This is a genomic window from Polaromonas sp. LjRoot131, assembly GCF_964252805.1.
Lineage (GTDB): Bacteria > Pseudomonadota > Gammaproteobacteria > Burkholderiales > Burkholderiaceae_C > Polaromonas.
This window is the reverse complement of sequence record NZ_CAXUPF020000002.1, coordinates 111121-219126: the sequence shown is the minus strand read 5'-3', so window position 1 is coordinate 219126 and position 108006 is coordinate 111121. Positions and strand designations below refer to the sequence as shown.

Below are 108006 nucleotides of genomic sequence, written 5' to 3'. Positions count from 1 at the left end.
ATGCCGGGCTTGCGCAGCGAGGAAGCGCCGGTCAGCGGCGCGACGTAGGGCAGGTTGGACTCCTCAATCAGCGGCACGACGGCCGCGTTGTTGGGCGTGCCTATGCAGGACATCAGGGCAAAAATGCTGCCGTCGCCGATCATCTTCTTGACGTTGTCCGAGGTGCGCTGCGGCACGTAGCCGTCGTCCATCATCTGGAATTGCAGCACGCGGCCGTTTACGCCGCCTTTGGCGTTGATCTGGCCCATGGCGGCCTCCACGCCGAGCTTGAGGTCGGCGCCGAAACCGGCCAGCGGGCCGCTCAGCGCGCCCGAGGAACCGATGGTGACGGCCTTGGCGCTCAGGCCTTCCTGGGCATGGGCAGTACGAATGAAAGCGGGAGCGGCGGCGAGGGCGGCCAGTTGGGGGGCGAGCGAAAGAAAGCGGCGGCGAAACATCGCGAAATTCTCCGGGGTGGGGACGGCCAGGCGGGCCAAAGAAAAGACGGGGCCGCGCGGACCCCGTACAGGACAACGGCCGCGTGGCGGCCGAATACTTTAAGTCTAAACGATCATCCCCCGCCGATCTGTCCGCTCGGCGACGCCACTGTGCCGTTGGTCTGCCCAAAGGCCGGAAACGACAAAGCCCCAGCCAGTCCGTCAACTGGCCGGGGCTTTTTTAAGCCAAGCCTGGTGGATTTAACCGATAAAACGGCCGCCGGCGCCCAGCACGCCCAGGTCCACAAACTTCGAGCCCGCGAACGGCGGCGCGGCGTAATCGACGCTGAAACCGCCGAGGTCGAACTTCTGCAGGCCGGCCAGCGCGCTGCGCAATTTGGCGCGCGTCACGTCGCGGCCGGCACGTTCCAGGCCCTCGGCCATCACCTGGGTGTTGATGTAGCTCTCCAGGCTGCCGAGCGAAAACTCCTGCTGGCCGATGGCGCGCATCGCGGCCTGGTAGTCGCGCACCACTTGCAGCTTGGCACGGTAAGGGTCGGGGAACACCATGGTCAGCGCCAGGCCGGAGCCGGCGGCGCCCAGCGCCTTGATGCCGTCTCCGGCCAGCGTGACGCTCAGGCCGGCGATGGGCAGCATGGGCGAGGCTTTTTTGAGCGCGGTGATCAGGCCGACGGATGCCGACCCGGCGGTGCCCAGCAGCACGGCGCCGGGTTTGCCCGCGACGATCTTGTCCACCACTTCATTGAGGTTCTTGCCGTCAACGGCCAGCGCCGCCTGCGCCGCCGCTTTCGCGCCCTGCGATTGCAGCGCGCGGTTGACGTCGGCCAGCACTTCCTTGCCGTAGTCGTTGTCCAGGTAGACGACGGCCAGGTCCTTGATGCCCATGCTCACGATGCGCTGCACCAGGCGCTGGGTCTCGTCGGTGAAGCTGGCGCGCACGTGGAACACGTTGCGCATGCCGGGCTTGCGCAGCGAGGATGCGCCCGAGCGCGGCCCGACGTAAGGCAGGTTGGACTCTTCAATCAGCGGCACGATGGCGGTGTTGTTGGGCGTGCCCACGCAGGACATCAGCGCAAAAATGCTGCCGTCGCCGATCATCTTTTTGACGTTGTCGGCGCTGCGCTGCGGCACATAGGCATCGTCCAGCATCTGGAACTGCAGCATGCGGCCGTTCACGCCGCCCTTGGCGTTGATCTGGCCCATGGCCGCATCCACGCCCAGCTTGAGCTCGGCACCCACGCCGGCCAGCGGGCCGCTGGTCGCGCCCGTGCTGCCGATGGTGATGGCCTTGGCGGTCAGGCCGTCCTGGGCATAGGCATTGCGGATGAAAGCGGGCGTGGCGGCAAGGGCGGCCAACTGAGGGGCGAACGAAAGGAAGCGGCGGCGAAACATCGCGAATCTCCAAAACAAGGGGGGTGGCCGTGAAGGCCGGAAAGAACCAGGCCGTGCGGCCTTGCGAGGGGTAAAACCACCTGCCGGCCGGCGCGGTGACGCGCAAGGCAGCAGTAAATCGTTTAACTTTCAACGATTCTAGGTAGAAACCCTGACAGATGGATGACGCAGCGATGACTGCGCCGTGACGGCGTGAAGCCGGGACAAGGCCCGGCGCGCTGCGGCTTAGCGTGCCTGAGGCTGGCCCGTGGCCTTGGCCAGCGCGGCCTTGGTAGCCCTGAGTTCGCGCTCCAGGTCGGCGCGTTCGTCGATCTGCTGCTCCAGCACCTCATTGACCTGGGCCAGGTCTTCGGCCGATTCCTGGATGCGGGTCTCGAGTGCGTCGGTTTTCTCCAGCGCCTGGGCCACGTCGCCGGCCTGCACGTGCGGCGGGATTTCCTGTTTGAGCACCGTGTTGATCACCAGCAGTTCGGCGGCCGATTGTTCCACGGTGTCTTTCACGGACTCGTTCTGGTCAAGCGCCCGTTCCAGTGGCGTGGGCACGACGTGTAGCGGCTGTGGCATGTCAGGGGCCTTGGTGAAGAGAGCAGGAGGGTTGCCGCTGGTGAGCCCCTGCAGAAACGGCAAGGGCTTACAAATGGCGCACGGGATTCGCGGACGATTTTACGCGTTTGTCGCCTGCGCGGGCTTGTAAAGGCATTGGGGCGTGATGGGGTATCTGCCTCCGGCAGGCCCCGGACCGTGGGCAGGTTTTAACGGGCCTTGGCGGGAGGCTTGGCCGCGCGCGCCGGCGGCGGTGCGGACGCAGGCGGCGCCGGGCCGGGGCTGAAGATCTTGCCCAGCGTCGCGCCTACGCGGGCGCCTATCGCGGTGCCCACACCCGGCAGCACGGCCGTGCCGACCACGGCACCCGCGATGGCACCCTTGGGCACGGCGAACGCGACATTGTCCAGCGGGCCGCTGACGCTCAGCGGGACCCCGACAATGCCGTCCACCAGGTCGACGGCGAACTCGGCCTCGATCCGCCGGTTGGCGACCTTGGCCTGGCCCGATGCGGTCAGCGAGCCTGATGTCGCCTTGAGGTCCGTGTACGTGACCACCATGCCCTGCGGCGTGTTCTGCGTATCGAGCCGGCCGGTGATCGAGTCCAGCGGCGTCTGCCCGTCGTGCTCCTTGCCGGCGGTGCGCACGGCCTTGTCCAGGTCAAAGCGCAACAAGGTGGACTTGCCGATGGTGAAGGGTGTCTGCGTGTGCAGCGAGCGCGCCAGTTCTCCCACCGTATCGCCATTGGCAGACAGCGTGGTTTCGCCCGAGGCCTTGCCGGCGATGATGGAGCGGCGGTTGAAGGCAGCCAGCATGCTTTCGACCTCGACGTCCTTCGGCCGCAGTTCACCTTCCAGGTGCATGCGGCCGCCGGCGCGGAAGTCCAGCCTGACTTCGCCGTCCGCCGTACCCCCGCCCACATGGATGCGCGCGGCCCAGCGGTCCTCCTGGCCTTGGCGGGTCAGCGCCAGATCCGTGGCCGGCTTGAAGCCGGGCCGGCGCAATTCGGCCTTGCGCGGGCGCCAGCCCGGGTCGAAATCAACCTCGCCGTCATACACCACCGCAATGCCGCGCCGCGAGATCCACGTCACGTCGCGGAACACAAAGCGCGCCAGCGGCAGTTCTTCGGTGGCCGCCTCTTCTTTCTGGCGTCCGCTGCCCAGGCCGCGCAGCGAAAGCTGGGGAACCACGGCGCCCTCCAGGTCGGCCCGGTCTATCTTGATGCGGCGCTGCAATAGCGCAAACACGTCGGGGTAGGCGGTCAGCTTTTTGATCAGGATGGGCTGGGGCTGGTCGGTGGCGGCGTCTTCGATCACCACCGCAGGCGAGGGGAACAAACGCCAGTGCAGCGCACCCACGCGCACCTTGGTGCCGAGCTGGGCCTCCAGCTCCACCGAGGCGCGGCGGGCCAGTTCCTCGTCGGACGGCAGCCAGCGCAGCAGGGCGGCCCAGGCGGCACCCACCACGAGCACCGCGACGCCCAGTCCCAGCAGCCACTTGTTCGCGCGTGTCATCGAAGCATGTCTCTCATGCCTGTCAGCTTAGGCCCCGGCACGGCGCTTGCCGAGGCGACAAGCGGCCCATCTCTTGTAGGCCACAACCGTATAGTGGAGAGACCGACATCCCGTGGAAGCCCAACATCATGCGCATCTGGAAGCAGCCCATCTCCGTAGAACTCCTCACCGCCACCAACGCCGATACCGCTGTCACGCATCTGGGCATCGAGTTCCTCGAGGTCGGGGACGACTTCATACGCGCGCGGGTGCCGGTGGATCGCCGCACGGTGCAACCCTATGGCTTGCTGCACGGCGGCGTGTCGGTGGCGCTGGCCGAAACCCTGGGCTCCTGCGGCGCGGTCTTTGCGGCGCCCGCAGGCCACCGCGCCGTGGGGCTGGACATCAATGCCAACCACCTCAAGGGCACAACCAGCGGCTGGGTCACCGGCATCACGCGGCCGGTGCACATAGGCCGCAGCACCCAGGTCTGGCAGATAGACCTGCACAACGACGCGGGCGAGCTGACCTGCGTCTCGCGCATCACGATGGCGATGCTGCGGCCGGAATGATGCGGTTACCGATAGCAACAAGTTGCTGAGGATGGGCGGCCATCCCGGTGATGTCACCCGACCGGGCCCGGCATAAGGGGCTCGCCGGGCGTCTCTATCAGGCCAAGCCGTGAACTTTATCTTTTAAAAACAACGAGCCAAGCCATATCCAGTCGCAACAGCGAGGCTTGATCCAGGGCCGGCTCCATACTTTTTGGGTCTTGAGGGGTCGTTTAGATCGTATTTGATCTTATGAAAACTCCTCCGTATCGTTCGGCGACAAGACGCTGAAAGGTAACAAATGGACACGAAAATCCTGGGGAGATGGGCGGTGGCGCTGCTGGCGGCCGCCTTGTGCGGCGGGGGGCATGCGCAGATCCTGATCGGCCAGACGGCCGGTTTCACCGGCCCCGTGGCCGCAGGCGTCAAGGAGAACACGGACGGTGCGCGCCTGTGGCTGGACGCGGTGAACGCCCGGGGCGGGATCGCAGGCCGGCAAGTAGAACTGGTGTCGCTGGACGACAAGTTCGACCCCAAGCTGGCCAATGAAAACGCGCAGAAGCTGGCCGATCGCGGCGCCATCGCCTTGTTCCTGACGCGCGGAACGCCCCCCACCGAAGCCGTGCTGCCGGTGCTGCTGGCCAACCACATGCCGCTGGTGGGTCCTTCCACGGGTGCGATGGTGCTGCACCAGCCGGTGAACCGCTATGTTTTCAATGTGCGCGCGACCTACCAGCGCGAAGCCGAAAAAGCCATCGAGCACCTGCACACCCTGGGCATACAGCGCATCGCGCTGGTGCATGCGGATGACTCCTTCGGCCGCGACGGCCTGGAAGGCGCCAACAAGGGCTTCGCGCAGGCAAAGCTGAAACCCACAGCGGTCCTCAAAGCAGACCGCAGCAAACCGGACTACAGCCAGCTCGTCCCGCCCATCCTGGCAAGCGATGCGCAGGCCGTGCTGTGGATAGGATCGGCCAACGCCGTCGCCGAAGGGGTGCGGGCCCTGCGCGCCGCCAAGACGTCCGTGCGTGTGGTGACCTTGTCCAACAACGCATCGGCGGGCTTCGTCAAGGCGCTGGGCGAGCACGCGCGCGGCGTCATCGTCACGCAGGTCTATCCATCCGAGCGCTCCTATGCCTACACGATGGTGCAGGAAGCCACCGAACTGGCCAAGGCCAAAAAGATGGTGCTGTCGCCCGCCATCCTGGAAGGCTACGCCGCCGCCAAGGTGCTGGTGGAAGGCCTGAAGCGCGCCGGCAAGAACCCCACGCGGGAGACGCTGCAGGCGGCCCTGGAAGGGATGAAGCGCTTCGACCTGGGCGGGCTGGAAGTGAGCTTCGGCCCCGAAGACCACACCGGCCTGGAGTTCGCGGACCTCTCCATCGTGGACCGTGAAGGCCGCTTCGCGCGCTGAAAGCGGCCCTTCTGAATCCCTCCGCCGCACCAGCGCCCATCCCCAAGGAGACACCGCCATGGAATGGAAAAAGTCGCTGCACAGCTGGCTGCATGAGAGCGCCGAGGAAGCCCCAAGGGAGCAGCTGGAGTCCTTGCGGTTCCAGGTCCAGGATGCGCTGTACCGATGCGAAGGGGCCATGTGCGAGCGCATGCGCTGGCGCATCGAAGAAGCCTGCACCGCGCAGCAGCTGTGGCTGCTGCGCGGGGAGATATTCCAGCTGGTCGCGCGCCAGTTCTGCCAGGAAGAGGCCGTGCGGCGCATCAACGCGCTGCTGCCCGCCTTCTCCGGCTGGCTGCCGGATCGCATGTTGACGCGGGTTTAGGACTGGTGCGCACAGCTTGAGCACGGGTCCTTAGGATGTTTTGGTGATTTAAAACGAACTAATCCGTCGTTCCCCAAATAAGAACGGCTGCCCACAATCCGGTGTTTGACTCTTTCAACACCGCGCGCCCCGCGCCTTCGCGACCATGAATTTCCAGCAGCTGCGTTCCATGCGCGAGGCCGTGCGATGCAATTTCAACCTGACCGACGTGGCCAACGCCCTGCACACCTCACAACCCGGGGTCAGCCGGCAAATCCGCGAACTTGAGGAAGAACTGGGTATTGAACTCTTTGTGCGCGCCGGCAAGCGCCTGACGGGCCTGACCGAGCCGGGCGCCCACGTGCTGCCCATCATCGAGCGCCTGCTGCTGGAAAGCAGCAACCTCAAAAAAGCCGGCCAGGAGTTCATGGCCCAGCAAAGCGGCCTGCTGTCCATCGCCGCCACGCACTCGCAGGCGCGTTACGCACTGCCGCCCGCGGTGCAGGAATTCCGCAGCCAGTTCCCCAACGTCAAGCTGCACCTGCACCAGGGCTCACCCAAGCAGGTGGCGGACATGCTGATGTCGGGCGAGGTCGACGTGGGCATCGCCACCGAGGCCCTCAACGATTACCCCGAACTCGTCGCCCTGCCCTGCTACCGCTGGACGCACTCGGTCATCGTGCCGCCCGGCCATGCGCTGCTGGACGGCCCGCTGACGCTGGAGAGCCTGGCGCGTTTTGCGCTGATCACCTACGACACCGGCCTCACCGGCCGCTCGCACATCGACGGCGCTTTCACGCAGCGCGGCCTGGCGCCCAACATCGTGCTGACGGCCATGGACGCCGACGTGATCAAGACCTATGTGCAGCTGGGCATGGGCGTCGGCATCGTGGCCTCCATCGCCTATGAGGCCGAGCGCGACACGGCCCTGCGCGCGCTGGATGCGGGCGCGCTGTTCGGCATCAACCTCACCAAGCTGGCGGTGCGCCGGGGCGGGTACCTGCGCGGCTATGTCTATGCGTTTATCGAATCCTTCGCGCCCACGCTGAACCGTGCTGTCGTCGAGAAGACCTTGAGCGAGGAGCCAGGCGCTGCAAGCTACGACATCTAGCGTCGCAAGCGTCTCTTATTACTCAGTTGCCGCGCGCGCCATGCGTTCGCTCTTCCAGTAAACATCGTCGCCGCCGTTCATGCGGTTGAGCACACGCGACAGCACAAACAGCAAATCGCTCAGGCGATTGAGGTACTGGCGCGGTGCTTCCTTGAGGGGCTCGGCCGCGCCCAGCGCCACCACGGCGCGTTCGGCGCGGCGCGCCACGGTACGGCACACATGGGCCAGCGAAGCGGCGCGTGAGCCGGCCGGCAGGATGAACTCGGCCAGGCGCGGCAGCGTGGCGTTGTGCTCGGCCAGCGCGTCGTCGAGCAGCGCCACGGCCTCGGGCTTGAGCAGCTCAAAGCCGGGGATGGACAGCTCACCGCCCAGGTTGAAGAGCTGGTGCTGCACCTCCACCAGCAGCTCGCGCACACCAGCCGGCAACTCTTCGCAGAGCAGCACGCCGATGTGCGAGTTCAACTCATCGACGTCGCCCATGGCGTGAACGCGCAGGCTGTCTTTGGACACGCGTGTGTTGTCGCCCAGGCCGGTGGTGCCGTTGTCGCCGGTGCGGGTTGCGATCTGTGAAAGTCTGTTGGCCATGGTGCGAAGGCGCGTTGAGGCGCGGTGAAGAAAGTCAATGAAGCAAAGGAACCAACGTGAGGTTACGCCAGGCAAGAAAATGTGTCGTCGTAGCCCATCATGTGAGTGAGGCAACACCCTGAAAAACTGCTGGCCTGCGCGCGCCGGCTGCGTTGCAATGGCGGCTTGTTCACTCTTTGAAGGATTCACCGCATGACCATGCACACGACAGCAACATCCGCTGCAAAACATTCTATTCCCGGCTTTGAGTTGCGCAGCGTGTTGCTGGTGGCCGCATTGGCCGCGGGCGCCGCAGGCGCGGCGCGGGCCCAGACCGCCCCGCCTTCACCCGCCAGCCCCAGCAGCCCGCCCTCCCAGATGGCACCCTCCGCCACCCAGGGCGCCGTCCCACAGAACCGCACCACCCCCAAGGACGTCGAGGCGGCTTTCGGCCGCGCCGATGCCAACAAGGACGGCAAGCTGGACCGCCAGGAGGCCGAGCACCTGCCGGCCGTGGCGCTGCGTTTCGACCAGATTGACGCCAACCACGACGCCTTTATCTCGCTGGCCGAGCTCACCAAGGCCGCCACCGGCTCCTGATGATTCTTGCGGGGTGACCATCGCCCCGCTTTTTTCGCTTTCCACACCGTCACGCAACTCCCCCGCGGCCCTGGCTGCGCGGGCTCCGGCGCCTTTGGTGGCAGAAACTACGTACACGTCGTAAACTGTGCCACCGACCCGGAGACAACAATGAACGCCCCCCTTCCCCAGCACCTGCTCCCTGAAATCCAGCAACGTGAAACGCCCCAGGCATTGATCGACGCCCTGAAGGCCCGCTTTGCCGAGCGCTGCTCGACGGCCCTGGTGGTGCGCGAGCAGCACGGCCGCGACGAATCCTCCTTCGCCGCGCCGCCGCCCTCGGCCGTGGTGTTCGCCGAAAGCACGCAGGACGTGGCCGATGCGGTGAAGCTGGCCGGCCAGTACAACGTGCCGGTGATCCCGTTTGGCGTGGGCACCTCGCTCGAAGGCCACCTGCTGGCCGTGCAGGGCGGCATCAGCATCGACGTGAGCCGCATGAACAAGGTCTTGTCCATCAACGCCGAAGACCTGACGGTCACCGTGCAGCCGGGCGTCACGCGCAAGCAGCTCAATGAAGAAGTCAAAAGCACCGGCCTGTTCTTCCCGATAGACCCGGGCGCCGACGCAACCCTGGGCGGCATGAGCGCCACGCGCGCCAGCGGCACGAACGCCGTGCGCTACGGCACCATGCGCGAGAACGTGCTGGCCCTGGAAGTCGTCACGGCTGACGGCAGCGTCATACGCACCGGTACGCGCGCCAAAAAATCATCGGCCGGCTACGACCTGACGCGCCTCATGGTGGGCAGCGAAGGCACGCTGGGCGTGATCACCGAAGTCACCGTCAGGCTCTACCCGCTGCCCGAGGCCATCTCGGCCGCGGTGTGCTCCTTCCCGAGTATCGAAGCGGCCGTGCGCACCACGATTGAGATCATCCAGCTGGGTGTTCCGATCGCGCGCGTGGAACTCATCGACCACAACACCGTGCGCATGGTGAACGCGCACTCCAAGCTCACGCTACGCGAAGAGCCCATGCTGCTGATGGAGTTTCACGGCTCCCCCAGCAGCGTGAAAGAGCAGGCCGAACTGGTGCAGGAACTCGCCAGCGGCCACGGCGGCAATGCCTTTGAATGGGCCAGCACACCGGAAGAGCGCACGCGCCTCTGGACGGCGCGGCACAACGCCTACTTCGCCGCCATCCAGTCGCGGCCCGGCTGCCGCGCGATCTCGACCGACACCTGCGTGCCGATCTCGCGCCTGGCCGACTGCCTGCTCGAGTCGGTGGCCGAAGTCGACGCCAGCGGCATCCCCTACTTCCTCGTCGGCCACGTCGGCGACGGCAACTTCCACTTCGGCTACCTGATAGACCCGACGATCCCCAAGGAACGCGAAGTCGCCGAAGCGCTGAACCACAAGCTGGTGAGCCGCGCGCTCGCGCTGGAAGGCACTTGCACCGGTGAGCATGGCGTGGGCCTGCACAAGATGGACTTCCTGGTGACCGAAACCGGCGATGGTGCGGTTGGGATGATGCGCACTATCAAGCGGGCGCTGGATCCTAAGAACATCATGAATCCTGGGAAGATTTTTTCGCTGTCTTGAGGTGCTGGCCGGTGTTGCTCCGGCGGTGCGCTCGTTGCTGAGGGTTGCTGGCCGGGGGTAGCCCGGCGGCTACTCACTTTTCTTTTGCTTCGCCAAAAGAAAAGTAAGCAAAAGAAAAGGCGACCCTGGTTGCTGCGTCCCTTCGCTTCGGGCAACCTGCGGTGCTCGGTCCAGACGGGGTCTCGCTAAACTCGCTTCGCTCAGACAACGCGATCCCTGATCCGTCTGGACCTCCGCTCCTCGGCGCATCCACAAGGGGTGGGGAAGGAATACCAAATTCAAATACCGAATACCTGAAGAAACAAGGACTCGCCGTGGCGAGTCCTTGTTTGTCTTGGTTTGTTCTTCGTATTTTTGTCCCCGCTCCCGTTCCCGATTGCCCCGTCCTGGCTGGGCCGAGGAGCGCAGACGTAGGCGGATCAGGGATCGCGTTGTTTGAGCGAAGCGCAGCGTAGCGAGTTTAGCGAGACCCCGCCGTAGTCGAGCACCGCAGGTTGCCCGTAGCGAAGCGTAGGGACCCAGACTGCGGGTCGCCTTTTCTTTGGTGACTTTCTTTTGGCGAAGCAAAAGAAAGTTACTTGCCGCCGGGCAACCCCCGGCCAGCAGAACCAAGAAGAAACACCTTGCCGCCGGGCGACCCCGGCCAGCAAGCCCAAGCAAAGAGCACAGAGGGAGAAGGGGGGAGAGGGGAACACCCGCCCCTCAATCCTGCCCATCCCCATTGCTGGCCCGGCTACTCCGCCAGATAGCCCGCACCAGCCATACGCCGCCGGCCATGGCGCCCGTAAACCCCAGGAAACCGAAGGCGGGCAGGCCGAACAGCGTGGGGCCGCCCTTGACGGTCATGACGATGGATGAGCCGATGATGAGCGCGGCGATGACCAGGGCCATCGCCAGGCGGTTGGCGGCGCGGTCCAGTTGGTCACCCACGCGTTTGAGGTGGGCCAGCTCTATGCCCACCTGCACGCGGCCGCGGCGCGCGTTGCGCAGCAGGCGCGACAGGTCGTGCGGCAACTGGCCGGCCAGCGCCAGCGCGCGGCTGAGGGTTTGCCAGCCGCGGGCGGCCAGGGCCTTGGGCCGATAGCGCGCGCGCACCACCTGCCGCAGCAGGGGCGTGGCTTCGGTGGCCATGTGAAAGCCGGGGTCCAGCCCGCGGCCCATGCTTTCGAGCGAGATGAAAGCCTTGATCAGCAGCGCCAGGTCGGAGGGCAGGCCCAGGTGGTGCTCGCGCAGGATGGCGGTGACGTCGGACAGCATTTGCCCCAGGCTGAGCTGGGCCAGGGGCGTGCCGTGGTACTGGTCGACAAAGGCTTCGATTTCGGCCTCGAGCTGGGAAAGGTTGACGCCGTGCTCGTCGCCGGTCCAGTCGAGCAGCACGTCGGCCACGGCCTGCGGCTGGCGCTCGACCAGGCCCAGCAGCAATTGCAGCAGCTCTTCGCGCCGCCGCTCGGTGAGGCGGCCGACCATGCCGAAGTCGATGAAGGCGATGCGGTTGCCGGGCAGGTAGAACACGTTGCCGGGGTGCGGGTCGGCATGAAAGAGGCCGTCCTCCACGATCATTTTCAGCACGGCGCGGGCGCCGCGGCGGGCCAGTTCGCCGCGGTCGTAACCATCTTCGGGCGTGAGCCGGTCCAGCGCGCCGCCGGGCACGCCGTCGACCAGGTCCTGCACGTTGACGCGTGGGCCGGTGTGGGCCCAGTGCACGCGCGGGATCACGATGTAGGGCAGCGTCGCCATGTTGGCGGCGATGCGTTCGGCATGGCGGCATTCGTCGGCCAGGTCAAGCTCGCGGCGCAGGGATTTGGCGAGCTCGCGCACCAGCTGCCTCAGGCGGTAAGGCTTGAGGGCGGGCAGCTCGGCCTCGGCCAGCGCGGCCAGCCGCTCCATCAGGCGCAGGTCGGCTTCGATGACTTCGGTGATGCCCGGGCGGCGGATCTTGACGACGACCTGCGTGCCGTCATGGAGCCGCGCGCGGTGCACCTGGGCAATGGAGGCGGCGGCCAGCGGCGTGGTGTCGAAGCGGGCGAAGACGGTTTCAGGCTCGCCGCCCAGGTCTTCACGCAGCTGGGGAAGCAGCAGCGCCAGGGGCACGGGCGGCACATGGCTGTGGAGTTTTTCGAATTCGGTGATCCATTCGGGGCCGAAAAGGTCGGCGCGGCCGGCGAGCACCTGCCCGAGCTTGACGAAGGTGGGGCCCAACTCCTCCATGGCCAGCCGCACCTGTTCGGCGGGGCCGATGCGGGCGAGGTCGGCGGCGGTGTTCCAGTGCAGCACATGGCCCGCGCGCTCCAGCTTGTCGGCCAGGCCGAGCCGCCGCACGCTGTCGCCAAAGCCATGGCGGATCAGCACACCGGTGATTTCCGCCAGGCGCGCCATGTCGCGCGCGGCACCCAGGGTTTCGATGAACATCCGCGGATGATAGCCCCGGGCTTTTCAGCCGGGCTTGGGATTTGTCAAACGGGCGGATAAAAAAACGACGACCCTGCCCCAGCCGCGGCCGGAGATGCCGCGGCGGGAAATTCAGGTCATTTCTTGTCGGGCAGCTCGATCTTCACTTCCAGCACGTCGAGGTTGTCCTGCCGTTCCAGGTTCAGCTTGATGTGCTCGGGGTTGATGGGAATGTATTTGGCGATCACCGCGATCAGGTCGCGCTGCAGGGCCGGCAGGTAGTCGGGCTTGGGGCTGCGGTCGGTCCGCTCATGCGCCAGGATGATCTGCAAGCGCTCTTTGGCAACGCTGGCGGTCTTTTTCTTCTCGCCGAGCAGGAATGACAGGAAGGACGCCATGCTTTACTTCCCCCCGAACCAGCGTTTGAACAGCCCCGGCTTTTGCGCGTCGATAAAACGCATGGGCTTGTCCTTGTCGCCGAGGAAGCGGTCGACCACGTCCTTGTAGGCTTCGGAGACGTCGCTGCCGTTCATGTGCACCGCCGGCACGCCCTGGTTGGAGGCCTGCAATACCGACTCGGACTCGGGAATCACGCCTATGAGCTTGATGCGCAAAATGTCCTGGATGTCTTCCAGCGAAAGCATCTGGCCCTGGTCGACACGGCCGGGGTTGTAGCGGGTGATCAGGAGGTGTTCCTTGATGGGGTCGCCGCCGGCGATGGCGCGCTGGGTCTTGCTGGAGAGCATGCCGAGGATGCGGTCGGAGTCACGCACCGAGGACACCTCGGGGTTGGTCACCACCAGGGCTTCGTCGGCGAAGTGCATGGCCATCAGGGCGCCGGTCTCTATGCCGGCGGGGGAGTCGCAAACAATGTATTCAAAGTCCATGCCGGCCAGGTCTTTGAGTACCTTCTCGACGCCGGACTTGGTCAGCGCATCCTTGTCGCGGGTCTGCGAGGCGGCCAGCACGTAGAGGTTGTGGCATTGCTTGTCCTTGATCAGGGCCTGGTTCAGCGTGGCTTCGCCCTGGATCACGTTGATGAGGTCGTACACCACGCGGCGTTCGCAGCCCATGATGAGGTCCAGGTTGCGCAGGCCCACGTCAAAGTCGATGACCGCGGTTTTGTGGCCGCGCAGCGCCAGGCCGGTGGCAAAGCTGGCGCTGGTGGTGGTTTTGCCCACGCCGCCCTTGCCGGAGGTGACCACAATGATTTTTGCCATTAGATAAAAGTCCTTTTGAAAGCGGTAGAGGGATTAATCACGGTTTCCCGCTGGGTGCCCTGTGTATTCAGCCGGGGCCGCGGAACCGGCTTTGCCGGGCCGCAGGCGCAGCGCCCCCTCGGGGGGCAGCGCATTACACGGAGCCGAAGGCGATGTGAAAAGCGTGGGGGCCATGTTCATGCTGACATCACATTCATAACTAGTTTGTCGCCCTCGTCGCCCGGCACTAATCGCACCTGCGTGGGCTTGCCGGCCATGCCGGGCGGCAGTGGATGTTCGCTGGTGCGGTAGACGCCGGCGATGGAGAGCAGCTCGGCTTCGAGTGCGAGCGAGAAGATGCGCGCCTCGGTGTTGCCGCGCGCGCCGGCCATGGCCTTGCCGCGCAGCGGCGCATAGACGTGGATGTGGCCGTCGGCAATCACTTCGGCGCCGGCGTTGACCATGGCCAGCACCACCAGGTCGCGACCGCGCGCATAGACCTGCTGGCCGGAGCGCAGCGGCTTGTCGACGACCAGCGCGCCCAGGGGCGCGGCGGGTGCCGGAGGGGCCGCTGCCGGCGTGAGGAGAACAGGTGCGGGCGGTGCGGCCAGTGTGGGCCGCGGTGCCACCAGGTGGGCATCGGGCACGGGCAGCAGGCCGGCCTGCAGCGCGGCCGCCATCTGCGCGGGGCTGCCGCCTTTCACGGCGATCGGCACCAGCTGGTAGCCGCCCAGCAGGCTGATCAGCGCGGGGAAGTCGATGCCGCCCGCTCCTTCCGGCAGCGGTGAGAGGTCGACCAGCAGCGCGTCCTGGTCGAAGAAGTCGGGAATGTCGCCAAAGCGGGCTTCGAGTTCGCGTGCCAGGGCGACGAGGTCGGTGGACTTGAGCAGCAAGGCCACCAGGGGCAGGTTGGCGCTCTTGATTTCAAAGGTGGCGGGAGTGGTGGCCTGGAGGGCAACAGTCATAGGCGCATGGCGGGAAGAGGCCGGCGGGTGGGCGGCGAAAGAAAAAGATGGCCGAGGGTAGCCCGCGAAGAGGTCGATTCCGCCGCACGCTTTGTCGCACTTGTGAGCGCATGAAACGCCTGTCGGCCGCGCGCACGGCCTTGGTGCACCGCCGCCGCTCGTCGCCAAAAGCCGCGCCGGCATTGAATGCATGGGCCCTGCACCCATATGCGGGGCTTATCACTCTGGACTTTTCATGAACTTCCTGCCGCTGGCGCTTGTAACCGCGCTGCTCCATGTTTACATCGGCGCACGCCTTGCGCCCGGGCTTGAGGCCCATCCCGCCGGCCAGTGGCTGCTCATCGTGGGCCTGGTGCTGTCGGCCTTGCTGATGCCGCTGGGCCTGATGGCCGGGCGGGTCGCAAAACAACCGCTGGCCGACGTGCTGACCTGGGTGGGCCTGCTGTTCATGGGTTTGTTCTCCTCGATGCTGGTGTTGACGGTTGCGCGCGACGCGGGCCTGCTGCTGCTGTGGCTGGCCGACCTGCTGGCGCCCGGCCGCTTGCCGCTGGCCTGGCTGCGCATCGCCTCGGCCGAAGCCGTGCCCGTGCTCGGTGTGTTGGTCACCGTGCTGGGCTTTTTGAATGCGCGGCGCACCGCGGCCGTGGTCAAGGTTGACGTGCCCATCAAAGGCCTGCCACCGGCGCTGCAGGGCTTTACCCTGGCGCAGATCAGCGACATCCACGTCGGGCCGACCATCAAGCACGAATATTTGCGCCGCATCGTCGACAAGGTCAACGCGCTGGACGCCGACGTGGTGGCCATCACCGGCGACCTGGTCGACGGCAAGGTCAGCGAACTCTCGGCCCACACCGCGCCGCTGGCCGACCTGAAGTCGCGCCACGGCACCTACTTTGTGACCGGCAACCACGAGTACTACTCGGGCGCGCACGCCTGGGTCGACGAGCTGCGCCGCCTGGGCCTGACGGTGCTGCTGAATGAACACGTGGTGATTCGCCATCACCCACCGGGCGAAGACGGCAAACCGCTGGTGTTGGCCGGCGTGACCGATTACAGCGCCGGCCACTTCGACCCGGCGCATCGCAGCGACCCCGAAGCGGCCTTGCGCGGCGCGCCGCTGAACGCCGTGCGCGTGCTGCTGGCCCACCAGCCGCGCAGCGCTGCGGCGGCGGCCAAGGCGGGTTTTGATTTGCAGCTGTCGGGCCATACGCATGGCGGGCAGTTCTATCCGTGGAATTTGTTTGTGCGGTTTCAGCAGCCGTTCACCGCCGGCTTGCACAAGCTGCAGAATCTTTGGGTCTACACCAGCCGTGGGACCGGGTATTGGGGGCCGCCCAAACGGTTTGGGGCGCCTTCTGAAATTACTTTTTTGAAATTGGTAGTGGGGTGAGTTTTTTGCCAGACCTTGCTCTGGCTTGCACGCCCCCGCCCTCTGCATAGGATTGCTGGCCGGGGTTGCCGGCAGCAACTCACTTTCTTTTGCTTCGCCAAAAGAAAGTAAGCAAAGAAAAGGCGACCCGCAGTCTGGGTCCCTACGCTTCGCTACGGGCAACCTGCGGTACTCGACTACGGCGGGGTCGCGCTAAACTCGCTACGCTGCGCTTCGCTCAAACAACGCGATCCCTGATCCGCCTACGTCTGCGCTCCTCGGCCCAGCCAGGACGGGGCAATCGGGAACGGGAGCGGGGACAAAAATACGAAGAACAAACCAAGACAAACAAGGACTCGCCACGGCGAGTCCTTGTTTCTTCAGGTATTCGGTATTTGAATTTGGTATTCCTTCCCCACCCCTTGTGGATGCGCCGAGGAGCGGAGGTCCAGACGGATCAGGGATCGCGTTGTCTGAGCGAAGCGAGTTTAGCGAGACCCCGTCTGGACCGAGCACCGCAGGTTGCCCGAAGCGAAGGGACGCAGCAACCAGGGTCGCCTTTTCTTTTGCTTACTTTTCTTTTGGCGAAGCAAAAGAAAAGTGAGTAGCCGCCGGGCTACCCCCGGCCAACCGCCCTCAGCAGAGGACGCGCGAAGGGAACAAGAACCCCTCTTGAATAACTCCAACCACCCCGCTACCCTCACCCCATGCCCCAACCCCACGTCCTCCGCCTAAACCCAGGAGAAGACCTCCGCTCAACCCTGACCAAAGCCTTCGCCCAGCTACAGGCGGAACAGCAGACCACCGCCGCCTGCATCATCTCTGCAATAGGCAGCCTATCCCAAGCAGTACTCCGCTACGCCGACCAGCCCAACGGAACGGTGCTGCAAGAACCGTTGGAGCTGCTCACGCTGTCGGGCACACTAAGCCCCGACGGCGTTCACCTGCATGCCAGTGTGGCAACAGCACGCGGAGAAATGCGGGGCGGCCATGTGATGCCGGGCTGCATTGTGCGGACCACGGCGGAGATCGTGCTGGCGCCCTTGCCGGGCTGGGTGTTTACGCGTGAGCATGATGCGCGGACGGGGTTCAAGGAATTGGTGGCAAGGCCTGTAGGCAAGCCCTGACAGTGCGGCCGGCATATCGGCCATGGCCCCGGGCCTGAATCGGCGTACAGTGAAATGGCAACCCCGCTGCGCAAACAAGGCCTCAAACGGATCAACGCGCGGCTTCAAGGAGTGATGGCCATGCGACAACTTCACCGCTTTCCTTTCGTGCTTGGCACGGTGCTGGCCTTGCTGGCCGGGCCCGGGGTGCTGGCGCAAACCACAACGACAACAACGCAAAGCCCTGCCGCGGAGCCGGGCAGCGCCCAGAAGCCGGCCGCGCCTTTGTTGAAGAACCCGCTGAACCGCAACCCGGTGCGCCGCGCGCAGCTGCCGCCCGACAACGCGCCGCTTGGGCCGCCGGATCCGCGCGATTCGACTTCGCGGCCCACATTGCCGCCCACCAGCACCGATGGCCGTGACGCGGTGCTGCCTGCGCCTGAAGCGGCTGCATCGGACGCGCGCAAGCCTTGAGGCTTGCGGCCTGGGAGCGGCTACAGCGAGAGCGACTGGCCGCCGGCGCGGCTGGGGCTTGGGGCCCGGGGCGCATGGGCTTTGCGGCCGGCCGGGCTACGTGCCCTGCGGGCGCGCTGCGGTGGTGATTCTTTTTGCATCATGCGCCGCCTTGCGAGGCGCGCGGGGTGGAAGACCTGCTCATAGCAGGTGAGCCAATGCTGCTCGCCGGCGTCCAGCGCCGGCGCGGCCTGCGGGTCGGCGCCGGGGCCGAAGCGCAGTGCGGCCAGGCTCTCGCCGGGCGGTTTGGCGTCTGCCGCAAAGTCCTGCGGGCCGAGGTAGTCGGATTCGACGCTGCCATCGGGCGTGAGGACGGCCCAGCGCATCAGGGAAAAGCGTTTGGCAAAAAACGGTGCCACGGCTTCGACAACATGGTGTTCGGGCTCGTACCAGGCGACATGCAGCGGCCCGGCAAGGGGACGGGCCCGGAAGGTGTCGTCCTGCACCGAGCGAAAGCGCAGCTGGGCTTTCATTTTGCGGATGTCTTCGCGCACCTCGTCGGCCATAAGCCGGGCTTGCGCCATGTCAGCATCCTGCGGGGTGTGGCGCAGTTCGGGCTCGTGCACCAGGCGCCACAGCAGGCGATAGAGCAGATGAAAGCGCTGCGGGTTGCGGTGCAGCACGGCGGCCTGGCATAGGGCCAGGAATTCGGGCGGCACGCTGACGGCGGGTGCGTCGCTGAAGACCGGGCTGTGCGCGCTGCCGGCGGATTGCGGGGCTTGAAGAGTTTGAGGTGCTTGCAGTGGCGCATTGCCGCACTGCCAGCTGACCTGCGCGGGCAGGATGTTCTGCGCCAGCAGGCCGCGCGCGGCACGGCGAAAGCCCTCGAAGTCCGTCTGGCCGCGCAGCGCAACGGGCAGCGCGGCCTGGGGAAAGAGGTCGGTCGTCAGCAGGTCATTCATCACGCCCATGCGATACATCCTTTCTTCTTCACGGTCAGACTTCATGGTGCGGCTGCGGGTTCAACCGCGGCTGTAGGCAAAGAAGCCGACTTCCTGGGTGCGGGCGTCGCATCGCCAGGAGAGAGAACACGAGGGAACATCAAAACACTGTATTAATATACAGTGTTTTGGGACCATGGACACAAAAGTCGGTGCGAAAACCCTTGTGGCCTGTGGCTTTGGCGCCTAAACCGGGCCGAAAGCGCCTGGATGCAGGGCCTGGCCGGTCAATGCGTGGCCGGGCGGGCGTTTCGCGGGGGCTGGGCCGCCCGGGCGGCGCGGGCCAGTTTCCTGGCACGGGCTTCCATCACCGCGTAAATCGCCGTGGCGATGCCCAGCGGCGCCAGGTAGTAAACAACGCGGTAGGCGACCAGGGCCGCCAGCAATTCGGGCTGCGGCATCAGGTGCGACAGCAGGGCGACAAACACCGCCTCCAGCACACCCAGGCCGGCCGGGATATGGGTAATGACACCCGCCACGGCGGCCAGCAGCAGCACGCTGACGACAGCGGAAAACTCGATGCGGTGCTGCAGCAGGATGAACAAAATGCCGGACATGGTGAGCCAGTTGCCGGCGCCCATCAGCAGCTGCAGGACGGCCAGCCGCGGCGACGGCAGTTCGAGGGTGTGGCCGCGCAGCTCGTAGTGGCGCTGGCGCGTGAAGGTGCAGATGCCCAGGTAGGCCGCGGCGGCGGCGAGCAACGCGAGGCCGGCCAGGCGCAGGTGGCCGGTGGTGACCGGCCAGTCCGGCGGCAGCGTGGGCGGGTGCAGGCTGAACACCAGCCCGGCCAGCAGCACATAACCCATCCAGTTGGCCAGCATGCTGATGGACATGATGCGCGTGATGGCACCGGGCTTCTGGCCCAGGCGCGAATACAGCCGGAAGCGAAAGGCCACGCCGCCCACCAGGGAGCCGAGGTTGAGGTTGAAGGCATAGCTGGTGAAGGTCACCAGCATCACGGTCGGCGCGCTGAGCTTGTGGCCGGTGTAATGCCGGCCCAGCAGGTCGAAACAGCTGTAGAGCGTGAAGCTGGCCGCGGCCAGGGCCACGGCGCCCCAGGCGGCGGTGAGGGGGTAGTTCTCGAGCGAGTTCAATACCTCGCCCCATTCGATGCTGCGTGCTTGCGACACCAGCAGGCCGGCGACCAGCAGGAAGAACACGGCGGTGGCGCCGCGCCTGAACCAGGGCCACCAGGGCCGGCTGCGCCAGGGGCCGCGATCAGGAGGTGGGCTGCGGCTGGGGGCCATCAGGCGCTCACACGGTTTTGGCCTGCTGGCTCACCGCTTCGGCATCGCGGCCGGTGGGGCCGGCGGGGGCTGGGAAGTCCTGGCCGGCGGGCGTGATGCGCGGCGTGTGAGCCGGCAGCCAGCCGGCCCAGGCCGGGTAGCGGCGCAGCAGGTGGAAAACGAAATAGCTGCGCACGGTGCGCCACCAGGTGGGCTCGACCAGGTTGTCGCGGGTCACCTGCTTGCAGCTGTTTTGCATGATGGCATCAAGCCGCGCGCCCAGCTCCTGGTTGAAGGCGCGGTCGCGGATGACGACGTTGGCCTCCAGGTTCAGCGAGAGGCTCAGCGGGTCGAGGTTGCTGGAGCCGACGGTGGCCCATTCGTCGTCGATGACGGCCACCTTGCCGTGCAGCGGCCGTTCGCAGTATTCATAAATGCGCACGCCGGCGTCCAGCAGGTGGTGGTAGAGCATGCTGGCGGCGGTCTTGACGATGGCCATGTCGGGCTCGCCCTGCAGGATGAGGCGCACGTCCACGCCGCGCCGCGCCGCGTGGCGCATTTCCCTGAGCAGCCGGTAGCCCGGGAAGAAGTAGGCGTTGGCGATCACGACGCGATGGCGTGCCGTGCGTATGGCCGCGCGGTAGTGCCGCTCGATGTCGTTGGTGTGCTTGCGGTTGTCGCGGGTGACGAACAGCGCGGAGGCCTCGCCCACTGCGACAGGGACACTGTCGCCGCGCCAGGTGCCCGCCAACGAGCGCGCGCGGTTGGAAAAACGCTCGCGCAGCCCCTCGGAAGGCTCGGCGCCGGCGTTTCGCCGGCCGGCGGCCAGGGCGCGGCGCACAAAGCTGTGGATGTCGGCGACGATGGGGCCTTCGATTTCGACGGCGTAGTCCTGCTTGGCCTGGGGCCCGAAATCGGCCAGGTGGTCGGCCGAATAATTGATACCGCCCACGAAGGCGCGCTCGCCGTCGACCACCACGATCTTGCGGTGCATGCGGCGAAACAGGTTGGTGCGCCAGCCCCAGAGCCTGGGGCCGGGATCGAACACGTGCAGGCGCACGCCGGCGCGGGTGAGCGTCGAGATGAATTCAGGCGACAGGTCGGGCGAGCCGTAGCCGTCTATGGTCACGTCGACCTGCACGCCGCGCCGCGCCGCCTGGTGCAGGGCCGCATGCAGTTCTTCGCCGACTTTGTCCTCGAACAGGATGAAGGTTTCCAGCACGACTTCACGTTGGGCGGCGGCGATGCATTCATACACGCGCGGGAAAAATTCCTCGCCGTTCTCCAGCAGGCGGAACTGGTTGCCGCTCACCCATCTGGACATGTCTAGAGCTCGATTTCTGCCGCGAGCGGCGCATGGTCGGAAAGGTGCGACCAGGGCCGCAGCGGCAGCACCACGGGCGCGTGGCCTATGGCGTTGCGCACATAGATGCGGTCCAGGCGCAGCAGCGGCAGGCGCGCGGGAAAGGTGCGCGCCGCATGGCCATTGGCCTGCACAAAGACCTCGTGCAGCTCGGCGCCTTTTTCGAGCCGCGCGTGGGCGCGGTGCCGCCAGTCGTTGAAGTCGCCGGCCACCACCACGGGGGCGTGCGGCGGGATGTCCTTGCGCACCAGGTCGCAGAGCATGTCCATCTGCTGCTCGCGGTGCGTCTCCATCAGGCCCAGGTGCACGCAGATGGCGTGGACGTTGACGCTGCGGCCGGGAATCTGCAGTTCGCAGTGCAGCAGGCCGCGGCGCTCGGGGCCGCTGATGGACACGTCGCGGTTTTCAAAACGCACGATGGGGAATTTGGACAGCACCGCGTTGCCGTGGTGGCCGTTGGTGTAGACGGCGTTGCGGCCGTAGGCGAACTGCGGCCAGATGGTGTCGGCCAGGAATTCGTAGTGCGGCGTTTCGGGGTAGTTGTCGAACTTGTCGGCGTGCTTGGCATGGGTGCCCGTGACCTCCTGCAGGAACACCACGTCGGCGCCCACGCTGCGCACGGCCTCGCGCAGCTCGGGCAGGATGAACTTGCGGTTGAAGAAGGTAAAGCCCTTGTGGATGTTGACCGTGAGCACCTTGAAGGAGAACGAGGACTGCGGGCTCACGGCCGCCAGCGCGGTCTGGGTGTCGGCCTCCACGGCGGCCATGTCGACCCGCGTGCCGGCCTTGGGCGGCGTGACGGGTACGGCGACGGACAGCGCGTCGGGCGCATCGCGGCGCGAGGCACCGGAAGGACTTGAAACAGAACGGTCGGGAACAGAAGGCTGCATAAGAGGAGAGGCAATAGGCGGTGACGGGAAACCGGGGCTGCGGACATGCAAGCACCGGCAAAGAGGCAGCATACGCGCCTGCCGATCACCCTGACGGACATTGTGGCTTCGCGGCTTTCTCCCAAGGTGTAGGACAAAACTTATTTGTGCGCCCGGCTGGCGCGCCTCTTCAGTTCCCCTGCGCGGGAGCCGCCTGCGCAACCACAGGCCCCGGGCGCAGTGTCCTACATGGCACGGCGTGCCTCTCCGGCAAGTCCGCCGCGGCGTGGCCCCTACATTGAAATCAGCCCCGCTATCGCATGAGGGCTTGTTTGTTCCACACGCCTTATTTCTGGGGCCAACCGAAGAGGAAATGACCATGAAGAAGTTTTCGATGAAATCCATCCCCATCGCCGCTGCCATCGCCACCGCCCTGTTGATGGGTGCGCAGGTCCAGGCGCAGACCGATACCACGAGTACCACGACGCCGCCGGGCACGACCAAGCCCAAGGACCAGAACGCGGCGGCCCCTGCGGGCGGCGCAGCCAAGACGCCTGAGGCCCGTACGGCCGCCAAGGCAGACCGTGCGGCGGCCAAGGCCGAGAAGCGCGAGAAACGCGCAGCAAAACGCGCCCAGAACTCCGCCGCCCGTGACGCGGCCGCCACCTCGACCGGCGGTGCGCAAGGCCCTGCCGCAGGCGGCACCAAGTAAGACAAGACACCCGCTTTGGGGGCGTGGTCCACGACCGCGAAGCGGCATGGGCGGGCCACAACGGTCTTCGTTGCGGCCCTGCCGGGTGGTTTGCCTTTGAGGCAAGTCCATCGTTTTTTGAAGGAGATTGAAATGTCCAAGTTCTTGATTCGCTCGATTCCCGGCGCGGTGGCGCTGACCTTGGCTGCCGCACTGGCCGCCCCTGGCGCTTTCGCCCAGAGCCTGGGCGTCGGCGTGGGTGTGGGCGCCGGTGCCGGTGTGAGCGGCAACAGGGCCGCCGGCAACGCCGATGCCGGCCTGGGTGTGAACCTGGGTGTCAATGCCGGCCAAAACACCAATATTGACGCTGCCACCCGCGCGAACGCGGCGGGCGGCGGCGACAGCGGTTCCGGCATGACCAGCGGCCGTGTGGGTGCAGGCGCCAATGCGGGCGTCGGCGTCAATGCGTCGGGTGCCGGCAACGCGGGCGGCCAGGCCGCGGGCGCGGTGGACAGCACCGTGCGCGGCACGGGCCGGGCGGTTGCCCGCACGGGCAGCGCCGTGAAGAGCGGCGCCAAACGCACCTACAACGGCGTCAGCAGCGGTGTGGGCAATGCCGTCGGCGGCGTCCAGGGTGGCGTGCAAGGCAGTGTCCAGGGTGGTGCTGCCGTCAGCGGCGGTGCTCACTGAAGTAAATAAGGGCTGAAGTTCGCCGCCCGTTCGCGGGCGGTTGACCCAGATCCCAAAGCCGGGCGCGGGCATGTCCCGCGGCCCGGTTTTTTGCTGCCCGTTTATTTGGGCCGCGGCTGCGGCAAGTCTTTGTCAGGCTGGGCCAGCGTGCCGGCGCGCAGCGCCTTCACAGCACCGGCCACGGCGCTGGCCACGTTGCGCACCTCGGCCAGCACGGCCTTGTCGGCGTCCAGCGTGTCGTGGCTGGTGGCATAGGGTTCGTAATAGCCGATGTAGCGGTCCAGCCGGGCCTGGTTACCGGCGTCTATCAAACCCATCCAGTCCAGCCAGTCGCTGAGGCCGCGCCGTGTGCCCTCGATGCCGGCGACGTCGCCGTGCACCACCAGGCCGTAGGCGCGGCCGGCCAGGTGCTTGGGATAGTCCCAGCCCTTCATCTCGAGCGCCTTGGCTTCTTCCGGTTTCTTGCCGTGGGTGCTGGTGGGGTCGGGGTTGCCGCCGTCGGCGCAGACCAGGCGGTCCATCATGAGCTTGAGCGGGCTGGGCGACTGATACCAGTACACCGGCGTGAGCAGGACGACGCCGTGCGCGGCCGTCCAGCGTTCATAGATCTCGGCCATCCAGTCGCTGGTCTGCCCCAGCGAATGATTCGGGTAGCAGCTGCAGGGCCAGTGGCACAAAGGCATGGCGGTGGAGACGCAGCCCTTGCAGGGGTGGATGTGCAGCTGGTAGCTGGAGGTGAGCAGGCTCAGGTCCAGCACGTCGGTGTGCATGCCGGCGCCTTCCAGCGTGGTCTTGGCGGTGTTGAGCAGGCGCCAGGTCTTGGAGATCTCGCCGGGGCAAGTGCCGTCGTTGCGGGCCGAGCCGCAGACCAGCAGTACGCGGGACGGCGTGGCGGGTTTCTTCCATTCGGCCTGGGCCTTTTTCAGGCGCGCGCGGGTGTCCAGCCACTCGGTCGACAGGTCGTAATCAGGGTCGGCAAAACCCTTGCCGGCCTTGCGTGTGTGCGGCGCCTTGCGGCCCTCCTGGTAGGCGTCCCAGGCCAGCGCAGCCAGCCGCGCGAGGGCCTCATCTTCAGCGCGGAAGGCCGGGTCCACAAAGGACTGCATGAAGCGTTCGCGGAAAGCATCGCGCGACAAAACGGCTGGCGCCTGGCCTTTGCGGATCTTGATCATTGATCCAGTTTAGTAAGCGCGCGCAAGCGAAACGGGCGCATTCGATGCCGTCCTACGCAGGCTTTCGTCGCCGTCCGGCGAAATCGCCCAGGCACAAAAAAGCCCGCACCGGCTTGCGGTGCGGGCTTGGGGGAGCGCTTTAACGCGCGGGTGGCTCAGCCCTTTTGCGGGGCGGGGCCGCCATGCCCACGATGGCCGCCGCGCGGGCCGTGCTTCTTGTGCTCGGTATCAAAGGTTTTTTGCTGCTCGGGGCTCAGGACCGCGTAGAAGGTCTTGGTGGCCTCGCCGCGCTTGTCCATGGCGGCGTTCATTTCAGCCATACGCTGGGTGCGCATTTCCTTCATCTTGTCGATGCGCTGGGGTGTGGTCAGCTTGTCGAACTCGGCGCGCTGCTCGGGTGTGGGACGCGCACCGTGGGCGGGCGGCTGCATGGCGGCCGTGTAGCTGGTCCATGCGCCTTCCTGGGCCGGCGTGAGCTTGAGCTTGGCCTTGAGTTCGGCCTGGTGCTTGGCGATCATGGCCTGCATCTTGGCGGGGTCATGGCGGCCCATGCGGCCTTCATGCGGGCCTGCGGATTTGCCGGCGACGGGCGGCGAGCCTGCGGGCGCTGCGGGAGGCGTTTGCGCCATGGCGCCGGCGCCCACGGTTGCCAGCAGGCCGGCCAGGACGAGGCTGTTGAGGGAAGCGGAGGGCTTGAATGCGAATTTCATGGGGACTTCCTTTCAGGGGAGAAGATGCCTGAAAAATCCGCCGCCGTGACATACGGCTTTTGGCTTCAGGTTGAAAGCAAGTGTGGTGGTGCTCTGTATCCCCGCCGTTGCCCAGACGATGAGGGTTTGTAAAGTTGGTGGAAAGCTCACCCCTATCGACACTCACTTCGTGTAGTGCCTTTTCCCCTTCCAGGGGACGAGTTTGCGTTAACCCCTGTTGGGGGCTCACTGCGTGTAGCCCCCTCTCCCCTTCCAGGGGACGGGCGCCTTGCGGCCGGCAAAGCCGGACCGCGGCCCCCACTGGTGAATACCTTGCCTCTTGGTCAGGGCGTGCCGTGCAGCAGGGTTTCGAACAAATCCTCGCCGCCCATCTGTCCGCCCTTGAGCATGATTTCCAGCCCGTCGAGGGCGGCTTCGTCGCTATGCAGGCGGCACAGGGCCACGCCGGGGGCGAGTTGCGCGGCGTAGGACAGGCCCCAGGCCTTGAGCGCCTGCACGGCCAGGCTGGAGGTGTCGCCGCCGGCGATGCCGAGGCGGCGCAGGGGCACGGCCTGCAGCACGCGCTTGAGCAGGGCGCCGCTGGCCTGCGCGAGCGCGCGGCCGTCCACCGGCCAGTCGCAGGCCTGGCCGTCGGCGGCGGTGCAGGCCAGCACGTGGCGGCCCTGGGCCAGCAGCGCCGCGATCTGCGCCGACATCTGCCCGGCATAGGCCGCGTCGGCGGTGAGGCGGGCGGCGTCCAGCGCGACCTGCCGGTAGGAGCTCGCGGCCTGGACCTGCTGCGCCGTCACGGGTGACAGGCTGCCGGCGAGCACCAGCACCGGGCCGGTTGCGGCGGCGATGCGGGGCGGCGCCGCTTCGGCACCGGATTGCCAGTGCGCGGCCAGGGCCTGCACCACGCTGCTGGGCCCGGCGGCCAGCAGGCCTTGCGCTTGCGCGTGTTGCCAGATCAGCCGGCCCACGGTGGCCAGGTGGCTGTCGTCGGTAACATCCAGCAGGACCGCGTCGGGCTTGCGCGCCAGCAGGCCGGCCAGCTGGCTGTCCAGCGCTTCGGCGTCCTGGCTGTAGTCGGGGTAGGCGATGCCGGCGACCTGCGCCAGGCCCTGCGCGGCCAGGTGGCGCCGCAGGTCGGCCTCGTGCATGGGCGTGATCGGGTGCCGGCTCATGGTGGGATGCCGGTCCAGGCGATGCACGGCGGGGCCGGCACCGGCGAACAGGTTGCCGAACACGCAGTAGCGCCGCAGGTTGGGCTGGCCGCCGACGATGGGCACAAAGGCGTTGCCGGCATGCGGTTGCAGGATGCGGATGGCCGCGCCTATGCTGCCGACCTCGGGGGCGCTGTCAAAGGTCGAGCAGGTCTTGTAATGCATGACGGGCGCCCCCAGGCGCGCAAACAGCCGGCCCACGGGTTCGAGCTCGGCGCGCATCTCCCCGGGGTTCATGGCGCGGGCCGCGCCGGCGATGCCCAGGCAGTCCAGCGTGCCGGCACGCTCCAGCTGCGCATCGGTCGGCAGGCCCAGGAAAAGCAGGCTGCGCAGGCCGGCGCGCGCGGCCGTAGCCAATGTATCTGTGGCGCCGGTGAAGTCGTCGCCGTAATAAGCGATTTTGAGAGCGCCGTCGTTCAAGGCCATCGCTTACTTGCCGAAGAAAGCCAGTGCCGCCGCGAGTTCGGGCGCGTTGCGCGCATGCTCGGCCAGTGCCACGCCTGCACGCACGGCTTCCCAGGCCTGGCGGATGCTGGCCACGCCGGCCGCCGGGCCGCCCGGGTGCGCGAGTATGCCGCCGCCGGACATAAAGAGCAGGTCGTCGCTCTGGATGGCGGCCCAGGTCGCGGGCACGGTGCCGGCCCACTGGCCCGATGAGAAGGCCGGCATGACGCGGTCGTCAAAACCGGCGGTCAGCGGCGTGTAGCAGTCCCGCGCGGAGGTGATCACTTCCTCATCGGCCTGCGAGAACTTGCCCTGCAGGCCGTGCACGTGCATGTGGTCCACGCCGGCCAGGCGCCACAGCGTCTGGTAGGCCTGGAAGGACATGCCCAGCAGCGGGTGCCGCGACAGCGCGCCATAGCCGTTGCGGTGGCCGTGGAGGGCCAGGCCGGTGTGGCGGCGCAGCGTCTGCATGCCCGAGTAACCGCACCAGTTGAGGCTGGCCATGACACAACTGCCTCCTTCATGCTCGACCAGGTCGGCATGGCGTTTCATCGCATCGGTTTCGTCGGTGATGTTGAAGGCCACCATCATGTGCTTGCCGGTCCGCTGCTGGTGATCCCGCACCACGGCCATCACGGCCGGTACGCGTTCGGCCAGCGGCGCATGGGCCGGGTTGGCGCAGACCTCGTCGTCCTTGATGAAGTCCACACCCGCGGCACACAGGCGCGCGACGAGTTCGGCGGTCTGCGCGGCACTGAAGCCGACGTTGGGCTTGATGATGGTGCCGACCAGTGGGCCGCTTGCCACACCGGTCGCCTTGCGCGTGCCGGAGATGCCGGCATGCGGCATGTCGAAGAAGGCGCGGTAGCCGGCGGAAAGCTTGAGGCTTTCCAGGCGCAGGCCGCTGGCCTCGCCGAGGTCGTAGAGGTTGCCGGAGACGGTGGCGGCCAGCGTCGGCAGGTTGGCCCCCACATTGGCGACCGGGAAGGAGATGCGCACGCGCGCGCGCCGCCACGGGCCGGTATGGCCTTTGCGTTCGAGCAAAGCGTTGGGCAGGCTGGGCGCGTTGACGGATTCGAGTTCGTCGATCTGCTCGACCGTGGCGCGCGCGCGCAGGCGCAACTCGTCGGTCTCGCCCTCGACGCGCGTGAAGGTGCCGCAGGACTGTTCGCCCGCCATGACCTCGGCGACCTTCTCGGGCGCCAGCGGGGTTTCGATCAGGTAGGTGGCTTCAAAGCGGTCGGCTTGCATGGCGTGGCGTCTTTTTTGGAGGAATCAGAGTTTGCTGAGGTCGGGGAAGGGCCGCACCGGCTCGCTGCCGTCCCAGTTTTCGGAGGAGGCGCGTATCAGGTCGAACATCTTGCCCTTGGGGCCGGCGACTTCGGACAGCTCGATCACGGTGCCGGGGTGGTATTCGGTGTCGAAGTAGATGAAGCGGCCTTTTTCTCCGACCTCGCCGCTCATCACGGGCTTGAAGCCCTGCTTGAGCAGGCGCGCCAGGTCGGCGTCGTAATCGCTGGTCCAGTAGGCGACGTGCTGCAGGCCGGTGCGGCCGGCGCGCAGGAAGTCGCGGTACATGGAAGGCACGTCGTTGCGCGTCTGGATCAGCTCGACCTGCACAAAACCCGAGTTGGCCAGCGCCACCGAGTTGTGGGGTTCATGCGATTCGCCGTTGTAGCGGTAGTTCTTGATGGGCACCTTGGGGTTGTAGAACCAGGGGCCGACGCCCAGGGTTTCGCTCCAGTACTTCATCGCGGCCTCGATGTCGGGCACGACGTAACCCAGCTGGCGGATCTCGCCAAAAAATTTGCTCATGTTGTTTTGCTCCAGTGAAAAGGGAGGATTTGGGGAGGTTCAGGTTTTGAGGAAGCCGGTGGAGAACCAGGGCACGGCGGCCACCAGGGCCAAACCGATCAGCAGCGCGCCCATATAGGCCCAGATGTAGGGGATGCCCTCGTCGGGGTCGACCTTGCTGACCGCGCAGGCGCCGTAATAGCCGACACCGAAGGGCGGCGCGAACAGGCCAATGCCCATGGCGAAGATCACCACCATGGCGTAGTGCACGTCGTGCACACCGACCATGCGCGCGATGGGAAACAGCAAGGGGCCGAACAGCACGATGGCGGGAATGCCCTCCAGCACGCTGCCCAGGATGACGAAAGCGACGATGGACACCGCGAGGAAACCATAGGCGCCGCCGGGCAGGCTGCCCATGACGCGCGCCAGGTCCTGCGAGAAGCCCGACTGCGTGAGGCCCCAGGCCATGGCGGTGGCGCAGCCGATGATGAACATGATGGCGCCGGTCAGCGACGCAGTCTCTATCAGCATGGGCATGAGCCGGCGCCACGGGAACTGGCGGTACAGGAAGAGGCCGGCCAGCACCGAATAGAAGATGCCGATGGTGGACACCTCGGTGGCGGTGGCCACGCCCTCGACCACCGCGGCGCGGATCACGAAGGGCAGGATGATGGCGGGCAGCGCGATCAGCAGCAGCTTGCCGATCTCGCGTTTGCTGTGGCGCGCGACACCGCTCAGGTCTTCATGGCGGTAGCGCCACCACACGACGGTGCAGAGCGCCGCGCCCAGCACCACGGCCGGCAGCAGGCCGCCGGTGAACAGCGCGGCAATCGACACGCCGGTGACCGAGCCTATGGTGATCAGCACGATGGAAGGCGGAATGGTTTCGGTCTGCGCGCCGGTGGCCGACAGCAGGGCCACCAGGTCGCCGGGCTTGGCCCCGCGCTTTTTCATCTCGGGGAAGAGCACGGGCGCGATGGCCGCCATGTCGGCGATCTTGGAGCCCGAGATGCCGGAGACCAGGTACATCGCGCCGATCAGCACATAGCTGAGGCCGCCGCGCACATGGCCCAGCAGGCTGGCCAGGAACTGGATCATGGCTTTGGCCATGCCGGTCATCTCGATCAGCGCGCCCAGGAAGATGAACAGCGGCACCGCCAGCAGGATCATGTGCGACATGCCTTCGTCCATGCGTCCGACCATGACCAGCAACGGCGTAGAGGTGGTGAGCGCGAGGTAGCCGAAGGTGGCCAGCGCGAACGAGAAGGCAATCGGCACGCCGGACAGCACGGTACCGGCGACGACGGCCACAAAAAACAGGATCAGGTTGAGTTTGCCCAGCGGCTGCAGCAGCGGCTGCGCGAACCAGAACAGCAGGACCACGGCGGCGGTGCCGGCCAGCGCGATGCCGGTCTGTTTGAAGGTGCTGATGCGCAGCAGGCGCAGCACCGCCAGGATGACCATGAGCGCCATGCCGATGGGGATGGCCGAGGCGCGCCAGGCGTTGTTGACTTCCATCGCCGCGGTGACGATGAAACTCTCTTCATAAGCGTATTCCGAGGCCGGGTAGATCACCAGCACCAGGAAGGCGATCGACGCGGTGATCGCCAGGGTGTCGAGCAGCGCGCGGGTGTGCGGCTTGACGTTGTTGACCAGCGCCGTCATGCGCATGTGTTCGCCGCGGCGCAGCGCGACGACCGCACCCAGCATGGACAGCCACAGGAACATGATGGAGGCCAGCTCGTCCGACCAGACCAGCGGCGCATGGAAGACGTAGCGCGAGACCACGCCGGCAAACAGCACAAAGATCTCGGCCAGCACCAGGGCGGCGGCGATGGACTCCACCACAGTGCCCAGACCGCGATCCGCCTTGTGCGCGAGGTGGCTTAGCGCGTTGGCGGGTGGCGCGTCGGCAGGTGACTGGGGAGAGGCGTGGGACATGGGGTGAATCTCCGGGAGGAAGGCGGGAAGAGGCGCTGATGCTGAGGCCGTTTGTCTTGCCCCTTCCCCCGCTGGGGGAAGGTTGGGATGGGGGCTGGCGGCCTTGGGAGAAGCGCTTGTTTAAGCGCCGCTGGCCCCCACCCCTGCCCTCCCCCAGCGGGGGAGGGAGCAAGAAAGGAAAGAACTCCTTACGCGAGCTTGCCTACGGACTGCTCCAGGAGCCCCCAGGCCTCAGCCCCAAAACGCTCTTTCCACTCGCCATAAAACCCGGCCTCACGCAGCTTGGCGCGGAAGCTGTCGGCCGTCGGGCGGTTGATGGTGAGGCCCTTGGACTGCAAATCGGCCACCACGGTCTCGTTGAGCTTCTTGATGTCATCGCGCTGTTGCAGGCCGGCTTCGTTGATGGCGCGGGCCACGATGGTCTTGAGGTCGGCGGGCAGCTTGTCCCAGGCGCGGCCGTTGGCGATGAACCAGTAGCCGTCCCAGATGTGGTTGGTCAGCGAGCAGAACTTCTGCACTTCATAGAGCTTGGCGACCTGGATGATGGGCAGCGGGTTTTCCTGCGCGTCGACGATTTTTGTCTGCAGCGAGGAATAGACCTCGCTGAACTGCAGGCTGGCGGGCGCGGCGCCCAGGCCCTTGAACATGGAGATCGACAGCGGGCTGACCGGCACGCGAATTTTCAGGCCGTCCATGTCCTTGGCCGTGGTCACCGGCGCCTTGCTGCTGGTGGTCTGGCGGAAGCCGTTGTCCCACATTTTTTCAAACGCATAAAGGCGCGACTTGCTGATGGCCTCGCGCACATGCGCGCCCAGCTTGCCGTCCATGGCGCCCCAGACCTGGTTGTAGTCGCTGAAGGCAAAACCCACGGCGTTGATGGCGGCCACCGGCACCAGCGTGGCGATGACCAGCGCTGAGGGCGTGAAGAACTCGATGCCGCCGGAGCGCACCTGGGCCAGCATGTCGGTGTCGCCGCCCAGCTGGTTGTTCGGGAAGATCTTGATCTCGACGCGGCCGTTGCTTTCCTTGAGGATGCGGTCGGCGGCCTGCTGGGCGCGGATGTTGAGCGGGTGGGTGACGGGCAGGTTGTTGCCGTACTTGTAGGAGAACTCGGCGGCGCGGGCCATGGAAGGCAGGGCGGCGGCGATGCCGGCGGCAGGAACGGCGGACAGGGTACGCAGCACGCTGCGGCGGGTGACTTCAGTCATGGTTTGTCTCCAGTTTTGTTTTGATGCAATTTGATGCATCATTGGGTGAAAGCAGCGCAACGATAGGCGCAGGGTATTCAGTCGTCAAACGAGAAAAATGATGGATTTTGATGTATGAGGGTTATCCCTGATGGATTGGAGGGGCCGCAGCAGCGGGCACGCGTGGTCGACATTGCGCGCGCCGCCGGCGTTTCCACCGCCACTGTAGACCGGGTGCTGAACCAGCGCCCCGGCGTGCGCGGGGCCACCGCGCAAAAGGTGCTCAAGGCCGCGGCCGAGATGGACTACCTGCCCGAGACGGGGCTCTATGCCGCGCTGGCGGCGCCGCCCATGCGGCTGACGTTTTTGCTGCCCGACGGCAGCAACCGCTTTATCCGCATGCTGGGTGATACGGTCGGTTATTCGCAGGAACACCTGACGCCTTTCAACGTGAAATGCCGCACCGAGCTGTTTGAAAGCTTCAACCCGCAACAGCTGGCGGCCAGCCTGCAGCAGCAGGGCAAGCGCAGCGAGGGCATTGCCTTCATGGCCCTGGAACACCCGGCGGTGCGCGAGGCCGTCAGCGAACTCGCCGAAAAGGGCGTGCCCACCATCACGCTGATCTCGGACCTGTCGGGCTCTCAGCGCGCCGGTTATGTGGGCCTGGACAACCGCGCCGCCGGGCGCACGGCCGGCTACCTGGTGGGCCGCTTCATCGCCCCCGGCGCGCGCGGAGGCAAGGTGGCGCTGATCGCCGGCTCGCTGAGCTACCGCGCGCACGAGGAGCGCGAGGCCGGCTTCCTGCACGTGATCGAGGAGATGTTTCCCACGCTGCAGGTGGTGGGCCTGCGCGAAGGGCAGGACGATGCGCAGAAAAATTATGAGCAGACGCGCACGCTGCTCGAGCAATACCCCGACCTCGCGGGCATTTACAACATAGGCGGCGCCTCCGACGGCGTGGCGCGCGCGCTGAAAGAAATGGGGCGCGAGCACAAGGTGGTCTTCATAGGCCACGGCCTCACGCCCGACACGCGCGCCATGCTGATAGACGGCAGCATGGACGCGGTGATCACCCAAAGCCCGCAGTCGGCCATGATGAGCTGCGTGCGCATGTTCACCAACCTGCGCGATGGGCGCGACGTAATGAGCGGTGTCGACGCCGTACGCAGTCAAGTCATCTTCAGGGAAAACCTCCCGTAGCTGCTGTCGTTGCCAGGATGGGCTGGCGTGCATACAATGCATGCAGCTTGTCGGGGTGCCAAGGATGTTTCGTAAGGAATGCCAAGGCTGAGATCGCAGTATGCGAGACCCGCTGAACCTGATCGGGGTCATCCCCGCGTAGGGAACAACGCAATTGGCTCCGGCACTCCGTAGCGGCACCCCCAGACGCCGCCCATGGACCCTCCGGCTCCCCAGCAGGCACCCCACCTCCTGGAGAACCACATGGCCAAAACCCGACTCACCGTTGACACCCAAGACCTCACGAGCCGCATCACGCGCGCGCCGTTTCCCGGCTCGAAAAAGATCTACCTGGAAGGCTCGCGCCCCGACATCCGCGTGCCTTTTCGCGAGGTCACGCTGACCGACACGCTGGTGCACGAAGGCGCCGGTGAGCCGCGCCGCGAAGCCAACCCGCCCCTGCGCCTGTACGACGCCTCCGGCGTCTACACCGACCCGGCCTCTCCCATCGACATCACGCGCGGCCTGCCGCCGCTGCGCGGCGCCTGGATCAACGAGCGCCAGGACACCGAGGCCCTGCCGGGCATCAGCAGCGCCTACGGCCGCGAACGCCTGAACGACCCGGCCCTGGCCGCGCTGCGCATGGCGCATGCGCCCGTGCCGCGCCGCGCCAAGGCGGGCGCCAACGTGTCGCAAATGCATTACGCGCGCAAAGGCATCATCACGCCGGAGATGGAATACATCGCGGTGCGCGAAAACCTGGTGCGCGCGCAGCTGGCCGAACGCCTGGCCACCGAGCGCATGCCGAAAAAAGGCCATTCCTTCAACGCCGCGATCCCGGAGCAGATCACGGCCGAGTTCGTGCGCGATGAAGTGGCGCGCGGCCGCGCCGTCATCCCGAACAACATCAACCACCCCGAGAGCGAGCCGATGATCATCGGCCGCAACTTCCTGATCAAGGTCAATGCCAACATCGGCAACTCGGCGGTCACCTCGAGCATTGAGGAAGAAGTCGACAAGCTGGTCTGGTCGATCCGCTGGGGCGCCGACACCGTGATGGACCTCTCGACCGGCGAGAATATCCATGAAACCCGCGAATGGATTCTGCGCAACTCGCCGGTGCCCATCGGCACGGTGCCGATTTACCAGGCACTCGAAAAAGTCAACGGCAAGGCCGAAGACCTGACCTGGGAAATCTTCCGCGACACGCTGATCGAGCAGGCCGAGCAGGGCGTGGACTACTTCACCATCCACGCCGGCGTGCGCCTGGCCTATGTGCCGCTCACGGCGAACCGGCTGACGGGCATCGTCTCGCGCGGCGGTTCCATCATGGCCAAGTGGTGTTTGTCTCACCACAAGGAAAGCTTTCTGTACGAACGCTTTGAAGAGATCTGCGAGATCATGAAAGCCTACGACGTGTGTTTCTCGCTGGGCGACGGCCTGCGGCCCGGCTCGATTGCCGACGCGAACGACGAAGCGCAGTTCGCCGAGCTGCACACACTGGGCGAACTCACGCAGATCGCCTGGAAGCATGACGTACAGGTGATGATCGAAGGCCCGGGCCACGTGCCGCTGCAGCTGGTGAAGGAAAACGTCGACAAGCAGCTCGAGGCCTGCTTCGAGGCGCCCTTCTACACGCTGGGCCCGCTGATCACCGACATCTCGCCGGGCTACGACCACATCTCCTCGGCCATGGGCGCGGCCAACATCGGCTGGTACGGCACGGCCATGCTGTGCTACGTGACGCCCAAGGAACACCTGGGCCTGCCGAACCGCGACGACGTGAAGCAGGGCCTGATCGCCTACAAGATCGCCGCGCATGCGGGCGACCTCGCCAAGGGCTACCCGGGTGCGCAGATGTGGGACAACGCGGTCTCCAAGGCGCGCTTCGAGTTCCGCTGGGAAGACCAGTTCCGCCTGGCAATCGACCCCGACACGGCCATGGCCTACCACGACGAAACGCTGCCGAAAGAAAACGCCAAGGTCGCGCATTTCTGCTCCATGTGCGGGCCGAAGTTCTGCTCGATGAAAATCTCGCAGGAGGTGCGCGAGTTCGCGCGGCTCAACCCGGCCAGCACCACGCTGGCGCCGGCGGCCGGGACAATTCCGATCAAGCAGATCGCGACCGGCTTTGAGGAAAAGGCCAAGGAGTTCCGTGAAGGCGGCAGCGAGATTTATTCTTGAGTTGTTCCTGACATGAGCACCTTGCACATCGGCATCGCGGGCGCGGGCCTGGCCGGCCGCACGCTGGCCTGGCGCCTGCTGCGTGCCGGCTGCCGCGTGAGCCTGTTCGACGCGCGGGCGCGCGGCGACCTCGCCACGGCGTCGATGACGGCGGCGGCCATGCTGTCGCCGCTGGCTGAACTCGCGGTGTCCGACGACGCCGTGTTCGCGCTGGGCCAGCGCTCCATGCAGCTGTGGCCGCAATGGATAGGCGAGCTGGCCGATGCGGGCCTGCCGGTGTATTTCCGGCGTGAAGGAACGCTGGTCGTGGCGCATGCGCCTGACCAAAGCTCGCTCGCGCATTTCACCGGCCTGCTGCTGCACAAACTGCCCGAGGCCGTGCGGGCCCAGGTGCACACGCTGGACGCGGCCGCACTGGCGCGCGCCGAACCGGCGCTGGCCGGGCGTTTTGGCAACGGCCTGTTGCTGGACGGCGAAGGCCAGCTGGCCAACGACCAGTGGATGGCCGCGCTCGCGGTGGAGATTGACCGGCTGGGTGGCACGTGGATGGAAGGCCGGCCCGTCGACGCCGTGGAAGACGACCATATCGAGTGCGCGGGGCAGAGCTACGGCGTGGACGTCGCAGTCGATGCTCGCGGTGTGGGTGCGAAAGAAAGCTGGCCGCAGCTGCGCGGTGTGCGCGGCGAGGTACTGACTGTTGAATGCCCGGGCGTGAGCCTGCAGCGTCCCGTGCGCCTGATGCATCCGCGTTACCAGCTCTACGTGGCGCCGCGCCCCCATCACCAGTTCGTGGTCGGCGCGACCGAATTGGAGTCGGAAGACGCCGGGCCGGTGACCTTGCGCTCCACGCTGGAGCTGGGCAGCGCGCTGCACAGCCTGCACCCGGCCTTTGGCGAGGCGCGAGTGTTACGCCTGGCGGCGGCCTTGCGCCCGGCACTGGACAATCACCGGCCCACGATTGCGCAGCGGCACGGCGTCTGGCATATCAACGGCCTGTACCGCCACGGCTATTTATGCGCGCCGGCGCTGGTCGAGGGGCTGGTCCGCCAACTGTTGGGACAGGAAAATGCATGACATGACAACGACGATCAACATCTCGCTGAACGGCGAAACCCTTCAAACCGACGCGCCGACCTTGCAGGCCTTGCTGCTGGCGCGTGGCTACCAGTTGCAGGGAGCGTTCGCCTGCGCGATCAACAGCAGTTTTGTGCCGCGTCCGCAATGGCCTGATCGCCGCTTGAATAACGGCGACCGCATAGACATAGTTACTCCAATAACAGGAGGCTGAATGGACACCACCACCGCTTCATCCCCCATCGCTCACGGCAGCCCCTGGACCGTGGCAGGCGTCACGCTGTCCAGCCGATTCTTCCTGGGCACCTCGCATTACCCGTCGCCGCAGGTGCTGGGCGACGCGGTGCGCGCCAGCGGCACCGAGGTGCTGACGGTAGGCCTGCGCCGCCTGCAGCCCGAGAGCGGCGGCGGCAACAGCTTCTGGCAGCGCGTGCAGGCCATGAACTGCCGCATCCTGCCCAACACGGCGGGTTGCCACAGCGCCGAAGAGGCCGTCACGCTGGCGCAGATGGCGCGCGAGATTTTCGGCACGCCCTGGATCAAGCTCGAAGTCATAGGCGACGACTACACGCTGCAACCCGACACGGTGGCGACGCTGGAAGCCGCGACGACGCTGGTGAAGGAAGGCTTTTCCGTGTTCGCTTACACCACCGACGACCTGGTGATGGCGCAGCGCTTGCACGCGGCAGGCTGCGTGGCCGTGATGCCCTGGGCCGCACCCATAGGCACGGGCCGCGGGCCGCTCAATCCCTACGCGCTGGAAACCATGCGCCGGCGTTTGCCCGACGCGGTGCTGGTGGTCGACGCCGGCCTGGGCCGGCCCTCGCATGCCGCGCAGGTGATGGAGCTGGGCTTTGACGCCGTGCTGCTGAACACCGCGGTGGCACAGGCCGGCGACCCGGTGCGCATGGCGCGCGCTTTTGCCGACGGCGTGGCGGCCGGCCGCGCGGCCTATGAATCCACGCCGATGCCTGAACGCGCAGCCGCGCAGGCCTCAACACCGACCGTCGGTGTTCCTTTCTGGCACGCCCCCTGATGCGTGACCGGTCCGCTCACTCTTGCTCCCTCCCCCACTGGGGGAGGGCAGGGGTGGGGGCCAGCGGCGCATGATCACCTCAAAAGCCTCCGCCTCCCCGTCGAAGAGCCCCCATCCCAACCTTCCCCCAGCGGGGGAAGGAGCTAAAACCGGAGCAAGCCTCATGAACCCACCCTCTTTCGCCCCCCTCACCGGCCCTATCGGTTTTTACCCTGTCGTGCCCGATGCCGCCTGGGTGCGGCGCCTGCTGGGCTGGGGCGTACGCACCATCCAGCTGCGCATCAAGGCGGACGACTTCGACGCGGAAGAGATCGCGTGGGAAGTTCGCACCGCAGTGGCGGCCGGGCGCGACGTGCCCGGTGCGCAGGTGTTTATCAACGACCACTGGCAACTGGCACTGGAAGCAGGCGCCTATGGCGTGCACCTGGGCCAGGAAGACCTGGACACGGCCGACATCACGGCCCTGCGTGACGCCGGCCTGCGCCTGGGCCTGAGCACGCATACACCGGCCGAACTGGCGCGCGCCAAGGCGGTACAGCCCTCCTACCTCGCCATAGGCCCGATCTACCCGACGACGCTCAAGGTCATGCCCTATGAACCGGTGGGGCTGGAGCGCCTGAAAGCCTGGGCGCAGGATGCGGCGCCTTACCCCGTTGTTGCGATAGGCGGGATTTCGCTGGCGCTGGTGCCCGGCGTGATGGCCTGCGGCGTGGACGGCGTGGCGGTGGTCAGCGCGGTGACGCTGGCGCCGGACCCGCAGGAGGCTGCGCTGCACGGCTTGCGGCTGGCCAACCGCTAAAAGGAAAAGAAAAAGGGCTGCGGGAAAATCCCGGCAGCCCTTTTGCAGTGAAAGCCGGCAGCAATCAGTCCGACAGTGTCGGGTAGTCGGTGTAGCCTTTTTCGCCGCCGCCGTAAAAGGTGTTCTTGTCGGGCGTGTTGAGCGGCGCCTTGGCGCGCAGGCGCTCCACCAGGTCGGGGTTGGCGATGTAGGGCTTGCCGAAGGCGACGAGGTCGGCGCCGTCGGCCACGGCTTTTTCAGCCAGGGCCTGGTCGTAGCCGTTGTTGACCATCCAGGCGCCCTTGCCGCCGGCCTTGCGGTAGGCGGCTTTGAGCGCCGGGTAGTCGAAGGGCCGGTCATCGAGTTCACGCGGGCCGCCGGTCGCGCCTTCGATGACGTGGACGTAAGCCAGGTTCAGGCCGGCGAGTTGCTTGGCCACGTATTCAAACAAGGCCTGCGGCTTGCTGTCGTGCACGTCGTTGGCCGGGGTAACCGGCGACAGGCGTATGCCGGTACGGCCGCCGCCCACTGCGTCGGTCACGGCGCGAGTCACTTCAAGCAACAGGCGTGCACGGTTTTCGATACTGCCGCCGTAGTCGTCGCGGCGCTGGTTGCTGCCGTCCTTGAGGAACTGGTCGAGCAGATAGCCGTTGGCGCCGTGAATTTCCACGCCGTCAAAGCCGGCGGTCTCCACCGCGTTGCGCGCCGCTGCCGCAAACGTGTGCACGATGCCCGGAATTTCGCCGAGATCAAGCGCCCGCGGCTCGGAAGTCTCGACAAAGGTCGGCACGCCGTTTTCGATCAGCACCGTTTTTGTCTTGGCGGTAATGGCCGAAGGCGCGACCGGCTTGCCGCCATCCGGCTGCAGCTTGTTGTGCGACACACGGCCCACATGCCACAGCTGCACAACGATCTTGCCGCCTCTCTCATGCACGGCATGGGTCACTTTTTTCCAGCCATCGAGCTGCTCGCTGCCGTACAGGCCCGGCACGTCGGCATAACCCTGGCCCTGGTGGCTGACGGCGGTGGCCTCGGTGATCAGCAGACCGGCGCTGGCGCGCTGGGCGTAATAAGTCCGGGCGATCGCCGGCGGCACGGCGTTGGGCGAACGGTTGCGCGTGAGCGGCGCCATCACGATGCGGTTGGCAAGGACGAGGTCACCGGCTTTGTTGGTATCGAATAAGGTGGGCATGAAAAGGTCCTGATAAGGCGGGAATGAAAAACAGGGCCAGTTTGGCCCTGTTTCGATTGACCTGCCCAACACAGGTTGCTGGTTTCATGCTATTGGCCAGTATCCTGTCCCCGCTCCCGAACCCGCCTGCCCCGTCCTGGCTGGGCCGAGGAGCGCAGAGACAAGCGGATCAGGGCAAAAACTTGTTTGAGCGAAGCGAGTTGTTTTTGACCCCGCTTGGCTCGAGCACCGCAGGTTGCCCGTAGCGAAGCGTAGGGACCCAGACTGCGGGTCGCCTTTTTTTGCTTACTTTTTTTGGCGAAGCAAAAAAAGTGAGTCGCATGCCGGGCGACCCCGGCCCCGAAACACAACCCACCATCAGCGTACGAAAACGCTAAAAATTATTTAAGCAACCCTTCATGCTTCATAGCCGCCTGAACAGCAGGCCGAGCAGCAACGCGCTCCCGAAACGCAGCAATATTAGAAAACCCAGAAATATCCACCCCAACCCGAGGCGCCCAGTTGGTAACGGTAAAAAGATAAGGATCCGCGACGCTGAAGGTATCGCCCATCAAATACTGCTTGCCGGCCAGTTGCCCGTCCACCCACTTCAGGCGCGACAGCAGCTTGTCGATGACGATGGTTTTGTACTCGGCCGGTGTAGCGGCATTGAACAGCGGGCTGAAGCCCTTGTGCAGTTCGGTGCCGATGAAGGTCAGCCACGACTGCAGCTTGTAGCGCTCCAGCGTGCCGTTGGCCGGTGCGAGTTTTTTCTCGGGCACCTGGTCGGCGATGTATTGCACGATGGCCGGGCCTTCGGCGATGCGCGTACCGTCGTCGAGCTCGAGCAGGGGCACGTAACCGAGCGGGTTGATGGTGTAGTAGTCGGTGCCGTCGTCCAGCTGGTGGGTCTTGGTGGGCGCCGCCACGTGCTCGAACTTCAGGCCCGACTCATGCAGCGTGATGTGCGGGGAGAGGGAACAGGCGCCGGGGGAGTAATAAAGCTTCATGGTGTCTCATCCTTTGTGGTGTGGCGAACTATGGCGAACTGTGGCGGGAATGTCGCACAGCCCCCGATGCTAGCCGGATCGGCGAATCTTTGCTGCGGGCGCGCGCCAGGGGCACGCCACAATAGCCGCATGGCAAAAGTTTTCAAATGGGGGGTGTTCCTGGCACTGGGCTTGATGGTGTTGCTGACGGTGGTGGCGTTCACGCTGCACCGCTGGGTGAGCACCGACGGCTTCAGGCAGCGCGTGGAGCGCGAGGCCACCGCCGCACTGGGTGTGCCGGTGGCGCTGGACCGCGTTGCCGTGGACGTCTGGCCGCTGCCGGCGGTGGCGCTCAGCGGTATTTCGGTGCACAGCAAGCCGGCCATCACCGTGGAGCGCGTGGAGGTGCGGCCGCAGTGGCAACCGCTGCTGCAGGGGCGGCTGGTGGTGTCGACCTTGCTGGTGCGCCGGGCGGTGCTGCCGCAGCAGGGCATTGACGCCGTGCTGTTGCTGCTGCAAAAAAAGAAACCTGCGACTTCCGCCGCCGCGCCCACGCAAGCCCCTGCCGGGCAGCCGCAGACCGCGCAGCTCGATTGGCTGCCGCGCCGCACGGTGCTGGACGAGGTGACCTGGATCAGCGCCGCGGGCGCGCGCACCACGGTGCAAGCCGAGGCCCGCTTTGGCGACGACGGCCTGCCCGACAGCGTGGCGCTCAAGCTGCTCAAGGGCAACCTGGAGGGCCTGGAGGCCAGCCTCAAGCGGGAGGAAGCAAAACCCGCAGCCCCGGGCGCCGCCGCCGCGGGCGACGAATGGGACCTGCGCATCGACGTGGGCGGGGGCAAGGTGGAAGGCAAGCTGGGCTTGAAGAAGGTGCCATCGGGCTCCGCCGCGCGCCCCGGCGAGGAGCTGCTGCTGCACGGCAAGCTGCAGACCAGGGACGTCGAGGTGTCGGCGCTGACCGCGCCCAGCAATTCGCTGACAGGCAAGCTCGAGGCCGGCACCACGCTCAGTTCACGCGCCGCGACCACCGGCGCGCTGGTCGATGCGCTGCAGACCCAGACAACCTTCACCGTGCGCAATGCCGTGCTCAACGGGCTGGACCTGGCCAAGGCGGTCAGGACCATAGGCCTGAGCCGCGGCGGCCAGACACAGCTGGACACCCTGGCCGGCCAGGTGAGCACGCAGGGCAAGTCGGCGCAGCTGACCAACCTGGTGGCGAGCTCGGGCGCGCTGAGCGCGACCGGCAATGTCGCCATCTCGCCGGCCAAGGCGCTGAGCGGCCGTGTCAGCGTGAACGTGGCGGGCGACAGCAAACTGGGCAATGCCATAGGCGGCGCGGTGGGCGTGCCCCTGACGGTGGGCGGCACGCTGGACAAGCCGGAGGTCACGCTGTCGCGCTCGGCCCTGCTGGGCGCGGCCATAGGCACGGCCCTGCTGCCCGGCGTGGGCACGGGCGCCGGTGCCAACCTGGGTGACCGCGTGGGCGAGGGCTTTCGCAGCCTGTTCGGCAAGTAAGCCACGCACGGCCTTGCGCCGTTTAGGTATCGCGCTAGCAAAAGAATAGCGGCGCAAGGGCCGCGCCCTTGTCCTACAGCGGCAAGCGGGCGCTGCTGATGGGGCGCCCGGCCATGCACTTTTAGCATGGGGACTCACCGCGACGCTTTCGTTGCGGCGCACAAATCCGGTCCCGTGCCGCATGCCGTTTGCGCATGGGCCGGCCCGTCGACACCTTCCACAGGAGGCCAAGATGCTCAAGTACGCGATTATTTTTGCGCTGATTTCACTGATTGCCGGTGCCCTGGGCTTCGGCGGTGTCGCCGCGGGCGCCGCCGGCATTGCCAAGATCCTGTTCGGGCTGTTCCTGATCCTGGCCGTCATCTTCCTGATCCTGGCGGCCCTCGGCGTGGGCGCGGTGAACAAGGTAATGAAATAGATGGCACAGCAAAAGGCGGATAGCGCCCTCACGCCGTCCATGGCGTCGCGTTTCCGGCAGCGGCTGTTCCAGCCGTGGTCGGGACCGCGCGCGCCGGCGGTGGCGCAGCCGCCTCAAGCGGTCGCCAAACGCAAGATCACGTTTCAGGCCAGCATCGCCGAATTCCTGCTGGTCAACCGCCTGCGCGCGCGCCGCCGCGCCGCGCCCTCGGTCGACGTGCTGGAGCGCGCCGCGCGCATTGTTTTTGTGACCTGCCAGAACTGGTTCGCCAAGCCGGGCCGCGGCAGCCCCGACCATCGCACCCGCCTTTGACAATTTCCACGGCCCACCCCATGCATACCGCCCGGATTGAATCCCTGCTGGAATACGAAGTCAGCAGCCCCGCGCACTTTCTCTTCAACATCGAGACGGCCTTTCATGAAGGCCATCATGTGGTGGAAGAGCGCCTGACCATCACGCCCAGCATGAAGGTGCGCAACTTCTGCGACGAACGCAGCGGCAACCGCTTCATACGCCTGGATGCGCCCAAAGGCCGGCTCTCCGTCAATTACTGCGCGAGGGTGGAGCTGCATCCGGCGCCCGTCCCCCTGCACCTGGACGAAACGCCGGTGACCGGCGTGCCGGACGACGTGCTGCGCTACCTGATGCCCAGCCGCTATTGCGAGTCCGACGTCATGAGCCGCGCGGCGCAGCAGCTGTTCGGCCAGCTGCCGCCCGGCATAGGCCGGGTGCGCGCCATCGAGGGCTGGATCCACGAGTCGATCGGCTACCTGCCGGGCTTCAGCAATTCAACGACCACGGCACAGGAGGTGTTCGTGCAGCGCGCGGGCGTGTGCCGCGATTTCGCGCACCTGGGCATCACCATGTGCCGCGCCCTGAACATCCCGGCGCGGCTGGTGGTGGGTTATGTGCATTTCGAGGAGCCGCCGCAGGATTTCCACGCGGTCTTTGAAGCCTGGCTTGACGGGCGCTGGGTGATCTTCGACCCGACGCGCATGGCACCCATAGACCGCCTGGTGCGTGTCGGCACCGGGCGCGACGCCAAGGACGTGGCCTTTGCCACCATCTTCGGCGACGTGCAGATGACGCGCAAGGAACTGACGGTGGACGAAGGCGATGAGCCGCCCCCCTCGCCCGGCGGCGCGCAGGCGCACCCCGTGCTGACGGTGGTGAGCGCCTGACGCTTACTGCGCTTGCGCCGCGACAGGCGCGCCCTGCCGCCTGAGCACCAGCAAGCCGAACAGCGTGGCGGTGACATACATGCTGAAAGAGTAGATCGCCGCGGGCAGCGCCAGCTGGAAGTTGTCCAGCACGGCCAGCGCGATGAAGATCGCCAGCGTCGCGTTGTGGATGCCGATCTCATAGCTGATGGCGGTGGAGATCGGCTTGTCCAGCCCCGTCGCCCGGGCTACGTAATAACCGGCCAGCAGGCTCGCGAGGTTGAAGGCCAGCACGGCCGGGCCTATGGCCGCGAAGCCGCCGCTGAGCGCCTGCCATTCCTTGACGACGGCGCCCACGGCCACCACCACCAGCACGATGATGCTGAAGATTTTGGTGGGGTTCTCGCTGCGCGCGGCCCAGCCCGGCTTGACGGTGCGCAGCCACATGCCGACGGCCACCGGCACCAGCACGATGACGATCACCTCCACCACCTTGCCGAACTGCAGCGGCACCACCTGGCCGGTTTTGGCGAAGGTGTTGATGGCCCAGTTGGCGATCACCGGCATGGTGACGATGGACAGCAGGGTGTTGATGGCGGTCAGCGAGATGTTCATCGCCACGTTGCCGCCGAAAAGGTGGCTGAACAGGTTGGCCGAGATGCCGCCGGGCGAGGCCGCCAGCAGCATCAGGCCCACGGCGAACAGCGGCGGCACATTCAGCAGCACGATGATGGCGTAGCAGGCCACGGGCAGCACCATGACCTGCAGCACCAGCGCCACCAGCACGGCCTTCGGGTATTTGAGCAGGCGCGTGAAGTCCTCGACCTTCAGCGTCAGGCCCAGGCCCAGCATGACCAGCGCGAGCGCCGCGACCAGCAGCTGCGCGACGACGGGTGAGCCGCTCATGATTTGTAGCTTTCATCGAGCTTGTCGAGCTTGCGGATCAGCGAGGGCCAGACAAAGGCCCCGCCCATGCCGCCGGTCTGCACGCGCATGGCCTCGGCCACGCCCTTGACGATCAGCGGGTTGACCTCGGTCAGCGGGCCGCCGGCCTGCGCGTCGAGCTGGATGCGGCAGGTGTTCTCGAAGGTGTACATGCTGAGGAAAGCATCGGCAATCGTCTTGCCCACGACCAGCAAGCCGTGGTTGCGCAGCATCAGGAAATTGGCCTTGCCCAGGTCGGCCTGCAGGCGCGGCTTTTCGTCATCGCGAAAGGCCACGCCCTCGTAGGCGTGATAGGCCAGCGAGGCCAGCACAAAGGTCGACTGCTGGCTGATGGGCAGCACGCCGCACTGCTGGGCGCTCACGGCCACACCGGCACGCGTGTGGGTGTGCAGCACGCAGCCGGCGTCGGCGCGGGCCTCGTGCACCGCGCTGTGGATCACAAAGCCGGCCGGGTTCACCGGAAACGGTGAGTCAATCACCTTGTTGCACTGGCCGTCGACCTTGACCAGGCTGGACGCGGTGATCTCGTCAAACATCAGGCCGTAGGGGTTGATCAGGAAATGGTGATTGCCCGCGCCGGAAACCGATTCCGGCAGCTTGGCGCTGATATGGGTGAAGACCAGGTCGCTCCAGCCGTAGAAGGCGACCAGGCGGTAGCAGGCGGCGAGGTCGCAGCGCAGCTGCCATTCTTCAGCGCTGACGACTTCTTTAAGTGAGGGGATATGCATGGGATTTGTCTCCGGGGCTAGTGGTTAGGTAATGGTTTTTACGAACTCAGGTGCACGATACGTCCGTGCTTGACGTGGAACTGTCAAAAATTTGACAATTGGCCGCATGCCTATCGTTCCCGCGACACCTCCCCCGCCCTCCCCCATGGCGCGCATGTCGGCCAACCCCTGGTTTGGCGCGCTGCCGCTGGCGGACCGTGAGGCGCTGCTGGCATCAGCCGAAGTGCTGCGCCTGCGGCCCGGCGAGATGCTGTTTCGCCAGGGCGATGCGCCCGGCGGCTTTTACGGGCTGCTGGGCGGGATGCTCAAGATCTCTTCCCTGCGCGAAGACGGGCGCGAGGCCATCCTGGTGGTGCTGGAGTCCGGCAACTGGATAGGCGAAATTTCCCTGATGGACGGCGAGCCGCGCACCCACGATGCCACGGCGCTGTCGGCGGCCGAGGTGCTGGTGGTGCCGCAGCCGGCTTTTGCCGCGCTGATGGAGGGCGCGCCCTTTGCCCGGGCCATCGCGGGGCTGCTGGCCGCGCGCGTGCGCTCGCTGTACGGCATGGTGGAGGACGCGGCGCTGCGTTCAACCCGCGCGCGTGTGGCGCGCCGCCTGTTGCTGCTGGCGCGCGGCGATGCCACGCTGGCGCTGAAGGCGCGGCCGGTGGTGCCGGTGTCGCAGGAGGCGCTGGCCATGATGCTGGGCGTCAGCCGGCAGACGCTGTCGGTGGAGCTCAAGGCCATGGTGGAGCAAGGCGCGATCGCGCTGCGCTACCGGCGCATAGAGATTGTTTCGGCCGCGCGGCTGGAGGCGCTGGGCAACGTGTCGCGCTAGCCCAGGGTGGGCCGCGTCGCGTGTTTCGCGAGTTCGGGTTACCGTAGGCGTACCGTGGCGCCGGGCGCCAATACCGTAGTAGGCACAGTTACCTGGTCCGGCGGGCGATGCAACACTGGCTCCACGTATTTTTCATGGAGTTGTGATGAGTGTTCAGGAACCCGTTGTCGAAGATCAGATGCAGGCCGAAGCCGGACAGGCGCTGCAGGATCAGTTCAAAGTCCATTGTTTCGGCTGCGGCGCTCTCAACGCGCACGGCCTGCAAATCAAGAGCCATTGGGTGGGTAAGGAGCTGGTGTGCCGCTGGCGCCCGCAACCCTTTCACGTCGGCCATCCTGGTTTTGTGTATGGCGGAGCAATTGCCTCCGTCGTTGATTGCCATGCCATCTGGACCGCGCTGGCCACCGCTTGCCGGCAGTTGGGCCACGATCTGGCAGGCGGTCCCCCGCCGTTTGCCTTTGTCACCGGCAGATTGACCGTCAACTACCTCAAACCCATGGCAATTGATGCTTCCTTGGACTTCTACGCGCGGGTCCAGGAACAAACCGACCGGAAATTTGTGGTGGCATGCCGGGTTTTGCAGAATGGCGCCGAGTGCGCCAGTGCAGAAGTCGTGGCCATTCGTGTCAAAGGGATGGGCTGATGATGCGCGCCGTTATTTGCAACACCTTTGATGGCGTCGATTCCCTGGTGCTTGGAACCATGGACTCCCCGAAGCCGCGCCCTCATCAAGTACTGGTCGACGTGCATGCCGCCTCCATCAGCTTCATGGATTGCCTGATGGTGGCCGGCAAGTACCAGTTGCGCCCGCAGACCCCTTTTGTGCCGGGGACGGACGCGGCGGGCGTGGTGGCCGAAGTCGGCAGCGAGGTCACCCGCTTCAAGCCGGGTGACCGGGTGATTTGCGGCGGTTGGTCTGGTTGTTATGCGGAACGGGTGGTCGCTTCGCAGGACGCGACGGTTTTGCTGCCGGACGGCGTCGATTTCGAGACCGGCTCCATCGTTCGCCATTGCTATGGAACCGCCCGCTACGCGCTGCTTGACTGCGCCAGGCTGCAGGCCGGTGAGGTTATCTTCATATCGGGCGCGGCCGGCGGCGTGGGGCTGGCGGCGGTGGATCTGGCGCGGCACCTCGGCGCAACCATCATCGCCGGTGTCGGGACGCCGGACAAGGCCGCGATCACCAGGGCGCATGGAGCGCAGGAAGTCATTGTCTATGGCAGTGAAGACCTGCGCCAACGGATCAAGGACATCACCGGCGGCAAAGGGGTTGACGTGTTCTTCGACAACGTTGGCGGGGAAATTTTCAGCACCATGACACGGTTGATGAACTGGGGCGGGCGGATGCTGCCGGTTGGTTTCACCAGCGGGGAAATAGCCTCGGTCCCCATGAACCTCCCGTTGCTGAAGAACTATTCCATCGTAGGCTCCTATTGGGGCGCCTGGGCTGAGCGCTTTCCGCAGGCCAGTCTTGATGCCGATGCCCAGTTGCTCGCATGGGTGGCACAGGGCAGCATCAAACCACATGTCAGTACCAGCCTTCCCTTGGAGGAGTTTCGCACCGGCATGCACAAGGTCACACAACGCTTGGCGCAGGGGCGCACGGTGCTGAGGGTGCGTTGACTGTGAGCCCAATCCTCGCCACCGTGCGCACCTGAAGGCGCGGGCCCAAGGAGTTGGGTGGCCAAGGTCACCCGGGGGCCGAGGTGATCAACGCGAGTTCTGTTGCGCGCCTCACCGCCTCGGCGCGCGTGCGGCACTTCAAGGCCAGCAGTGCGTTCGCGACATGCATTTCAACGGTGCGCGGACTTAAGGCGAGCTTGCGCGCAATCTGCTTGTCAGTCTGGCCCTGCCCAACCTCGCGCAGGATCTCGATTTGCCGCGGTGTCAGCAGCGGCTTGCCGGTTGTTGGCGCGTTCGCATCACGTGGTGCGGATTCGGCGCCGGTCCCGGGCAGGAAGGCCCGAAATTCGGACAGAAACACCGGCCAGGCGGCCTCGGTCTCGAACGGCAGGTGGTTTTTGCTCTCTAGCGGTATAAAGCGCGCGTTCGGGATCAGCGATGCGAGCAGACGGCCCTCCTCGAAGGGAAAACAGGGGTCGTCTTTGGCGTGGAACACCAGGGTTGGGCAGCGCACCTTGGGCGCCGATTCGCGCAAGTCGATCTCGAAGACCTCCTTGAGGAAACGCACGGCGTTCGCCCCGGAGATCGTCAGCCGCTGCGCTTCGTCGACCGCGCGTTGCTGTTCCGCCGTTGCATCATGCAGCAACTGGGAAATGAACACTTGCCTGAACGACGAACTGTTGGAACCCCAGCCCAGTTCTGCCGCCTTGAGCATGGCCAGCGCCGCGTCGATGACCTTGGCCGGCGGATCGCGTTTCAACAGGCCTCGAGCGCAAGCGCCGTAGAGCACCAGGTGGCTGACCCTGTCCGGGTGGCGCGCCGCGTAGTTGACGGCGATGGCTGCGCCCTGGGACATGCCAAACAGGGGAAAGCTGTCTATGGCCAGGGTGGCGACCACGGCCTCCAGATCCTCGATCCAGGCCTCCATGGAAATGCGTTCGACCTGCCGTTCCGACAAGCCGCAGCCGCGGGAGTCGTAGCGGATGAGGGTATTGCCGCGGCTCAACTCGGACACCCAGTGCCGGGTGAACAGGTTGCTCGGCTCCTTCTCGACATGGGTCAGCCAGGTGGCCGCCTTGACCAAGGGCGCGCCGTCCCCGAGCGTCGCAACGGCCAGTCGCGTGCCGTCCGCGCTGGTGCAAAAGCGGATCTGCTGTTGTCGTTCCCGGGGCATCGCACCGATTGTAAGAGGCGACCAGGGCGCAGTCCAACGACATCTGGCCCAGAGTCCGCCTCGCTTCAATAGGGCGGATATCCTGTGCTTAAAAGCATGTCCAAGGCATGTTCACAAGCGGCCATGTTGACGCCTTGGCCTTAGCGAAGCGTCTTTCCGGGAAATGGAATGATCATCGCCACGCGCTTGCGATACTGCCGGTAGGTGTCACCGAAATAGTCGATCAGGTCGCGTTCTTCGAACCGGATCGCGATCAGGATATACAGCGTGGTGGCAACAGCAAACACCAGATGCGCGATCGTCATGGTGGGCGTCACCCAGAAAGTCAGCAACCAACCCAGGTAGATGGGGTGGCGTACGTACCGGTAAGGGCCTGGTGATGCAAACGAGATGGTTTGGTAGGACTCGCCGCGCAAGTAGCAGTAAACCTGCCGCAGGCCAAACAAGTCCCAATGGTTGATGGCATAGGTGCTGCCAAACACGGTCAGCCATCCCAGCGCATACAGGATGTAGAGCAGTGTTCTGCCGTTGGTGTCTTGCACGCTCCAGACAACGCCGCCCATGGGCTGCCACAGCCAGAACAGCAACATCAGGGCCAGGCTTGAGGCCAGGACATAGGTGCTACGTTCCACGGGTTCAGGAACAATCCGCGTCCAAGCCTTTTTGAATGCGGGCCTGGCCATGACGCTGTGCTGCAGCGCAAATACGCCGATCAACAAGACGTTGGCCAACAGTGCCTGCGTCCAGTGTGTATGCGGTGCAGAGTCAATGGTCTTGGGGACCAGAATGTTGCCAATGAAACCGACGGCGTATAAGGTTGTGCCCAAGGAAACGGCATAGGCCGTCAAGCCGTATACAAATGCAAGTAACCTCTTCATGGCGAGTGTCCTTTGTTAGTGGATGGAAATGGAAGCCTGCTTGGATGGCGATATTGGATACGCGAAGTCCGTCCACACACAAGAAGCTGTGACGTCAGTGTGCGATGGAACCAGGCCGCAGCCCAGTCGGAAAATTACGGCTGGTGCAGGCCGCGATTACGGTAGCGGGCTACCGTAGGTGCTATCCAAACGGGTAGAACGCGATGGTGCCGGGCCGACCCAAGGAGCTTGCGGCCCCTCGGGGCTGCAGAGCGATGGCCTCAGGCCATCAGTCTGTGAGGGACGTAGCCGACGTTGCAGACGTGGAACGCTCAAGGTCATCCAGCCATTGGATGGCCAGTTCGCGCGATGTCCCGCACATTTCCACGGAAGGCTGTAGTCCGGAACAACATGCTGGCCGTTCGGGCCGGCCGAAGATCAGGCACTGGTTGGCATCGCCCAGCTGCACGCAGCGCACGCCGGCCGGCTTGCCTTGCGGCATGCCGGGGATGGCGGAGCTGATGGACGGCGCGATGCAGCAGGCGCCGCAGCCGGGGCGGCAGTTCATGGGGAATGCTCTGTGAGGCCTTGGGAAGCCGGGTTTAGTCAGGCTTGATTTTCGCCCGTTCGGCGACCAGCTTCCAGCGCGCCTGCTCGGTCTTGATGAAGGCGCCGTACTGCGCCGGCGTGTCGCCTATGGGCAGGGCCGTGTCGCCGCGCAGGCGCTCGGTGGCCTGCGGGTTGCGCATGGCCTTGTTGCAGGCTTCGGCGATGCGGTCGATGTTGGCCTGCGGCATGTTGGCGGGCGCGTTGAGGCCGTACCACTGGGTCATCTCAAAACCCGGGTAGCCGCTTTCTGCGACCGTGGGCACGTCGGGCAGCTGGGGCAGGCGTTCCTTGGTGCCGGTGGCAATGCAGCGCAGCTTGCCCGACTTGATGTGTCCCAGAATGGCGGGCGCGCCCACGCTGGCGGCTTCGAGGCGGCCAGCCAGCAGGTCGGTGAGCTGCGGGCCGGTGCCGCGATAAGGCACGTGCAGCACAAAAATGCCGGTGGCCATCTTCAGGTATTCAAAGGCCAGGTGGCCGGCGCTGCCGTTGCCGGCCGAACCGTAGTTGAGCTGGCCGGGCTTGGCCTTGGCCAGGGCGATGAACTCCTTGAGGTTGGTGGCGGGCACGCTGGCATTGACCACGTAGAGGCTGGGCACCTTCGCCAGCAGCGAGATGGGCTTGAAGTCCTTGTTGGTGTCGAAGGGCAGCTTGTCGAAGATGAAGGGGTTGACCGCCATGGTGCCGATGTGGCCCAGGATGATGGTGTGGCCGTCGGTGGAGGCCGCGCATTCCTGCATCGCGATGTTGCCGCTGGCGCCGGGTTTGTTCTCGACGTAGACGGTCTGGCCCAGGCTCTTGCCCAATTCATTGGCGGCCGAGCGCGCGACGATTTCCGAACTGCCGCCGGGCGCGAAAGGCACCAGCAGGCGTATCGGTTTGCTGGGCCAGCCGGCCTGCGCATGCAGCAGCCCCGGAAAGGCCGAGACCGCGGCCAATGCGCCGCCGGCCTTGAGGCCGAATTGCAATGCGCCGCGGCGCGTGTTCGTCTGTTTCATGTGTTGTCTCCGGATCGTTGGTGTTGTCCCAATATAGGACCGTACGCGAGGCGCGGCGCTACGTGATTCCGCTAATGAGGCTAACCCCCATGCGCTACATGAAAGAGGCGTCGAAACGTTCGCGCGCGGCCTTCAGGTTCTGGTGGTTGCGCTCGGCCCAGTTGTCCAGCGAAATCAGGGTTTCGCTGAGGGACTGGCCCAGCGCGCTGAGCTGGTATTCCACATGGGGCGGCACGGTCTGGCGGTCAAAGCGCAGCACCAGGCCGTTGCGCACCAGCTCCTTGAGTGTTTGCGTCAGCATCTTTTGCGAGATGCCTTCGATCTTGCGCATTAGCTCGTTGTTGCGCACCGGGCCCTCGGCCAGCGCCGGGATCACCAGCAGCGCCCATTTGCTGGCGACCAGCTCCAGTGCCTGGCGCGAGGGGCAGGCCTGGCTAAACACAGTTGAGGAATCGGTGGGGAGCTCGTCGGGAATTGTCATGGTTACCAGAAGGTGCGTACTTGTCTATGGGTAATCGTAAATCTAAGCTGGCGGCTCCTTGATTTTTTTCCCTCTTTAACCCTGTTACCGAAAGAACGACCTCCATGGCCTGGTTTTACCTACTCGCCGCAAGCATTGTCGAAATCGCAATGGCCTTGCTCCTCAAATCCTCCCAGGGCTGGACCCGGCTCCTGCCCAGCGTGCTGGGCGTCGCGGCCGCGGGCGCCAGCATTTTCTTTCTGACGCATGCCGTCAAGACCTTGCCGGTGGGCACGGCCTACGCGATCTGGACCGGCATAGGTTCGGTCGGCGTGACCGTGATCGGCATCCTCTGGATGGGCGAGAGCGCTTCGGCGTTGCGCCTGCTGTGTGTGGCATTGGTGGTGGCCGGCATGGTGGGCCTGCGCCTGCTGGATGGCACGGCGTGACATCCCCTTCCCCTGCACGGAGAAAGCCATGACCCATCTGCTCTTTATAGAAGCCTCGCCGATGAAAGCCGCATCAACCTCAAGCACCGTGGCCACCGCCTGGCTGGAAGCCTGGCGCGAGGCGCACCCCGAGGATACGGTGGACACGATCAATGTATGGGACATTGATCTGCCGCCTTTTGACGCCGACATGATTGCCGCCAAGTTCGCCGTGCTGCGCGCGCAGAACGCGACGCCTCCCCAGCAGGCCTTGTGGGCGCGCGCGGTGGCGCTGTCGCAGCGCTTTAACGCGGCCGACCGTTACCTCTTCAGCCTGCCGATGTGGAATTTCGGCATCCCCTACCGGCTCAAGCATTTCATCGACGTGGTGACCTTGCCGGGGCAGAACTGGAGTTGGTCGCGGCAGGACGGTTACCAGGCCCTGCTGCCGGGCAAGCGCGCAACGCTGGTGTATTCGAGCGCCGGTGCATACCCGCTGCGGCCCGAGGAGGACGACTCGGATTTCCAGAAACCGTATATGCGGCGCTGGCTGCGTTTTCTGGACATTGAGGTCGACGCGGAAATCAGTGCGGCGCCGACATTGGTGGCGCCGGAGGAATTGGCGGCGACCAAGGCTGGCGCCATGGAACGCGCCCGGTCGCTCGCCTCAGGCCAGGCTTAAGCCGCCAGCCGGGCGCTGGCGAACAACACCTGGTCGATCACCGCCTGCACGTTTTTGAGGTGCGCGTCATCGAGCAGTTTGCCCTCGGTGTCGAAGGCGCTGCCGGCACGGCCCAGGGCGAAGGCCTTGGGCGCGACCCAGCATTGCGCGTTGAGCAGCAGCGGCACCAGGTGGCTTTGCGAGCGCAGGCCGCCCAGCGCGCCGGGCGAGGCGCTGAGCACGCCCACCACCTTGCCGCTGAAGGACTTGAAGCCTTCGTGCCAGGCCGGGTCGCTCTTGACGGGGCTGGACACCCAGTCGACGGTGTTTTTCAGCAACGCGGTGTAGCTGCCGTTGTATTCGGGTGAGCAGATGATCCAGGCCGGGTGCTCGAACATGATCTGCTTGAGTTTCATGACGTCGGGCGGCGTGCCCTTGGCTTCAAGGTCGGCGTTGTACATGGGGACGTCGAAATCCGCCAGTTCTATATGGGTGACTTCGGCGCCGCTGGCGCGCGCCAGGGCGGCCGTGACATTGGCGAGTTTGCGGTTGAAGGAGTTTTGGCGGATGCTGCCGGCAAAGACGAGGAGTTTGGGAGGGGTGCTCATCGGCTGATTTCACCACAGGCCGAAGGGTGAAAAACTGCGTACTGGGTGCCTTGCAAGCACGAACCCGCTAAAATGTACAAAACATTGAAATTTGTACAAAATGCACACCATTGCTCTCAGTGAATTTCGCGCCAATGCTTCCGCCATGATCGACCTGGTGGAGCAAGGCGAGACCGTGCGCATACTGCGGCACGGCAAGCCGGTGGCCGAGCTGGTGCCCCTGAAGACCGAGGCGGACACCGCCAAAATCCCCAGCTGGAAAACGCCGTTTGAGCCTGTGGTCCTGCCGCCCGGCAGGTCGCTGTCGCAGGCGGTGCTGGACGAACGGAATGAATCGCCATGGTGAAAAAAGCGCAGGCCGCTTATGCGCCACAGGCTGCCACCACCACCCGCGTGGTGGCGCGCGACGGCGAGGCACGGCTGATGTTTGACGCGTCGGCCCTGACCAAGCGCTATGCCAGCGAAGCCGGGCGCGACCGTGTGTTGAGCTTGTTCGAAACGGCCAGCGAGTTGCTGGTCGCCGCACATTGCAAGACCGAGGTGGCTTCTGCCCTGCTCCGGCGCCGGCGCGACGGTAGCCTGCCCGCCCCTGAATTTGACCGTGCCTGGACAGCCGCGCAGCGCGACGTGGCCGACATGACCCTGGTTCCGCTGGACGAGCATGTCGAGCGCTTTGCCTTTGCCGCCATGGAGCACGGCCCTTTGCGCGGCATGGATGCCCTGCATGTGGGCAGCGCACTGGCCAGCCGGGTGGACCTGTTCGTCACGGCGGACAGGCGCCAGGCGCAAGTGGCGCGCGGCATGGGCCTGGCCACCGAATTGATCGAGAGCTGAGAAGTTAATAGAGTGAGTAGCTGGTCGCAAGGCCCAAAGGTTGGATATGTTTTACCCCCAAGAATTTGACGTGATCGTGGTCGGCGGCGGCCATGCCGGCACCGAGGCCGCCCTGGCTTCGGCCCGCATGGGCTGCAAGACTTTGCTGCTCTCGCACAACATCGAGACGCTGGGCCAGATGAGCTGCAACCCGTCCATAGGCGGCATCGGCAAGGGCCACCTGGTCAAGGAAGTGGACGCCCTGGGCGGCGCGATGGCGCTGGCCACCGACGAAGGCGGCATCCAGTTCCGCATCCTGAACAGCTCCAAGGGCCCGGCCGTGCGCGCCACCCGGGCGCAGGCCGACCGCATTCTTTATAAGGCAGCCATCCGCCGCAAGCTCGAGAACCAGCCGAATCTCTGGCTGTTCCAGCAGGCCGTCGACGACCTGATGGTGGAAGGCGACCGCGTGGTCGGCGCCGTCACCCAGGTCGGCATCAAGTTCCGTTCACGCACCGTGGTGCTGACGGCCGGGACTTTCCTGGACGGCAAGATCCACGTCGGGCTCAACAACTACTCGGCCGGCCGGGCGGGCGACCCGCCGGCGGTGTCGCTGTCGAGCCGGCTCAAGGAACTCAAGCTGCCGCAAGGCCGGCTCAAGACCGGCACGCCGCCGCGCATCGACGGCCGCAGCATCGACTTCAGCAAGTGCACCGAACAACCCGGCGACGGCATGCCCGGTGGCATAGCAGGCCCGGTCCCGGTCTTCAGTTTTATGGGCGGCGGCATTGCCCACCCGAAGCAAATGCCCTGCTGGATCACCCATACCAACGAGCGCACCCACGACATCATCCGCTCGGGTTTTGACCGCAGCCCCATGTTTACCGGCAAGATCGACGGCGTCGGCCCGCGCTACTGCCCCAGCGTGGAAGACAAGATCAACCGCTTCGCCGACAAGGACAGCCACCAGATTTTCCTGGAGCCCGAAGGCCTGACCACCCACGAGATCTACCCCAACGGCATCTCGACCAGCCTGCCTTTTGACATCCAGTACGAGCTGGTGCGCTCCATGGCCGGCATGGAAAACGCCCATATCCTGCGTCCCGGCTACGCCATCGAATACGACTACTTCGACCCGCGGGCGCTGAAATCCAGCTTTGAAACCCGGGCGATTGGCGGCCTGTTCTTCGCCGGCCAGATCAACGGCACGACCGGTTATGAAGAGGCGGCGGCCCAGGGCTTGTTCGCCGGCGTCAATGCCGCGCTGCAATGCAGGGCACTCGGTGGCTTGCCCAACGATCATGGTGGTGCCTGGCTACCCGCACGCAACGAAGCCTACCTCGGCGTGCTGGTCGACGACCTGATCACCAAGGGCGTGACCGAGCCCTACCGCATGTTCACCAGCCGGGCCGAGTTCCGCCTGATGCTGCGCGAGGACAACGCCGACATGCGCCTGACCGAAAAAGGCCGGGAACTGGGCCTGGTCGACGACGCCCGCTGGGACGCCTTCAACCGCAAGCGCGACTCTGTTTCACGTGAAACAGCCCGGCTCCGGGCGATCTGGGTCAACCCCAACAACCTGCCGGTGGCCGAAGCCGAGCGCGTCCTGGGCAAAACGATCGAGCGCGAGTACAACCTGTTGGACTTGCTGCGCCGCCCGGACGTCAACTACGCCGGGTTGATGTCGCTGGAGGAAGGCAAGTACGCCAACCCCGAGCTGGCGGCCGAAGCCGCAGCCAGCGATGACATCGCCAAAAGCGTGATCGAGCAGATCGAAATCACGGCCAAGTACGCAGGCTACATCGACCTGCAGAAGACCGAGGTTGAGCGCGCCGCCCACTACGAAAACCTCAAACTGCCCGCCGACCTGGATTACCTGCAGGTCTCGGCCCTGAGTTTTGAGGCGCGCCAGACCCTGGCCAAACACCGGCCCGAAACCCTGGGAATGGCTTCGCGCATCTCCGGCATCACGCCGGCCACCATCTCCCTGCTGCTGGTGCACCTGAAAAAGAACCTGTGGAAAAACACGGTTCCGCTCCAGGCGGCCGACACCTCCACCGAAAAAGCCCAAGCTTGATGCGGGCCGGTGAACAGGATTTGCGCGCCGGCCTGAAGGCGCTGCAACTGGACCTGGGCGATGCCCAGGTCGGCCAGCTACTGGATTACCAGGACCTGATCGGCAAATGGACCAAGGTCTACAACCTGACGGCCGTGCGCGACCCGGCGGAAATGATGACCCACCACCTGCTGGACAGCCTGGCCGCGGTGCTGCCGCTGCGCCGCCATCTGCAAAAAGCCGGGCTGGCGCAAGGCGCCCGGCTGCTGGACGTGGGCTCCGGCGCCGGCCTTCCGGGTGTGGTCATCGCCATCTGCTGCCCGGAAGTGGCAGTCACCTGCGTGGACACGGTTGCCAAAAAAGCCGCCTTTATCAAGCAGGCGGCGCTGGCGCTCAAGCTGCCCAACCTGTCGGGATTGCACGCCCGGGTCGAAACCATCACCACGCCGTTTGAGGTGATTTGCTCCCGGGCCTTCGCCTCTTTGGCCGATTTCACCAATTGGTCCGTCAATGCCCTGGCGCCCCAAGGTGCCTGGATGGCCATGAAGGGCAAACACCCGGCCGACGAAATCGCCGCCCTGCCGGCCAAGGCCGAGGTGTTTCACGTGGAACAGTTGCAGGTACCGGGGCTGAATGCCGAGCGCTGCATTGTCTGGATCCGGGTGAAAGCCGACGCCTGAACCGGGTCGGAGGCGGCGTGCCGGGGGTTTGATTCCCCCCGCCCGTTGTTCGGGCACAAAAAGAAACCATCGCGGACGCCGAATCGGGCCTGATCGGCCTCCTTTGGCATTCCGGCGGCACACCCCTGTCGTAAACTCGAGCCCTCCTCTTTTTCTCACTTCTGGGAGAACCTCCATGTTGGGCTCATTCGTCGGCATTGCCGACTACGGTGCTTTTGTTGTCGCCATCATTGTGTTTTTGCTGATTCCCGGCCCCGGGAACCTGGCGCTGATCACCTCGACCAGCAAGGGCGGCATCGCGGGCGGCCTGGGTGCGACCTTGGGCGTGATCGCCGGCGACCAGGTTTTGCTCTGGGCGGCGGTGGCCGGCGTGTCGGCCATCATGGCCGCTTACCCCACGGCCTTCCATATCGTCCAGTGGGCCGGCGCCATTTACCTGGCCTGGCTGGGCATCAAGATGCTGCTCGCCAAGCCCGGTGACGCCCCACTGCTGAACATCAAGCCCCGCCACTACTTTCAGCAAGCCATGATGATCACCCTGCTCAACCCCAAGGCGATTGTTTTCTACATGGCTTTCTTCCCGCTGTTTGTCGATCCGGCCCAGCACCAGGGCATCAAGACTTTTGCCGTGATGGCCGCCACGATTGCCGGGCTGACCCTCCTGTACGGCCTGTGCTCGGTCATGATCACCTACCACCTGGCCGAGCGCATACGCGCCAACCCGAAAATCACGGTGGTCCTGAACAAGCTGGCCGGTATTTTCCTGATCGGCTTCGGCCTCAAGCTCGCGGTCTCCAAATAAGCCGCCATCGCATTTCGCGTCCTCATTCGAACAAAAACTAAAAAGCACACATGGCCAAAATATTCTGCGTAGCCAACCAAAAGGGCGGGGTCGGGAAGACAACGACGACGGTGAACCTGGCCGCGGGCCTGGCCAAAGTCGGCCAGCGGGTCCTGATGATTGACCTGGACCCACAGGGCAATGCGACCATGGGATCCGGCGTGGACAAACGCAAGCTGGAAATGACGGTCTACGACGTGCTGCTCGAGTCCGCCTCGGTGGTCGAGGCGCGTGTGCACAGCGAGAAATGCGGCTACGACGTGCTGGGCGCGAACCGCGAACTGGCCGGCGCCGAGGTCGAGCTGGTCGACGTCGAGCGCCGCGAAAAGCGCCTCAAGCTCGCGCTGGCCGACGTCGACAGCCAGTACGACTTCGTGCTCATCGACTGCCCGCCTTCGCTCAGCATGCTGACCCTCAACGGCCTGTGCTGCGCCCACGGCGTGATCGTGCCCATGCAGTGCGAGTACTTCGCGCTTGAAGGCCTGACCGACCTGGTCAACACCATCAAGCAGGTGCATGCCAACCTCAACAAGGACCTGCAGATCATCGGCCTGCTGCGCGTGATGTTCGACCCGCGCATCACCCTGCAGCAGCAGGTCAGCGACCAGCTCAAGGAACACTTCGCCGACAAGGTCTTCAACACCGTGATCCCGCGCAACGTGCGCCTGGCCGAAGCGCCCAGCTACGGCCTGCCCGGCGTGGTGTTCGACCCGGCCTCCCGGGGCGCGCAGGCCTTCATCACCTTCGCCGAAGAGATGGTCGACCGCATCAAGGCCATGTAACCCCGAAAAAGCCAGAACCCTCATAAACAGGGGGTTTGAAGCTATTAAATTCGTAGCACATCGATTCTCCGCGCGCCATGAACCCCCGCAACACCCTGATCCTTCCCGGCTGGCAAAACAGCGGCCCCGAGCACTGGCAAAGCCGCTGGGAGCGGGCGCACGGCTATACGCGGGTGGAGCAGCACGACTGGATGCGGCCGTTGCGCGGTGACTGGAGCGCGCGGCTGGAAGACGTGCTGCTTTCCTGTGACGAACCCGCCGTGCTGGTGGCGCACAGCCTGGGCTGCATGCTCACCGCCGCCTGGGCCTCGCACTCGCGCAACACCCATCGCGTCAAGGCCGCACTGCTGGTCGCGCCGCCCGACGTGGAGCGCGAGGACGTGCGCCAGATGCTGCCGGGCTGGTCGCCCGTGACGATGAACAAGCTGCCTTTTCCCGCCGTGGTGTTTTGCAGCAGCGACGACCCCTTCTGCGCACCCGAACGCGCCCGCCGGTTCGCCGCGGCCTGGGGCGCGGAACTTGTCGACGCCGGGCCGCGCGGCCACCTCAATGCCGACAGCGGCCTGGGCGACTGGCCCGAAGCGCATGCGCGCCTGCTGCAACTCCAGAATCCGGCCCCGGCCACGACGGCAGCATGAAACACATCACCCTCCCCCTGCTGCTGGTCCTCGCGCTGGCCGCCGGCGCCTCGAAGGCCGAGCCCGACGAAGAGCTGCTCGGCAAGGCGCAGGCCTACCCGCTGGGCAACGCCAGCACCTGGTACAGCAATCCTTATCGTGTCGGCTCCTGGTCGGCCATGGACAAGGTACCCGGCGTGAAGGTCCGCGTGGTCGCGCGCCCCGCCGAGGCCAGCCCCCTGCCCCGCGCGGCCAGCCCGGCGTCCATCTCCTACCGCTACAAGGGCATGGGCTACGCACTGACGGACTTCCTGGAGCACCAGCGCACCACCGGCCTGCTGGTCCTGAAAAACGGCGAGATCGTCGCCGAGCACTACCGCTACGGCCGCAAGGACGACGCGCGCTTTTTGTCCTTCTCCATGGCCAAGAGCGTCACTTCGCTGCTGCTCGGCAAGGCGCTATCGCTGGGGCTGATCGCCTCGCTCGACGACCCCGCCGAACAATACGCCAAAGAGCTTGCCGGCACCCCTTACGGCGCCACCACGATTCGCCAGCTGCTGCGCATGAGTTCGGGCCTGACCTTCACCGAACTCTATGACGGCAAGGACGATCTTTCCCGCCTGTCGCGCGCCGCCGCCGGGGCGGCGGGCGCGGGCAAGCCCATTGATGTGCTCAAGTCCATCACCGACCGGCATTCGCCCCCCGGCGAAAAGTTTGTCTACGCCAGCTCCGAGACCGATGTGCTGGGCCGCGTGCTGGCCGGGGCCGCCGGCAAAAACATGTCCGAGCTCACCACCGAGTGGCTATGGAAACCCATGGGCGCCGAGCACGATGCCTTCTGGCGTGTCGGTATCGACGGGCAGGAGCAAGCCAATGGGGGCTTCAACGCCATCCTGCGCGACTGGGCGCGGCTGGGCCAGTTGCTGGCCAATGACGGCCGCGCCATCGACAAGGCCACCGGCAAACCCGGCGCAACGCAGGTCCTGCCGCTGGACTACCTGCTCGACGCCACCGACCCGGCACGCCAGCCGGAGGCCTTCAAGCCGCGCAAGGCCACGCCCTACTTCGGCTATGGTTACCAGTTCTGGCTGATGCCCTTTCGCGAACGCACTTTCGCGATGCAGGGCATCCACGGCCAGACGCTCTATGTGCAGCCCTCCACCGGCATCGTGATGGTGATGACCTCGGTCTGGGAAAAGGCCAGCGGCAAGCAAGACGTCCAACCCTACGAAGAGCGCGACGCGCTGTGGCGCGGCGTGCTGCTCACGCTGGGCGGCAGCACCGTGCAGTAGCCGGCGGCAAGCCCCGGTACACGCAAAGATTTAAACATTCAAAGAGAAAAGAAGGACACCATGGTCACCAAAAAACCCAAAGGCCTGGGCCGCGGACTTGAAGCGCTGCTGGGCCCCAAGGTCAGCGAGACCGCCACCGACGCGGAAAACGCCAGCAACACCGCGAACAGCCCCGGCCTGCCCGCCTCGCTGCGGCTCGAAGACATGGTCGCCGGCCAGTACCAGCCGCGCACCCGCATGGACGAAGGCGCGCTCTACGAGCTCGCCGAATCCATCAAGGTGCAGGGCATCATGCAGCCCATCCTGGTGCGGCGCCTGACCTCCGGCAGCAACGACGGCAAGTACGAAATCATCGCCGGCGAACGGCGCTTCCGCGCAGCCAAACTCGCCGGCCTTGATACCGTTCCGGTGCTGGTGCGCGACGTGCCTGACGAATCCGCCGCCGCCATGTCGCTGATCGAAAACATCCAGCGCGAAGACCTCAACCCGCTAGAAGAAGCACACGGCCTGCAGCGCCTGGTCAAGGAATTCGGCCTCACCCATGAACTAGCCGCGCAGGCCGTAGGCCGCTCCCGCAGCGCCGCCTCCAACCTGCTGCGCCTGCTCAACCTGGCCGACCCGGTGCAGACCATGCTCATGGCCGGCGACCTCGACATGGGCCATGCCCGCGCCCTGCTCGCCCTGGACCGCGCCGCACAGATCACGGCAGCCAACCAGATCTCCGCCAAGAAGATGTCGGTCCGCGAAGCCGAAAGCCTGGTCAAAAAACTCAGCGCCGAGTTCTCCCTCAAGCCGCAAAAATCCGCCAAGGAAAAATCCCGCGACACCCGCCGCGTCGAAGAAGAACTCGCCGACCTGCTGATGGCCGACGTCGAAGTCCGCGTCAAGAAACAAGTCAAACGCAACGGCCGCCGAGAAGACATGGGCGAAGTAGCCATCCAGTTCGCCTCCATGGACGAACTCAACGGACTCATAGAGCGACTGCGCGGCGGCAAGTAGCAAACAGCGGCAGGTCGAGCAGCAGCAGACCTGCTGCCAACCTATCTACCCTCCCCCTCCGCCTCCCCGCTCCCGAACCCGAACCCGCCTGCCCCGTCCTGGCTGGGCCGAGGAGCGCAGAGCCAAGCGGATCAGGGCTGGCGTTGTCTGAGCCGAAGGCGAGTTTAGCCAGACCCCGCTTGGCTCGAGCACCGCAGGTTGCCCGAAGCGAAGCGTAGGGACCCAGACTGCGGGTCGCCTTTTTTTGCTTACTTTTTTTGGCGAAGCAAAAAAAGTGAGTCGCATGCCGGGCGACCCCGGCCAGCAAGCCCACGCAGAGGGCAAACAACCAAAACTACAACTGAAGCGAAGAAGGCAAATACTTAGCCATGAGCTCGTCGTAGTAAGGCTTCAACTCCGCCAGCACCGGCGGCCGCTCATTCTTCGAATAAAGGTCATAAGGATTAAACCTCTGCACCCAAGGAAGGTGCGCCACATCCTGGGCATCAGCAAGATGCCCATACTCCCCTTCCCTGTGCCACGCATAAAACGAGTGATACCGAATCATGTACAGCGCAGGCAGCGGCAAATAAGGTTTCATCAACTGGTACAGGTACTCGTCATGCCCCCATGACATGTGCACAGCATCCAGCCCGCAGCCCGGCGTATAGATCCCGTTCTCACTGTTGTAGCGCGCATCCGCACTGTCGGGGTTCAGCGCGAAGTACTCGGGATAGACGACGCGCTCCGAGAAGCGGCAACCCACCGGAAAGGTATCCCCCACCACGGCCCATTGCGGTTCGCCGAACAGGCACAACACCTTGCCCAGGTCGTGGATAAACCCCGTCAGCACAAACCAGTCGGGGTGGCCGTCGGCCCGTATCGCTTCGGCCGTCTGCAGCAGGTGGCTGATCTGCGGCAGTTCGATGTCCGGGTCCGACTCGTCGACCAGGGTGTTGAGGAACTCCAGCGCGGCCCAGGGCGTCATCTCGCGCTGCGAAAAGCTCAGCCACTGCGCCTTTTTGGCCCGCACAAAGTCCAGCGTCTGGTGCTGGTGGTTGTTGCGGTAGAAGGTGCGCACCCTGTCGAGGCCGGGCTGCGCGTAGTCGCGGTAGGCGGCCCGATCGGGCTCGCCGGCCAGCAGGGCGGCTTGTACGGAAGGGCTGGCGACGCTGGATTGGGGCATGGCGGCGTTCATATACGGGACATTGTAGGAAGCGCCGCCACTGCGTGCAAACCCGGCTGCCGCACCGGGCCGCAGCGGCTATATTGGCGCCAACCTTGCCCTGAAAGCTTCCATGCCCCGCAGACCCTTCTTGCATGCCTCCCTGCGCGCCCTCACCGCCGGCCTCCTGCTGGCCTGCGCCTTTGTCACGGGCGCCATCGCCCAGGCCCAGCCCAAGATCGGTGTGCTCATGCTGCACGGCAAAGCCCCCGGCAGCAACACCACCCCGCACATGAACAGCCTCAAGGCCGCGCTCGAAGGCGCGGGCATGCTGGTGCTCTACCCCGACATGCCCTGGTCGCGCGGCCGCTACCTCGACGGCAACTGGGACAAGGCCATGGACGAAATGGCCGCGCATGTCAAAACCCTGCGCAGCCAGGGCGCCACCGCCATCGTGGTCGCCGGCCACAGCATGGCCGTGCCGGCCGCCATGGGGTTCGCGGCGCGCGGCGGCGACGTGCAGGCCCTGGTGCTGCTGGCGCCCGGCCATGTGCCCGCACGCTACTACACCTTCCAGCAAAACACCTCGGTGCGCGAAAGCGTCGACGAAGCCCGCAAGCTGGTCGCCGCCGGCAAAGGCGATTCGCGTGAACGCTTTTACGACATCAACCAGGGCAAGCAGCTGCCCGTCATCACCACCGCCAAAGACTACCTGAGCTACTTCGATCCCGCCTCCGACGCCGACATGGGTGTCAGCGCGCCGCGCATCCCGGCTGCCACAGCGGTGCTCACCGTGGTCGGCGACGAGGACAGCATCAGCAAATACGCCCGCGCCTACTTTGTCGACAAGCTGCCCGCCAATCCCAAAAGCCAGTACCTCGAAGTCAAGGCCAATCACCTGAGCACACCCGCCGTGGCCAGCGAGGCCGCGCTGCAGTGGATCAAGGCCGCCGTGAACTAAAAAAAGGACGCCCGACATGAGCCCGCAACTCCTCTCACGCCGCCTGGGGCTGCTGCAGGGCTTGTGCATGGCGCTCGCGGGCCAGGGCGCTCTTCAATCCGCCTTTGCACAAAGCGCCGCGCCGCGTGTGGTCGACATTCCCACGCGTCCAGGCGTCACCCAGCGTTTTGTCTACATCGCGCCCTCGGGCCCGCCCAAGGCCTCCGTCATCCTGATGGCCGGCGGCCATGGCGGCCTGCAGATTACCGAAGGCGGCAGCTTCGCCGGGGGCGGCGGCAACTTCCTGGTGCGCACGCGCCAGCAGTTCGCCGACGCCGGCCTGGCCGTCGCGGTCATCGACGCGCCTTCCGACAAACAGTCACCGCCCTACCTCTCGGGCAACCGGCAAAGGCCGGAACACCGCGCCGACGTGCTGGCCCTCATTGCCTGGCTCAAACAGCAATCACCCGTGCCCGTGTGGCTGGTCGGTACCAGCCGCGGCACCCAGTCGGCCGCCTACGTCGCCACCGAAGCCACACCGGCCCAGGGCGGCCCTGACGGCCTGGTGTTGACCTCGACCATCCTGGTCGACCCCAAGGGCCGCGCCGTACCCCAAATGCCGCTGGAGAAGCTCAGCATCCCCGTGCTTGTGGTGCACCATGAAAACGACGGCTGCAAGGTCTGCCTTTTCAGCGACATGCCGATGTTGATGGAGAAACTCGCCAAAACCCCGAAGGCCGAACTCATCCGAGTGAGCGGCGGCCAGAGCCGCGGCGACCCCTGTGAGGCCATGGCCTACCACGGCTTTAACGGACTGGAAGCTGATGTGGTCGCGAAGATCAGCCGCTGGGTGATTGCGGCCAAGCCTTAAAAAGTCGCTCGTAAAACGCTGCAGATTGCGGAAGTTTTTGCGACTTTGCGGCCGTCGCTAAGCCATTGTCCCCAAACAGTTTTTCGCAATGTGTGCGCTTATTTTTGCGACTTTGTTTGCGACTTTAAGACACCTGCCTCAGCTTTGTTCGGGCTTGTCCAGCGGGCTGCTGCCCATGGCCGTATGGTTCAGCGACAGGCTCACACCCGCCCGCTTCTCCGCCTTCTGCACCGTGTCCATCGCATCAGGGTCCGGCGCCACACCCCAGGCCATGGCGGTGGTCAGCACCACCAGTGAAGGGATGGCGCGCAGGTAGCGCGGGTGGAACAGAAAGTCGGCAATCTTCTTCATGGCAGGCACTCCATCAGCAACAACAAATCAACAAGGGTTGATGCTGCGCCGCCCGGCTTAGGGCTGTGCGTCTGCCGCGTTGCGGTTTGTAAGGAAATGCCTCAGTGGCAGGTAAAGACGTACCGGATTGGCGCAGGGCTCATGGACGCCGCGGCTTATTCCAGGAAGCGGTTCACGCTCGCCATCACCGCTTCGGCCTGATCCTTGTGCGCCTCATGGCCCGCGAAGGGAATGTTCAGCAGCTTCGCGCCCTTCACTTGCTCCACCAGCTCGAACACGCTGGCGCGCGACACCAGGTGGTCTTCATCGCCGCGAATCGCCAGCAAGGGGCAGCTTATCTGCCTGACGCAGTCGCCGGGGTAACCGCTGGGGCTGTCGTCCAGCCACATCGGCACGATGGCATCGACCAGGCCCTTGAAGTCGGGCTGCGGGTTCAGCGCGTTGTACAGCGCCACCGTCTCGGGGAATTTTTTTGTCCAGCTCTCCGCCGTGACGCCGGCCAGCAGCTTGCGCACCGGGTCGTCGGGCTTGAGCATCTTGTCGGTGCCTATGGCCACCAGCCGCTCTACACGCATATCCGCCTGCGCGGCCATGCGCAGGGCCGTGATGCCGCCATCACTAAAACCCACCACGCTGCAGCGCTCAACGCCGAGGTGCCGCAGCACACCGGCGGCGTCAAGCGCAAGCCGCTGGTAATTCATCGCCGCCGTCCCCAGCGTCGACTTGCCGTGGCCGCGGCTGTCTATGCCTATCACCCTGAAGCGCTTTGCCAGCCGCGGCAGCACGTCATTGAAATCCCGCAGCGTGCCCAGCCCGCCATGCAAAAACAGCAGCGGCGGATCCGTGCTGTCGCCATGGACCTCAAAGTAAATCTTCGCGCTGTCCAGCGCCAGGTGGTCGCCGCTGTGGTGGTTGAAATGTTCCACGGTCACTCCTGTTCAAGACTGTTCAAGGATGTTCAGGATGGCTGCGCTCAACGCGTCCTCCGCGCCTCAGGTCTCAAGGTCTCAACGCCCGGTCGTACCCCGGCGCGACTGCAGCTGGTTGCTGCCGCCTACGTGCGACTCCCGGTCGCTGCGGCTATTGGCCGTGCGCTGGCCTTCGTTCTTCTGCGTGGGCTTTTGGTCGCCCATCTGGTTGAAATCGTTTTCCACCTTGCCGCCGTGGCCTGACGAGGCCTTGGGGTCGGTGCCGGTGTGGGTGCCGGTGTTGGTGTCTTCCTGCTCAATCGTCGGGTCGGCCGCGGTACCGGTGATGCCCACGCTGCGCTGGATATTCGGTTTGCCTGGTTTGTTCGCCATGGTGTGACTCTCCTTGTGAAGGGGTTTAAAAAAGGGGTTCCGGCGTGTTCAGCCGGTATGGCCGAGCCCGGCTCGGCAATCTTGCGGTGCTGCTCGGCCATCGGGGCGAAGCGAAGAAGATTCCATGATGGAGGCCTCCAGAAGAAGAAAAAGAAAAGGGTTGAACACACGCCGGCGATGCAAAGAAAGCCGGCCCGTACCAACCCATTCTGGAAACCCCCAAAACCCGCCGGTGTCAGACAGCGCCCCGTACCCCCGCGCGACAAGGCGAGGCCAGGCGCTTATTAATCAGTCACTCAGTCAGCCCGCAGCAGACATGTCCGAGAACTGCGCCTCGATCTTGTGCCCGTCGAGGTCACGCACAAAACAGCCGTAATACTGCGGCCCATACAGCGGCCGCGGCCCGGGCGCGCCATCGCCCTGGCCGCCCAGCTCCAGCGCCTTGGCATAAAAGGCATCGACCTGGGCTTTGGAGACGGCCAGGAAGCCAAAGTGTGAGCCATTGCCCACATGCGCCTTGCCGCCGTCATGCGGCACACCCACCCAGAACTCCGGGTAAGCCCGGCCAAAGGCCACAGCTCCGGGGTGCTCCATGATCACCTTGATCTCCAGCGTGCCCAGCACGGCCGTGTAGAAGGCCTTGGCGCGCTCGTAATCGTTGGTGCCTATGGAGACGTGGGAGATGATGCTTTCGGGGAGGGAGGGGATGTTGGGCATGGGCCTTGTCCTTGTTGAGTGGGAAGGAAAAGCTTAGCCGGCCGAATCGGCCCTGGCAATGGAGACCCCAGTTCCTCGAAGCCTATTGATGCGGTATCGTGCAATACAAACAATGAGCAGAGGGAGGGTCGGATGGATCACAATTTCCTGAAAGGCAACGATCGGGAGCGGCCCTTTGCGCCTCCCCCTGAAAAACCAATACTGCGTTGGCTTAGTGCCCTGCTCACTCTACTGGCTCTCACCTATGCCGGCTATCGGCTTATTGAGTGGTTGACCTATCGCCCGCCGGCCGCTGCGATTAAACAAACTACCGTCTCCAACCCGCCAATGGAACATCCCTCAGCGCGCCCTCCTCAATCAAGCGCACCTTCCGTGCTCGACCCTGGGACCAAAACCGTCACCAAATGCGTGATCAATGGCAACACGAGTTATGGCGATGGCAGTTGCGGAGCAGGGGGCGTGACAACCCAAGTGCCAACTAAGGCCAACCACAATTTGATGGTGGCAGTTCGACCACAAGCACCGGCACAAGCCGAGGAACCAATAAGCCAACCGGTCGCTGAGATGAAGGACCAGCCCACAAGCGCTGCATCGGTAGTCAAAGCCAGATGTGAGGCGCTTGAAGCCAAAATAGCCTCGCTTGACGCGATGGGACGCCAACCTCAAACGCTGCAGACTTATGATTGGATTAGGGACGAACGCAAAAAAGCTCGGGATGAGCAATTTCGGGTCCCGTGTAAATAGAATTTGTCGCTGATTCTTTTTAAAGCGATGACGCAGCAGTTTTAAACTCGGCTACCCATGAGGCAAGAACTTTGAGCGAAGTAAAACTTCATCACGGTGATATTCAAGATAACTTCGCTGACCAGTAGAAAAGGTACCAACGTTGCGCTTATCGCTTGGGGAAATACCCATACGCGCGAGTGACTCCAGATGCGCCACCGGAGAAATTACTAAATCTCCGTTTCCCTCGAACCCAATGAATCCTTGGTCAAAGAGATGATCCATTGTTGGCGTGAGTAAGAGTCCATTCTCACCATCCAGTCGTTCTTTATTGGAAGAGTCACGCCACGGCTTGCAATGACTCGCTCGCAAATGCTCTTCCTTCGTAACGCCAGTTATCCGGCACGCCCTCTCCAACGCCATGACCCGCTGCTTAAAAAGGCCCTGACCTCGGCGAGCCATCACAACGGTTTCTTTCTCCGTCGCTGTTATTCGGTCGTCTCCTTGAACCTGAGCAATCAGATGCTCTTCCCACTGAAGCTGAATCACCGACGACTGGGCGAGGCCCGGTTCGCTCCCACGGAAGCCCATTACCAACGTTCGCGCTTCACTACCAAGAAGGTCAACAAGCGCGGCAGCAAAAGCATCCGGCAAATACGTGAGGTAAACACCCTGCATACCCATACCGTCAGGACGTAACGGCGCATACACCCTTGGGAGCAAAGGGGCCAGCACATTCATGTAGTCGGAAGGCCGAATTCGCGAACGCAGTTCAACGAACGATACGTTCACGCGCCAGCCAATATTTTCCCAATAAGCTCCTGTGGATCCGAATTCAGCCGGCTTAGGTGACTCTTGCGCGTGAGATGTTGCTATGCCGATCGCGGCAATCAGGGTGCCAGCAAAAGAGAAAATCACGTCGCCCGAAGAGACCTCACGCATGAAATCATAAAAAGGATTTCGGGCCTGGTTTGCCTTGCGTTTGGGCGACCAAAGATAGCCGCCATCCACTTCTTGGCGGTAAGTCTGATTTTGATTGACCCACCAGTAACGCAATTTATATTTCGCCATCCCAGGCTTGACCGCCCGCTGTGACCTCTTCAACTTTGCGGCGGCTCAATAAATGCAGATCAGTCCATGTTAATCCATAGATCAAACTTAGAAGCTATAGGAAGCCCCAAGTACCTTTTCACACTTCAGCGTACTTCGCCACCAACGCCCCGACCCCCGGCTTGGCACAACGCTGCAACGCCAACAGCACCCCATGGTCAGGCCGCGCCACCCGGTGCCGGCTGCGCAAGTCATCCTGGATCTGCCCCAACAAAGAAGCCGCCATCTCCGCATCTGCCATGGCCCTGTGGGCACGGCCGGCTCTGGGCAGGCGGTGGTAGTCGATCAGCACGCCTAGCTTGTGGCTGGGAGCCTGGGGATACAGCCTTCGGGCGACCAGCATGGTGCAGGCGAAGGGTTGGCTGGCTGTCCTCTCCCCCGCCAGGCCAAGCTCGGCTTCCCAGAAGCGGCGGTCAAACGAAGCGTTGTGGGCCACCATGGGGGCGTTGCCGACAAAGCGGCTGGCTTCCCTCATCACGGTATCGGCCGCGGGTGCGGCGGCGACCATGGCGTTGCTGATGCCGGTCAGGCTTTCGATAAAGGACGGGATGTAGCGCCCCGCATTCATGAGGCTCTGGAAGCTGTCGACCACTTTGCCGCTTGCCTGGTCCACCAGCACGATGGCGACTTCAGTGGCGCGGTCGCCCATGGCGGGGGACAGGCCCGTGGTTTCGAAGTCGATGACGGCGATGCAGTTGTTGCTGCTCATGGCTTGTTGTTCATGCAAAGAAAAACACCATGAAGTTCAGCACCTGCGTGAGGAGGCTTGACTTTCATGGTGTTGATCACGGTCCGGTTCGTCCTGGGTGTTCGCCCGGGCCAAGCCGCCATTGGGCTATTTGTAAAACGACTCGACCTTGCCCTTGAGCTTGATCATCAGCGGGTTGCCCTTGCGGTCGACCTTGTTGCCGACGGGGACCTTGATCCAGCCTTCGCTGATGCAGTACTCGGCGACGTCAAAACGTTCCTTGTCGTTAAAGCGAATGCCGACGTCGTGCTCGAAGATGGCTTTGACGAAATGCGGGCTGCGCTCGTCGGTCGAGAGATGATCGGGCAGCGCCGGGCGTTCGGTGGATGGTGCTGCTGTTGTGGTTTCTTCGGTCATGTGATTCAAGACGGTTTGGACTGATTAAATTGGTGGAGGGAAATGACCCGGCAAACTCTTTTCACCCGCATGTCAGCTTCTGGTCGCCCCCGGTGTTGTTGAGCGCGCATGGCTTCAACGGTATCTATTCGAGTTTGCACAGCTTGCGCAGCCCAACGGACGAGGTCTGATGGCTGTTGCTGACCTGAAGAATTTTCCGCAGTTAATGCTGATCGACTCATCAAGGCTTCCTGGTCAGTTCCACGCGCAGATCGATCATTTTCCCGACGCCAGGAAAATGATCGTCTCGACAATCAAACGTCGATATTTGCAGCGCGTAGAGCATTCTGTTCAATGAACTCGCGGCGCGGCTCGACTTCGTCGCCCATCAGCATGGTGAAGACGCGGTCGGCTTCGATGGCGTCGTCGATCTGCACGCGCAGCAGGCGGCGCACGGTCGGGTCCATCGTCGTTTCCCAGAGCTGGGCGGGGTTCATCTCGCCCAGGCCTTTGTAGCGCTGGCGGGCCGTGGCGTTTTCGGCCTGGCCGATCAGCCATGCCATGGCCTGGCGGAAGTCGTTGATCTTTTCTTCCTTCTGGCGTTCGCCTTCGCCGCGCATGACTTTCGCGCCTTCGCTGATCAGGCCGCGGAAGGTGGCGGCGGCTTCGGCGAGGGTGGCGTAGTCGGCGCCGTGCACAAAGTCTTGAGTCAGCACGCTGCTCTTGACGTTGCCGTGGTGGCGGCGGCTGATGCGCAGGATGGGCTTGTCGTTGCGGGTGTCGAACTCGCCGGCCACTTCGGCGGGGGTGCCGGTGGTGTTCAATTCGCGCAGCTTGGCTTGCAGGGCCACGGCGGAGACTTCAGCGTCGGCCACGGTGTCGAGGTTGAGGCTCACGCCGTCGGCAATCGCACGCAAGGCTTCTGCATCCATAAAGCCGCGCAGGCGGGCAATGACGGATTCAGCCAGCTGGTGTTTGCGGGCCAGCTCGGCCAGGGTGTCGCCGGTGAGCGTGGATTTTTCGTCGGGGCCGGTCTGCACGCTGGCGTCTTTGAGGGCAATGCGCAGCAGGAAGCCGTCGAGGGCGGCCGTGTCCTTGAGGTACTGCTCTTCCTTGCCGGCCTTGACCTTGTAGAGGGGCGGCTGGGCGATGTAGATGTGGCCGCGCTCGACGAGCTCGGGCATCTGGCGGTAGAAGAAGGTCAGCAGCAGGGTGCGGATGTGGGCGCCGTCAACGTCGGCGTCGGTCATGATGATGATGCGGTGGTAGCGCAGCTTGGCGACGTTGAAGTCGTCGGTGCCGGCCGTACCGCCCACGCCGCCGGCCTTGCCGATGCCGGTGCCCAGGGCGGTGATCAGCGTCAGGATTTCATTGCTGGTCAGCAGCTTTTCATAGCGGGCTTTTTCGACGTTGAGGATCTTGCCGCGCAGCGGCAGGATGGCCTGGAACTTACGGTCGCGGCCCTGTTTGGCGGAGCCGCCGGCAGAGTCACCCTCGACCAGGTAGATCTCGCACATGGCGGGGTCTTTTTCCTGGCAGTCGGCGAGCTTGCCGGGCAGGCCCATGCCGTCGAGCACGCCTTTGCGGCGCGTCATGTCGCGGGCCTTGCGCGCGGCTTCGCGGGCACGGGCGGCTTCGATGATCTTGCCGACGATGATCTTGGCGTCGTTGGGGCGTTCCTGCAGGTAGTCGTGCAGCAGGCGGCTGACGATGTCTTCGACCGGGCCGCGCACTTCGCTGGAAACCAGCTTGTCCTTGGTCTGGCTGCTGAACTTGGGCTCGGGCACCTTGACGCTGAGCACGCAGCACAGGCCTTCGCGCATGTCGTCGCCGGTGACTTCCACCTTGGCCTTCTTGGCCAGCTCGCTGTCGTCGATGTATTTGTTGATGACGCGGGTCATGGCGGCGCGCAGGCCGGTCAGGTGGGTGCCGCCGTCGCGTTGGGGAATGTTGTTGGTGAAGCAGAGCACCTGTTCGCTGTAGCCGCTGTTCCACTGCATGGCGACTTCAACGCCGATGTTGGTGCCCTGGTCGCTCTGGCGGTCGCCCATCGCCGCGAAGACGTTGGGGTTCAGGATGGTCTTGCCTTTGTTGATGAAATCCACAAAGCCGCGCACACCGCCGGCGCCGGAGAAATCGTCTTCCTTGCCGGTGCGCTCGTCTTTGAGGCGAATGCGCACGCCGTTGTTGAGGAAGCTCAACTCGCGCAGGCGCTTGCTCAGGATTTCGTAGTGGAAATCGTTGTTCTCTTTGAAGATCTCGGTGTCGGGCAGGAAGTGGACTTCGGTGCCGCGCTTGTCGGTGGCGTCCATGACCTTCATGGGTGACACGTCGATGCCGTCGACCTGTTCGATGATGCGGTTCTGCACAAAGCCGCGCGAGAACTCCATGACGTGGACCTTGCCGTCGCGGCGGATCGTCAGGCGCAGCATCTTGCTGAGCGCGTTGACGCAGCTCACGCCGACGCCGTGCAGGCCGCCGGAGACCTTGTAGCTGTTCTGATTGAACTTGCCGCCGGCGTGCAGTTCGGTCAGGGCAATTTCAGCGGCCGAGCGTTTGGGCTCGTGCTTGTCGTCCATCTTGATGCCGGTGGGGATGCCGCGGCCGTTGTCGGTGACGCTGACGGAGTTGTCGGTGTGGATGGTGACCACGATGTCGTCGCAGTGGCCGGCCAGGGCTTCGTCGATGGAGTTGTCGACGACCTCAAACACCAGGTGGTGCAGGCCGGTGCCGTCGGAGGTGTCGCCGATGTACATGCCGGGGCGCTTGCGCACGGCTTCCAGGCCTTCGAGGATCTGGATGGAGCCTTCACCATAGGCTTCGGACGCGCCGGCCTGGTTGGTGTCGATCTTGGGCTGGAAATTGGAGCTTTCCTCGGTGGCTGCACCTTCGGACACATGCACCTGTTCGGCTTCGTTCACTTTGTTTTCTTCAGTCATATCCGGCTTCTTTTCCGATCTGTTTCGAGATCTTTTTATCGATCTCTTTTCGAATTGCTTCGATTTCTTCAATCTCTTGAATGACCAAACCCGCGGAAGGTCGCGGGTCTGTCTGGGTTCTGGAGGTGTGCTGTGCGCTAGATGCGCATGGGCATCACCACGTATTTGAAGGCCGAATCGTCGGGGATGGTCAGCAGCGCGGAGCTGTTGGAATCGGCCAGTTCGATCTTGACCATGTCCTGGTCCATATTCGCCAGGGCGTCGATCAGGTAGGTCACGTTGAAGCCGATTTCGATGGCGTCGCCGCCGTAGTCGATGTCAAGCTCGTCGACGGCTTCTTCCTGCTCGGCATTGTTGGAGGCCACGCGCAGGGTGCCGGGCTCGATGTTCAGGCGCACGCCCTTGAACTTCTCGCTGGTCAGGATGGCGGTGCGCTGCAGGCTGGCCAGCAGGGGCACGCGGCCCAGGGTGATGATGTTTTTGTGGTTCTTGGGGATCACGCGGTTGTAGTCGGGGAACTTGCCTTCGACCAGCTTGGTGACGAATTCCATGCCTTCAAAGCTGAACTTGGCCTGGTTGCCGGCGAACTGCATTTCGATGGCGCCCTCTTTGTCGCTGAGCAGGCGCTGCATTTCGAGCACGGTCTTGCGCGGAAGGATCACTTCCTGCTTGGGCACTTCGACGTCGAGCATGGCCGAGGAGAAAGCCAGGCGGTGGCCGTCGGTGGCGACCAGGCTCAGCTGCTTGCCTTCGGCGACGAACAGGATGCCGTTGAGGTAGTAGCGGATGTCATGGACCGCCATGGCGAAGGAGACCTGGTTGAGCAGCTCCTTGAGGACTTTTTGCGGCACCGAGAAGCCGGGGCCGAAGTTGGCGGCTTCCTGGACCAGGGGGAAGTCTTCGGCGGGCAGGGTCTGCAGCGTGAAGCGGCTTTTGCCGCCCTTGAGGATCAGCTTGTTCTGCGAGGACTCGAGCGAGACGGTCTGGTCGCTGGGCATGGAACGCAGGATGTCGATGAGCTTGCGGGCACCCACGGTGGTGGTGAAGTTGCCGGCGTCGCCGTCGAGCTCGGCCGTGGTGCGGATCTGGATTTCGAGGTCGCTGGTGGTGAGCTGCACTTGCGCGCCGGTCTTGCGGATCAGGACGTTGGCCAGAATCGGCAAGGTGTGCCTGCGCTCGACGATGCCGGCGACCGATTGCAGTACCGACAAAACTTTATCCTGGGTTGCTTTCAGAACGATCATGACTTCCTCTGTATATATCTTTAATTCTTTAATTCAAATTAGTAGTAGTAGATAAGGGCGGCACCAATCTGTGGATAGTGCCATTTTCCCCTTTTTGATCAACCACTTGGCGTTTGTTTAACCATGTGTCCAGATACCGTGGAAGCCTGCTGCCGGATATGAACAACTTTCGATTGTCATCTGCTTCTGTGGATAAACCATGGGTTGTTCAAAAGTTGTCCCCAAACTTGTTGTGAAGGCATTTAAGCCGGGGATTGGTCCTGAAAAACTGAGCGCTAAAGGATTCATTTGCCATATGTGCGATATATAAGGAGCGCTTTCAGCCCTTCAGGGTCTGCTCCAGCACGTGCAGCTGCTGGTTGAGCTCGGTCATCTGCTGGCGCTCGGCGGACATCTTGCGGACGGCGTGCAGCACCGTGGTGTGGTCGCGGCCGCCAAAGAGCTCGCCGATCTCGGGCAGGCTCTTCTGGGTCAGTTCCTTGGCCAGATACATGGCGATCTGGCGCGGCCGGGCGATGCTGGCGGGCCGCTTCTTGGAATACATGTCGGCGACCTTGATCTTGTAATAGTCGGCGACGGTCTTCTGGATGTTCTCGACGCTGATCTGCCGGTTCTGGATGGACAGCAGGTCGCGCAGGGCCTCCCGGGCCAGCTGGATGGAGATTTCCTTGAGGTTGAAGCGGGAGTAGGCCAGGATCTTGCGCAGCGCGCCTTCGAGCTCACGCACGTTGGAGCGCACGTTCTTGGCGACGAAGAAGGCGACCTCCTCGGGCATGGAGGCGCCTTCGGCCTCGGCCTTGCGGATCAGGATGGCGACGCGCATTTCGAGCTCGGGCGGCTCGATGGCGACCGTGAGGCCGGAATCGAAACGCGACACCAGGCGCTCGTGGATATCCGTCAAACCCTTGGGATAAGTGTCGCTGGTCATCACAATGTGCGACTTTTTGGTCAGCAAGGCCTCGAAAGCGTTGAAAAACTCTTCCTGGGTGCGGTCCTTGTTGGCAAAGAACTGGACGTCGTCGATCAGCAGCAAATCCAGGGAGTGGTAACGCTCCTTGAATTCATCAAAAGTCTTGCGCTGGTAAGCTTTAACCACATCTGAAACAAACTGTTCAGCGTGGATGTAGAGAACTTTGGCGTTGGGGTTGTCGGCGAGCAGTTTATTGCCGATGGCGTGCATCAAATGGGTCTTGCCCAGGCCGACGCCGCCGTAGATAAAAAGCGGGTTGTAAAGCTGGCCGAGGCTGCTGGAAACATGCAGCGCCGCAGCCCGGCCCATGCGGTTGGCCGTGCCTTCAATCAGGGTGTCGAAGGTCAGCGCGCTGTTGAGCCGGTTTTTGAAAGGGGCGCCGGCGGCTTCTTCGGGAACGCCCAGGCCGGCCGGCTCGGGAATGTTCGAGCCCTCGAAGCTGCGAATCAAAGATGCCGACTTGACGGGCGCCTCGCGAGGAGCGAGCGCTAACTCAAGCGGTATACTCTGGCCTGAAATCTTCTCGAGCAGGGCGGCAATACGGCCGGCATACTGGGCACGCACCCAGTCCAATTTGAAGCGATTACCCACCAGAACGGTGACTTTGGAGAGATCGGCCGCGACGTCAACCACCAGCGGACGGATCCAGGTGTTGAACTGCTGCTCGGGTAATTCCTGCGCCAGATGGTCGACGCAGCTTTGCCACAAGTCCTGGCTCAGGTTTTGGACGGATGCCTCACTCATGCTGGTTTTTGCCGGGTTGCCGGCCTGGCAAGAGAGGCCAGGCGGCGTGTCGCTGCTTGTGGATATTGTTAATTTTGAGCACCGGCAATTGTAGTCCGCGCGGGGAGTTATCCACAAAATAATTGCTTCGGGTTTCAACCTATTTCGGGCTCCCCCGGCGAGGGTCCGGCCGGCTCCGGCGGCCTTGCGGCGGCGCCCGGCGGACCGGCCAGGGGCTTCTCAGCCTTTACCCCCAATGAGCGGGCTAACTTGTTGCCAGCGTTGGGAAATCTGCGATAATCATGGGTTTCCCTGATTCGCAGCGGGTTTGATACCTGTTTGCAGACTTGCAGAGTTGGTTGTGTTGTACGGCCACCAAGATCATTCGAATCGCCCAGGGGAAGAAGCTTTGTAGCTGACCGGCTAGCAAGCTAATAGGACCAGGACTCATCATGAAACGCACATACCAACCCTCCAAAGTCAAACGCGCCCGTACGCACGGCTTCCTGACGCGCATGAAAACGCGCGGCGGCCGCGCAGTGATCGCTGCACGCCGCGCCAAGGGCCGCAAACGCCTGGCTGTCTAAGCCTGTCGTTTTTGCTGGCCATCCGCAGTTTTTCGAACTGACGCCTGGCGCTCGTGCAGCGGCTTCAAACCCGTTCCCAGTTCCAGGCAGTCCTTGCCGGCGCCATTGTTGCCAAAACAACGCACTTCGCATTGCACCGCAATGCGCTCGATGCCCAGCCCGTGCAAGCCGAATCCGGCAGCCTTGTTGATGTCCCCGCGGCAAGGTCGCTGTTCCCCGTCCAGGACGTCTGGCTCGGGGCGATGGTTCCCAAACGCTGGGCCAAACGGGCTGTCACGCGCAACGCCATCAAACGCCAGATCTACACCGTGAGCGCTGATTTTTCGCATCAGTACCCCCAGGCCGCGTATGTGGTCCGCTTGCGGCGTGATTTTTCGCGCAAAGAATTCATCAGCGCCACGTCCGAGCCGCTCAAGCAAGCCGTGCGCGCCGAAGTCCAGGCCTTGATGCAGGCGGGGGCCAAAGCGCCATGAATCCCGTGCTGGCCGCTGTCGTCCGCCTGCCGCAAACGCTGTTGATAGGCCTGGTCAAGGGCTATCGCCTGCTGCTCAGCCCCTGGCTGGGCTCGGCCTGCCGCTTTGAGCCCACCTGTTCCGCCTATTCCCTTGAGGCGCTGCAGCAGCACGGCGCTGCCGTTGGCAGCTACCTCACCTTGCATCGCCTGGCCCGTTGCCACCCCTGGTGTGAAGGCGGGCACGATCCGGTGCCGCCGGCCGCCTCCGCGGCGGGCCCCTTCTCTCTCTTTTCCCGCCTGGTCACGCCTGTGGCCCCTACCCCTTCTAAAAAGACGCCGTCATGAACGACATCCGCCGCACCATCTTGTGGGTGATATTTGGTTTCTCCATGGTCCTTCTGTGGGACCAGTGGCAGGTTTTTAACGGCCACAAGGCGACCTTCTTCCCTTCGAGCACGCAGTCCGCCAAGGCGCCCGCGTCGGCCGCCTCCGCGCCGGTTGCCGGCGCCGCGGCATCTTCAGTGCCCGCGCCCCAGGCTTCTTCGAATGCGGCCCCGGCCACGCCCGGCGCCGTGCCCACAGGCGCCCCGAGCACCGCGCCCGCGGCGGCCAAAGAGCGCGTGGTGGTGAGCACCGACGTGCTCACGCTGACCTTTGACAGCGAAGGCGGCACCCTGGTGCATTCGGCCTTTGCGAAATACATGGACCAGACGCACAAGGACCAGGGTTTTGTGCTGCTGGATGAAAGCGCCAACCGCGTTTACGTGGCGCAGACCGGCCTGATCGGCAGCGGCAGCTTTCCCACGCACAAGACCCTGATGAAGGTCGTCCCCGGCGAGCGTTCGCTCAAGGAAGGCCTGAACGAACTCGAAGTCAAGTTCGAGTCGGCTGACGTCGGCGGCGTCAAGCTGGTCAAGACCTATACGCTCAAACGCGGCGCCTACGACATCGCAGTGCGCCACGACATCGTCAATACCGGCACGGCCGCCATTTCACCGCAGCTGTACATGCAGCTGGTGCGCGACGGCAACAAGCCACCCGGAGAGTCTTCCTTCTACTCCACCTTCACCGGCCCGGCGATTTACACCGATGCCAAGAAGTACCAGAAGGTCGAGTTCAAGGACATTGAAAACAACAAGGTCGATGTCGAGAAGCAGGCAATCGATGGTTATGCTGCCATGGTGCAGCATTACTTCGCCTCGGCCTGGATTCTGGGCGACGGCATCAAGCGCGACCTGTTCTTCCGCAAGGTCGACACCAACCTCTACGCTGTCGGCATGATCACGCCGCTGGATTCGATCGCGCCCGGCGCGACCAAATCCATCGACTCGAAGTTCTTTGTCGGCCCGCAGGAAGAAAAAACCCTGGAAGCCATCGCGCCCGGCCTGGAGCTGGTCAAGGACTATGGCTACCTGAAAATATTGGCCAAGCCGCTGTACTGGCTGCTCGACAAGCTGCACGGTTTTATCCAGAACTGGGGCTGGTCCATCGTGGCATTGGTGCTGCTGCTGAAGCTGGCTTTTTACTGGCTCAATGCCAAGGCCTACGCCAGCATGGCCAAGATGAAGGCCATCAACCCCAAGATCATGGAAATGCGCGAACGCCTGAAAGATAAGCCGCAGGAAATGCAGCAGGCGATGATGAAAATCTACCGCGAGGAAAAGGTCAACCCCATGGGCGGCTGCTTCCCGATCATGATCCAGATCCCGGTGTTCATCGCGCTGTACTGGGTGCTGCTGTCCAGCGTCGAGATGCGCAATGCGCCCTGGATTTTGTGGATCCACGACTTGTCGGCGCCCGATCCTTTCTTCATCCTGCCGGTGGTGATGACGCTGACGACCATGCTGCAGACGGCGCTCAACCCCGCGCCGCCGGACCCGATGCAGGCCAAGCTGATGTGGTTCATGCCGCTGATCTTCAGCGTGATGTTCTTCTTCTTCCCGGCCGGCCTGGTGCTGTACTGGATCACCAACAACATCCTGTCGATCGCCCAGCAGTGGGTCATCAACACCCGCATGGGCGTGCCGCCGCAGTTCAACCTGCCGAAATTCAAATAAGGCGCACACTGGATGAAAAAAAGGGCCGCTTCGCGGCCCTTTTTTCTTGGGCAACTAACCTTGGCGGTGGGTGCCGCACATCAGCTTTCCCCCTTAATATCTACCACCATGCTGGCCCGACACCACGACCCCATTGTTGCCATCGCCACCGCGCCGGGCCGCGGGGCCGTCGGCATTGTGCGTGTGTCGGGCAAACACATCGCGCCCATCATTGAGGCAATATGCGGCCGCGCGCTGCAAGCGCGGCAGGCGAGCTACCTGCCCTTCAGGGATGCGCGCGGTGCGGCCATAGACCAGGGGCTGGCCCTGCATTTCCCGGCGCCGCATTCCTATACCGGTGAAGACGTGCTGGAGCTGCAGGCGCACGGCGGCCCTGTGGTACTGCAGTTGCTGCTGGCGCGCTGCCTCGAGGCCGGCGCGGTGCCGGACCCGGCGACTGGCCGGGCGGCGGTGCCGCGGCTGCGCGTGGCGCAGCCGGGCGAATTCACCGAGCGCGCCTTCCTCAACGACAAGATAGACCTGGCCCAGGCCGAGGCGATTGCCGACCTGATCGACGCGAGCACCGAAACCGCGGCGCGCTCGGCGGCGCGCTCGATGTCGGGCGAGTTTTCTTTAGCGGTCAACACGCTGCTCGAGCAGCTGATCCATTTGCGCATGCTGGTCGAAGCCACGCTGGATTTTCCCGAGGAAGACATCGACTTCCTGCAGAAGGCCGACGCGCAGGGCCAGCTCGAGCGCCTGCAAACGACGCTGGCCGGCGTGATGCAGCGTGCCGTGCAGGGCGCGCTGCTGCGCGAGGGCATCAAGGTCGTGATCGCGGGCCAGCCCAATGCGGGGAAGAGCTCGCTGCTCAATGCGCTGGCCGGCGCCGAGCTCGCCATCGTCACGCCGATTGCCGGCACCACGCGCGACAAGGTGTCGCAGCTGATCCAGATCGAAGGTGTGCCGCTGCACGTGGTGGACACCGCCGGCCTGCGCGAGGCGCTCGATGAAGTGGAAAAAATCGGCGTCGAACGCGCGTGGGCCGAAATCGCCAGCGCCGACGCCGTGCTGTTTCTGCATGACCTGACCCGCCACACCGCCGACTACCGGGCCGCCGACGCGCACATCGCGCAAGTGCTGTCCCGCGAACTGCCGCGCAACACGCCCATCATCGATGTCTGGAACAAGTCCGATGCGGCCGACGCGGAAGTGCTGGACACCCTCAAGGGCGGCGTGTTGATCTCGGCCAAAACCGGCGCCGGCCTGCAGGACCTGCGCCGCCGGCTGCTGGAAGTCGCGGGCTGGCAGGCGGTGCCTGAGGGCGTGTTCATGGCGCGCGAGCGCCACGTGCGCGCCCTGCACCAGGTGCAGGCGCAACTGGTGAAAGCCGGCGCACAGCTTCATGCGGCGCAACCGGCGCTGGATTTGCTCGCCGAGGACCTGCGGCAGGCGCAACTGCACCTCGGCGAAATCACCGGCGCGTTCACGCCGGACGACCTTTTGGGCGAAATTTTCTCGAGATTCTGTATAGGAAAGTAGTAAACCGGCGACAGGCGGGCGCCGCATGCGGATCAGCGGTCGCAGACCCTCCTGAATGGTCAAAAATGGCCTTCTCTCGAGGGGAAATTACAAAATCAGACACTCCTGTATCAGGTGTAAGCGGGCGTTAGGAGCCCTTGCTGCCGTTGTAGTGCGAAGGTATCTTCCGTTGCACTATGAACGCTCCACTCCCCGCCGCCATCCGTTTTGACATCCAGGGCCTCGCCCAGGCCATCCTGCACTGCCATGCCAGCGATGCCTTGCGTTGCCAATTCAACCAGCCGCACTGGGACATCCTGGCCAGCTACCTGCAGCCCTTCGCCCTGAACAGCGGCCAGGTGCTGATGGAGCAAGGCGCGCTGGACCGCACGCTGTATTTTGTGGAAAGCGGCACCCTGAGCGTTCACTACGAAGATGAAAAAGCGCGCGTGCGCATGGCGCTGGTCGGCGCCGGCACCGTGCTCGGCGAAGGCGCGTTTTTCTCGCACATGCCGCGCAGCGCCACGGTGCATGCGTCCACGCCGTGCAAGCTCTGGTGCCTGACACCCATGCGCTTCCTGGAACTGGCCAATCGCCACAGCCCCATTGCACTGGAGCTGACCATGGCCATGGGTTCGGTGATGGCCAAGCGCCTGTACAACCGGCCCAAGCGCGTCGCGGTGACCTGAGACGGGATGCGGGCGCATTCAAGGCTCGCACAGCAGTTATCAGACAAGGGCTTCTTGCAAACAAAAGGTTTCGGCGACCTGGCGGCAAACCGGCAATGCGTGTGATTTTTCACCGTGCGGTGCTGCGGACGATTCGATAAAGTCATCGTTAATCAACCGCCAAACAACAGCGCTCCGGATTTGTGGGGATTGCTTACAGACTTCGCGCCCCGCCTTGACGGAAAATGCAGTTTCATTACAAGAACGCCGAACATGTCTTTTCTACACTGGTTTTCCAGCAAGCCACAGGCCAAACCTTCCGCCTCCGCGGAAGAACACAAGCGCGCCGCCGCAGCGCGCGAGAAATCACCCCCCTCCATTCCGGGCCGGCTCCCTGTCGAACCCGTCGTGCCCGGCGACGGCGCCAAGCTCAAGCGCCACGCCCGCCGCGAACAGCTGTATATCGCGATCCGCGAATCCATGACACGCTCCGGCGTGCTGTCCGCCAGCTATAAATTCAAGGTGCTTTCGCTGGACCAGCGCGGCAATGAGTTCCTGGTCATGATGGACCTGGCCAAAGCCTTCGGCCGCCCCGCCGAGCAGCTCGGTGAGATTGAAACGCTGATCATCCAGAATGCCAGAGCGCGTTACGAAATCACGGTGCCCGCGGTGTATTGGCGCATCGATGAAACCGCTGTGGTGGTCAAGCCCAAGCCTGTTGCCCAGGACGCGCCACACAGCGCGGCAGTCCCCGCGGCCGATGCGGCGGCCAAGCCGGCCAAGCCGGGCGCACCGCGCTACGAACCCATCCAGGCCGACGAAGTGGCCGCCTTCAAGCAGGCCTTGCAGGCCGCATCTGCCCAGGGGCCGGCCGGCGCCGTACCCGAGACCAGCGCCAAGGACGGCGTCAAGGTCAAAAGCGGCCCGCGCTCCTACGCATTGCTGACGGGCTTCGAAGACACGGAGATGCCGGAGTCGCCGTCCTCGCCGGCGCTCAGCAGCACGCAGTACGGCGACCTGATCTAAGGCAGGCCCTGCGCCGGCTGAACGCCGCAGGCGTTCAGTGCCCGGCGAAATCCACCAGCGTGAACAAAGGCAGGCCTGCGGCCTGCAGCTTCGCGGATCCGCCCAGTTCGGGCAAATCCACAATCGCCGCGCCCTCGGTGACCGTGGCACCCAGCTTCTCGAGCAGCTTTTTGCCGGCCATCATGGTGCCGCCAGTGGCGATCAGGTCGTCGATCAGCAGAACCTTGTCGCCGGCCTTCACGGCGTCGGTGTGCAGCTCCACCGTGGCGCTGCCGTACTCCAGCTCGTAGGTTTCCTGCACCGTGGTGAAAGGCAGCTTGCCCTTCTTGCGGACAGGTACAAAACCGACATTGAGTTCATAGGCCACCACGGCGCCCAGGATGAAGCCGCGCGCGTCCAGCCCGGCCACCACGTCGGGGCGCAGGGCCGGGTCCATGTAGCGGTGCACAAAAGCATCAATCAGGACGCGGAACACCTTGGGGTTTTGCAGCAGCGGCGTGATGTCGCGAAACTGCACGCCCGGCGCGGGCCAGTCCGGCACGGTGCGGATATGGTCTCGCAGGTATTGGCTCACAGACTGTTTTGGCATGGCACACACTTTCAGGAAACGCCGGGGTCCCGGCTGGCCGCGAACGCGCACAGCACCGGCAGCACCCCCAGCAACAAGGCCGCAGGCAAGAGCAACAGCAGCATGCCCGCGGCGGCCGCAAGCTGGCCGCCCAGCAGCTTCAGCAGGGACATCAAAAGAAAAGCCGCAAGCAGTGCGGCGGCCGCAAGGGCCAGCAAGCTGAAGACGGCCACGGCGATGCTCGCCCAGCGCTGCGGCGAGGTCTGCAGGACCAGGCCCAGGCTGCTTTTCGCGGAGAGCCCGTCGACCAGCAGTGCCGGCAGGAACACCCAGAGGCAGGGCACCCACGCAACAGGCCACAAAAGAAAGGACAGGGGCCCCAAAAGCTGGGACCCGGCTACCAGCACCAGGCCCGCGGCCGCGAGGGGCAGCGAGACCATGAAAATCCTGCCCGCCGATGCGGCCCAGCCCAGCGCCAGCTCCGTGAACGGCACGCCGGGCCGCAAAGCCACGCGCCAGGCCAGCAGCAGGATGGTGCACAGGAACACGGAAAGAACCAAAAGAGACAGCAGCAGGCTCAACACATCGCCGGAACCCAGCCAGGCGGTGGCCAGGCTTTCCAGCAGGGCCAGGCCGAGCCACAGCAGCGGACGTGCAAACAACAGGCCGGTGCCCTGTTTCAGCCAGCGGGACCCGGTCTGCCACGCGCGATTCCAGTCGATGCCTGTCATGGCGGCCGGCCTAGCCTCTCAGCAGTTTTTCTTCGGCGATCGCCAGCGCGGCGGACCGCCCTGAGAGCACCAAGGTGTCGCCGCCTTCCAGCCGCGTTTCGTCATCGGCCTGCAGTGTTTTGCCGTTGTTGCGCCGCAGGCTGACGACACGAACGCCTACCGCCTGCAGCGCCAGGGCGGCCAGGGGTTTGCCGGTGGAGCGGTTCCCCAGCGGCAAGGTCACGGTGGACAGCCGCTCCTGTTCCAGCTCGTTGACCGTGTCGTCGTCGGCGCCGCGGAAATAGCCGCGCAGCAGGTTGTAGCGCGCATCGCGCTGGTCCTGCACCACGCGGATCACGCGGCGCATGGGCACGCCCACCAGCGCGAGCGCGTGGCTGGCGAGCATCAGGCTGCCCTCGATGGCCTCGGGCACGACCTCGGTGGCGCCGGCCGCCTGCAGCTTTTCCAGGTCGTGGTCGTCCACGGTGCGCACGATCACCGGCACCGTGGGCGCATGGGCGCGCGTGTTGGCCAGCACCTTGAGGGCGCTGGCCGTGTCCAGGTAGGTGATGACCACCGCGCTGGCGCGCGCCAGGCCGGCGGCCATCAGGGCCTGCAGGCGCACGGCGTCGCCGAACACCACGGAATCGCCGGCGGCGGCGGCCTGCCGCACGCGGTCGGGGTCCAGGTCCAGCGCCATGTACTGGATGCCTTCGCGCTCCAGCATGTGGCCCAGGTTCTGGCCGCAGCGGCCGTAGCCGCAGATGATCACGTGCTTGTTGGCGTTGATGGACTTGCGCGCGATCGTGGTCATCTGCAGCGACTGCTGCAGCCATTCGCTGGAGACCAGCTTCATCACGATGCGGTTGCTGTACATGATGATGAAAGGCGTGGCCAGCATGGACAGCACCATGCTGGCCAGGATGGGGTTCAGCAGGGCCGGCGGCACCAGGCGGTTCTGCTGGGCCAGCGTGAGCAGCACGAAGCCGAACTCGCCGGCCTGGGCCAGGTAGAGGCCAGTGCGCAGCGACACGCCGGCGGTGGCGCCCAGCGCGCGGGCCAGCGCGGTGACCAGCACCAGCTTGAAAATGACCGGCAGCGTCATCAGCAGCAGCACCATCGGCCAGCGCTCCAGCACCAGGCGCCAGTCAAGCAGCATGCCGATGCTGATGAAGAACAGGCCCAGCAGGACGTCGTGGAAAGGCCGGATGTCGGTCTCGACCTGGTGCTTGTATTCGGTTTCGGAAATCAGCATGCCGGCGATGAAGGCGCCCAGCGCCAGGCTCAGGCCCGCGCGTTCGGTCAGCCAGGCCAGCGCCAGCGTGACCAGCAGCAGGTTGAGCACGAACAGCTCTTCGCTCTTGCGCCGCGCCACGATGGTGAGCCACCAGCGCATGATGCGTTGCCCGCCCGTCAGCAGCAGCCCCACCAGGACGGCGGCCTTGAGCCCGGCGATGGCCAGTGCCATGAGCAGCGCGTCGGCGGGCGCGCCCAACGCGGGGATCAGCACCAGCAGCGGCACCACGGCCAAGTCTTGGAACAGCAGCACGCCCATGACGCGTTTGCCGTGCTCGGATTCCAGCTCGAGCCGCTCCGACAGCAGCTTGACCACGATGGCGGTGCTGCTCATGGCAATCGCGCCGGACAGCGCCAGCGCGGTCTGCCAGCCCATGGTCCAGAGGCTGGGCGCCAAACTGGCGAGGAACAGCGAGCCCACCGTGGCCAGCACGATGGTGAGCGCCACCTGCAGCAGCCCCAGGCCGAACACGTGGCGCCGCATGGAGCGCAGCTTGGGCAGGTTGAACTCGAGCCCGATCACGAACATCAGGAACACCACGCCGAATTCACCCAGGTGCCGGATGCCGTCCGAGTTCTGCGCCAGCGCCAGTGCGTTGGGGCCTATGACCACGCCGACGGCCAGATAGCCCAGCATGGGCGGCAGCTTGAGCGAACGGCACACGACCACACCCAGCACGGCGGCCAGCAGGTACAGCAGGGTCAGTTCAAGTGCACTCATGCTTCGATGGTAGCCGAGGAAGTCTGGTGGCCTTGCCGTTTTGCCGTGGCCCGTGACGGCATGGGCCTTTGTGCGCCTCTATAGAATGCAGCCATGACCCCAGACGCCGTGAAATTCGATGCCGGGCAGGTGCTGAACCTGGCCCGCAAGACCTTTGAGATAGAAGCCGCGGCCGTGTTGGGTCTGGCACAGCGCCTGGGCGGCGAGTTTGCCCAGGCGGTGGAACTGATACTCGCCTGCCCGGGCCGCGTGGTGGTCATGGGCATGGGCAAAAGCGGCCACATAGGCCGCAAGATCGCGGCCACACTGGCCTCCACCGGCACCCCCGCCATGTTTGTGCACCCGGCCGAAGCCAGCCATGGCGACCTGGGCATGATCACCGGCCAGGACGTGGTGCTGGCAATTTCCAACAGCGGCGAAAGCGAGGAGCTCACGGTGATCCTGCCGGTGCTGAGCCGTCAGGGTGTGCCCATGATCGCCATCACCGGCGGTGCCCAGTCCGCGCTGGCGCGCCACGCGCGCGTCACGCTCGACAGCAGTGTCGCGCTGGAGGCCTGCCCGCTGAACCTGGCGCCGACCGCCAGCACCACCGCCCAGCTCGCTATGGGCGACGCGCTGGCCGTGGCGCTGCTCGACGTGCGCGGCTTCAAGGAAGAGGATTTTGCCCGCTCGCACCCGGGCGGCGCGCTGGGCCGCAAGCTGCTGACGCATGTCAGCGACGTGATGCGCAGCGGCGACGCCGTGCCGCAGGTGCGGCTTGAGACCAGTTTTACCGACCTCATGCGCGAGATGAGCGGCAAGGGCCTCGGGGCCTCCGCCGTGGTCGACGGCGAGCGGCGCGTGCTCGGCATCTTCACCGACGGCGACCTGCGCCGCCTGGTCGAAAAAGGCGTGGACCTGCGCAGCAGCAAGGCCGGCGACGTGATGCATGCCGCCCCGCGCACCGTGCGAGCGGATTCGCTGGCGGTTGAAGCGGTCGCGCTGATGGAGCAGCATCGCATCACCAGCGTGCTGGTGGTCGACGAGGCCGGCGTGCTGTGCGGCGCGCTCAATACTAACGACCTGATGCGCGCGAAGGTCATTTGATGACTGTGACACCCGCCTTGAACTTCGCGCCGGAGTTGCTGCTGCGTGCGCAGGGCGTCAAGGTTGTTTTTTTTGACGTCGACGGCGTGCTGACCGACGGCGGGCTCTATTTCTCCGAATACCCGGACGGCCACCCGCTGGCCCAGCCCCCAGGCGGCTACCGCGCCGCCGGCGAAATCATCAAGCGCTTCAACACCCTGGACGGCCACGGCCTGAAACTGCTGCAGCGCTGCGGCATCACCCCTGTGGTCATCACCGGGCGGGACAGCCACGTGCTGCGCGCCCGCTTGCAGGCGCTGGGCGTTGCGCATGCGCATTTCGGCACCGAAGACAAACGCCCCGCGGCTGACATCACGCTGCAGGCGCTGGGCCTGGACTGGAGCGCCGCCGCCGCCATGGGCGACGACTGGCCGGACCTGCCGGTGATGTCCCGCGCGGCGATCAGTTGTGCCCCTTCCAATGCGCACGTGGAAGTCCGGGCGCAGGCCCACCACGTCACGCAGGCGCCGGGGGGCCACGGCGCGGCGCGCGAGTTTTGCGACCTGCTGCTCGTCGCCAGCGGGCGCTATGCGGAACTCCTCCAGGAGTACCGCCAATGACCACAGGAACGCAGAACCCGGGCGCGGGCCGCAAAGGCGCGTTTCGGCCGCTCAAGAGGGCCTGGCGCAGTGCGCTGCGCGTCTGGGACAGCATGGCCATCTATATGCCGCTGCTGATGATGGGCGCGCTGGCGCTGGGCACCTACTGGCTGGTGCGCAACACGCCGATTTTCAGCACGCCGGACGCCGTGCGCGAAGCCAGCCACGACATCGACTATTTCATGCGCAAGTTCACCGTCAAGACGTTTGACGAGGGTGGGCAGCTCAAGAGCGAGATCTACGGCATAGAGGCCAGGCATTTCCCCGACACCGACATTCTTGAGATCGACCAGGCGCGCATCCGCAGCATCAGCCCCGACGGCCGCATCACCGTCGCCACGGCCAACCGCGCGTATTCCAACGGCGACGGCTCGGAAGTGCAATTGACCGGCAACGCGCGCGTCGTCAGGGAAGCCAGCACCGATGCCAGCGGCAAGGAAACGCCGCGCATGGAGTTTCGCGGCGAGTTCCTGCATGCTTTCCTGAACGACGAGCGCGTGAAATCCCACAAGCCCGTGCTGCTGATCCGCGGCACCGACCAGTTTGTCGGTGACACCTTCGCGTATGACAACCTGGACCAGGTGGCCGACCTCAAAGGCCGTGTCCATGGCATCCTGGTGCCCCGCTCCGCAGCCAGCGCCGCAGGCCTTCCCACCTTGACCTTGCCGGAACCGCCCCCGGCGCCGGCAAGCCCCGCCAGACCGGCCACGCCTTAGTAGCCGGCTTTTTCAAACGGCCACCCATGTCCAGACTCGTATTCATCACCGGAGCGTCCAGCGGCATAGGCCAGGCGCTGGCCATGCGGTTTTATTCGGCGGGCTACCGGCTGGCGCTGGCCGCCCGCCGCACCGCCGAGGTCCAGGCCTGGGCCGACGCCAACGCCCTCAGCGCGGGCCGCTACCAGGTCTACAGCGCTGACGTGGCCGATAGCGACAGCATCGTCGCGGCCGGCCTGGCCTGCGTCGCCGCGCAGGGGGTGCCCGATGTCGTGATCGCCAATGCCGGCATCAGCGTTGGCATGGACACCGCCGTGCGATCGGACCTGGACGTGATGGCGCAGACCTTTGCGACCAACAACATCGGCGTGGCGGCCACCTTCCATCCCTTTATGGCCGGCATGGCGGCGCGCGGAAGCGGCACGCTGGTGGGCATAGGCAGTGTGGCCGGCATACGCGGCCTGCCCGGCCACGGCGCGTATTGCGCCAGCAAGGCGGCGGTCATCGCGTATTGCGAAAGCCTGCGCGGTGAGCTGCGCCCCAGCGGCGTGAAAGTGGTGACGATCTGCCCCGGTTATATCGATACGCCTCTGACCCGCGAAAACCGCTACCCCATGCCCTTTCTGATGAAGGCCGACACCTTCGCCGACCAGGCCTTCGCGACCATTCAGGCCGGACACAGCTATCGCGTCATTCCCTGGCAGATGGGCGTCGTGGCCAAGCTGCTGCGCCTGCTGCCCAACGCGCTGTTTGACAAGGCCCTGGCCGGGCGCGCGCGCAAGCATCGCCAGGGTGAGCGTTGACCGCTCTTTTTTCGGGCCGGAAAGCAAAAAGGCTTCAAAACCGAAGTCTTGAAGCCTTTTTAGCGCTCTTCAGCCTGGGCTGAAGAGCGGGTTCAGCAGGGCTTAGTAGCCGCCGCGTCCGCCACCGCCGCCGCCGGAACGGCCACCGCCGCTACCGCCGCCGCCGTAAGGGCTGCGGAAACCGCCGTCGCTGCCGCCACCGGAGCGACCACCGCCGCCGCCGCCGTAACCACCACCGCCGGAGCGATCGCCGCCGCCGCCACCGTAGCCGCCACCACCACCGCCGCCGAAGCCGCCGGTACGGGGAGGACGTGCCTCCATCGGACGGGCTTCATTCACCACGACGCTACGGCCGCCCAGAGGCTGGCCGTTCATGCCGTTGATGGCTGCCTGGGCTTCTGCATCGCTGCCCATTTCGACAAAGCCAAAGCCTTTGGAGCGACCGGTGTCGCGTTCCATCATGACTTTAGCGCTGGTGACAGCGCCGAATTGGCCAAAAGATTGTTGCAGGTCTTCGTCACGCACCGAGTAAGGCAGGTTGCCGACGTAAAGTTTGTTGCCCATGAAGGGACTCCTCTAAAACACAAAAACAAAAGCGATGGGGTCCCGAAAGCACAACAAATCTTGAAACGTACCGCTGTAGCGCGCGAAACTGACCGATCACCTAACGTGTGCGAATGCTGGCATTCGCACCGGCATATTATGCGCGACGAAAATAAAACACAATCCACTAGCGTTACTACCTAGGCAGCGCCAGCCCGCATGAACAGGGGCTCTCCAGCCTTCCGGGTGCGGGCCGGAGCCCGGTTTTTGCACCCAGGGCGAGCTGATGGCGTGTCGCGACGGCAAGCTCAAATGAAGCATAAAGACTTCCATGCCTTGCCAGCCTCTCATGGGCTTGACTTCTGGAAATTCTTTCCTAAAAACAAGCCGTAATTGATCTTTAAGCTAAGTTAGTGCCTACATTGAAAAAACGGGAGCCAAAAAAACCAGGGTCGGCCTGCTTTTTCAGGTTTGCGAAGCCCGGCCGGTTTAAACCCTTGGGCTGCGGCGTGTGCGCACCGCTAAAGAGCCGGGACCGCCCGCACTGCGCATGCATCGTGTTCCAACGCCCGGGAAATAGTTACACAAATTTGCATCCAGAAGAATGCTGTTCTTGCATGTGTCAGCCCTCATGCGCGGCCTTGGCGGCCTGTCGAGCGCAGGGCAAAGCGCGCTATTTCGGTGAGTTGTCCGCGGCCTGGTCGGCGGCGCCGGAATAGTGGCGCCAGCGTTTCATCGCCGCACGCAAAGTCAGGATCTGGTTCTCGAATTGCGGGCAAGCCCCGCAGGCCATCAGGTGCAACTTCAGCGCGACGTGGTCCGGCAGGCTCAGCGCGCGGTCTTCGCGCGCGATCAGCAGGGCCGCGGCCTCCCGGCAGGTGCGTCGTAACAAGGTGATCTTGGGTTTCACGTCAGGGGTGGAAAGCGTCAGGTGCCGGGTTTGCCGAACCAGTGGATATTCAGGCACTCCTGCAGGCGCAGGCGGGCCCGGTGCAACTGGACATACAGGTTGGTCGGCGTCAGCGAGAGTTCCTTACAGACTTCCTGCGAGGAAAGCTCCAGCCATTCGCGCATCAGGAACAGCCGGCCCAGCGCCGGCGGCAGGCGCTCCATGCAGGCGTCCAGCACCTGGAAGAACTGTGTTTGCTGCAAAGTCTGGTCGGGATTGCCCCAGTCGTTGGGCGTTTCGGCGAAATGGCCGTCGGCCTTGAAGGACAGCCGGTCCAGCTCGTCGCCCTCTTCGTCGGCCTGCGCATCGGGCACGGCCACCAGGCGGGCATTGCTGCGGATCAGGTCTATGACCTTGTGTTTGAGGATGCCGACCAGCCAGGTCTTGAGCTGCGAGCGGTTGCCGAAGGACTGCGGCTTGGACAGCGCCGCGAGCAGCGTCTCCGACACCGCGTCTTCCGCCCATTCGTCGTTGCGCAGCTGCAGGCGCGCAAAGCGAAGGAGGTAGAGCCGGTGTTCGACCAGCTGCTCTTCAAAAGTAGGCATGGCCGGAAGTCTAGCGGCAGCCGGCCCCGGCCGCTACCAATTGACTTCGCGGTCCGGCGTCGCGCCAATGCGATGGATGGAAAGGTCGGCGCCTTCAAATTCTTCTTCCTGGCTCAGGCGCAAGCCCATCGTCGCCTTGAGGGCGCCGTAGACGGCAAAACCCGCCAGCAGCGCCCAGCCCACGCCCATCGCGCTGCCGATCAATTGCGCCCCCAAGCTCACACCGCCCAGGCCGCCGAAGGCCTGGCTGCCGAAAATGCCGGCCGCGATGCCGCCCCACAGGCCGCACAGGCCGTGCAGCGGCCAGACGCCCAGCACATCGTCGATCTTCCATTTGTTCTGCGTCAGTGTGAACATCACGACGAACACGCCGCCGGCCACACCGCCCGTCACCAGCGCGCCCAGCGGGTGCATCAGGTCCGAACCCGCGCACACCGCGACCAGTCCGGCCAGCGGGCCGTTGTGCACAAAACCCGGGTCGTTCTTGCCGAAGGCCAGCGCCGCCAGCGTGCCACCCACCATGGCCATCAGCGAGTTGACGGCGACCAGGCCGGAAATCTTGTCAATGGTCTGCGCGCTCATCACGTTGAAGCCGAACCAGCCCACAGTGAGGATCCAGGCGCCCAGCGCCAGAAAGGGAATGTTGGACGGCGGATGGGCCGACACCGCGCCGTCCTTGCGGTAGCGGTTGCTGCGCGCGCCCAGCAGAATCACCGCCGGCAATGCCAGCCAGCCGCCCACCGCGTGGACCACGATGGAGCCCGCGAAGTCATGGAACTCCGCGCCGGTCAGCGACTTGATCCAGGCCTGCACGCCGAAGTGCTGGTTCCAGACAATGCCCTCGAAGAAGGGATAGACCAGACCCACGATGACGGCCGTGGCGATCAGCTGCGGGTAAAAGCGTGCGCGCTCGGCAATGCCGCCCGAAATAATCGCCGGAATCGCCGCGGCAAAGGTCAGCAGGAAAAAGAACTTGACGAGCTCGTAGCCGTTTTTGGCGGCCAGCTGTTCCGCGCCGACAAAGAAATGGGTGCCGTAGGCCACGCCGTAGCCCACCAGAAAATACACCACGGTGGAGACCGAAAAGTCCACCAGGATCTTCACCAGGGCATTGACCTGGTTCTTTTTGCGAACCGTGCCCAGTTCCAGAAAGGCAAAACCGGCATGCATGGCCAGCACCATGATGCCGCCCAGCAGGATGAACAAGGCGTCCGAGCCCTGTTTTAGTGCTTCCATATGTCCCTCTTCAGATGAAATGTGATGTATTGGTGCGTAATTCCGTGAATTTCAGGAATCGCACCAAATACAAGCAAGAAATGCGCCGGAAGTGTGCGGAAGGGCTTGCCGAAGCGGGTTTGCTGAGTGCACAGGGCGAAGCTTCGGAGACTAAGGATAGAATGCAGGCTGTCATTGGGGAGTAGCCAGCCTTTCAATCCTGAAAGGGGCTTGCGTCAACAGACTTGTTCCTGCGGAACATGGCGCAAGCGGTCTTCGGATCACGCGAGACCTTTGACTGCACAGCCTCCGCTTCAGGCCGGGGATGCCGTGCAGTCATGGGTTTCATCCGGCCGGAGTCTTTTTGAATGGAAGCTTTCCTCGTCTCCACGGGCATCGTCGCCCTCGCCGAAATGGGCGACAAGACGCAACTCCTTGCGCTCATCCTCGCGGCCCGCTTCAAAAAGCCCTGGCCCATCGTCGCCGGCATCCTGGTTGCAACCCTGGCCAACCACGCCCTGGCCGGTGCCGCCGGCGCCTGGGTGAGCACGCTGATCAGTCCCCAAATGCTGCGCTGGATCCTGGGCGCCTCGTTTCTGGCCATGGCCGCCTGGATGCTGGTGCCTGACAAGCTGGACGCGGACGAGGACAAAAAACCGCCGCGCTACGGCGTCTTCTTCACGACCGTGCTGGTGTTCTTCCTGGCCGAGATGGGCGACAAGACGCAGATCGCCACCGTGATGCTGGCCGCGCGCTACGACGCCATCATCAGCGTGGTGGCGGGCACCACGCTGGGCATGATGCTGGCCAATGCACCCGTGGTCTGGCTGGGTGAGCGCGTCACGCGCCTGGTGCCGCTGCGTGCCGTGCACATCGTGTCGGCGCTGATTTTTGCCGGCTTGGGCCTGGCCGCGTTCTTGATGTGACCCCGGCTTGCTATACTGGCCCTCAGCGCCGATTTGCTCAGCTTGCGGGCGCTTAAAAAGTACAGCTAAAGACGACATCCAAAAACCCGGACTCGCTTTAGCGACGCCGGGTTTTTTGTTTTGCAGGTGATTTTTTGACACTTATTGCCACCCCGCTCAGCATGCATTTTGTCGAGGCGCTGCCGCTGCAGAGCGGCGCGTCGATACGCGCCTACGACCTGAGTTATGAAACCTACGGCGAGCTCAACGCCGACAAATCCAATGCCGTGCTGATCTGCCACGCGCTCAACGCCTCCCACCATGTGGCGGGCGTCTACCTCGATGCGCAGGGCCAGCCGATCGAAAAATCCGAAGGCTGGTGGGACACCATGATCGGCCCCGGCAAGCCGGTCGACACCGACCGCTTCTTCGTGATCGGCGTCAACAATTTAGGCTCCTGCTTTGGCTCCACCGGCCCCATGCAGCCCAACCCCGACACGCAGGAACTCTACGGCGCCGATTTCCCTGTCGTCACGGTGCAGGACTGGGTCAGCGCGCAGGCCCGTCTGCTGGACCGCCTGGGCATACAGACCCTGGCCGCCGTGATGGGCGGCAGCCTGGGCGGCATGCAGGCCCTGGCCTGGACGCTGCAATACCCGGATCGCGTGCGCCACGCCGTGGTGGTGGCCAGCGCGCCCAACCTCACGGCCGAGAACATCGCCTTCAACGAAGTGGCCCGGCGCGCCATCGTGACCGACCCCGACTTCCACGGCGGGCATTTTTACCGCCACGGCGTGTTGCCCAAACGCGGCCTGCGCATCGCCCGCATGATCGGCCACATCACCTATCTGAGCGACGATGTGATGAACGAGAAGTTTGGAAGGCAGTTGCGCCAGGCCGTAGCTGAAACCGTGAACGCCGACACGCCCTACAAATACACCACGCAAGACATCGAATTTGAAATCGAAAGCTATTTGCGCTACCAGGGCGACAAGTTCAGCGAATACTTTGACGCCAACACCTACCTGCTGATCACGCGCGCGCTCGACTACTTCGACCCGGCCCGCAGCTACGGCGGCAGCCTGACCCAGGCGCTGGCCCATGTGAAGGCCAAATTCCTGCTCGTGAGCTTCACCACCGACTGGCGCTTTTCCCCCGCGCGCAGCCGCGAAATCGTCAAGGCCCTGCTCGACAACCAGCGCGACGTGAGTTATGCCGAAATCGACGCGCCGCACGGCCACGATGCGTTTTTATTGGAGGACGAGCGCTATCTCGGTGTGGTGCGTTCCTACTTCCAGAGCAAGGTGGCCGCATGAACCCGACCGTCGACCTCAATGTGCAGCCCTCGGCTGACCTGCTGTCCATCGCCCGGCTGGTTCCGCCCGGCTCCCGTGTGCTCGATTTGGGCTGCGGCACCGGCGAGATGCTGGATTACCTGATCCGTGAGCGCGGATGTTCGGGCTACGGCGTCGAGATCAACGACGCCAACGTCCAGGCCTGCGTGGCGCGCGGCGTCAATGTGATCCAGCTCAACCTCGAGGAAGGCCTGGCGCTGTTCGGCGACAGCTCGTTTGACGTGGTGTTGCAGATAGACACCCTGCAGCACCTGCGCAACGCCGAAACCATGCTGCGCGAAACCGCGCGCGTGGGGCGCGCCGGCGTCGTCGTGTTTCCCAACTTCGGCCACTGGCCGAATCGCCTGGCCGTCGCGCGCGGCCGCATGCCGGTGACCAAGGTGCTGCCCTACCAGTGGTACGACACGCCCAACATCCGCGTCGGCACGCTGCAGGATTTTGAAGCGCTGGCGCTGCAGAACCAGTTGGAAATCCTGGACTCGTTTGGCCTGCAGGACGGCCGCGAAGTCCGCTTCTGGCCGAATGCCCGCGCCAGCCGCGCGGTGTTCAAGTTCCAGCGGAGCTAAAACTGGTGCTAGTATTCGCCCATCGGGATTTCAGCCTCCCGAATCTTCACAGATAGACGGTGTCCCGTCCAAGCGCTGGCAACTCATTGGAGTACTCCGTGGACACCTCTACCCTTTCCGTTCCCTTCATCTCCCCCCAGGAACTCGCCGCCCGCATGGGCCGGGCGGATGCCCCCCTGCTGCTCGACGTGCGGCGCGAAGCCAAATTCCGTGAGAGCCCCCAGCTGCTCGCGGGCGCCCGCTACTGCGCGCCCGAAGACGTGGCGGCACTGGCGGCCTCACAGCCGCCGAGCGAAGTGGTGGCCTACTGCGTCTATGGGCACAACGTCAGCGCCGACGCCGTGGCCACGCTGTGCGCCGCGGGCTGGAATGCCCGTGCCCTGGCCGGCGGGATTGAGGGCGGCGAAGACGGCGTGGATGCAGCGCAAGACATCGCTCGATGGCGTGCGCAGCGCCCGCCCACGATCGCCAAGCGACCCGACTGGGGCGTCACCGGCGAACAGCCCTCACGCTGGATCACGCGCGAGCGGCCCAAGATAGACCGCATCGCCTGCCCCTGGCTGGTACGCCGCTTTATCGACCCACGAGCCGAGTTCTTTTACGTGCCGACCCCGCAGGTACTGGCTGGAGCCAGGCGCCTGGGCGCCGTGGCCTACGATATCCCGGGCGCGCCGGTTTCGCACGAAGGCGAGCTGTGCAGTTTCGACACCCTGCTCCAGTCCTTCGGGTTGAATGATCCCGCGCTGGCCGCCCTGGCGTCCATCGTGCGCGGCGCCGACACCGACCGCCTGGACCTCGCGCCGCAATCGGCCGGGCTACTCGCGTTTTCGCTGGGCCTGTCGCGCCTGCACGCCGAGGACGACCACGCCATGCTGGAGGCCGCCATGCCGCTGTACGACGCGCTTTACGCCTGGTGCCGCCACGCGCAAGGCGAGCCGCACAGCTGGAAGCCTGAAGCCATGACCGGAGCCGCCAAATGAGCGCTGCCTTGCCCGTTTCTTCCGCGCCCTCGCCGCACGAACGGCCGGCGGCTGTCTCCTTTGCCGACGCGCTCAGGTTCTGGCTCAAGCTCGGCTTCATCAGCTTTGGCGGGCCGGCCGGGCAGATCGCCATCATGCACCGCGAACTGGTCGAGCAAAAACGCTGGATCAGCGAGCGGCGCTTTTTGCATGCACTCAATTACTGCATGCTGCTGCCCGGCCCCGAAGCGCAGCAGCTGGCCACCTACATCGGCTGGCTGATGCACCGCACCTGGGGCGGCGTGGTGGCCGGTGCGCTGTTCGTGCTGCCTTCGCTGTTCATCCTGATCGCACTGAGCTGGATTTACGTGGCCTTCGGCGACGTGCCGCTGGTCGCCGGCCTGTTCTACGGCATCAAGCCGGCGGTGGCCGCCATCGTGCTGCAGGCGGTGCACCGCATAGGCTCGCGCTCGCTCAAGACGCCCTCGCAAGCGCCCCTGCTGTGGGTGATCGCGATCGCCAGTTTTGTTGCGATCTATTTGCTGAAGCTGCCGTTTCCGCTGATCGTGTTGGGCGCGGGCGTGCTGGGCTGGCTGGGCGCGCGCTTTGCGCCGGCGCAGTTTGCCGGCGGCGCCGGTCATGGCGCCGCGCAAAAAGGCTACGGCCCGGCGCTGATCGACGACGACACGCCGACCCCGGCGCACGCCCGCTTCAAGCCCTCGCGCCTGGCCGCCGTGCTGGGCGTGGGCGCCGTGCTCTGGCTGCTGCCCATGGGCGTGTTGCTGGCCACGCAGGGCTGGAACGCCACGCTCACGCAAATGGGCTGGTTTTTCACCAAGGCCGCGCTGCTCACCTTCGGCGGCGCCTATGCCGTACTGCCTTATGTCTACCAGGGCGCGGTGGAGCACTTCCACTGGCTGAGCGGCCCGCAAATGATCGACGGGCTGGCGCTGGGTGAAACCACGCCCGGCCCGCTCATCATGGTCGTGGCGTTTGTCGGCTTCATGGGCGGCTGGGCCAAACAGGTGCTGGGGCCGGACATGCTGTTCCTGGGCGCTGCGCTGGCGGCCACGGTGGTGACCTGGTTCACTTTTTTGCCGTCCTTCCTCTTCATCCTCGCCGGTGGACCGCTGGTGGAATCCACGCACGGCAAGCTGCATTTCACCGCGCCGCTGACCGCCATCACGGCGGCGGTGGTCGGCGTGATTGCCAGCCTGGCGCTGTTTTTCCTTGCGCACATCGCGCTGCGCGCGGACACCGGCGGCCCCTGGCTGGCCCGCGTGGACTTCTACGCGCTGGCCATCACGCTGGGCGCGGCCGTGGCCTTGCTGCGCTACAAGCGCGGCGTGATCCAGGTGATCGCGGCCTCGGCCCTGGCCGGGCTGCTGCTGCGCCTGTCCGGCCTGGCTTGAACGCCATGCTCGCCGCGAGCGTTCCGAACGCCCGGCGCGGTATGCTCTAGCCTTCGTGATGGAACCCACAGCCGCCCACGCACCCCGGTCATCGATTCCGCTCCTGGAGCGCCTGTTCGGCGACTGGGTGCGCGAGCTGTCGCCCGCCACCGTGCGCGCCGACGCGATGGCCGGCCTGCTGGGCGCGGTGCTGGTCCTGCCCCAAGGCATCGCCTTCGCGACGCTGGCCGGCCTGCCGCCGGCCTACGGCCTTTACACCGCCGTGATTCCCTGCATCATCGCCGCGCTGTTCGGCTCCAGCCGGCATGTCATGTCGGGCCCTACCAACGCCAACTCGCTGGCCCTGTTCGCCATGCTCTCGCCGCTGGCCATGGCCTTCAGCCCGCTTTACATCCAGCTCGCGCTGGCCGTCACCGTGATGGTCGGCATCATGCAGTGGCTGATAGGCGCGCTGCGCCTGGGCGTGCTGGCCAACTTCATCTCGCCGGCCGTGCTCTTCGGGTTTACCTCGGGCGCCGCGCTGCTGATCGCCGTGCATGCGCTGCCCGACCTGCTGGGCCTGGCGGCTGCGCCTGAGCACAGCGCTGCCGCCGTGCTGGGGCATGTGCTCACCCACCTGGGCTCTGCCCAACCGCTGGCGCTGGGTGTTGCCGCCATCACGCTGGGCGTGGCGCTGCTGCTGCGCCGCTTGCGCCGCAACTGGCCTTATATGCTGATCGGCCTGGTGGTGGCCACAGCGCTGGCCTGGGCCTGGAGCCGCTGGCTGCACCCCGATGCCGCGCCGTCAGATTCGCTGCGCACCGTGGGGCAGATCCCCGTGCCCTGGCCGCGCTTTGAAGTGCCGCGCATCAGCTGGGCGCAGGCTGCAGACCTGGTCGGCCTGGCCTTCGCGCTGACCATCGTGGCGCTGGGCCAGGCGATTTCGATCGCCAAGACGGTGGCGCTGCGGTCGGGCCAGCGCATAGACGCCAACCGCGAGTTCCGCGGCCAGGGCCTGTCCAACATCGTCGGCGGGTTTTTCTCGAGCTATGTGTCCTGCGGCTCCATGAACCGCTCCATGCCCAACCTGGAAGCCGGCGCGCGCACGCCGCTGGCCTCGGTGTTTTCCGCCCTGCTGCTGCTGGCGCTGGTGGCGGTCAGCGCACCGTTGCTGGCGCAGATTCCCATGGCCGCGCTGGCGGCTTTGCTGGTGCTGGTGGCTTTTGCCTTGCTCGATGCCGCGCGCTGGCGCCAGCTGTTCACCTTGAGCCGCAGCGACTTCGGCGTGGCGCTGGCCACCATGGTGGCTACGGTGACCATAAGGCTGGAGATCGCGATCCTGCTGGGCATGATTTTGTCGCTGATGTCCTTCCTCTACCGCACCTCAAAACCCGCGATGCGCACCATGGGTTTTGACAGCCGCGGGCTGGACCGCCAATTTGTGGTCATCGACAACTCGCCCGACGCGGGGCTGGAAGCCAAAAAAAATACAGGCCCAGACGGGCCCGAAGAAGCGCCGCGCCAGGTGCTGCCGGAATGCCCGCAGTTGAAGCTCTTGCGCATGGAAGGCGAGGTCTACTTCGGCGCGACCCAGCATGTGGCCGACATCCTGCACGCGCTGCGCACCCAGCCGCAGCCGCAAAAACACCTGCTGGTCATGGGCAAGAGCATGAACTTCATCGACCTGGCCGGCGCCGAGCTGTGGGAGGCCGAACTCGCCGCGCGCCGCGCCATGGGCGGCGACCTGTACTTTCACCGGCCGCGCCCCGAAGTCATCCGCATGTGGCGCAAGACCGGCTTCACCAGCGTGCTGGGCCCCGAACACCAGTTCCCCGACAAGTTCACCGCGATTTCCACCATCTTCAACAAGCTTGACCCGGAAATTTGCCGGCGCTGCACCGCGCGGATATTCTGGGAATGCAAAACCGCTCCCGGCCCCGACACTCCCGCCTGAAGCCTATGCCTCAATTCGCCGCCAACCTCAGCTGGATGTACACCGAGCTTCCCATGGCGCAGCGTTTTGCCGCGGCCGCGCGCGACGGTTTCGCGGCCGTGGAAATCCTCTCGCCCTACACCTGGGCGCCGCAGGAACTCAAGGCCATCCTGCAGCGGCACGGCCAGCAGCTGGTGCTGTTCAACGCGCCGCCGGGCGGCGTGGATCCCGCCGGTATCGAGAAGGCCTGGGCTTCCTCGCAAAAAGGCACGGCCTGCCTGCCCGGCCATGAGGTCGAGTTCCGCGCCGGCATCGCGATTGCGCTGGATTACGCGCAGGCCCTGGGCTGCCCGCGCATCCATGTGATGGCCGGCATATTGCCGGCGGGCCTGGAGCGCGAGGCGGTGCAGCCCACCTATGTGAACAACCTGCGCGAGGCGGCCGTGCTGGCCGCCAGGGTGGGCGTGGACCTGCTGATCGAGCCCATCAACACACGCGACATTCCGCGCTTCTTTTTGAACCGGCAGGACCATGCGCATGAAATCATCCGCGAGGTGGGCGCCCCCAACGTCAAGGTGCAAATGGACCTCTACCACTGCCAGGTGGTGGAAGGCGACCTGGCCATGAAGCTGCGCAAATACCTGCCCACGGGCCATGTCGGCCATCTGCAGATCGCGGGCGCGCCGGGCCGCAACGAGCCGGACGTCGGCGAGATCAACTACCCCTATCTGCTGGCGCTGCTCGACGAACTGGGCTACAGCGGCTGGGTTGGCTGCGAATACCGGCCGCTGCGCGGCGCGCAAGCCAACGCGACACCTGACGGGTTGGGCTGGCTGAAGACATTTCTCGAACGCGCTTAGGCGCGTTCGGCGGGCTCAGCAAGCGCGGCGAAACGTCAGGTTGATGCGCTGCCGGCCCAGGCGCGCATGCCCGCCCTCGGCCAGCGGCGCCACGCCGTGGTAGGCCAGCCGCGACGGGCCGCCCCACACCGCCACGTCGCCATGCTGCAGACGGTAGCGCGCGGGCTTGTCGCCCCGGTTCAAGCCGCCGAACAGGAACACCGCCGGCAGGCCCAGCGACACCGACACGATGGGCGCGTCCAGCGTGCCCTCGTCCTTGTCCTGGTGCAGCGAAAGCCGCGCGCCGGGCTCGTAGCGATTGATCAGGCAGGCGTCCGGCCGGAAGTCGCCAAAACCCGCTTCCGCCGCGGCGCGCAGCGCCAGCTCGGCAAAGCAGGCCGGCATGGGCGGCCAGGGTTTGCCTGAGAGCGGGTCCTTCGCGTCATAACGGTAGCCGCTGCGGTCCGACACCCAGCCCAGCGCGCCGCAATTGCTCATCGCGACCGACATCGTGTAGCCGCCCGGTGTGACCAGGTGGCGAAATGGTGCGGCTGTGATTACGTCTTCCACCGCTTGCAACAAGGCTTCGTCCACCTTCAGGGCAAAACCGCGCAGCAGCACCGCGCCCGGCGCAATCACCTCGGGGGCGGCATAAGGTGGCGGTGCGTCATCAAAAAGCCCCAGGCTCAAAGCATCTCCTTTGCGGCGCGCGCGGCATCACTCAGCGTCATGAAAAATAATCCCCAGCGTGTGGCGATGCCCGCTGCGCACCGTGCTCACGCCGTGCCGCATGTTGACCCGGTAAAAACCCCGGATGCCCTGCACCGGCCGGTGGTGCACGGCAAACACCACGGCATCGCCTTGCGCCAGCGGCACCACCTCGGGCCGCGACTGCATGCGCGGGCGCTGCTCGGTCAGCACAAACTCGCCGCCGGTGAAATCCTCGCCCGGGCGCGACAGCAGCACCGCAACCTGGATCGGGAACACATGCTCGCCATACAGGTCCTGGTGCAGGCAGTTGTAGTCGCCGGGCCCGTATTGCAAGAGCAGCGGCGTGGGCCGCCGCTGGCCGGCCTCGTGGCAGCGCGCCAGGAAATCGGCATGGTCGGCCGGATAGCGGACGTCTATGCCCATGGCTTCGTTCCAGGCGTTGGCCACGCCGACCAGGCGCGGGTAGAACGTGGCGCGCAGCCGCGCGACGATGTCCGGCAGCGGGTAGTTGAAGTACTGGTATTCGCCCTGGCCGAAGCCGTGGCGTTGCATCACCACGCGGCTGCGGAAATGGCGCGCGTCGGCATACAGGCCGGCCACGGTTTGGCATTCCCGCGCACTCAGCAATTGCGGAAGCACGGCGTTGCCGTGGAGGTTCAGCGCGGCGGTGGCGGCCGCCCAGTCGTCTGCGTGTACAGGGTCGGGCAACAAAGTGGGTGCTTCGTTCACAAGAGGCATGTGGTGGTCCGTGGGGGCGATGGAACATCCATCAACATCCTCAGGATAAATCCGGCGGCTCGCTTCCGCTCGCCGGAATCGGACATTCCATTCAACGCGGCTCAGGCCGCCAGCTCAGTCAGGATCGGACAGTCGGGCCGGCTGTTGCCCTGGCAGCAATGGGCCAGGTGGCCCAGGGTCTGCTTCATGGCCTCCATCTCGGCGATGCGGCGCTCCAGGTCGGCCACGTGGGCCAGCGCGATGCGCTTGACGTCGGCGCTGGCGCGGCGCTTGTTCTGCCACAGCTTGAGCAGTTCGGTGATCTCGGCCATGCTGAAACCCAGCGCCCGGGCGCGGCGTATGAAGCGCAGCGTGTGCACCTCCTTCTCGCCGTACTGGCGGTAACCCGCGTCGGTGCGGTGCACCGTGGGTAGCAGGCCCAGTGACTCATAGTGGCGGACCATCTTGGCCGAGACGCCCGATCGTGCGGCCGCCTGGCCGATGTTGAGCGGGCCGATCTCGGCAGTGGCAATGGCATCAGTCATGGGTGTTTCCTTTCCAGCGGCGCAGCAGCAAGGCATTCATCACCACGCTGGCGCTGCTCAGCGCCATGGCGGCGCCGGCGATCACCGGGCTCAGCAGGCCCAGCGCGGCCAGCGGGATGCCGACCACGTTGTAGACAAAGGCCCAGAACAGGTTCTGGCGTATCTTGGCGTAGGTGCGGCGCGAGATGTCGATCGCGCCGGCCACCAGCGCCGGATCGCCGCGCATCAGCGTGATGCCGGCCGCGTGCATGGCCACGTCGGTGCCGGTGGACATCGCGATGCCCACGTCGGCGGCGGCCAGCGCCGGCGCGTCGTTGATGCCGTCGCCGACCATGGCCACGCGCCCGCCCTGCGCCTGCACACCGGTTTTCAGCTGCCCGATGATGGCAGCCTTGTTTTCCGGCAGCACCTGGCTGTGCACGATGTCGATGCCGAGTTGCCGCGCCACGGTTTCGGCGCTGCCGCGGTTGTCGCCGGTCACCAGGGCGGTCTGTATGCCCAGTGCGTGCAGGCGGGCAATGGCGGGTGCCGCGCTGGTTTTGAGCGTGTCGCCAAAGGCCAGCAGCCCGAGCAGTTGGGGCGCACTGGAGACATCGGCGAGCCAGGACACGGTGCGGCCCTGGGCTTCGAGTTCTGCGGCGCGGGTCTTCAGCGAGGTGAACGCGTTGAGGTCCAGGCCCAGCTCCTGCATGAAGCGCGGGCTGCCAAGCCGGAGTTCGCGACCCGCCACCACGGCGGCCATGCCGCGTCCCGCGACGGCGCGCAGTTGCGTCGCTGCGGGAATCTCGAGCGACTGCTCCGCTGCGCGCCGCATCACGGCCCTGGCCAGTGGGTGTTCGCTGCCCGACTGGATGGCTGCGGCCCAGGCCAGCAGCTCATGGTCCGCGATGCCGTGAGGCTCCAGCGCCACCAGTTCAGGTTTTCCTTCGGTCAGCGTGCCGGTCTTGTCAAAGGCCACCACCTTGACGCTGTGCGCCACCTCCAGCGCTTCGGCGTCCTTGATCAGGATGCCCTGGCGGGCGGCGGCACCGGTGCCCACCATGATGGCGGTCGGTGTGGCCAGGCCCAGCGCGCAGGGGCAGGCAATCACCAGCACCGCGACGGCGTTCAGGATGGCGGCTTCCCAGTTCTGGGTCGCCAGACCCCAGCCCAGCAGCGTCACCAGGGCAATGCCTATGACCACGGGCACAAAGACGGCGCTGACCTGGTCGACCAGGCGCTGTATCGGCGCTTTTTTGGCTTGCGCCGACTCCACCATGCGCACGATGCGGGCCAGCGTGGATTCCGCGCCTATGGCCGTGGTCCGGACCACGACCAGGCCTTCGGCATTGACCGCGCCGCCGGTCACGTGATCGCCCGCATGCTTCGCCACAGGCAGGCTTTCACCGGTGATCAGCGACTCGTCGACCTGGGTGGCGCCTTCGACGACCTCGCCGTCCACCGCGATGCGTTCGCCGGGGCGCACCACGACCAGGTCGCCCAGCTGTATTTCCTGCAGGGCGACGTCTTCATCTTTCCCGTCACGGCGACGGCGCGCGGTGTCGGGGCGCAGCGCCTGCAGCGCGCGTATCGCGGCAGTGGTCTGGTGCTTGGCGCGCGCTTCCATCCACTTGCCCAGCAGCACCAGCGTGATGACCACGGCCGAGGCCTCGAAATACAGGTGGGCCATGCCGTGGCCGCCATGGCGCAGCAATTGGTAGACGCTCAGGCCGTAAGCCGCCGAGGTGCCCAGGGCGACCAGCAGGTCCATATTGCCGCTGCGGGCTCGCAAGGCCTTCCAGCCGGCACGGTAAAAGCGCGCACCCAGCCAGAACTGCACCGGCGTGGCGAGCAGCCACTGCAGCCAGCCATCGAGCATCCAGTCCTTGCCGAAGAGCGAGCCCACCATGGGCAGTGCCAACGGCGCTGATAAGACGGCTGCCAGCGCGATGGGCCACCAGGGCGCGGCAGCTTTGCCCACGGGGGCGCCGGAAGCGGGGATTTCACTCGCCTGGTAGCCGGCTTTGGCCACCGCGGCCATCAGCGCAGGCCGCATGGCGGTGCTGCCGGCCACGCTGACTTCGGCGGTTTCAGTCGCCAGGTTGACGCTCGCCGAGAGCACGCCCGGCACCTGCCTGAGCGCTTTTTCCACGCGCGAGACGCAGGAGGCGCAAGTCATGCCGTCTATCCTGAGTTGCAGGGATTGCTCCGCCACGCTGTAGCCGGCTTTGGCGACGGCGGCCTTCAAGGCGTCCATGCCGACGTCGGCGCGCGCCTTGACGCTGGCCTGTTCCGTCGCGAAATTGACGCTGACGTCCTCGACGCCAGGGACGTTGGCCAGCGAGCGTTCCACACGCGCCACGCAGGAGGCGCAGCTCATGCCCTGGACGGGAAAGCGCCACTCGGCCAGCGCGGTCGAGGCGGAAGGTGTTTTCAAGGAGGCGTTTGTGTTCATGAGGATAGTCTGAACCTTACCACCATGGGAGGGTCAAGCCCGCGGGACAATAGCCACAGGCGCGGGGAGGGTTTGGCCGATCCGGCTGGACTTTGCCCCCATGGGAAGGTTCAGACTTTGCCCAGTGTCATCAATTTTTGAGGAAACTCCCTGATGGAATTCAACATCCCCGCCATGAGCTGCGGCCACTGCGCCAGCGCCATCACCCAGGCCGTCAAGTCATTGGACCCGGCTGCGCAGGTCAGCGTGGACCTGGCGGCCAAAAAAGTCGTGGTGCAGTCCTCGCAAGACCGGCTGGCCGTGGCGGCGGTGCTCGCCGAGGCGGGTTATCCCGCACAGTAAGCGTCCTCCGGGCGACGGAGGTGGCGTTTGGGCATCGATAGAATGGCCCTTCCTCCACCCTTCAAGCCGCCTAGTGTCCGACCGATTCGCCGTCCTTCCCCAATACCTGTTCCCCAAACAGGCGCTGACTTCCTTTGCCGGTTTCGTAGCCTCGCGCGAGCGCGGCTGGGTTACCACGGAAATCATCCGCCGCTTTGTCGCCAAGTATCGGGTCAACATGGACGAGGCCCTCAACTCGGACATCACCAGCTACCTCACCTTCAACGACTTTTTCACGCGCGCGCTCAAGCCCGGCGCGCGGCCGCTGGCGGTGGCCGAGCTGGTGTCGCCGGTCGACGGCGCGATCAGCCAGTTCGGCGCGATCGAGAAGGACCAGATTTTCCAGGCCAAGGGCCACAGTTATTCCACCACCGCGCTGGTGGGCGGCGATGCGGCACTGGCCGCCCACTACCAGGACGGCCACTTCGCCACCTTGTACCTGAGCCCCCGGGACTACCACCGCATCCACATGCCTTGTGACGGGCGGCTGGTGCGCATGATTTATGTGCCGGGCGAGCTGTTTTCCGTCAACCCGGTCACCGCGCGCGGCGTGCCGGGGCTGTTCGCGCGCAATGAACGCGTGGTCTGCGTCTTCGAATCGGCGCGCGGGCCTTTTGTGCTGGTGCTGGTCGGCGCGACGATTGTCGGCAGCATGGCCACGGTGTGGCACGGCGTGGTCAACCCGCCGCGCGGCAAGGTGGTGCGGCAATGGGACTACCCCGACGAGCCGACTTCCGCGATCCGCCTGAAGCAGGGTGAGGAAATGGGCCGCTTCCTGCTGGGCTCCACCGTCGTCATGCTGTTTCCCAAGGGGCCGCTGCGCTTTAACCCGGAGTGGGCACCCGGCCGCGAAATCCGGCTCGGCGAGGCCATGGCCTCCTGAACCTGTTTACGGCCTAAACGGGACCGCGCAAGCGCCTTCTCGGGATGGGATGCAAGGCGCGGTGCGACGCCCATAGTTCACCTATGGGCTAGCGCCGCAACGCCGCAGACCGCCCGAGAAGGGGCTTGCCCTCCGGGTTGGGGTGAAATCGGGCGATTGAGCCACCCAGGCCCTTGCATGGGCATTAGCCCATGCAGCGTGCCCGGTCGGCCCGCTCATCCCGATTGCACCCCAACGCGGCCCCGTTTAGGCCGTAAACAGGTTCTAGGCCTGATCTGAAGGCCTAAAGCCCAGCCGGCTTAAAAACGCCATGGCCGCGGCCGGCGCCCTTTCCTTGGCACCGTTGATGAAATACACAAACACGTCGCGCGGCTTGCCTTGCGACGGGGCTTCTTCCAGCGCCGGCAGGTCGGCCGGCACGCCGCCTGCGGCCCATTGCCGCGCACGTTCGGCCCAGGCGTCCAGCGCAGCGTCCTCGTACCCGGTCTCCAGGCTTGCCTCGCTCATCATCAGCCGGGCATAGGCAAAGTCGCCCGTGAGGTCGGCAAAAGACGGGAATTTGTCAGCGTCGGTAAATACGGTGGCCACCTTGTAACGACGTGCCAGCGCAAGGTAGTCGGGCGACATGAAACTTTCGTGGCGCACGTCGACCACGTGGCGCAACGCCCGGCCGTCCACCTGTTTCGGCAGCAGCGCGAGGAAGGCCTCAAAGTCCTCGGGCTCAAACACCTTGCCGGGCATGAACTGCCAGACGATGGGGCCCAGTTTTTCGCCCAGTTCGCTGATGCCGCTTTCCGTGAAGCGCTGGATGGATTCGCCGGCCTCGGCCAACACGCGGCGGTTGGTCGCGTAGCGCGAGGCTTTGAGCGAGAACATGAAGCCGTCGGGTGTCTCGTCATGCCACTTTTTGAAACTGGCCGGCTTGAGCGTGCCGTAATAAGTGCCGTTGACCTCGATGGCGCTCAGCTGGCGGCTCGCGTATTCGAGCTCGCGGCTGTGCGGCAGGCCGGGCGGAAAGAAGTTGCTGCGCCAGGGCTCGAAGGTCCAGCCGCCCACGCCCGCGCGGGTGCGGGAATCGGCCGGTGCGGAAGGGCTTGCTGGGGGGCTGGCTCGTGTCATGGGGGCTCCGTGGCGTGCTGGATGCTCTCTCATCCAAATGGAGGGGAATAAGAGCGGATATCTTTGCCCCCGCCGGCTGCGGGCGCTGTAGGTGGAATTCTCCAATTGCGGGTCTTCCCTTGGCCGGTGGCGCGGTCTGTGTCGGAAGCGTACAGTAGCAGCTGTCGCAGCCAAAAGCTGCCCTGAAAAGCCGACTTTTTCCCTCGGAGCCCTTCCATGAACGCCCCCCTGCACCGCGAAATCCCCGCCAGCATCCTCAACGCCGCCCAGGCCCTTTCCCAGGTGACCGCCCAGTGGGACGGCGACATCGTCAAACAGATCACCGACTACATTTCCATCCCCGCCAAGTCCCCGACCTTCGACAGCGACTGGGCGCAGCACGGTTTCATCGACACCGTCATGCGTAATGCGGCGGCCTGGGTCGAGGCGCAGAAAGTTGAAGGCCTCACGCTGGAAGTCGTGCGCCTCGAAGGCCGCACCCCGGTGCTGTTTTTTGAGATCCCGGCCACGCGCGCCGACTCGACGCAAACCGTGCTGATGTACGGCCACCTTGACAAGCAGCCCGAATTCACCGGATGGCGCAATGACCTGAGCCCCTGGACGGCGAAGTACGAGGACGGCAAGCTCTACGGCCGCGGCGCCGCCGACGACGGCTACGCCGTCTACGCCAGCATCGCCGCCGTACAGGCGCTCAAGGCGCAGAACGTTCCGCACCCGCGCATCGTCGGCCTGATCGAGACCTGCGAGGAAAGCGGCTCCTACGATTTGCTGCCCTATGTCAACGCGCTGCGCGAGCGCCTCGGCGAGGTCGCGCTGGTGGTGTGCCTGGATTCCGGCGCGGGCAATTACGACCAGCTGTGGCTGACCACCAGCCTGCGCGGCAACGCGGCCGGCGTGCTCAAGGTCGAAATTCTCACGGAGGGCGTGCACTCCGGCGACGCCAGCGGCCTGGTGCCCTCGAGCTTTCGCATCATGCGCCAGGTGCTGGACCGCCTCGAGGACAGCAAGACCGGGCGCCTGCTGCCGCAGAGCTTTCATTGCGAAATCCCGGCCGACCGCCTGGCCCAGGCGCAGGCCACGGCCAAAATCCTCGGCGAGGAAATCTACAAGCGCTTTCCGTGGGCGCACTACGATTGCGAAGGCTCCAGCAGCTTTGCCTTGCCCACCACCACCGACCCGGTCGAAGCCCTGCTCAACCGCACCTGGCGCCCCACGCTGAGCGTCACCGGTGCCGAGGGCTTCCCGGCGCTCAAGGACGCCGGCAACGTGCTGCGGCCTTACACCGCCTTCAAGCTCTCGCTGCGTTTCCCGCCGCTGATCGATGCCGGCGCGGCGGTGCAGGAACTCAAGACGCTGCTGGAAGACAACGCGCCCTACCAGGCCAAGGTGACCTTCGAAAGCAACGGCGGCGCGACCGGCTGGAATGCGCCCGGCACCGTGCCCTGGTTCGAGAACGCGCTCAACGACGCGTCGCAGAGCTTTTTCGGCGCGCCTTGCGGCACCATAGGCCAGGGCGGCACCATTCCGCTGATGAACATGCTGAGCAAGGGCTTCCCCAAGGCGCAGATGATGGTCTGCGGCGTGCTGGGCCCCAAGAGCAATGCCCACGGCCCCAACGAATTCCTGAACGTGCCCTATGCCAAGAAGCTGACCGCCGCGGTCGCGCACGTGATGGCCCGCGTCCCCGGTTGACTCGGGTGCGCCGCCCTTCTTCCCTGCATCGCGGCCTCCCGCGCATGCTTGCCCCAGGCCAGGTTTTCGCCGCCGCATGCATTCGACCG

Annotated in this window: 113 protein-coding genes and 2 riboswitches (2 of these 115 cut by a window edge); of the genes, 60 read left to right on the top strand and 53 right to left on the bottom strand. The window is 64.9% G+C overall.

All coding sequences use genetic code 11. The features are described 5' to 3' along the window. The 4 genes from ACSQ27_RS11465 to ACSQ27_RS11450 form a co-directional block, all read right to left on the bottom strand. Positions 1–437 carry the 5' end (the start) of an ABC transporter substrate-binding protein gene (locus ACSQ27_RS11465; RefSeq protein WP_436155631.1) on the bottom strand. The gene continues 718 nt to the left of window position 1, outside the view, so only the first 437 of its 1155 coding nucleotides appear in the window; it begins with the start codon at positions 435–437; its stop codon lies off the left edge, out of view. Between the two features lie 240 nt (positions 438–677). Continuing rightward, positions 678–1829, bottom strand: coding sequence for an ABC transporter substrate-binding protein (locus ACSQ27_RS11460; protein ID WP_436155630.1), 1152 nt, complete (start codon positions 1827–1829; stop codon positions 678–680). 225 nt (positions 1830–2054) lie between these two features. Next, a complete protein-coding gene (locus ACSQ27_RS11455) occupies positions 2055–2393 on the bottom strand; it encodes a hypothetical protein (protein WP_436155629.1) in 339 nt (112 codons plus the stop codon). Between the two features lie 188 nt (positions 2394–2581). Beyond that, the gene (locus ACSQ27_RS11450) at positions 2582–3886 is read right to left on the bottom strand and encodes a hypothetical protein (protein WP_436155628.1); all 1305 of its coding nucleotides are present in this window, start codon (positions 3884–3886) and stop codon (positions 2582–2584) included. A 128-nt stretch (positions 3887–4014) separates the two neighbouring features. Between ACSQ27_RS11450 and ACSQ27_RS11445 the strand changes: the two genes are divergently transcribed. The 4 genes from ACSQ27_RS11445 to ACSQ27_RS11430 all read left to right on the top strand — a co-directional run bounded on the left by ACSQ27_RS11445 (position 4015) and on the right by ACSQ27_RS11430 (position 7284). Further along, a complete protein-coding gene (locus tag ACSQ27_RS11445; RefSeq protein WP_436155627.1) occupies positions 4015–4437 on the top strand; it encodes a hotdog fold thioesterase in 423 nt (140 codons plus the stop codon). A gap of 280 nt (positions 4438–4717) precedes the next feature. Further along, a complete protein-coding gene (locus ACSQ27_RS11440; protein ID WP_436155626.1) occupies positions 4718–5830 on the top strand; it encodes an ABC transporter substrate-binding protein in 1113 nt (370 codons plus the stop codon). Between the two features lie 58 nt (positions 5831–5888). After that, a complete protein-coding gene (locus ACSQ27_RS11435; protein WP_436155625.1) occupies positions 5889–6194 on the top strand; it encodes a hypothetical protein in 306 nt (101 codons plus the stop codon). Between the two features lie 145 nt (positions 6195–6339). Then, on the top strand, positions 6340–7284 hold the full coding sequence (locus tag ACSQ27_RS11430) for a CysB family HTH-type transcriptional regulator (protein ID WP_436155624.1): 945 nt from the start codon (positions 6340–6342) through the stop codon (positions 7282–7284). An 18-nt stretch (positions 7285–7302) separates the two neighbouring features. Here the strand turns inward: ACSQ27_RS11430 and ACSQ27_RS11425 are convergent, their stop codons facing one another. Next, entirely contained in the window at positions 7303–7869 is a 567-nt protein-coding gene (locus ACSQ27_RS11425) for a cob(I)yrinic acid a,c-diamide adenosyltransferase (protein WP_436155623.1), read from the bottom strand. Between the two features lie 192 nt (positions 7870–8061). On the opposite strand from ACSQ27_RS11425, the gene ACSQ27_RS11420 reads away from it, so the two are divergent. Further along, positions 8062–8448 carry an EF-hand domain-containing protein gene (locus ACSQ27_RS11420; RefSeq protein WP_436155622.1) on the top strand — a complete coding sequence of 129 codons (387 nt, stop codon included), beginning with the start codon at positions 8062–8064 and terminating at the stop codon, positions 8446–8448. A 150-nt stretch (positions 8449–8598) separates the two neighbouring features. Next, positions 8599–10023: an FAD-binding oxidoreductase gene (locus tag ACSQ27_RS11415; RefSeq protein WP_436155621.1), complete on the top strand. Its 1425-nt coding sequence runs from the start codon at positions 8599–8601 to the stop codon at positions 10021–10023. Positions 10024–10725: 702 nt separating this feature from the next. On the opposite strand, the gene ACSQ27_RS11410 is transcribed toward ACSQ27_RS11415, so the two are convergent. From ACSQ27_RS11410 to minC, 4 genes are all read right to left on the bottom strand, one after another. Beyond that, positions 10726–12432: an ABC1 kinase family protein gene (locus tag ACSQ27_RS11410; protein WP_436155620.1), complete on the bottom strand. Its 1707-nt coding sequence runs from the start codon at positions 12430–12432 to the stop codon at positions 10726–10728. A gap of 116 nt (positions 12433–12548) precedes the next feature. Next, positions 12549–12809 carry a cell division topological specificity factor MinE gene (gene minE, locus ACSQ27_RS11405; RefSeq protein ID WP_436155619.1) on the bottom strand — a complete coding sequence of 87 codons (261 nt, stop codon included), beginning with the start codon at positions 12807–12809 and terminating at the stop codon, positions 12549–12551. A gap of 3 nt (positions 12810–12812) precedes the next feature. Next, on the bottom strand, positions 12813–13631 hold the full coding sequence (gene minD / locus ACSQ27_RS11400; protein WP_436155618.1) for a septum site-determining protein MinD: 819 nt from the start codon (positions 13629–13631) through the stop codon (positions 12813–12815). 176 nt (positions 13632–13807) lie between these two features. Further along, the gene (gene minC, locus ACSQ27_RS11395) at positions 13808–14575 is read right to left on the bottom strand and encodes a septum site-determining protein MinC (RefSeq protein WP_436155617.1); all 768 of its coding nucleotides are present in this window, start codon (positions 14573–14575) and stop codon (positions 13808–13810) included. 235 nt (positions 14576–14810) lie between these two features. On the opposite strand from minC, the gene ACSQ27_RS11390 reads away from it, so the two are divergent. From ACSQ27_RS11390 to ACSQ27_RS11380, 3 genes are all read left to right on the top strand, one after another. Continuing rightward, complete coding sequence (locus tag ACSQ27_RS11390; protein WP_436155616.1) at positions 14811–15965, top strand: metallophosphoesterase; 1155 nt, start codon at positions 14811–14813, stop codon at positions 15963–15965. A 686-nt stretch (positions 15966–16651) separates the two neighbouring features. Next, on the top strand, positions 16652–17071 hold the full coding sequence (locus tag ACSQ27_RS11385) for a PPC domain-containing DNA-binding protein (protein WP_436155615.1): 420 nt from the start codon (positions 16652–16654) through the stop codon (positions 17069–17071). Positions 17072–17191: 120 nt separating this feature from the next. After that, positions 17192–17524, top strand: coding sequence for a hypothetical protein (locus ACSQ27_RS11380; protein WP_436155614.1), 333 nt, complete (start codon positions 17192–17194; stop codon positions 17522–17524). A 20-nt stretch (positions 17525–17544) separates the two neighbouring features. On the opposite strand, the gene ACSQ27_RS11375 is transcribed toward ACSQ27_RS11380, so the two are convergent. The 4 genes from ACSQ27_RS11375 to ACSQ27_RS11360 all read right to left on the bottom strand — a co-directional run bounded on the left by ACSQ27_RS11375 (position 17545) and on the right by ACSQ27_RS11360 (position 21860). Beyond that, complete coding sequence (locus tag ACSQ27_RS11375) at positions 17545–18510, bottom strand: TIGR03915 family putative DNA repair protein (RefSeq protein ID WP_436155613.1); 966 nt, start codon at positions 18508–18510, stop codon at positions 17545–17547. Between the two features lie 221 nt (positions 18511–18731). Further along, on the bottom strand, positions 18732–19751 hold the full coding sequence (locus ACSQ27_RS11370) for a lysylphosphatidylglycerol synthase domain-containing protein (protein ID WP_436155612.1): 1020 nt from the start codon (positions 19749–19751) through the stop codon (positions 18732–18734). Positions 19752–19758: 7 nt separating this feature from the next. Further along, entirely contained in the window at positions 19759–21054 is a 1296-nt protein-coding gene (gene clsB / locus ACSQ27_RS11365) for a cardiolipin synthase ClsB (RefSeq protein ID WP_436155611.1), read from the bottom strand. Positions 21055–21056: 2 nt separating this feature from the next. Then, on the bottom strand, positions 21057–21860 hold the full coding sequence (locus ACSQ27_RS11360; RefSeq protein ID WP_436156228.1) for an endonuclease/exonuclease/phosphatase family protein: 804 nt from the start codon (positions 21858–21860) through the stop codon (positions 21057–21059). 481 nt (positions 21861–22341) lie between these two features. On the opposite strand from ACSQ27_RS11360, the gene ACSQ27_RS11355 reads away from it, so the two are divergent. Together ACSQ27_RS11355 and ACSQ27_RS11350 are read left to right on the top strand one after the other, a co-directional pair. Next, a complete protein-coding gene (locus ACSQ27_RS11355; RefSeq protein ID WP_436155610.1) occupies positions 22342–22674 on the top strand; it encodes a hypothetical protein in 333 nt (110 codons plus the stop codon). Between the two features lie 132 nt (positions 22675–22806). Further along, positions 22807–23343, top strand: coding sequence for a hypothetical protein (locus tag ACSQ27_RS11350; protein ID WP_436155609.1), 537 nt, complete (start codon positions 22807–22809; stop codon positions 23341–23343). A 101-nt stretch (positions 23344–23444) separates the two neighbouring features. On the opposite strand, the gene ACSQ27_RS11345 is transcribed toward ACSQ27_RS11350, so the two are convergent. The 7 genes from ACSQ27_RS11345 to ACSQ27_RS11315 all read right to left on the bottom strand — a co-directional run bounded on the left by ACSQ27_RS11345 (position 23445) and on the right by ACSQ27_RS11315 (position 31817). Next, on the bottom strand, positions 23445–24515 hold the full coding sequence (locus tag ACSQ27_RS11345; protein WP_436155608.1) for a flavodoxin family protein: 1071 nt from the start codon (positions 24513–24515) through the stop codon (positions 23445–23447). 155 nt (positions 24516–24670) lie between these two features. Beyond that, positions 24671–25225, bottom strand: a complete 555-nt coding sequence (locus ACSQ27_RS11340) for a Spy/CpxP family protein refolding chaperone (RefSeq protein ID WP_436155607.1) — start codon at positions 25223–25225, stop codon at positions 24671–24673. A gap of 323 nt (positions 25226–25548) precedes the next feature. After that, a complete protein-coding gene (locus tag ACSQ27_RS11335) occupies positions 25549–26853 on the bottom strand; it encodes a four-carbon acid sugar kinase family protein (RefSeq protein WP_436155606.1) in 1305 nt (434 codons plus the stop codon). A 3-nt stretch (positions 26854–26856) separates the two neighbouring features. Then, the gene (locus ACSQ27_RS11330) at positions 26857–28122 is read right to left on the bottom strand and encodes a ribulose-bisphosphate carboxylase large subunit family protein (RefSeq protein ID WP_436155605.1); all 1266 of its coding nucleotides are present in this window, start codon (positions 28120–28122) and stop codon (positions 26857–26859) included. Between the two features lie 24 nt (positions 28123–28146). Continuing rightward, a complete protein-coding gene (locus ACSQ27_RS11325) occupies positions 28147–28686 on the bottom strand; it encodes a VOC family protein (RefSeq protein WP_436155604.1) in 540 nt (179 codons plus the stop codon). A 39-nt stretch (positions 28687–28725) separates the two neighbouring features. Next, complete coding sequence (locus ACSQ27_RS11320) at positions 28726–30609, bottom strand: TRAP transporter large permease (protein WP_436155603.1); 1884 nt, start codon at positions 30607–30609, stop codon at positions 28726–28728. A gap of 188 nt (positions 30610–30797) precedes the next feature. Next, positions 30798–31817, bottom strand: a complete 1020-nt coding sequence (locus tag ACSQ27_RS11315) for a TRAP transporter substrate-binding protein (RefSeq protein ID WP_436155602.1) — start codon at positions 31815–31817, stop codon at positions 30798–30800. Between the two features lie 114 nt (positions 31818–31931). On the opposite strand from ACSQ27_RS11315, the gene ACSQ27_RS11310 reads away from it, so the two are divergent. From ACSQ27_RS11310 to thiE, 6 genes are all read left to right on the top strand, one after another. Beyond that, positions 31932–32996, top strand: coding sequence for a LacI family DNA-binding transcriptional regulator (locus ACSQ27_RS11310; RefSeq protein WP_436155601.1), 1065 nt, complete (start codon positions 31932–31934; stop codon positions 32994–32996). A 41-nt stretch (positions 32997–33037) separates the two neighbouring features. Beyond that, a riboswitch (TPP riboswitch) is annotated at positions 33038–33158 on the top strand. Between the two features lie 81 nt (positions 33159–33239). Further along, positions 33240–35159 (top strand): phosphomethylpyrimidine synthase ThiC, encoded by a 1920-nt coding sequence (thiC, locus tag ACSQ27_RS11305; protein WP_436155600.1) that lies wholly within the window; start codon positions 33240–33242, stop codon positions 35157–35159. A gap of 12 nt (positions 35160–35171) precedes the next feature. After that, positions 35172–36233 (top strand): glycine oxidase ThiO, encoded by a 1062-nt coding sequence (thiO, locus tag ACSQ27_RS11300; protein WP_436155599.1) that lies wholly within the window; start codon positions 35172–35174, stop codon positions 36231–36233. A 1-nt stretch (position 36234) separates the two neighbouring features. Further along, complete coding sequence (gene thiS / locus ACSQ27_RS11295; RefSeq protein WP_436155598.1) at positions 36235–36447, top strand: sulfur carrier protein ThiS; 213 nt, start codon at positions 36235–36237, stop codon at positions 36445–36447. Continuing rightward, positions 36448–37269: a thiazole synthase gene (locus ACSQ27_RS11290; protein WP_436155597.1), complete on the top strand. Its 822-nt coding sequence runs from the start codon at positions 36448–36450 to the stop codon at positions 37267–37269. 163 nt (positions 37270–37432) lie between these two features. Next, positions 37433–38068, top strand: coding sequence for a thiamine phosphate synthase (gene thiE / locus ACSQ27_RS11285; protein ID WP_436155596.1), 636 nt, complete (start codon positions 37433–37435; stop codon positions 38066–38068). A 64-nt stretch (positions 38069–38132) separates the two neighbouring features. On the opposite strand, the gene ACSQ27_RS11280 is transcribed toward thiE, so the two are convergent. Both ACSQ27_RS11280 and gstA read right to left on the bottom strand, forming a co-directional pair. Further along, positions 38133–39239, bottom strand: coding sequence for an alkene reductase (locus ACSQ27_RS11280; protein WP_436155595.1), 1107 nt, complete (start codon positions 39237–39239; stop codon positions 38133–38135). Positions 39240–39619: 380 nt separating this feature from the next. Further along, positions 39620–40228 (bottom strand): glutathione transferase GstA, encoded by a 609-nt coding sequence (gene gstA, locus ACSQ27_RS11275; RefSeq protein WP_436155594.1) that lies wholly within the window; start codon positions 40226–40228, stop codon positions 39620–39622. 129 nt (positions 40229–40357) lie between these two features. On the opposite strand from gstA, the gene ACSQ27_RS11270 reads away from it, so the two are divergent. From ACSQ27_RS11270 to ACSQ27_RS11255, 4 genes are all read left to right on the top strand, one after another. Further along, positions 40358–41722, top strand: a complete 1365-nt coding sequence (locus ACSQ27_RS11270; RefSeq protein WP_436155593.1) for an AsmA family protein — start codon at positions 40358–40360, stop codon at positions 41720–41722. A gap of 232 nt (positions 41723–41954) precedes the next feature. Further along, positions 41955–42140, top strand: a complete 186-nt coding sequence (locus ACSQ27_RS11265; RefSeq protein ID WP_436155592.1) for a DUF1328 family protein — start codon at positions 41955–41957, stop codon at positions 42138–42140. Then, positions 42141–42452 (top strand): hypothetical protein, encoded by a 312-nt coding sequence (locus ACSQ27_RS11260; RefSeq protein ID WP_436155591.1) that lies wholly within the window; start codon positions 42141–42143, stop codon positions 42450–42452. It begins immediately after the preceding gene. Between the two features lie 20 nt (positions 42453–42472). Further along, positions 42473–43321, top strand: a complete 849-nt coding sequence (locus tag ACSQ27_RS11255; RefSeq protein WP_436155590.1) for a transglutaminase-like domain-containing protein — start codon at positions 42473–42475, stop codon at positions 43319–43321. Between the two features lie 3 nt (positions 43322–43324). Here ACSQ27_RS11255 and ACSQ27_RS11250 read toward each other — a convergent pair whose 3' ends face one another. After that, positions 43325–44206: a bile acid:sodium symporter family protein gene (locus ACSQ27_RS11250; protein ID WP_436155589.1), complete on the bottom strand. Its 882-nt coding sequence runs from the start codon at positions 44204–44206 to the stop codon at positions 43325–43327. Continuing rightward, positions 44203–44973: a class II aldolase/adducin family protein gene (locus tag ACSQ27_RS11245; protein WP_436155588.1), complete on the bottom strand. Its 771-nt coding sequence runs from the start codon at positions 44971–44973 to the stop codon at positions 44203–44205. The genes ACSQ27_RS11250 and ACSQ27_RS11245 overlap by 4 nt, the downstream gene beginning before the upstream one ends. Before the next feature lie 106 nt (positions 44974–45079). Between ACSQ27_RS11245 and ACSQ27_RS11240 the strand changes: the two genes are divergently transcribed. The 3 genes from ACSQ27_RS11240 (at position 45080) to ACSQ27_RS11230 (ending at position 47416) form a co-directional block, all read left to right on the top strand. Further along, the gene (locus ACSQ27_RS11240; protein WP_436155587.1) at positions 45080–45793 is read left to right on the top strand and encodes a Crp/Fnr family transcriptional regulator; all 714 of its coding nucleotides are present in this window, start codon (positions 45080–45082) and stop codon (positions 45791–45793) included. Between the two features lie 145 nt (positions 45794–45938). After that, positions 45939–46436: a PaaI family thioesterase gene (locus tag ACSQ27_RS11235; RefSeq protein WP_436155586.1), complete on the top strand. Its 498-nt coding sequence runs from the start codon at positions 45939–45941 to the stop codon at positions 46434–46436. Then, the gene (locus ACSQ27_RS11230) at positions 46436–47416 is read left to right on the top strand and encodes an NADPH:quinone oxidoreductase family protein (protein WP_436155585.1); all 981 of its coding nucleotides are present in this window, start codon (positions 46436–46438) and stop codon (positions 47414–47416) included. Before ACSQ27_RS11235 ends, ACSQ27_RS11230 begins: the two co-directional genes overlap by 1 nt. A gap of 67 nt (positions 47417–47483) precedes the next feature. Here the strand turns inward: ACSQ27_RS11230 and ACSQ27_RS11225 are convergent, their stop codons facing one another. From ACSQ27_RS11225 to ACSQ27_RS11205, 5 genes are all read right to left on the bottom strand, one after another. Continuing rightward, positions 47484–48590, bottom strand: coding sequence for an alpha/beta fold hydrolase (locus tag ACSQ27_RS11225; protein ID WP_436155584.1), 1107 nt, complete (start codon positions 48588–48590; stop codon positions 47484–47486). A gap of 140 nt (positions 48591–48730) precedes the next feature. After that, positions 48731–49468 (bottom strand): methanethiol S-methyltransferase, encoded by a 738-nt coding sequence (gene mddA / locus ACSQ27_RS11220; protein WP_436155583.1) that lies wholly within the window; start codon positions 49466–49468, stop codon positions 48731–48733. A gap of 268 nt (positions 49469–49736) precedes the next feature. Then, positions 49737–50015 (bottom strand): YkgJ family cysteine cluster protein, encoded by a 279-nt coding sequence (locus ACSQ27_RS11215; RefSeq protein WP_436155582.1) that lies wholly within the window; start codon positions 50013–50015, stop codon positions 49737–49739. 34 nt (positions 50016–50049) lie between these two features. Then, on the bottom strand, positions 50050–51051 hold the full coding sequence (locus ACSQ27_RS11210) for a Bug family tripartite tricarboxylate transporter substrate binding protein (protein WP_436155581.1): 1002 nt from the start codon (positions 51049–51051) through the stop codon (positions 50050–50052). 94 nt (positions 51052–51145) lie between these two features. Further along, positions 51146–51532: a winged helix-turn-helix transcriptional regulator gene (locus ACSQ27_RS11205; RefSeq protein ID WP_436155580.1), complete on the bottom strand. Its 387-nt coding sequence runs from the start codon at positions 51530–51532 to the stop codon at positions 51146–51148. 104 nt (positions 51533–51636) lie between these two features. On the opposite strand from ACSQ27_RS11205, the gene ACSQ27_RS11200 reads away from it, so the two are divergent. Both ACSQ27_RS11200 and ACSQ27_RS11195 read left to right on the top strand, forming a co-directional pair. Then, positions 51637–51960, top strand: coding sequence for a DMT family transporter (locus tag ACSQ27_RS11200; RefSeq protein WP_436155579.1), 324 nt, complete (start codon positions 51637–51639; stop codon positions 51958–51960). A gap of 28 nt (positions 51961–51988) precedes the next feature. Next, positions 51989–52621, top strand: a complete 633-nt coding sequence (locus ACSQ27_RS11195) for an FMN-dependent NADH-azoreductase (protein ID WP_436155578.1) — start codon at positions 51989–51991, stop codon at positions 52619–52621. Here ACSQ27_RS11195 and ACSQ27_RS11190 read toward each other — a convergent pair. Further along, complete coding sequence (locus tag ACSQ27_RS11190; protein ID WP_436155577.1) at positions 52618–53208, bottom strand: NADPH-dependent FMN reductase; 591 nt, start codon at positions 53206–53208, stop codon at positions 52618–52620. The genes ACSQ27_RS11195 and ACSQ27_RS11190 overlap by 4 nt on opposite strands. Before the next feature lie 100 nt (positions 53209–53308). Between ACSQ27_RS11190 and ACSQ27_RS11185 the strand changes: the two genes are divergently transcribed. The 9 genes from ACSQ27_RS11185 to ACSQ27_RS11145 all read left to right on the top strand — a co-directional run bounded on the left by ACSQ27_RS11185 (position 53309) and on the right by ACSQ27_RS11145 (position 61288). Then, positions 53309–53554 carry a type II toxin-antitoxin system Phd/YefM family antitoxin gene (locus ACSQ27_RS11185; protein ID WP_436155576.1) on the top strand — a complete coding sequence of 82 codons (246 nt, stop codon included), beginning with the start codon at positions 53309–53311 and terminating at the stop codon, positions 53552–53554. Continuing rightward, a complete protein-coding gene (locus ACSQ27_RS11180) occupies positions 53548–54042 on the top strand; it encodes a type II toxin-antitoxin system VapC family toxin (RefSeq protein ID WP_436155575.1) in 495 nt (164 codons plus the stop codon). Before ACSQ27_RS11185 ends, ACSQ27_RS11180 begins: the two co-directional genes overlap by 7 nt. A gap of 46 nt (positions 54043–54088) precedes the next feature. Then, entirely contained in the window at positions 54089–56098 is a 2010-nt protein-coding gene (gene mnmG / locus ACSQ27_RS11175; RefSeq protein WP_436155574.1) for a tRNA uridine-5-carboxymethylaminomethyl(34) synthesis enzyme MnmG, read from the top strand. Beyond that, on the top strand, positions 56098–56757 hold the full coding sequence (gene rsmG / locus ACSQ27_RS11170) for a 16S rRNA (guanine(527)-N(7))-methyltransferase RsmG (protein WP_436155573.1): 660 nt from the start codon (positions 56098–56100) through the stop codon (positions 56755–56757). Before mnmG ends, rsmG begins: the two co-directional genes overlap by 1 nt. A gap of 175 nt (positions 56758–56932) precedes the next feature. Further along, on the top strand, positions 56933–57559 hold the full coding sequence (locus tag ACSQ27_RS11165; protein WP_436155572.1) for a LysE family translocator: 627 nt from the start codon (positions 56933–56935) through the stop codon (positions 57557–57559). 50 nt (positions 57560–57609) lie between these two features. Continuing rightward, on the top strand, positions 57610–58380 hold the full coding sequence (locus ACSQ27_RS11160) for a ParA family protein (RefSeq protein ID WP_436155571.1): 771 nt from the start codon (positions 57610–57612) through the stop codon (positions 58378–58380). Between the two features lie 77 nt (positions 58381–58457). Further along, on the top strand, positions 58458–59018 hold the full coding sequence (locus ACSQ27_RS11155; protein ID WP_436155570.1) for an RBBP9/YdeN family alpha/beta hydrolase: 561 nt from the start codon (positions 58458–58460) through the stop codon (positions 59016–59018). Next, positions 59015–60289, top strand: coding sequence for a serine hydrolase domain-containing protein (locus ACSQ27_RS11150; RefSeq protein WP_436155569.1), 1275 nt, complete (start codon positions 59015–59017; stop codon positions 60287–60289). The genes ACSQ27_RS11155 and ACSQ27_RS11150 overlap by 4 nt, the downstream gene beginning before the upstream one ends. Before the next feature lie 60 nt (positions 60290–60349). Then, positions 60350–61288, top strand: a complete 939-nt coding sequence (locus ACSQ27_RS11145; protein WP_436155568.1) for a ParB/RepB/Spo0J family partition protein — start codon at positions 60350–60352, stop codon at positions 61286–61288. A gap of 334 nt (positions 61289–61622) precedes the next feature. Here ACSQ27_RS11145 and ACSQ27_RS11140 read toward each other — a convergent pair whose 3' ends face one another. Beyond that, entirely contained in the window at positions 61623–62453 is an 831-nt protein-coding gene (locus ACSQ27_RS11140) for an inositol oxygenase family protein (protein WP_436155567.1), read from the bottom strand. A 112-nt stretch (positions 62454–62565) separates the two neighbouring features. On the opposite strand from ACSQ27_RS11140, the gene ACSQ27_RS11135 reads away from it, so the two are divergent. Both ACSQ27_RS11135 and ACSQ27_RS11130 read left to right on the top strand, forming a co-directional pair. Continuing rightward, positions 62566–63393: an alpha/beta fold hydrolase gene (locus ACSQ27_RS11135; RefSeq protein ID WP_436155566.1), complete on the top strand. Its 828-nt coding sequence runs from the start codon at positions 62566–62568 to the stop codon at positions 63391–63393. Positions 63394–63409: 16 nt separating this feature from the next. Beyond that, on the top strand, positions 63410–64243 hold the full coding sequence (locus tag ACSQ27_RS11130; RefSeq protein WP_436155565.1) for an alpha/beta hydrolase: 834 nt from the start codon (positions 63410–63412) through the stop codon (positions 64241–64243). 138 nt (positions 64244–64381) lie between these two features. On the opposite strand, the gene ACSQ27_RS11125 is transcribed toward ACSQ27_RS11130, so the two are convergent. The 4 genes from ACSQ27_RS11125 to ACSQ27_RS11110 all read right to left on the bottom strand — a co-directional run bounded on the left by ACSQ27_RS11125 (position 64382) and on the right by ACSQ27_RS11110 (position 66612). Continuing rightward, entirely contained in the window at positions 64382–64594 is a 213-nt protein-coding gene (locus tag ACSQ27_RS11125; RefSeq protein WP_436155564.1) for a hypothetical protein, read from the bottom strand. Between the two features lie 155 nt (positions 64595–64749). Then, entirely contained in the window at positions 64750–65520 is a 771-nt protein-coding gene (locus tag ACSQ27_RS11120; protein WP_436155563.1) for an alpha/beta fold hydrolase, read from the bottom strand. Positions 65521–65601: 81 nt separating this feature from the next. Further along, positions 65602–65895 (bottom strand): hypothetical protein, encoded by a 294-nt coding sequence (locus tag ACSQ27_RS11115; protein ID WP_436156245.1) that lies wholly within the window; start codon positions 65893–65895, stop codon positions 65602–65604. Between the two features lie 300 nt (positions 65896–66195). Then, the gene (locus tag ACSQ27_RS11110; protein ID WP_436155562.1) at positions 66196–66612 is read right to left on the bottom strand and encodes a VOC family protein; all 417 of its coding nucleotides are present in this window, start codon (positions 66610–66612) and stop codon (positions 66196–66198) included. Between the two features lie 132 nt (positions 66613–66744). Here ACSQ27_RS11110 and ACSQ27_RS11105 point away from each other — a divergent pair, with 132 nt between their 5' ends. Next, a complete protein-coding gene (locus ACSQ27_RS11105) occupies positions 66745–67356 on the top strand; it encodes a hypothetical protein (protein WP_436155561.1) in 612 nt (203 codons plus the stop codon). A gap of 51 nt (positions 67357–67407) precedes the next feature. Here ACSQ27_RS11105 and ACSQ27_RS11100 read toward each other — a convergent pair whose 3' ends face one another. The 6 genes from ACSQ27_RS11100 to dnaA form a co-directional block, all read right to left on the bottom strand. After that, entirely contained in the window at positions 67408–68406 is a 999-nt protein-coding gene (locus ACSQ27_RS11100; RefSeq protein ID WP_436155560.1) for an HNH endonuclease, read from the bottom strand. A gap of 118 nt (positions 68407–68524) precedes the next feature. After that, positions 68525–69154: a 3'-5' exonuclease gene (locus ACSQ27_RS11095; RefSeq protein ID WP_436155559.1), complete on the bottom strand. Its 630-nt coding sequence runs from the start codon at positions 69152–69154 to the stop codon at positions 68525–68527. A gap of 126 nt (positions 69155–69280) precedes the next feature. Then, positions 69281–69550: a DUF3297 family protein gene (locus ACSQ27_RS11090; protein ID WP_436156227.1), complete on the bottom strand. Its 270-nt coding sequence runs from the start codon at positions 69548–69550 to the stop codon at positions 69281–69283. 293 nt (positions 69551–69843) lie between these two features. Next, a complete protein-coding gene (gyrB, locus tag ACSQ27_RS11085; protein ID WP_436155558.1) occupies positions 69844–72468 on the bottom strand; it encodes a DNA topoisomerase (ATP-hydrolyzing) subunit B in 2625 nt (874 codons plus the stop codon). A 137-nt stretch (positions 72469–72605) separates the two neighbouring features. Continuing rightward, positions 72606–73712: a DNA polymerase III subunit beta gene (gene dnaN / locus ACSQ27_RS11080; protein WP_436155557.1), complete on the bottom strand. Its 1107-nt coding sequence runs from the start codon at positions 73710–73712 to the stop codon at positions 72606–72608. Positions 73713–74031: 319 nt separating this feature from the next. Continuing rightward, positions 74032–75426: a chromosomal replication initiator protein DnaA gene (dnaA, locus tag ACSQ27_RS11075; protein WP_436155556.1), complete on the bottom strand. Its 1395-nt coding sequence runs from the start codon at positions 75424–75426 to the stop codon at positions 74032–74034. A gap of 431 nt (positions 75427–75857) precedes the next feature. Between dnaA and rpmH the strand changes: the two genes are divergently transcribed. The 7 genes from rpmH (at position 75858) to ACSQ27_RS11040 (ending at position 81697) form a co-directional block, all read left to right on the top strand. Beyond that, entirely contained in the window at positions 75858–75992 is a 135-nt protein-coding gene (gene rpmH / locus ACSQ27_RS11070; protein ID WP_007862708.1) for a 50S ribosomal protein L34, read from the top strand. A gap of 53 nt (positions 75993–76045) precedes the next feature. After that, on the top strand, positions 76046–76465 hold the full coding sequence (locus tag ACSQ27_RS11065) for a ribonuclease P protein component (RefSeq protein WP_436155555.1): 420 nt from the start codon (positions 76046–76048) through the stop codon (positions 76463–76465). Positions 76466–76491: 26 nt separating this feature from the next. Continuing rightward, the gene (gene yidD / locus ACSQ27_RS11060; protein WP_436156226.1) at positions 76492–76791 is read left to right on the top strand and encodes a membrane protein insertion efficiency factor YidD; all 300 of its coding nucleotides are present in this window, start codon (positions 76492–76494) and stop codon (positions 76789–76791) included. Further along, positions 76788–78503: a membrane protein insertase YidC gene (gene yidC / locus ACSQ27_RS11055; RefSeq protein WP_436155554.1), complete on the top strand. Its 1716-nt coding sequence runs from the start codon at positions 76788–76790 to the stop codon at positions 78501–78503. Before yidD ends, yidC begins: the two co-directional genes overlap by 4 nt. 108 nt (positions 78504–78611) lie before the next feature. Next, positions 78612–80024, top strand: a complete 1413-nt coding sequence (gene mnmE, locus ACSQ27_RS11050; RefSeq protein ID WP_436155553.1) for a tRNA uridine-5-carboxymethylaminomethyl(34) synthesis GTPase MnmE — start codon at positions 78612–78614, stop codon at positions 80022–80024. Positions 80025–80200: 176 nt separating this feature from the next. Continuing rightward, entirely contained in the window at positions 80201–80692 is a 492-nt protein-coding gene (locus ACSQ27_RS11045) for a Crp/Fnr family transcriptional regulator (RefSeq protein ID WP_007862691.1), read from the top strand. Positions 80693–80944: 252 nt separating this feature from the next. Next, a complete protein-coding gene (locus ACSQ27_RS11040) occupies positions 80945–81697 on the top strand; it encodes a hypothetical protein (protein ID WP_436155552.1) in 753 nt (250 codons plus the stop codon). Positions 81698–81731: 34 nt separating this feature from the next. On the opposite strand, the gene ACSQ27_RS11035 is transcribed toward ACSQ27_RS11040, so the two are convergent. From ACSQ27_RS11035 to ACSQ27_RS11025, 3 genes are read right to left on the bottom strand one after another with little or no spacing between them, the layout of a single operon-like run. Continuing rightward, on the bottom strand, positions 81732–82286 hold the full coding sequence (locus tag ACSQ27_RS11035) for an adenine phosphoribosyltransferase (RefSeq protein WP_436155551.1): 555 nt from the start codon (positions 82284–82286) through the stop codon (positions 81732–81734). An 11-nt stretch (positions 82287–82297) separates the two neighbouring features. Continuing rightward, positions 82298–82996, bottom strand: a complete 699-nt coding sequence (locus tag ACSQ27_RS11030; RefSeq protein WP_436155550.1) for a hypothetical protein — start codon at positions 82994–82996, stop codon at positions 82298–82300. A 10-nt stretch (positions 82997–83006) separates the two neighbouring features. Further along, a complete protein-coding gene (locus tag ACSQ27_RS11025) occupies positions 83007–84992 on the bottom strand; it encodes a monovalent cation:proton antiporter-2 (CPA2) family protein (RefSeq protein ID WP_436155549.1) in 1986 nt (661 codons plus the stop codon). Between the two features lie 93 nt (positions 84993–85085). Here ACSQ27_RS11025 and ACSQ27_RS11020 point away from each other — a divergent pair, with 93 nt between their 5' ends. From ACSQ27_RS11020 to ACSQ27_RS11005, 4 genes are read left to right on the top strand one after another with little or no spacing between them, the layout of a single operon-like run. After that, positions 85086–86078 (top strand): KpsF/GutQ family sugar-phosphate isomerase, encoded by a 993-nt coding sequence (locus ACSQ27_RS11020; RefSeq protein ID WP_436155548.1) that lies wholly within the window; start codon positions 85086–85088, stop codon positions 86076–86078. Further along, complete coding sequence (locus ACSQ27_RS11015; RefSeq protein ID WP_436155547.1) at positions 86078–86677, top strand: KdsC family phosphatase; 600 nt, start codon at positions 86078–86080, stop codon at positions 86675–86677. The genes ACSQ27_RS11020 and ACSQ27_RS11015 overlap by 1 nt, the downstream gene beginning before the upstream one ends. Continuing rightward, positions 86674–87432, top strand: a complete 759-nt coding sequence (lptC, locus tag ACSQ27_RS11010) for an LPS export ABC transporter periplasmic protein LptC (RefSeq protein ID WP_436155546.1) — start codon at positions 86674–86676, stop codon at positions 87430–87432. Before ACSQ27_RS11015 ends, lptC begins: the two co-directional genes overlap by 4 nt. Before the next feature lie 26 nt (positions 87433–87458). Continuing rightward, positions 87459–88235, top strand: coding sequence for an SDR family oxidoreductase (locus tag ACSQ27_RS11005; RefSeq protein ID WP_436155545.1), 777 nt, complete (start codon positions 87459–87461; stop codon positions 88233–88235). 102 nt (positions 88236–88337) lie between these two features. Here the strand turns inward: ACSQ27_RS11005 and ACSQ27_RS11000 are convergent, their stop codons facing one another. The 4 genes from ACSQ27_RS11000 to ACSQ27_RS10985 form a co-directional block, all read right to left on the bottom strand. Beyond that, on the bottom strand, positions 88338–88799 hold the full coding sequence (locus ACSQ27_RS11000) for an RNA recognition motif domain-containing protein (RefSeq protein ID WP_436155544.1): 462 nt from the start codon (positions 88797–88799) through the stop codon (positions 88338–88340). 652 nt (positions 88800–89451) lie between these two features. Continuing rightward, positions 89452–89688 (bottom strand): zf-HC2 domain-containing protein, encoded by a 237-nt coding sequence (locus ACSQ27_RS10995; protein ID WP_436155543.1) that lies wholly within the window; start codon positions 89686–89688, stop codon positions 89452–89454. 17 nt (positions 89689–89705) lie between these two features. Further along, positions 89706–90272, bottom strand: a complete 567-nt coding sequence (locus tag ACSQ27_RS10990; RefSeq protein WP_436155542.1) for a sigma-70 family RNA polymerase sigma factor — start codon at positions 90270–90272, stop codon at positions 89706–89708. Between the two features lie 33 nt (positions 90273–90305). Next, entirely contained in the window at positions 90306–91508 is a 1203-nt protein-coding gene (locus tag ACSQ27_RS10985; RefSeq protein WP_436155541.1) for an ammonium transporter, read from the bottom strand. 164 nt (positions 91509–91672) lie between these two features. Further along, a riboswitch (yybP-ykoY riboswitch) is annotated at positions 91673–91850 on the top strand. A 5-nt stretch (positions 91851–91855) separates the two neighbouring features. On the opposite strand from ACSQ27_RS10985, the gene ACSQ27_RS10980 reads away from it, so the two are divergent. The 7 genes from ACSQ27_RS10980 (at position 91856) to otnI (ending at position 99456) form a co-directional block, all read left to right on the top strand. After that, positions 91856–92413 carry a TMEM165/GDT1 family protein gene (locus ACSQ27_RS10980; protein WP_436155540.1) on the top strand — a complete coding sequence of 186 codons (558 nt, stop codon included), beginning with the start codon at positions 91856–91858 and terminating at the stop codon, positions 92411–92413. A gap of 134 nt (positions 92414–92547) precedes the next feature. Further along, positions 92548–93708, top strand: a complete 1161-nt coding sequence (gene metX / locus ACSQ27_RS10975; RefSeq protein ID WP_436155539.1) for a homoserine O-succinyltransferase MetX — start codon at positions 92548–92550, stop codon at positions 93706–93708. After that, the gene (metW, locus tag ACSQ27_RS10970; RefSeq protein ID WP_436155538.1) at positions 93705–94313 is read left to right on the top strand and encodes a methionine biosynthesis protein MetW; all 609 of its coding nucleotides are present in this window, start codon (positions 93705–93707) and stop codon (positions 94311–94313) included. The genes metX and metW overlap by 4 nt, the downstream gene beginning before the upstream one ends. Before the next feature lie 98 nt (positions 94314–94411). Further along, positions 94412–95293 carry a chromate resistance protein ChrB domain-containing protein gene (locus ACSQ27_RS10965; RefSeq protein WP_436155537.1) on the top strand — a complete coding sequence of 294 codons (882 nt, stop codon included), beginning with the start codon at positions 94412–94414 and terminating at the stop codon, positions 95291–95293. Continuing rightward, on the top strand, positions 95290–96684 hold the full coding sequence (gene chrA, locus ACSQ27_RS10960) for a chromate efflux transporter (protein ID WP_436155536.1): 1395 nt from the start codon (positions 95290–95292) through the stop codon (positions 96682–96684). Before ACSQ27_RS10965 ends, chrA begins: the two co-directional genes overlap by 4 nt. Positions 96685–96742: 58 nt before the next feature. Next, positions 96743–98617: a SulP family inorganic anion transporter gene (locus ACSQ27_RS10955; RefSeq protein WP_436156225.1), complete on the top strand. Its 1875-nt coding sequence runs from the start codon at positions 96743–96745 to the stop codon at positions 98615–98617. 5 nt (positions 98618–98622) lie between these two features. Next, positions 98623–99456 carry a 2-oxo-tetronate isomerase gene (otnI, locus tag ACSQ27_RS10950; protein ID WP_436155535.1) on the top strand — a complete coding sequence of 278 codons (834 nt, stop codon included), beginning with the start codon at positions 98623–98625 and terminating at the stop codon, positions 99454–99456. Positions 99457–99471: 15 nt separating this feature from the next. Here otnI and alkB read toward each other — a convergent pair whose 3' ends face one another. The 4 genes from alkB to ACSQ27_RS10930 all read right to left on the bottom strand — a co-directional run bounded on the left by alkB (position 99472) and on the right by ACSQ27_RS10930 (position 103842). Beyond that, on the bottom strand, positions 99472–100125 hold the full coding sequence (gene alkB / locus ACSQ27_RS10945) for a DNA oxidative demethylase AlkB (protein ID WP_436155534.1): 654 nt from the start codon (positions 100123–100125) through the stop codon (positions 99472–99474). 27 nt (positions 100126–100152) lie between these two features. Next, positions 100153–100884 (bottom strand): 2OG-Fe(II) oxygenase, encoded by a 732-nt coding sequence (locus tag ACSQ27_RS10940; RefSeq protein ID WP_436155533.1) that lies wholly within the window; start codon positions 100882–100884, stop codon positions 100153–100155. A gap of 101 nt (positions 100885–100985) precedes the next feature. Further along, a complete protein-coding gene (gene cueR / locus ACSQ27_RS10935; protein ID WP_436155532.1) occupies positions 100986–101408 on the bottom strand; it encodes a Cu(I)-responsive transcriptional regulator in 423 nt (140 codons plus the stop codon). Continuing rightward, positions 101401–103842, bottom strand: coding sequence for a heavy metal translocating P-type ATPase (locus ACSQ27_RS10930; protein ID WP_436155531.1), 2442 nt, complete (start codon positions 103840–103842; stop codon positions 101401–101403). Before ACSQ27_RS10930 ends, cueR begins: the two co-directional genes overlap by 8 nt. 153 nt (positions 103843–103995) lie before the next feature. On the opposite strand from ACSQ27_RS10930, the gene ACSQ27_RS10925 reads away from it, so the two are divergent. Together ACSQ27_RS10925 and asd are read left to right on the top strand one after the other, a co-directional pair. Beyond that, a complete protein-coding gene (locus tag ACSQ27_RS10925) occupies positions 103996–104184 on the top strand; it encodes a heavy-metal-associated domain-containing protein (RefSeq protein ID WP_436155530.1) in 189 nt (62 codons plus the stop codon). 73 nt (positions 104185–104257) lie between these two features. After that, positions 104258–105106 carry an archaetidylserine decarboxylase gene (asd, locus tag ACSQ27_RS10920; protein ID WP_436155529.1) on the top strand — a complete coding sequence of 283 codons (849 nt, stop codon included), beginning with the start codon at positions 104258–104260 and terminating at the stop codon, positions 105104–105106. A 264-nt stretch (positions 105107–105370) separates the two neighbouring features. Here the strand turns inward: asd and ACSQ27_RS10915 are convergent, their stop codons facing one another. Continuing rightward, on the bottom strand, positions 105371–106225 hold the full coding sequence (locus tag ACSQ27_RS10915) for a DUF72 domain-containing protein (RefSeq protein WP_436155528.1): 855 nt from the start codon (positions 106223–106225) through the stop codon (positions 105371–105373). Positions 106226–106441: 216 nt separating this feature from the next. On the opposite strand from ACSQ27_RS10915, the gene ACSQ27_RS10910 reads away from it, so the two are divergent. Beyond that, the gene (locus ACSQ27_RS10910) at positions 106442–107917 is read left to right on the top strand and encodes a M20 family metallopeptidase (RefSeq protein ID WP_436155527.1); all 1476 of its coding nucleotides are present in this window, start codon (positions 106442–106444) and stop codon (positions 107915–107917) included. Positions 107918–107993: 76 nt separating this feature from the next. After that, positions 107994–108006: the 5' end (the start) of a lysophospholipase gene (locus ACSQ27_RS10905; protein ID WP_436155526.1), read on the top strand. It continues 902 nt past the right edge of the window; 13 of the gene's 915 nt are visible here — the first part of the coding sequence; the start codon lies at positions 107994–107996; its stop codon lies beyond the right edge, outside the window.

Excerpts from the sequence above, each read along its gene's own strand:
- ACSQ27_RS11030 (WP_436155550.1), bottom strand. The coding sequence starts at position 82,996 with ATGACAGGCATCGACTGGAATCGCGCGTGGCAGACCGGGTCCCGCTGG.
- gyrB (WP_436155558.1), bottom strand. The coding sequence starts at position 72,468 with ATGACTGAAGAAAACAAAGTGAACGAAGCCGAACAGGTGCATGTGTCC.
- ACSQ27_RS11265 (WP_436155592.1), top strand. The coding sequence starts at position 41,955 with ATGCTCAAGTACGCGATTATTTTTGCGCTGATTTCACTGATTGCCGGT.
- ACSQ27_RS11145 (WP_436155568.1), top strand. The coding sequence starts at position 60,350 with ATGGTCACCAAAAAACCCAAAGGCCTGGGCCGCGGACTTGAAGCGCTG.
- ACSQ27_RS11410 (WP_436155620.1), bottom strand. The coding sequence starts at position 12,432 with ATGTTCATCGAAACCCTGGGTGCCGCGCGCGACATGGCGCGCCTGGCG.
- ACSQ27_RS11390 (WP_436155616.1), top strand. The coding sequence starts at position 14,811 with ATGAACTTCCTGCCGCTGGCGCTTGTAACCGCGCTGCTCCATGTTTAC.
- ACSQ27_RS11100 (WP_436155560.1), bottom strand. The coding sequence starts at position 68,406 with ATGGCGAAATATAAATTGCGTTACTGGTGGGTCAATCAAAATCAGACT.
- ACSQ27_RS11330 (WP_436155605.1), bottom strand. The coding sequence starts at position 28,122 with ATGCAAGCCGACCGCTTTGAAGCCACCTACCTGATCGAAACCCCGCTG.
- ACSQ27_RS11000 (WP_436155544.1), bottom strand. The coding sequence starts at position 88,799 with ATGGGCAACAAACTTTACGTCGGCAACCTGCCTTACTCGGTGCGTGAC.
- ACSQ27_RS11005 (WP_436155545.1), top strand. The coding sequence starts at position 87,459 with ATGTCCAGACTCGTATTCATCACCGGAGCGTCCAGCGGCATAGGCCAG.
- ACSQ27_RS11375 (WP_436155613.1), bottom strand. The coding sequence starts at position 18,510 with ATGAAGTCTGACCGTGAAGAAGAAAGGATGTATCGCATGGGCGTGATG.
- ACSQ27_RS11185 (WP_436155576.1), top strand. The coding sequence starts at position 53,309 with ATGCACACCATTGCTCTCAGTGAATTTCGCGCCAATGCTTCCGCCATG.
- ACSQ27_RS11140 (WP_436155567.1), bottom strand. The coding sequence starts at position 62,453 with ATGCCCCAATCCAGCGTCGCCAGCCCTTCCGTACAAGCCGCCCTGCTG.
- ACSQ27_RS11040 (WP_436155552.1), top strand. The coding sequence starts at position 80,945 with ATGTCTTTTCTACACTGGTTTTCCAGCAAGCCACAGGCCAAACCTTCC.
- ACSQ27_RS11425 (WP_436155623.1), bottom strand. The coding sequence starts at position 7,869 with ATGGCCAACAGACTTTCACAGATCGCAACCCGCACCGGCGACAACGGC.
- ACSQ27_RS11245 (WP_436155588.1), bottom strand. The coding sequence starts at position 44,973 with ATGCATATCCCCTCACTTAAAGAAGTCGTCAGCGCTGAAGAATGGCAG.
- ACSQ27_RS11325 (WP_436155604.1), bottom strand. The coding sequence starts at position 28,686 with ATGAGCAAATTTTTTGGCGAGATCCGCCAGCTGGGTTACGTCGTGCCC.
- ACSQ27_RS11355 (WP_436155610.1), top strand. The coding sequence starts at position 22,342 with ATGAAGAAGTTTTCGATGAAATCCATCCCCATCGCCGCTGCCATCGCC.
- ACSQ27_RS10925 (WP_436155530.1), top strand. The coding sequence starts at position 103,996 with ATGGAATTCAACATCCCCGCCATGAGCTGCGGCCACTGCGCCAGCGCC.
- chrA (WP_436155536.1), top strand. The coding sequence starts at position 95,290 with ATGAGCGCTGCCTTGCCCGTTTCTTCCGCGCCCTCGCCGCACGAACGG.
- ACSQ27_RS11360 (WP_436156228.1), bottom strand. The coding sequence starts at position 21,860 with ATGGCCGCCGTGGAGGCCGACACCCAGACCGCGCTGGCGGCCGTGAGC.
- ACSQ27_RS10930 (WP_436155531.1), bottom strand. The coding sequence starts at position 103,842 with ATGAACACAAACGCCTCCTTGAAAACACCTTCCGCCTCGACCGCGCTG.
- dnaN (WP_436155557.1), bottom strand. The coding sequence starts at position 73,712 with ATGATCGTTCTGAAAGCAACCCAGGATAAAGTTTTGTCGGTACTGCAA.
- ACSQ27_RS11155 (WP_436155570.1), top strand. The coding sequence starts at position 58,458 with ATGAACCCCCGCAACACCCTGATCCTTCCCGGCTGGCAAAACAGCGGC.
- ACSQ27_RS11290 (WP_436155597.1), top strand. The coding sequence starts at position 36,448 with ATGGACACCACCACCGCTTCATCCCCCATCGCTCACGGCAGCCCCTGG.
- ACSQ27_RS11270 (WP_436155593.1), top strand. The coding sequence starts at position 40,358 with ATGGCAAAAGTTTTCAAATGGGGGGTGTTCCTGGCACTGGGCTTGATG.
- ACSQ27_RS11195 (WP_436155578.1), top strand. The coding sequence starts at position 51,989 with ATGACCCATCTGCTCTTTATAGAAGCCTCGCCGATGAAAGCCGCATCA.
- ACSQ27_RS11435 (WP_436155625.1), top strand. The coding sequence starts at position 5,889 with ATGGAATGGAAAAAGTCGCTGCACAGCTGGCTGCATGAGAGCGCCGAG.
- thiS (WP_436155598.1), top strand. The coding sequence starts at position 36,235 with ATGACAACGACGATCAACATCTCGCTGAACGGCGAAACCCTTCAAACC.
- dnaA (WP_436155556.1), bottom strand. The coding sequence starts at position 75,426 with ATGAGTGAGGCATCCGTCCAAAACCTGAGCCAGGACTTGTGGCAAAGC.
- ACSQ27_RS11115 (WP_436156245.1), bottom strand. The coding sequence starts at position 65,895 with ATGGCGAACAAACCAGGCAAACCGAATATCCAGCGCAGCGTGGGCATC.
- mddA (WP_436155583.1), bottom strand. The coding sequence starts at position 49,468 with ATGAAGAGGTTACTTGCATTTGTATACGGCTTGACGGCCTATGCCGTT.
- ACSQ27_RS11350 (WP_436155609.1), top strand. The coding sequence starts at position 22,807 with ATGTCCAAGTTCTTGATTCGCTCGATTCCCGGCGCGGTGGCGCTGACC.
- ACSQ27_RS11370 (WP_436155612.1), bottom strand. The coding sequence starts at position 19,751 with ATGGCCCCCAGCCGCAGCCCACCTCCTGATCGCGGCCCCTGGCGCAGC.
- ACSQ27_RS11130 (WP_436155565.1), top strand. The coding sequence starts at position 63,410 with ATGAGCCCGCAACTCCTCTCACGCCGCCTGGGGCTGCTGCAGGGCTTG.
- ACSQ27_RS11255 (WP_436155590.1), top strand. The coding sequence starts at position 42,473 with ATGCATACCGCCCGGATTGAATCCCTGCTGGAATACGAAGTCAGCAGC.
- ACSQ27_RS11320 (WP_436155603.1), bottom strand. The coding sequence starts at position 30,609 with ATGTCCCACGCCTCTCCCCAGTCACCTGCCGACGCGCCACCCGCCAAC.
- ACSQ27_RS11190 (WP_436155577.1), bottom strand. The coding sequence starts at position 53,208 with ATGAGCACCCCTCCCAAACTCCTCGTCTTTGCCGGCAGCATCCGCCAA.
- ACSQ27_RS11225 (WP_436155584.1), bottom strand. The coding sequence starts at position 48,590 with ATGCCCCGGGAACGACAACAGCAGATCCGCTTTTGCACCAGCGCGGAC.
- yidC (WP_436155554.1), top strand. The coding sequence starts at position 76,788 with ATGAACGACATCCGCCGCACCATCTTGTGGGTGATATTTGGTTTCTCC.
- ACSQ27_RS11240 (WP_436155587.1), top strand. The coding sequence starts at position 45,080 with ATGCCTATCGTTCCCGCGACACCTCCCCCGCCCTCCCCCATGGCGCGC.
- mnmG (WP_436155574.1), top strand. The coding sequence starts at position 54,089 with ATGTTTTACCCCCAAGAATTTGACGTGATCGTGGTCGGCGGCGGCCAT.
- ACSQ27_RS11020 (WP_436155548.1), top strand. The coding sequence starts at position 85,086 with ATGACCCCAGACGCCGTGAAATTCGATGCCGGGCAGGTGCTGAACCTG.
- otnI (WP_436155535.1), top strand. The coding sequence starts at position 98,623 with ATGCCTCAATTCGCCGCCAACCTCAGCTGGATGTACACCGAGCTTCCC.
- lptC (WP_436155546.1), top strand. The coding sequence starts at position 86,674 with ATGACCACAGGAACGCAGAACCCGGGCGCGGGCCGCAAAGGCGCGTTT.
- ACSQ27_RS11310 (WP_436155601.1), top strand. The coding sequence starts at position 31,932 with ATGAGGGTTATCCCTGATGGATTGGAGGGGCCGCAGCAGCGGGCACGC.
- rpmH (WP_007862708.1), top strand. The coding sequence starts at position 75,858 with ATGAAACGCACATACCAACCCTCCAAAGTCAAACGCGCCCGTACGCAC.
- ACSQ27_RS11415 (WP_436155621.1), top strand. The coding sequence starts at position 8,599 with ATGAACGCCCCCCTTCCCCAGCACCTGCTCCCTGAAATCCAGCAACGT.
- thiO (WP_436155599.1), top strand. The coding sequence starts at position 35,172 with ATGAGCACCTTGCACATCGGCATCGCGGGCGCGGGCCTGGCCGGCCGC.
- ACSQ27_RS11150 (WP_436155569.1), top strand. The coding sequence starts at position 59,015 with ATGAAACACATCACCCTCCCCCTGCTGCTGGTCCTCGCGCTGGCCGCC.
- ACSQ27_RS11280 (WP_436155595.1), bottom strand. The coding sequence starts at position 39,239 with ATGCCCACCTTATTCGATACCAACAAAGCCGGTGACCTCGTCCTTGCC.
- ACSQ27_RS11450 (WP_436155628.1), bottom strand. The coding sequence starts at position 3,886 with ATGACACGCGCGAACAAGTGGCTGCTGGGACTGGGCGTCGCGGTGCTC.
- minE (WP_436155619.1), bottom strand. The coding sequence starts at position 12,809 with ATGGCGTCCTTCCTGTCATTCCTGCTCGGCGAGAAGAAAAAGACCGCC.
- cueR (WP_436155532.1), bottom strand. The coding sequence starts at position 101,408 with ATGACTGATGCCATTGCCACTGCCGAGATCGGCCCGCTCAACATCGGC.
- ACSQ27_RS11110 (WP_436155562.1), bottom strand. The coding sequence starts at position 66,612 with ATGCCCAACATCCCCTCCCTCCCCGAAAGCATCATCTCCCACGTCTCC.
- clsB (WP_436155611.1), bottom strand. The coding sequence starts at position 21,054 with ATGTCCAGATGGGTGAGCGGCAACCAGTTCCGCCTGCTGGAGAACGGC.
- ACSQ27_RS10915 (WP_436155528.1), bottom strand. The coding sequence starts at position 106,225 with ATGACACGAGCCAGCCCCCCAGCAAGCCCTTCCGCACCGGCCGATTCC.
- ACSQ27_RS11160 (WP_436155571.1), top strand. The coding sequence starts at position 57,610 with ATGGCCAAAATATTCTGCGTAGCCAACCAAAAGGGCGGGGTCGGGAAG.
- ACSQ27_RS11335 (WP_436155606.1), bottom strand. The coding sequence starts at position 26,853 with ATGGCCTTGAACGACGGCGCTCTCAAAATCGCTTATTACGGCGACGAC.
- ACSQ27_RS11200 (WP_436155579.1), top strand. The coding sequence starts at position 51,637 with ATGGCCTGGTTTTACCTACTCGCCGCAAGCATTGTCGAAATCGCAATG.
- ACSQ27_RS11180 (WP_436155575.1), top strand. The coding sequence starts at position 53,548 with ATGGTGAAAAAAGCGCAGGCCGCTTATGCGCCACAGGCTGCCACCACC.
- ACSQ27_RS11455 (WP_436155629.1), bottom strand. The coding sequence starts at position 2,393 with ATGCCACAGCCGCTACACGTCGTGCCCACGCCACTGGAACGGGCGCTT.
- ACSQ27_RS11045 (WP_007862691.1), top strand. The coding sequence starts at position 80,201 with ATGAACGCTCCACTCCCCGCCGCCATCCGTTTTGACATCCAGGGCCTC.
- rsmG (WP_436155573.1), top strand. The coding sequence starts at position 56,098 with ATGCGGGCCGGTGAACAGGATTTGCGCGCCGGCCTGAAGGCGCTGCAA.
- ACSQ27_RS10955 (WP_436156225.1), top strand. The coding sequence starts at position 96,743 with ATGGAACCCACAGCCGCCCACGCACCCCGGTCATCGATTCCGCTCCTG.
- ACSQ27_RS11380 (WP_436155614.1), top strand. The coding sequence starts at position 17,192 with ATGCGACAACTTCACCGCTTTCCTTTCGTGCTTGGCACGGTGCTGGCC.
- thiC (WP_436155600.1), top strand. The coding sequence starts at position 33,240 with ATGGCCAAAACCCGACTCACCGTTGACACCCAAGACCTCACGAGCCGC.
- ACSQ27_RS11340 (WP_436155607.1), bottom strand. The coding sequence starts at position 25,225 with ATGAAATTCGCATTCAAGCCCTCCGCTTCCCTCAACAGCCTCGTCCTG.
- ACSQ27_RS11345 (WP_436155608.1), bottom strand. The coding sequence starts at position 24,515 with ATGATCAAGATCCGCAAAGGCCAGGCGCCAGCCGTTTTGTCGCGCGAT.
- mnmE (WP_436155553.1), top strand. The coding sequence starts at position 78,612 with ATGCTGGCCCGACACCACGACCCCATTGTTGCCATCGCCACCGCGCCG.
- ACSQ27_RS11095 (WP_436155559.1), bottom strand. The coding sequence starts at position 69,154 with ATGAGCAGCAACAACTGCATCGCCGTCATCGACTTCGAAACCACGGGC.
- ACSQ27_RS10985 (WP_436155541.1), bottom strand. The coding sequence starts at position 91,508 with ATGGAAGCACTAAAACAGGGCTCGGACGCCTTGTTCATCCTGCTGGGC.
- ACSQ27_RS11260 (WP_436155591.1), top strand. The coding sequence starts at position 42,141 with ATGGCACAGCAAAAGGCGGATAGCGCCCTCACGCCGTCCATGGCGTCG.
- minD (WP_436155618.1), bottom strand. The coding sequence starts at position 13,631 with ATGGCAAAAATCATTGTGGTCACCTCCGGCAAGGGCGGCGTGGGCAAA.
- ACSQ27_RS10910 (WP_436155527.1), top strand. The coding sequence starts at position 106,442 with ATGAACGCCCCCCTGCACCGCGAAATCCCCGCCAGCATCCTCAACGCC.
- ACSQ27_RS11135 (WP_436155566.1), top strand. The coding sequence starts at position 62,566 with ATGCCCCGCAGACCCTTCTTGCATGCCTCCCTGCGCGCCCTCACCGCC.
- ACSQ27_RS11230 (WP_436155585.1), top strand. The coding sequence starts at position 46,436 with ATGATGCGCGCCGTTATTTGCAACACCTTTGATGGCGTCGATTCCCTG.
- gstA (WP_436155594.1), bottom strand. The coding sequence starts at position 40,228 with ATGAAGCTTTATTACTCCCCCGGCGCCTGTTCCCTCTCCCCGCACATC.
- ACSQ27_RS10980 (WP_436155540.1), top strand. The coding sequence starts at position 91,856 with ATGGAAGCTTTCCTCGTCTCCACGGGCATCGTCGCCCTCGCCGAAATG.
- ACSQ27_RS11105 (WP_436155561.1), top strand. The coding sequence starts at position 66,745 with ATGGATCACAATTTCCTGAAAGGCAACGATCGGGAGCGGCCCTTTGCG.
- ACSQ27_RS11385 (WP_436155615.1), top strand. The coding sequence starts at position 16,652 with ATGCCCCAACCCCACGTCCTCCGCCTAAACCCAGGAGAAGACCTCCGC.
- thiE (WP_436155596.1), top strand. The coding sequence starts at position 37,433 with ATGAACCCACCCTCTTTCGCCCCCCTCACCGGCCCTATCGGTTTTTAC.
- ACSQ27_RS10990 (WP_436155542.1), bottom strand. The coding sequence starts at position 90,272 with ATGCCTACTTTTGAAGAGCAGCTGGTCGAACACCGGCTCTACCTCCTT.
- metW (WP_436155538.1), top strand. The coding sequence starts at position 93,705 with ATGAACCCGACCGTCGACCTCAATGTGCAGCCCTCGGCTGACCTGCTG.
- ACSQ27_RS11430 (WP_436155624.1), top strand. The coding sequence starts at position 6,340 with ATGAATTTCCAGCAGCTGCGTTCCATGCGCGAGGCCGTGCGATGCAAT.
- ACSQ27_RS11210 (WP_436155581.1), bottom strand. The coding sequence starts at position 51,051 with ATGAAACAGACGAACACGCGCCGCGGCGCATTGCAATTCGGCCTCAAG.
- ACSQ27_RS11315 (WP_436155602.1), bottom strand. The coding sequence starts at position 31,817 with ATGACTGAAGTCACCCGCCGCAGCGTGCTGCGTACCCTGTCCGCCGTT.
- ACSQ27_RS11460 (WP_436155630.1), bottom strand. The coding sequence starts at position 1,829 with ATGTTTCGCCGCCGCTTCCTTTCGTTCGCCCCTCAGTTGGCCGCCCTT.
- ACSQ27_RS11215 (WP_436155582.1), bottom strand. The coding sequence starts at position 50,015 with ATGAACTGCCGCCCCGGCTGCGGCGCCTGCTGCATCGCGCCGTCCATC.
- ACSQ27_RS11440 (WP_436155626.1), top strand. The coding sequence starts at position 4,718 with ATGGACACGAAAATCCTGGGGAGATGGGCGGTGGCGCTGCTGGCGGCC.
- ACSQ27_RS11165 (WP_436155572.1), top strand. The coding sequence starts at position 56,933 with ATGTTGGGCTCATTCGTCGGCATTGCCGACTACGGTGCTTTTGTTGTC.
- ACSQ27_RS11205 (WP_436155580.1), bottom strand. The coding sequence starts at position 51,532 with ATGACAATTCCCGACGAGCTCCCCACCGATTCCTCAACTGTGTTTAGC.
- ACSQ27_RS11125 (WP_436155564.1), bottom strand. The coding sequence starts at position 64,594 with ATGAAGAAGATTGCCGACTTTCTGTTCCACCCGCGCTACCTGCGCGCC.
- ACSQ27_RS11235 (WP_436155586.1), top strand. The coding sequence starts at position 45,939 with ATGAGTGTTCAGGAACCCGTTGTCGAAGATCAGATGCAGGCCGAAGCC.
- ACSQ27_RS11420 (WP_436155622.1), top strand. The coding sequence starts at position 8,062 with ATGACCATGCACACGACAGCAACATCCGCTGCAAAACATTCTATTCCC.
- ACSQ27_RS11035 (WP_436155551.1), bottom strand. The coding sequence starts at position 82,286 with ATGCCAAAACAGTCTGTGAGCCAATACCTGCGAGACCATATCCGCACC.
- ACSQ27_RS11025 (WP_436155549.1), bottom strand. The coding sequence starts at position 84,992 with ATGAGTGCACTTGAACTGACCCTGCTGTACCTGCTGGCCGCCGTGCTG.
- minC (WP_436155617.1), bottom strand. The coding sequence starts at position 14,575 with ATGACTGTTGCCCTCCAGGCCACCACTCCCGCCACCTTTGAAATCAAG.
- ACSQ27_RS11445 (WP_436155627.1), top strand. The coding sequence starts at position 4,015 with ATGCGCATCTGGAAGCAGCCCATCTCCGTAGAACTCCTCACCGCCACC.
- ACSQ27_RS10940 (WP_436155533.1), bottom strand. The coding sequence starts at position 100,884 with ATGCCTCTTGTGAACGAAGCACCCACTTTGTTGCCCGACCCTGTACAC.
- ACSQ27_RS11015 (WP_436155547.1), top strand. The coding sequence starts at position 86,078 with ATGACTGTGACACCCGCCTTGAACTTCGCGCCGGAGTTGCTGCTGCGT.
- ACSQ27_RS11090 (WP_436156227.1), bottom strand. The coding sequence starts at position 69,550 with ATGACCGAAGAAACCACAACAGCAGCACCATCCACCGAACGCCCGGCG.
- ACSQ27_RS11250 (WP_436155589.1), bottom strand. The coding sequence starts at position 44,206 with ATGAGCGGCTCACCCGTCGTCGCGCAGCTGCTGGTCGCGGCGCTCGCG.